This window comes from Xanthomonas cucurbitae, assembly GCF_002939885.1.
In the GTDB taxonomy this organism is placed as follows: domain Bacteria; phylum Pseudomonadota; class Gammaproteobacteria; order Xanthomonadales; family Xanthomonadaceae; genus Xanthomonas; species Xanthomonas cucurbitae.
Genome location: NZ_MDED01000017.1, coordinates 1 through 100,874 on the forward strand (window position 1 = coordinate 1; position 100,874 = coordinate 100,874).

At 65.9% G+C, this 100,874-nt stretch carries 83 protein-coding genes, 1 tRNA gene and 2 pseudogenes; 40 read left to right on the forward strand and 46 right to left on the reverse strand.

Features of this window, described 5'->3' with window-relative positions; translation table 11 throughout:
* Window positions 1-383: 383 nt before the first annotated feature.
* On the reverse strand, window positions 384-1,727 hold the full coding sequence (locus XcuCFBP2542_RS10465) for a polyhydroxyalkanoate depolymerase (RefSeq protein WP_211292996.1): 1,344 nt from the start codon (window positions 1,725-1,727) through the stop codon (window positions 384-386).
* 23 nt (window positions 1,728-1,750) lie between these two features.
* On the reverse strand, window positions 1,751-2,395 hold the full coding sequence (locus XcuCFBP2542_RS10470; RefSeq protein ID WP_104603519.1) for a class I SAM-dependent DNA methyltransferase: 645 nt from the start codon (window positions 2,393-2,395) through the stop codon (window positions 1,751-1,753).
* Between the two features lie 72 nt (window positions 2,396-2,467).
* On the opposite strand from XcuCFBP2542_RS10470, the gene XcuCFBP2542_RS10475 reads away from it, so the two are divergent.
* Window positions 2,468-2,914 carry a CopD family protein gene (locus XcuCFBP2542_RS10475; RefSeq protein WP_104603520.1) on the forward strand — a complete coding sequence of 149 codons (447 nt, stop codon included), beginning with the start codon at window positions 2,468-2,470 and terminating at the stop codon, window positions 2,912-2,914.
* A 64-nt stretch (window positions 2,915-2,978) separates the two neighbouring features.
* Here XcuCFBP2542_RS10475 and XcuCFBP2542_RS10480 read toward each other — a convergent pair whose 3' ends face one another.
* From XcuCFBP2542_RS10480 to XcuCFBP2542_RS10595, 24 genes are all read right to left on the reverse strand, one after another.
* Entirely contained in the window at window positions 2,979-3,734 is a 756-nt protein-coding gene (locus XcuCFBP2542_RS10480; RefSeq protein WP_104603521.1) for a tetratricopeptide repeat protein, read from the reverse strand.
* Window positions 3,735-3,795: 61 nt separating this feature from the next.
* Complete coding sequence (locus XcuCFBP2542_RS10485; RefSeq protein WP_104603522.1) at window positions 3,796-4,755, reverse strand: acetyl-CoA carboxylase carboxyltransferase subunit alpha; 960 nt, start codon at window positions 4,753-4,755, stop codon at window positions 3,796-3,798.
* 162 nt (window positions 4,756-4,917) lie between these two features.
* Window positions 4,918-8,523, reverse strand: a complete 3,606-nt coding sequence (gene dnaE / locus XcuCFBP2542_RS10490; protein WP_104603523.1) for a DNA polymerase III subunit alpha — start codon at window positions 8,521-8,523, stop codon at window positions 4,918-4,920.
* A 177-nt stretch (window positions 8,524-8,700) separates the two neighbouring features.
* Window positions 8,701-9,435, reverse strand: a complete 735-nt coding sequence (locus XcuCFBP2542_RS10495; protein WP_104603524.1) for a ribonuclease HII — start codon at window positions 9,433-9,435, stop codon at window positions 8,701-8,703.
* Window positions 9,432-10,751 (reverse strand): lipid-A-disaccharide synthase, encoded by a 1,320-nt coding sequence (lpxB, locus tag XcuCFBP2542_RS10500; protein ID WP_223214409.1) that lies wholly within the window; start codon window positions 10,749-10,751, stop codon window positions 9,432-9,434. The genes XcuCFBP2542_RS10495 and lpxB overlap by 4 nt, the downstream gene beginning before the upstream one ends.
* Window positions 10,748-11,539: an acyl-ACP--UDP-N-acetylglucosamine O-acyltransferase gene (lpxA, locus tag XcuCFBP2542_RS10505; protein ID WP_104603526.1), complete on the reverse strand. Its 792-nt coding sequence runs from the start codon at window positions 11,537-11,539 to the stop codon at window positions 10,748-10,750. Before lpxA ends, lpxB begins: the two co-directional genes overlap by 4 nt.
* A 23-nt stretch (window positions 11,540-11,562) precedes the next feature.
* Window positions 11,563-12,024 (reverse strand): 3-hydroxyacyl-ACP dehydratase FabZ, encoded by a 462-nt coding sequence (fabZ, locus tag XcuCFBP2542_RS10510; protein WP_104603527.1) that lies wholly within the window; start codon window positions 12,022-12,024, stop codon window positions 11,563-11,565.
* Window positions 12,021-13,034, reverse strand: a complete 1,014-nt coding sequence (gene lpxD, locus XcuCFBP2542_RS10515; protein ID WP_104603528.1) for a UDP-3-O-(3-hydroxymyristoyl)glucosamine N-acyltransferase — start codon at window positions 13,032-13,034, stop codon at window positions 12,021-12,023. Before lpxD ends, fabZ begins: the two co-directional genes overlap by 4 nt.
* A gap of 332 nt (window positions 13,035-13,366) precedes the next feature.
* The gene (bamA, locus tag XcuCFBP2542_RS10520; RefSeq protein ID WP_170066980.1) at window positions 13,367-15,772 is read right to left on the reverse strand and encodes an outer membrane protein assembly factor BamA; all 2,406 of its coding nucleotides are present in this window, start codon (window positions 15,770-15,772) and stop codon (window positions 13,367-13,369) included.
* Window positions 15,773-15,858: 86 nt separating this feature from the next.
* Entirely contained in the window at window positions 15,859-17,214 is a 1,356-nt protein-coding gene (gene rseP / locus XcuCFBP2542_RS10525) for an RIP metalloprotease RseP (protein WP_104603529.1), read from the reverse strand.
* Window positions 17,215-17,240: 26 nt separating this feature from the next.
* Window positions 17,241-18,431: a 1-deoxy-D-xylulose-5-phosphate reductoisomerase gene (locus XcuCFBP2542_RS10530; RefSeq protein ID WP_104603530.1), complete on the reverse strand. Its 1,191-nt coding sequence runs from the start codon at window positions 18,429-18,431 to the stop codon at window positions 17,241-17,243.
* Window positions 18,432-18,433: 2 nt separating this feature from the next.
* Complete coding sequence (locus XcuCFBP2542_RS10535) at window positions 18,434-19,261, reverse strand: phosphatidate cytidylyltransferase (RefSeq protein WP_104603531.1); 828 nt, start codon at window positions 19,259-19,261, stop codon at window positions 18,434-18,436.
* Complete coding sequence (uppS, locus tag XcuCFBP2542_RS10540; RefSeq protein WP_104603532.1) at window positions 19,258-20,019, reverse strand: polyprenyl diphosphate synthase; 762 nt, start codon at window positions 20,017-20,019, stop codon at window positions 19,258-19,260. The genes XcuCFBP2542_RS10535 and uppS overlap by 4 nt, the downstream gene beginning before the upstream one ends.
* 17 nt (window positions 20,020-20,036) lie before the next feature.
* Complete coding sequence (gene frr, locus XcuCFBP2542_RS10545) at window positions 20,037-20,594, reverse strand: ribosome recycling factor (RefSeq protein ID WP_104603533.1); 558 nt, start codon at window positions 20,592-20,594, stop codon at window positions 20,037-20,039.
* A gap of 184 nt (window positions 20,595-20,778) precedes the next feature.
* On the reverse strand, window positions 20,779-21,501 hold the full coding sequence (pyrH, locus tag XcuCFBP2542_RS10550) for a UMP kinase (RefSeq protein ID WP_104542672.1): 723 nt from the start codon (window positions 21,499-21,501) through the stop codon (window positions 20,779-20,781).
* Window positions 21,502-21,601: 100 nt separating this feature from the next.
* Window positions 21,602-23,119, reverse strand: coding sequence for a sensor domain-containing diguanylate cyclase (locus tag XcuCFBP2542_RS10555; RefSeq protein ID WP_104603534.1), 1,518 nt, complete (start codon window positions 23,117-23,119; stop codon window positions 21,602-21,604).
* A 272-nt stretch (window positions 23,120-23,391) separates the two neighbouring features.
* Entirely contained in the window at window positions 23,392-24,270 is an 879-nt protein-coding gene (gene tsf, locus XcuCFBP2542_RS10560; protein WP_104603535.1) for a translation elongation factor Ts, read from the reverse strand.
* A 168-nt stretch (window positions 24,271-24,438) separates the two neighbouring features.
* Complete coding sequence (gene rpsB / locus XcuCFBP2542_RS10565; protein WP_104603536.1) at window positions 24,439-25,242, reverse strand: 30S ribosomal protein S2; 804 nt, start codon at window positions 25,240-25,242, stop codon at window positions 24,439-24,441.
* Window positions 25,243-25,551: 309 nt separating this feature from the next.
* The gene (locus XcuCFBP2542_RS10570; protein WP_425478029.1) at window positions 25,552-26,244 is read right to left on the reverse strand and encodes a fimbrial biogenesis chaperone; all 693 of its coding nucleotides are present in this window, start codon (window positions 26,242-26,244) and stop codon (window positions 25,552-25,554) included.
* 23 nt (window positions 26,245-26,267) lie between these two features.
* Window positions 26,268-26,585 carry a hypothetical protein gene (locus XcuCFBP2542_RS10575; RefSeq protein ID WP_104603537.1) on the reverse strand — a complete coding sequence of 106 codons (318 nt, stop codon included), beginning with the start codon at window positions 26,583-26,585 and terminating at the stop codon, window positions 26,268-26,270.
* A gap of 65 nt (window positions 26,586-26,650) precedes the next feature.
* The gene (locus XcuCFBP2542_RS10580; protein ID WP_167526836.1) at window positions 26,651-27,685 is read right to left on the reverse strand and encodes a Csu type fimbrial protein; all 1,035 of its coding nucleotides are present in this window, start codon (window positions 27,683-27,685) and stop codon (window positions 26,651-26,653) included.
* Entirely contained in the window at window positions 27,682-30,030 is a 2,349-nt protein-coding gene (locus XcuCFBP2542_RS10585; protein WP_104603539.1) for a fimbria/pilus outer membrane usher protein, read from the reverse strand. Before XcuCFBP2542_RS10585 ends, XcuCFBP2542_RS10580 begins: the two co-directional genes overlap by 4 nt.
* Before the next feature lie 16 nt (window positions 30,031-30,046).
* A complete protein-coding gene (locus tag XcuCFBP2542_RS10590; RefSeq protein ID WP_104603540.1) occupies window positions 30,047-30,817 on the reverse strand; it encodes a fimbrial biogenesis chaperone in 771 nt (256 codons plus the stop codon).
* A gap of 8 nt (window positions 30,818-30,825) precedes the next feature.
* Window positions 30,826-31,350, reverse strand: a complete 525-nt coding sequence (locus XcuCFBP2542_RS10595; RefSeq protein WP_167526837.1) for a Csu type fimbrial protein — start codon at window positions 31,348-31,350, stop codon at window positions 30,826-30,828.
* On the opposite strand from XcuCFBP2542_RS10595, the gene XcuCFBP2542_RS19720 reads away from it, so the two are divergent.
* The 7 genes from XcuCFBP2542_RS19720 to asnB (XcuCFBP2542_RS10625) all read left to right on the forward strand — a co-directional run bounded on the left by XcuCFBP2542_RS19720 (window position 31,349) and on the right by asnB (XcuCFBP2542_RS10625) (window position 39,839).
* A complete protein-coding gene (locus XcuCFBP2542_RS19720) occupies window positions 31,349-31,513 on the forward strand; it encodes a hypothetical protein (RefSeq protein WP_170066981.1) in 165 nt (54 codons plus the stop codon). The genes XcuCFBP2542_RS10595 and XcuCFBP2542_RS19720 overlap by 2 nt on opposite strands.
* Before the next feature lie 144 nt (window positions 31,514-31,657).
* A complete protein-coding gene (map, locus tag XcuCFBP2542_RS10600) occupies window positions 31,658-32,434 on the forward strand; it encodes a type I methionyl aminopeptidase (protein ID WP_104603542.1) in 777 nt (258 codons plus the stop codon).
* Window positions 32,431-35,040 carry a [protein-PII] uridylyltransferase gene (locus tag XcuCFBP2542_RS10605; RefSeq protein WP_104603543.1) on the forward strand — a complete coding sequence of 870 codons (2,610 nt, stop codon included), beginning with the start codon at window positions 32,431-32,433 and terminating at the stop codon, window positions 35,038-35,040. Before map ends, XcuCFBP2542_RS10605 begins: the two co-directional genes overlap by 4 nt.
* 16 nt (window positions 35,041-35,056) lie before the next feature.
* Entirely contained in the window at window positions 35,057-36,172 is a 1,116-nt protein-coding gene (gene dapD / locus XcuCFBP2542_RS10610; protein ID WP_104603544.1) for a 2,3,4,5-tetrahydropyridine-2,6-dicarboxylate N-succinyltransferase, read from the forward strand.
* A 75-nt stretch (window positions 36,173-36,247) separates the two neighbouring features.
* Entirely contained in the window at window positions 36,248-36,604 is a 357-nt protein-coding gene (locus XcuCFBP2542_RS10615; protein ID WP_104603545.1) for an arsenate reductase, read from the forward strand.
* Window positions 36,605-36,715: 111 nt separating this feature from the next.
* Window positions 36,716-37,849, forward strand: coding sequence for a succinyl-diaminopimelate desuccinylase (gene dapE / locus XcuCFBP2542_RS10620; RefSeq protein WP_104603546.1), 1,134 nt, complete (start codon window positions 36,716-36,718; stop codon window positions 37,847-37,849).
* 295 nt (window positions 37,850-38,144) lie between these two features.
* The gene (gene asnB / locus XcuCFBP2542_RS10625) at window positions 38,145-39,839 is read left to right on the forward strand and encodes an asparagine synthase B (protein WP_104603547.1); all 1,695 of its coding nucleotides are present in this window, start codon (window positions 38,145-38,147) and stop codon (window positions 39,837-39,839) included.
* 54 nt (window positions 39,840-39,893) lie between these two features.
* On the opposite strand, the gene hpaM is transcribed toward asnB (XcuCFBP2542_RS10625), so the two are convergent.
* The 3 genes from hpaM to XcuCFBP2542_RS10640 all read right to left on the reverse strand — a co-directional run bounded on the left by hpaM (window position 39,894) and on the right by XcuCFBP2542_RS10640 (window position 46,028).
* On the reverse strand, window positions 39,894-40,946 hold the full coding sequence (hpaM, locus tag XcuCFBP2542_RS10630) for a type III secretion-associated outer membrane-bound protein HpaM (protein WP_170066982.1): 1,053 nt from the start codon (window positions 40,944-40,946) through the stop codon (window positions 39,894-39,896).
* Window positions 40,947-41,215: 269 nt separating this feature from the next.
* Window positions 41,216-43,360: a TonB-dependent siderophore receptor gene (locus tag XcuCFBP2542_RS10635; protein ID WP_104603548.1), complete on the reverse strand. Its 2,145-nt coding sequence runs from the start codon at window positions 43,358-43,360 to the stop codon at window positions 41,216-41,218.
* Window positions 43,361-43,643: 283 nt separating this feature from the next.
* On the reverse strand, window positions 43,644-46,028 hold the full coding sequence (locus XcuCFBP2542_RS10640; protein ID WP_170066983.1) for a penicillin acylase family protein: 2,385 nt from the start codon (window positions 46,026-46,028) through the stop codon (window positions 43,644-43,646).
* Window positions 46,029-46,310: 282 nt separating this feature from the next.
* Here XcuCFBP2542_RS10640 and bfr point away from each other — a divergent pair, with 282 nt between their 5' ends.
* The gene (gene bfr / locus XcuCFBP2542_RS10645; protein WP_064509054.1) at window positions 46,311-46,796 is read left to right on the forward strand and encodes a bacterioferritin; all 486 of its coding nucleotides are present in this window, start codon (window positions 46,311-46,313) and stop codon (window positions 46,794-46,796) included.
* Between the two features lie 354 nt (window positions 46,797-47,150).
* On the opposite strand, the gene parC is transcribed toward bfr, so the two are convergent.
* Together parC and XcuCFBP2542_RS10660 are read right to left on the reverse strand one after the other, a co-directional pair.
* Window positions 47,151-49,394, reverse strand: coding sequence for a DNA topoisomerase IV subunit A (gene parC, locus XcuCFBP2542_RS10655; RefSeq protein ID WP_104603552.1), 2,244 nt, complete (start codon window positions 49,392-49,394; stop codon window positions 47,151-47,153).
* A 61-nt stretch (window positions 49,395-49,455) separates the two neighbouring features.
* Window positions 49,456-49,594: pseudogene (locus tag XcuCFBP2542_RS10660) on the reverse strand (helix-turn-helix domain-containing protein); the annotation flags it as partial.
* 103 nt (window positions 49,595-49,697) lie between these two features.
* Here XcuCFBP2542_RS10660 and XcuCFBP2542_RS10665 point away from each other — a divergent pair.
* Genes XcuCFBP2542_RS10665 through XcuCFBP2542_RS10680 form a run of 4 tightly spaced genes read left to right on the forward strand, consistent with a single transcriptional unit; the run spans window position 49,698 to window position 54,437 of the window.
* A complete protein-coding gene (locus XcuCFBP2542_RS10665; protein WP_104603553.1) occupies window positions 49,698-50,138 on the forward strand; it encodes a MarR family winged helix-turn-helix transcriptional regulator in 441 nt (146 codons plus the stop codon).
* Window positions 50,135-51,649: an AdeC/AdeK/OprM family multidrug efflux complex outer membrane factor gene (locus XcuCFBP2542_RS10670; RefSeq protein ID WP_104603554.1), complete on the forward strand. Its 1,515-nt coding sequence runs from the start codon at window positions 50,135-50,137 to the stop codon at window positions 51,647-51,649. The genes XcuCFBP2542_RS10665 and XcuCFBP2542_RS10670 overlap by 4 nt, the downstream gene beginning before the upstream one ends.
* Before the next feature lie 10 nt (window positions 51,650-51,659).
* A complete protein-coding gene (locus XcuCFBP2542_RS10675) occupies window positions 51,660-52,853 on the forward strand; it encodes an HlyD/EmrA/EmrK family protein (RefSeq protein ID WP_104603555.1) in 1,194 nt (397 codons plus the stop codon).
* Between the two features lie 6 nt (window positions 52,854-52,859).
* A complete protein-coding gene (locus XcuCFBP2542_RS10680) occupies window positions 52,860-54,437 on the forward strand; it encodes a DHA2 family efflux MFS transporter permease subunit (RefSeq protein WP_104603556.1) in 1,578 nt (525 codons plus the stop codon).
* A 204-nt stretch (window positions 54,438-54,641) separates the two neighbouring features.
* On the opposite strand, the gene XcuCFBP2542_RS10685 is transcribed toward XcuCFBP2542_RS10680, so the two are convergent.
* Both XcuCFBP2542_RS10685 and XcuCFBP2542_RS10690 read right to left on the reverse strand, forming a co-directional pair.
* Window positions 54,642-54,728, reverse strand: a tRNA-Leu gene (locus tag XcuCFBP2542_RS10685).
* Window positions 54,729-54,904: 176 nt separating this feature from the next.
* Window positions 54,905-56,674 (reverse strand): M14 family metallopeptidase, encoded by a 1,770-nt coding sequence (locus tag XcuCFBP2542_RS10690; RefSeq protein WP_104603557.1) that lies wholly within the window; start codon window positions 56,672-56,674, stop codon window positions 54,905-54,907.
* Window positions 56,675-56,921: 247 nt separating this feature from the next.
* Here XcuCFBP2542_RS10690 and XcuCFBP2542_RS10695 point away from each other — a divergent pair, with 247 nt between their 5' ends.
* Entirely contained in the window at window positions 56,922-58,487 is a 1,566-nt protein-coding gene (locus XcuCFBP2542_RS10695; RefSeq protein ID WP_104603558.1) for a POT-type proton-dependent oligopeptide transporter, read from the forward strand.
* A 7-nt stretch (window positions 58,488-58,494) separates the two neighbouring features.
* Window positions 58,495-59,103: a rhomboid family intramembrane serine protease gene (locus XcuCFBP2542_RS10700; RefSeq protein ID WP_104603559.1), complete on the forward strand. Its 609-nt coding sequence runs from the start codon at window positions 58,495-58,497 to the stop codon at window positions 59,101-59,103.
* 127 nt (window positions 59,104-59,230) lie between these two features.
* On the opposite strand, the gene XcuCFBP2542_RS10705 is transcribed toward XcuCFBP2542_RS10700, so the two are convergent.
* Window positions 59,231-59,431, reverse strand: coding sequence for a hypothetical protein (locus XcuCFBP2542_RS10705; protein WP_104603560.1), 201 nt, complete (start codon window positions 59,429-59,431; stop codon window positions 59,231-59,233).
* A 426-nt stretch (window positions 59,432-59,857) separates the two neighbouring features.
* On the opposite strand from XcuCFBP2542_RS10705, the gene XcuCFBP2542_RS10710 reads away from it, so the two are divergent.
* Entirely contained in the window at window positions 59,858-60,691 is an 834-nt protein-coding gene (locus XcuCFBP2542_RS10710; protein ID WP_104603590.1) for a DUF3298 and DUF4163 domain-containing protein, read from the forward strand.
* A 66-nt stretch (window positions 60,692-60,757) separates the two neighbouring features.
* Entirely contained in the window at window positions 60,758-61,258 is a 501-nt protein-coding gene (locus XcuCFBP2542_RS10715) for a MarR family winged helix-turn-helix transcriptional regulator (RefSeq protein WP_104603561.1), read from the forward strand.
* A 100-nt stretch (window positions 61,259-61,358) separates the two neighbouring features.
* On the opposite strand, the gene XcuCFBP2542_RS10720 is transcribed toward XcuCFBP2542_RS10715, so the two are convergent.
* The gene (locus tag XcuCFBP2542_RS10720; protein WP_208800492.1) at window positions 61,359-63,557 is read right to left on the reverse strand and encodes a M3 family metallopeptidase; all 2,199 of its coding nucleotides are present in this window, start codon (window positions 63,555-63,557) and stop codon (window positions 61,359-61,361) included.
* Window positions 63,558-63,802: 245 nt separating this feature from the next.
* Here XcuCFBP2542_RS10720 and XcuCFBP2542_RS10725 point away from each other — a divergent pair, with 245 nt between their 5' ends.
* From XcuCFBP2542_RS10725 to XcuCFBP2542_RS20300, 3 genes are all read left to right on the forward strand, one after another.
* Entirely contained in the window at window positions 63,803-64,288 is a 486-nt protein-coding gene (locus tag XcuCFBP2542_RS10725) for a glutathione peroxidase (protein ID WP_104603563.1), read from the forward strand.
* A gap of 100 nt (window positions 64,289-64,388) precedes the next feature.
* On the forward strand, window positions 64,389-64,538 hold the full coding sequence (locus XcuCFBP2542_RS10730; RefSeq protein WP_372372359.1) for a hypothetical protein: 150 nt from the start codon (window positions 64,389-64,391) through the stop codon (window positions 64,536-64,538).
* Between the two features lie 100 nt (window positions 64,539-64,638).
* On the forward strand, window positions 64,639-64,785 hold the full coding sequence (locus XcuCFBP2542_RS20300; protein WP_425478027.1) for a hypothetical protein: 147 nt from the start codon (window positions 64,639-64,641) through the stop codon (window positions 64,783-64,785).
* A 159-nt stretch (window positions 64,786-64,944) separates the two neighbouring features.
* Here XcuCFBP2542_RS20300 and XcuCFBP2542_RS10740 read toward each other — a convergent pair whose 3' ends face one another.
* Both XcuCFBP2542_RS10740 and XcuCFBP2542_RS10745 read right to left on the reverse strand, forming a co-directional pair.
* The gene (locus XcuCFBP2542_RS10740; RefSeq protein WP_104603564.1) at window positions 64,945-65,724 is read right to left on the reverse strand and encodes a ferredoxin--NADP reductase; all 780 of its coding nucleotides are present in this window, start codon (window positions 65,722-65,724) and stop codon (window positions 64,945-64,947) included.
* A 215-nt stretch (window positions 65,725-65,939) separates the two neighbouring features.
* Complete coding sequence (locus XcuCFBP2542_RS10745; RefSeq protein ID WP_104603565.1) at window positions 65,940-67,817, reverse strand: ABC transporter ATP-binding protein; 1,878 nt, start codon at window positions 67,815-67,817, stop codon at window positions 65,940-65,942.
* Between the two features lie 226 nt (window positions 67,818-68,043).
* Between XcuCFBP2542_RS10745 and XcuCFBP2542_RS10750 the strand changes: the two genes are divergently transcribed.
* Together XcuCFBP2542_RS10750 and XcuCFBP2542_RS10755 are read left to right on the forward strand one after the other, a co-directional pair.
* Window positions 68,044-69,561 carry a fumarate hydratase gene (locus tag XcuCFBP2542_RS10750; protein WP_170066984.1) on the forward strand — a complete coding sequence of 506 codons (1,518 nt, stop codon included), beginning with the start codon at window positions 68,044-68,046 and terminating at the stop codon, window positions 69,559-69,561.
* 297 nt (window positions 69,562-69,858) lie between these two features.
* The gene (locus tag XcuCFBP2542_RS10755) at window positions 69,859-70,572 is read left to right on the forward strand and encodes a carbonic anhydrase (protein WP_223214411.1); all 714 of its coding nucleotides are present in this window, start codon (window positions 69,859-69,861) and stop codon (window positions 70,570-70,572) included.
* A 207-nt stretch (window positions 70,573-70,779) separates the two neighbouring features.
* Here the strand turns inward: XcuCFBP2542_RS10755 and XcuCFBP2542_RS10760 are convergent, their stop codons facing one another.
* Both XcuCFBP2542_RS10760 and XcuCFBP2542_RS10765 read right to left on the reverse strand, forming a co-directional pair.
* Window positions 70,780-71,910, reverse strand: coding sequence for a phospholipase A (locus tag XcuCFBP2542_RS10760; protein ID WP_104603568.1), 1,131 nt, complete (start codon window positions 71,908-71,910; stop codon window positions 70,780-70,782).
* A 190-nt stretch (window positions 71,911-72,100) separates the two neighbouring features.
* Window positions 72,101-72,586, reverse strand: a complete 486-nt coding sequence (locus XcuCFBP2542_RS10765; RefSeq protein ID WP_104603591.1) for a DUF456 domain-containing protein — start codon at window positions 72,584-72,586, stop codon at window positions 72,101-72,103.
* A gap of 227 nt (window positions 72,587-72,813) precedes the next feature.
* On the opposite strand from XcuCFBP2542_RS10765, the gene XcuCFBP2542_RS10770 reads away from it, so the two are divergent.
* Window positions 72,814-73,029 (forward strand): cold-shock protein, encoded by a 216-nt coding sequence (locus XcuCFBP2542_RS10770; RefSeq protein WP_104588011.1) that lies wholly within the window; start codon window positions 72,814-72,816, stop codon window positions 73,027-73,029.
* An 84-nt stretch (window positions 73,030-73,113) separates the two neighbouring features.
* Here the strand turns inward: XcuCFBP2542_RS10770 and XcuCFBP2542_RS10775 are convergent, their stop codons facing one another.
* Both XcuCFBP2542_RS10775 and XcuCFBP2542_RS10780 read right to left on the reverse strand, forming a co-directional pair.
* Window positions 73,114-73,596, reverse strand: a complete 483-nt coding sequence (locus tag XcuCFBP2542_RS10775) for an outer membrane lipoprotein (protein ID WP_104603569.1) — start codon at window positions 73,594-73,596, stop codon at window positions 73,114-73,116.
* Between the two features lie 121 nt (window positions 73,597-73,717).
* Window positions 73,718-74,146, reverse strand: coding sequence for a hypothetical protein (locus XcuCFBP2542_RS10780; RefSeq protein ID WP_104603570.1), 429 nt, complete (start codon window positions 74,144-74,146; stop codon window positions 73,718-73,720).
* 70 nt (window positions 74,147-74,216) lie between these two features.
* Between XcuCFBP2542_RS10780 and XcuCFBP2542_RS10785 the strand changes: the two genes are divergently transcribed.
* Window positions 74,217-75,047: a tRNA threonylcarbamoyladenosine dehydratase gene (locus XcuCFBP2542_RS10785; RefSeq protein WP_104603571.1), complete on the forward strand. Its 831-nt coding sequence runs from the start codon at window positions 74,217-74,219 to the stop codon at window positions 75,045-75,047.
* Between the two features lie 29 nt (window positions 75,048-75,076).
* On the opposite strand, the gene XcuCFBP2542_RS10790 is transcribed toward XcuCFBP2542_RS10785, so the two are convergent.
* Window positions 75,077-75,850: a TatD family hydrolase gene (locus XcuCFBP2542_RS10790; protein ID WP_104603572.1), complete on the reverse strand. Its 774-nt coding sequence runs from the start codon at window positions 75,848-75,850 to the stop codon at window positions 75,077-75,079.
* The gene (locus XcuCFBP2542_RS10795; protein WP_104603573.1) at window positions 75,850-76,065 is read right to left on the reverse strand and encodes a DUF6116 family protein; all 216 of its coding nucleotides are present in this window, start codon (window positions 76,063-76,065) and stop codon (window positions 75,850-75,852) included. Before XcuCFBP2542_RS10795 ends, XcuCFBP2542_RS10790 begins: the two co-directional genes overlap by 1 nt.
* Window positions 76,066-76,210: 145 nt before the next feature.
* Here XcuCFBP2542_RS10795 and XcuCFBP2542_RS10800 point away from each other — a divergent pair, with 145 nt between their 5' ends.
* The 8 genes from XcuCFBP2542_RS10800 (at window position 76,211) to XcuCFBP2542_RS10840 (ending at window position 88,228) form a co-directional block, all read left to right on the forward strand.
* A complete protein-coding gene (locus XcuCFBP2542_RS10800; protein WP_104603592.1) occupies window positions 76,211-77,005 on the forward strand; it encodes a glycine zipper 2TM domain-containing protein in 795 nt (264 codons plus the stop codon).
* 137 nt (window positions 77,006-77,142) lie between these two features.
* Window positions 77,143-78,306 carry an acyl-CoA dehydrogenase family protein gene (locus tag XcuCFBP2542_RS10805; RefSeq protein ID WP_104603593.1) on the forward strand — a complete coding sequence of 388 codons (1,164 nt, stop codon included), beginning with the start codon at window positions 77,143-77,145 and terminating at the stop codon, window positions 78,304-78,306.
* 88 nt (window positions 78,307-78,394) lie between these two features.
* Complete coding sequence (locus XcuCFBP2542_RS10810; RefSeq protein ID WP_104603594.1) at window positions 78,395-80,938, forward strand: DUF3857 domain-containing protein; 2,544 nt, start codon at window positions 78,395-78,397, stop codon at window positions 80,936-80,938.
* Window positions 80,939-81,068: 130 nt separating this feature from the next.
* Window positions 81,069-81,707, forward strand: a complete 639-nt coding sequence (locus tag XcuCFBP2542_RS10815; protein WP_167526842.1) for a glutathione S-transferase family protein — start codon at window positions 81,069-81,071, stop codon at window positions 81,705-81,707.
* 109 nt (window positions 81,708-81,816) lie between these two features.
* Window positions 81,817-83,757 (forward strand): asparagine synthase (glutamine-hydrolyzing), encoded by a 1,941-nt coding sequence (gene asnB, locus XcuCFBP2542_RS10820; RefSeq protein WP_104603574.1) that lies wholly within the window; start codon window positions 81,817-81,819, stop codon window positions 83,755-83,757.
* 284 nt (window positions 83,758-84,041) lie between these two features.
* A complete protein-coding gene (locus XcuCFBP2542_RS10825; RefSeq protein WP_104603575.1) occupies window positions 84,042-85,472 on the forward strand; it encodes a replicative DNA helicase in 1,431 nt (476 codons plus the stop codon).
* A 440-nt stretch (window positions 85,473-85,912) separates the two neighbouring features.
* Window positions 85,913-87,331 carry a cryptochrome/photolyase family protein gene (locus XcuCFBP2542_RS10835; protein ID WP_104603576.1) on the forward strand — a complete coding sequence of 473 codons (1,419 nt, stop codon included), beginning with the start codon at window positions 85,913-85,915 and terminating at the stop codon, window positions 87,329-87,331.
* Between the two features lie 171 nt (window positions 87,332-87,502).
* Entirely contained in the window at window positions 87,503-88,228 is a 726-nt protein-coding gene (locus XcuCFBP2542_RS10840; RefSeq protein WP_104603577.1) for a YiaD family glycine zipper/OmpA-like lipoprotein, read from the forward strand.
* A 171-nt stretch (window positions 88,229-88,399) separates the two neighbouring features.
* Here XcuCFBP2542_RS10840 and XcuCFBP2542_RS10845 read toward each other — a convergent pair whose 3' ends face one another.
* Entirely contained in the window at window positions 88,400-89,434 is a 1,035-nt protein-coding gene (locus tag XcuCFBP2542_RS10845) for an XC_2801 family transcriptional regulator (protein ID WP_104603578.1), read from the reverse strand.
* A 129-nt stretch (window positions 89,435-89,563) separates the two neighbouring features.
* Between XcuCFBP2542_RS10845 and XcuCFBP2542_RS19725 the strand changes: the two genes are divergently transcribed.
* The 6 genes and pseudogenes from XcuCFBP2542_RS19725 to XcuCFBP2542_RS10875 form a co-directional block, all read left to right on the forward strand.
* Window positions 89,564-89,791 carry a hypothetical protein gene (locus tag XcuCFBP2542_RS19725; RefSeq protein ID WP_104603579.1) on the forward strand — a complete coding sequence of 76 codons (228 nt, stop codon included), beginning with the start codon at window positions 89,564-89,566 and terminating at the stop codon, window positions 89,789-89,791.
* On the forward strand, window positions 89,788-90,561 hold the full coding sequence (locus tag XcuCFBP2542_RS10855; protein WP_104603580.1) for an SDR family oxidoreductase: 774 nt from the start codon (window positions 89,788-89,790) through the stop codon (window positions 90,559-90,561). The genes XcuCFBP2542_RS19725 and XcuCFBP2542_RS10855 overlap by 4 nt, the downstream gene beginning before the upstream one ends.
* Window positions 90,558-91,748, forward strand: a complete 1,191-nt coding sequence (locus tag XcuCFBP2542_RS10860) for an efflux RND transporter periplasmic adaptor subunit (RefSeq protein WP_104603581.1) — start codon at window positions 90,558-90,560, stop codon at window positions 91,746-91,748. The genes XcuCFBP2542_RS10855 and XcuCFBP2542_RS10860 overlap by 4 nt, the downstream gene beginning before the upstream one ends.
* Window positions 91,749-91,923: 175 nt before the next feature.
* The gene (locus tag XcuCFBP2542_RS10865; protein WP_104603582.1) at window positions 91,924-95,094 is read left to right on the forward strand and encodes an efflux RND transporter permease subunit; all 3,171 of its coding nucleotides are present in this window, start codon (window positions 91,924-91,926) and stop codon (window positions 95,092-95,094) included.
* A 34-nt stretch (window positions 95,095-95,128) separates the two neighbouring features.
* Complete coding sequence (locus XcuCFBP2542_RS10870) at window positions 95,129-95,860, forward strand: SDR family oxidoreductase (protein WP_104603583.1); 732 nt, start codon at window positions 95,129-95,131, stop codon at window positions 95,858-95,860.
* Window positions 95,854-97,269, forward strand: a pseudogene (locus XcuCFBP2542_RS10875) (efflux transporter outer membrane subunit); the annotation flags it as partial. The gene XcuCFBP2542_RS10870 and the pseudogene XcuCFBP2542_RS10875, both read left to right, overlap by 7 nt.
* A 220-nt stretch (window positions 97,270-97,489) precedes the next feature.
* On the opposite strand, the gene XcuCFBP2542_RS10880 reads toward XcuCFBP2542_RS10875, so the two are convergent.
* On the reverse strand, window positions 97,490-98,464 hold the full coding sequence (locus XcuCFBP2542_RS10880) for a GGDEF domain-containing protein (protein WP_104603584.1): 975 nt from the start codon (window positions 98,462-98,464) through the stop codon (window positions 97,490-97,492).
* A 646-nt stretch (window positions 98,465-99,110) separates the two neighbouring features.
* Entirely contained in the window at window positions 99,111-99,395 is a 285-nt protein-coding gene (locus tag XcuCFBP2542_RS10885; protein ID WP_104603585.1) for a hypothetical protein, read from the reverse strand.
* A gap of 213 nt (window positions 99,396-99,608) precedes the next feature.
* Here XcuCFBP2542_RS10885 and XcuCFBP2542_RS10890 point away from each other — a divergent pair, with 213 nt between their 5' ends.
* Both XcuCFBP2542_RS10890 and XcuCFBP2542_RS10895 read left to right on the forward strand, forming a co-directional pair.
* Window positions 99,609-99,905 carry a helix-turn-helix domain-containing protein gene (locus XcuCFBP2542_RS10890; RefSeq protein WP_104603597.1) on the forward strand — a complete coding sequence of 99 codons (297 nt, stop codon included), beginning with the start codon at window positions 99,609-99,611 and terminating at the stop codon, window positions 99,903-99,905.
* A 153-nt stretch (window positions 99,906-100,058) separates the two neighbouring features.
* Complete coding sequence (locus XcuCFBP2542_RS10895; RefSeq protein WP_249027642.1) at window positions 100,059-100,790, forward strand: Fic family protein; 732 nt, start codon at window positions 100,059-100,061, stop codon at window positions 100,788-100,790.
* Window positions 100,791-100,874: the final 84 nt, after the last annotated feature.

The window sequence follows — 100,874 nt, forward strand, 5'->3', positions numbered from 1 at the left end:
CCCCACCTCCGTTGCCTTCAAGTGGGGCCATTGTCCAGCCGACCCGTCGCAAATCCTGCAACTACCGGCTGAGGAATGGGGCTAATCAGGTAAGCTTATGCATTGGCCCTGGCACTGGCGCCCGGCATCGGCATCGGATCGGCATCGGCAGGGCAATCGGGGGCAGGCCTGTCCCGCGCGCAGGCGTAGCGCGGTGGCCGGCAACGTGGGCCGCTAATGCCACTGGCTACTCGCTAATGACCAAAGGTCAATGCCGAAGCCGGGCCGCACGGCGGGCTGGCGGCATGCACAGGCTGGAGCTGCGTCGCCAGGCCATGCCTACCGCATCGGCGCGACAGCATCCACGGCCGTGCCGGGATACTGTCGCTGCGCAATCCCTGGAATCAGGCGCGTTTGCCGCGCTTGCGGATCGGGGTGACGGTGGCCGGATCGCGGCTGCCTACGGGGTCAGCATCGTAGCGGGCGATGAACTCGCGCACCTGCGGGTACACCACTTCGCGCCAGCGGCGGCCGCTGAAAATGCCGTAATGGCCGGCACCTTCCACCACCAGATGGCGGCGGTGCGCCGCATCGATGCCGGTGCACAGATCGTGCACGGCTTCGGTCTGGCCCAGGCCGGCGATGTCGTCCAGTTCACCTTCGATACTGAGCAGCGCGGTGTTGCGGATCGCCGACGGCTTGACCAGCTGGCCCTCCACTTTCCATTTGCCCTGCGGCAGCAAAAAGTCCTGAAAGACCACGCGGATCGTGTCCAGATAATATTCGGCCGGCATGTCCAGCACGGCGTTGTACTCATCGTAGAACTGCCGGTGCGCCTGCGCATCCTGCAGGTCGCCCTTGACCAGGTCGGTGTAGAAATCCCAGTGCGACATCACGTGCCGGTTGGGGTTCATCGACAGGAAACCGGCGTGCTGCAGGAAGCCCGGATATACCTGGCGGCCGTGGCCCGGATACGGAAACGGCACGGTGTGGATCAGGTTGTTCTGGAACCACTCGATGCCGTTTTCCGTGGCCAGGTTGTTGACCTGGGTGGGGCTGCGGCGTGCATCGATCGGGCCGCCCATCATCACCAGCGAGCGCGGCGTGGGCTCGTCGTTGCTGGCCATCAGCGACACCGCTGCCAGCACCGGCACGGTGGGCTGGCACACGCTCACCACATGCAGGCGCTCGGCGCCGATGTGGCGGATGAAGTCCTGGATATAGGTGATGTAGTCCTCGAGCCGGAACGCGCCTGCTTCCAGCGGCACCATGCGCGCGTCCACCCAGTCGGTCACATAGACCTTGTGGTTGCGCAGCAGGGTGCGCACGGTGTCGCGCAGCAGGGTGGCGTGGTGGCCGGACAACGGCGCAACCACCAGCACGGCGGGCTGCTCCTTCATCTTGCCGATCAGCTCGACATGGTCGCTGAAGCGCTTGAAGCGCAGCAGGCGGCAGAACGGCTTGCTCAGCACTTCGCGCTCGATGATCGGCAGCGAGTGGCCATCCACTTCGACATCGTCCAGCGCCCAAGCAGGCTTTTCGTATTCCTTGCCCAGCCGGTGGAACAGCTCGTTGCTGGCGGCCATGCGTTCTGCACCCGGGAGCGAGGCCCACAGGCTGTCGGGGTCGGAGAACATCTTGGCGTTCGCCTGGGCCTGATGCACCCAGGGAGCCAGCAGATTGCGGGTCAGCTCATGCAGTTGATAAAGCATTCCACCCATCCATGCGGTTTTGCTGCCGCGCAGCATACCCGGTTTGGCGCATTTGCACCTTAATGGGGCTGCGGACGGTGGCAAGCCCCTCTCCCACCGGGAGAGCTGTGTTCCAGTGCCGATGCGGCGTCCAGCAATTGCGGCGACAACCAGCAATGCGACCCCAGCGCGGTGAACCCGGCACTGGCAAAACGCTTGCGATACCAGCGCGCCGGGCGTGGCTGGAAGCCGTCGTGGTCACCTTCGAACGCGTCTTCCTGCGCAAAGGTCTCCAGGAAGGCGACGCCTGCGCACAGTTCGGCCAGCCCCGGCAGGCCCTGGTTGAATTCGCGGGCGGACACGTAATGCAGGACGTCCGAACAGATCAACAGGTCCACCGGCGCGCAGGGGCGCAGCCAGGCGAAGTCGCCGAAACGGGCCGGATGGATCTGACGACTGCGGCCATAGCGCTGCACGGCATAGGCGCTACTGTCGAACCCCAGGTAACTCAGCTTGGGGCGCAGCGCCAGCAGCGGGGCGCGCCATGCGCCTTCGCCGCAGCCCACATCCAGCACGCTGCGGATCGGTCGCTCCAAGTAGTACTCGGCTTGGGCCACGGCCAGTGCGACCTTGCGTCGCAGGCGCGCCGGGTCGGCCAGGCCCGCGTTGCGGTACCAGCGGGTGAAATAGGCAGCGTCGTACTGTTTGTGCTCGGGCGTGGGCATGGGGGATGCGCTTTTGCGCCATTGGATAGGTGAAAATGCGGGCCATCCTACGCCAGCCAGCGGAGCCAGCGCATGACCCTGTACCTGTGGATCAAGACCTTCCATCTGTTGTTCGTCATCGCCTGGATGGCGGCGGTGTTTTATCTGCCGCGGATCCTGGTCAACATCGCCGAAGCCGGCAACGACACTGCGGTGCGCGCGCGCCTGGTGCTGATGGGGCGGCGGCTGTACCGGTTCGGCCACAGCATGCTCGGTCTGGCGCTGCTGCTGGGCGCGGTGCTGTGGCTGGGCTACCGGGTGATTCCCGATTTTCCGACCATGGTGGCCGGCGGCTGGCTGCATGCCAAGCTGTTCGCGGTGGCCTTGATCCTGGCGCACTACATCGTGGCCGGGCGCTGGTTGAAGGGCGTGGACCAGGGCCGTGCGCTGCCTGGCGGCCGCGCGTTGCGGTTGTTCAACGAAGTACCGGTGGTGCTGCTGGTGGGCGTGATCTGGCTGGTGCTTGCCAAGCCGTTCTGAGTGCAGCGTGCCTGCGCAGGCACGACGGGGGCGGTGCTGCAGATCGTTGGATCTCAGCCAGTGCTCATGCGCCGGAGTCCAGCTCACGCAGCCCCTTGCGTGCCAGCTCGACCCAGGCGCGTTGCTCGCGTTGGTAGTGCCTGGGCGAGGCGGCGGCATGGCGCAGTACCTGTTCGTATACCGCCTTGGCCTGGTCGCTGCGTGCGGTGCGCTGTAGCAGCTGTGCATAGCGCAGGCGCGCCTCTTCACCGGGATAGCCCTGCGCCAGTGTCTCGTACTCGTGCAGTGCGGCGTCGGTGTCGCCGCTGTCTTCGACGGCGCGCGCATACAGCAGATGCCCGTCGTGCGAACGGAAGCCGGGGTTGGCCGCGATCAGTGCATCCAGGGTCTGCCGCGTCTGCTGCGGTTGGCCCAGCCCGAACTGCGCCCTGGCCAGGCCCAGCATCAGGTGCGGATCATCGCGATACAGCCCGCGCAGTGCGCCCTGGTAATGCTCGGCGGCCTGCGCGTAATCGCCGCGTGCCAGCAGGCTTTCGGCGAGTTGGCGACGATTTTCCGGGGTATCGGCCACATCCAGCCGGCGCGAGGCGTCGCGCTGTTCGCGCTGCGGGTCCAGGGTGTTGCGCACGCGCTTGAGGCTGCGGCGCGCGTTGGGGTCGTTGCGCAGGTCGGGAATGACCGCCACGCATACGTAGACCAGCACCGCCAGCAGCGAAAACGCCAGCAGCAGGAAGAGCCAGTACAGCGGGCGCCCGCTGCGCACCACGTGGACGCAGCAGGCAGCTTGCAGCAACAGCGAAATCAGCAGGAGCGGAGACATGCGAGTGAGGCGTCCTTTCCATGGCCGCGCACTCGGCGCGGCCGGTCAGCGTGCACGCGGGTCAATGCCCTTCGTAGGCACCGTAGCTGCGCAGGCGCTCGTAGCGTTGCTGCAGCAGGGTTTCCACCGGGATCTTTTCCAGTGCGTCCAGTTCGTTGAGCAATACCGCCTTCAGGCGCTTGCCCATCTGCTCGGGGTTGCGGTGCGCGCCGCCGGTGGGCTCGCGGATCACCTTGTCGACCAGGCCCAGGCCCTTCAGGCGCTTGGCGGTCAGGCCGAGCTGTTCGGCGGCGTCCTTGGCCTTGGCGGCATCCTTCCACAGGATCGAGGCGCAGCCTTCGGGTGAAATGACCGAATAGGTGCCGTATTCCAGCATCAGGGTGCGGTCGCCCACGCCGATCGCCAGCGCGCCGCCGGAGCCGCCTTCGCCGATCACGGTGCAGATCACCGGGATCTTGAGCTCGGCCATTTCCAGCAGGTTGCGCGCGATCGCCTCGGACTGGCCGCGTTCCTCGGCACCGATGCCGGGATACGCGCCGGGGGTGTCGATGAAGGTCAGCAGCGGCAGGCGAAAGCGTTCGGCCAACTTCATCAGGCGCAGCGCCTTGCGGTAACCCTCCGGGCGCGGCATGCCGAAATTACGCGCCACCTTGGTCTTGGTGTCGCGGCCCTTCTGGTGGCCGATGATGACCACAGGGCGCCCGTCGATACGGCCCAGGCCACCGACGATCGCCTTGTCGTCGGCATAGGCGCGGTCGCCGGCCAGTTCCTGGAACTCATCGCAGAGGGTGCCGATGTAGTCCAGCGTATACGGGCGTTGCGGGTGACGCGCCAGCTGCGCGACCTGCCAGGCCGACAGGTCGCGGAAGATCTGCGCGGTGCGCAGGCGCAGCTTGTCGCGCAGCGCGCGCACTTCGGTGTCCACGTTGACCGCGGGCCCGGTGCTGGCCTTGCGCAGCTCCTGGATCTTGGCTTCCAGATCGGCGATGGGTTGCTCGAAGTCGAGGTAGTTGGGATTCATGCAGTGGTGTCATCAACGTAAGGCGGGGAGTGTAGCTGAAGCGGTGTGGCTGGCCCGTACGGGGGCGTTGGGAGCGGAATCGGGAATCGGGAGTCGGGAATCAAAGCAAGGTATCCGGCCGCCCCTACGCTTTTGCGATTCCCCATTCCCGATTCCCAATTTTCACGCCCATGGCGGGCTGTACTTGATCTTCACCGTTCGCACCGCCGGGTCGGCGCGCAGGCTGTCCATCAGCTGTTGGTCGATGCGCACCGAGTGGCTGCCGTTGAGGTCGAGCATGCCGGCCACGCCGCCGCTGGGGGTGCGCAGCAGCAGGTCCAGGCGCAGGGGGGTCTTGCCGGGGCGGTGCTTGGCCAGCAGCGCGTCGATGCGGGGGAAGGCCTGCTTCTCGCGCAGGTCCAGGCGCAGCGACAGCCGCTGTGCATGCTCGGCGCAGATCTGCTCGTAGTCCCAGCATTGGCGGATGCGCAGGCTGTAGCCACCGTTGAATTCGTCTTCGCGCAGGCCGCCCTTGACGATCAGGATACGGTCGCGGGTGAGCAGGTGGCCGAATTCGGCCATCGCATCGGAAAACGCACTGCATTCCACCCGCCCGCGGCCGTCTTCCAGTTGCACGAATACCTGGCTGTCGCCCTTGCGGCGCACGCCGATCACCTGGCCGGCCAGGATCGCGCTGACTTCCGGGCGCCAGGCGCGTTTTTCGCCGTCGCCGCCACCTCCACCACCGCCACCGCCACCACCGCCACGTTGCTGGGAAGCCAGGATCTTTTCCAGCGCGCCCAGGTCGCAGCCGACCAGCTCGCGCACTTCTTCGCGGTGCGGGTCGAACGGATGCCCGCTGAGGTAGAAGCCCAGCGTTTCGCGCTCGCCGGTGAGCAACTGGCCCAGCGGCCACTCCTTGCTCTCGGGCAGGTCCAGGCGCATTGCCGGCGCGCTTGGGTCCGGCCCGCCGAACAGCGAGTTCTGCCCCGAGGCGCGTTCGCGCGCCATCTGCTCGGTGGCCTTCATCACTTCGGGCAACTGCAGCATCAGCGAGGCGCGGTTCTTGCCCAGCCCATCCATCGCGCCGGCATGGATCATCGCTTCCAGCGTGCGCCGGTTGAGCTTGGCGGTGCCCACGCGCGTGCAGAAATCCAGCAGCGTAGTGTAGGGGCCGCCACGCTGGCGCTCTTCGACGATCGCCTCGCAGGCGCCCTGGCCAACGCCCTTGATCGCGCCCAGGCCATACTGGATCGTGTCCGGGGTGGCGGCTTCGAACATGTAGGCCGATTCGTTGACGCGCGGTGGCTTGACGGTGAGGCCGAGGTTGCGCACTTCATCGAGAAAGCCGACCACCTTGTCGGTGTTGTCCATGTCCGAGGACAGCGTCGCGGCCATGAATTCGGCCGGGTAATGCCGTTTCAGCCAGGCGGTCTGGTAGCTGACCAGCGCGTAGGCGGCAGCGTGCGACTTGTTGAAGCCGTAGCCGGCGAACTTCTCCATCAAATCGAAGATTTCGTCGGCCTTGGCGGCGCCCACGCCGCCCTTGGCTGCACCTTCGCGGAAGATTTCGCGGTGCTTGGCCATTTCGGCCGGCACCTTCTTGCCCATCGCACGACGCAACAGGTCGGCGCCGCCCAGCGAATAATCGCCGACGATCTGCGCCATCTGCATCACCTGCTCCTGGTACACCATGATGCCGTAGGTGTCTTTCAGGATGGCTTCGGTGCGCGGATCGGGATACACGATCTCCTGCTGGCCGTGCTTGCGCGCGTTGAAGTCCGGGATCAGGTCCATCGGGCCGGGGCGGTACAGCGACACCAGCGCGATCAGGTCCTCGAAGCGGTCCGGGCGTGCGTCCTTGAGCAGGCGGCGCATGCCCGAGGATTCGAACTGGAACACCGCACCAGTGCTGCCCGAGGCGAACACACCTTTGTAGGTGGGCGCGTCGTCCAGCGGGATGGCGGTGATGTCCACCGGGTCGATGCCGGCGCGCGCGTGGCGCACGTTGATCGCCTTGACCGCCCAATCGATGATGGTCAGCGTGCGCAGGCCGAGGAAGTCGAACTTCACCAGGCCCACGGCTTCGACGTCGTCCTTGTCGAACTGGGTGACCGGATTCTTGCCGCGGCCGTCTTCGTCGTGTTCGGCGAACAGCGGGCAGAACTCGCTCAATGGCTCGGGCGCGATCACCACGCCGCCGGCGTGCTTGCCGGCGTTGCGGGTGAGGTCTTCGAGCTGGCGCGCCAGGTCCATCAGGTCGCGCACGTCGTCCTCGACCTGGTAGCGCTGGATCAGGTCCGGCGAGGCCATCTCCGAGTCCTTGCCTTCGCCCATCGCATCCTTGAGCGTGATGCCCAGGATGTTGGGGATCAGCTTGGCCACGCTGTCGACCAGCCCGTAGGTGAAGCCGAGCACGCGCCCGGCATCGCGCACCACCGCCTTGGCGGCCATGGTGCCGTAGGTGATGATCTGGCTGACGCGCTCGCGGCCGTACTTGCGCGCCACGTAGTCGATGACTTCGTCGCGGCGGTCCATGCAGAAGTCGATGTCGAAGTCGGGCATCGACACGCGCTCTGGATTCAGGAAGCGCTCGAACAGCAGGTTGTACGGCAGCGGGTCCAGGTCGGTGATCTGCAGCGCCCAGGCCACCAGCGAACCGGCACCGGAACCGCGCCCCGGGCCGATCGGAATGCCCTGGTTCTTGCCCCACTGGATGAAGTCGGCCACGATCAGGAAGTAGCCGGGAAAGCCCATCTTGATGATGGTGTCCAGTTCGAATTCGAGCCGGTCCACATAGTCCTGGCGCGTCTTGCCCGGTGCGATGGGGTTCTTTTCCAGACGTGCGGCCAGACCCTCGCGCGACTGGCTGCGGATCCAGGTGTCCAGGGTCTGGTCTTCTGGCACCGGATAGGCGGGCAGGAAGTAGGTGCCCAGGCGCATTTCGATGTTGCAGCGCTGCGCCAGCGCCTGCGTGTTGTCGATGGCATCGGGCACATCGGCGAACAGCGCGGCCATCTCGTCGCTGGATTTCAGGTGCTGCTGGTCGCTGTAGTCGCGTGGGCGCTTGGGGTCGTCCAGCACGCGGCCGGAGGAAATGCACACGCGCGCTTCGTGCGCATTGAAGTCGCTGGCATCCAGAAACCGCACGTCGTTGCTGGCCACCACCGGCAGCCCGCGCACGCCAGCCGCATGCAGGGCGAACTGGTTGAAGCGTTCCTCGCCCTCGCGCCCGGTGCGGGTCAGTTCCAGATGCAGGCCATCGCCGAACACGCGCTGCCAGTCGGCCAGCTGCTGCTCGGCAAGGTCGGCACGGCCTTCGTTGAACAGGCGCCCGGCCAGGCTGTCGCGGCCGGCCAGCGCAAACAGGTTGGCGTGGCCGGCCTGCAGCCACTCGGGATGGATCGCCACGCCGCCTTCGGGGCGATGGCCTTCCATCCAGGCGCGCGTGAGCAGCCGCGACAGGCTCAGGTAGCCGTCGCGGTCGCGGCACAGCAGGGTCATGCGCCAGGGCGTCATGTCCGGCGTGGCGATCATCACGTCGGCGCCGGCGATGGGCTTGATGCCCACGCCCTCGGCGGCCTTGTAGAACTTGACCAGCGCGAACAGGTTGTTGAGATCGGTGACCGCCAGCGCCGGCATGTCGAGTTCGACCGCCCGGCTCAGCAAATTGGCCTGTTTGGCCTTTTTCGGGTCAGCCTGATCCGGTTTCTCGGGCACGCGGATGGTGGAATCCGCCAGCGAGAACTCGGTGTGGACGTGCAGATGGACGAAGCGGGAAGTGGACATGCGGAACCAGAACGATGCCCGCGCAGGGTAGCGGCGGGGGCGGGGAGGAACAAGGCTTGACAGGTGGGGCGGCGGGACCCGGGACCCGGGGCCGGGGACCCGGAAAAGCGGTGAATCGCTTGATTGAAAGCCCGCGCATCGCTTCCTGCACGGGCGGGGAGCTGCGCCGGTCTGTGCCTAGACGGCCCCGGCGTGTTGCAAGATCCGCAGCTGTTCCGGGTCCCCGGTCCCCGGTTCCGGAGACCGGCTCTCCCGGCTTTCCAGCGCCAACCGCACCGGCGCAAAGCTGCGCCGGTGCTGCGGGCATGGCCCATACTTTCGCAGCGCGGTCAGATGTACCGGCGTGGCATAGCCCTTGTGCTGGTCGAAGCGGTAGTTGGGGTATTGGGCGTGCAGGGCGTGCATCAGGCGGTCGCGGGTGACCTTGGCCACGATCGAGGCCGCCATGATGGCGCGGTCCAGGCCATCGCCGCCGACCAGCGCCTCGGCCGGGCAAGGCAGCCCCTTGGGCACGCGGTTGCCGTCGATGCGCGCAAACCCGGCCACATGCGCCACCCCTTCCACCGCGCGCCGCATGCCGAGCATGGTGGCCTGGTAGATGTTGATGCGGTCGATCTCTTCGCTGTCGATCAACACCACCGACCACGCCAGCGCCCGGTCGACGATGCGCGCGTACAGCTGCTCGCGGCGCTCGGCAGTCAGTTGCTTGGAATCGTCCAACCCGTTGATGCGCGGCTTGGCAGGATCCAAGACCACCGCCGCCACCGCCACCGGCCCGGCCAGCGGACCGCGGCCGGCTTCGTCGACGCCGGCGATGAGACGGGAATCGGGAATCGGGAGTGGGGAATCGTGGAAAAGCCCGTCCTGCGTCGTCGGAACGACCAAGGCAGCAGGGGAGGTGGAGCGCTTCATGGGCCACCTTCTGCCGATTCCCGATTCCCGATTCCCGATTCCGGCTGCGTCAGCAGCCCAGCCACCGCATCGGCCGCGCGCGCGGAGGCATCGCGGCGCAGTTCGGCATGCAGGGCCAGGTAACGCGGTTGCAGGGCGGCGACCTTCTCCGGGTGCTTGAACCAGTCCAGCAGGGCGACGCACAGCCGTTCCGGGGTGCAGTCGTCCTGCATCAGCTCGGGGGCGAGGTCGTCATTGGCCAGGATGTTGGGCAGCGCGTAGCGGTTGACCTTGAGCAGGCCCAGCGTCTTGACGATGCGGTAGGTCAGCGGCGCCACCTTGTAGCCGACCACCATCGGGCGCTTGACCAGCATGGCTTCCAGCGTGGCGGTGCCGGAGGCCAGCAGCACCACGTCGGCGGCCAGCATCGCGGTGCGCGCCTGGCCGTCGAGCAGGTGCGAGCGCATCACCGGCAGCGACGAGCGCGAGAGCTGCTCGGCCAGCAATTGCTTGCAGCCCGTGTTGGCGGCGGGCACCAGCACATGCAGGTTGGACAGGTGTTCGGATACCAGCCAGGCGGCCTGGAAGAAGGTGTCGCCGAGCCGGCTGATCTCGCCCTGCCGGCTACCCGGCAGCACCGCCAGCACGGTGCTGGAAGCGGACACGCCCAGCTTGGCGCGTGCGGCCTGGCGGTCGGCCTGGTAGGCGATATCGTCGGCCATCGGGTGGCCGACGAAGCGCGCGTCCACGCCGTGTCTGGCATAGATCGGCGGTTCCATCGGGAACAGGCACAGCACCAGGTCGGCACTGGCGCCGATCTTTTCCGCACGCTTTTCGCGCCAGGCCCAGACCGAGGGGCTGACGTAATGCACTGTCTTGATGCCACGCTGCTTGAGCCAGCGCTCTACCGGTAGATTGAAATCCGGCGCGTCGATGCCGATGAACACATCCGGCTTCCACGCCAGCACGCGCTCGCGGAACGCGCGACGCAGCTTGAGCAGGCGCGGCAGATGGCGCAGCACCTCGGTCAGGCCCATCACCGCCAGCTCGCTGGCGTCGAACCAGGTCTGGCATCCCGCACCGCGCATCGCATCGCCGCCGATGCCCACGCATTCGGCGCCCGGGTAGCGCAGCCGCAACTGCTCGATCAGGCCCGCGCCCAGGATGTCGCCGGAGGCCTCGCCTGCGATCAGGGCGATGCGGGGAGGGCGCGCATGCGCGCCGGGAATGGGGAGTGGGGAATGGGGAATCGGCAGAGCCGTCGGGTCGCCGTCTGCAGGCGCGCGCTCCTGCACGCCTGTCTCGATTCCCGATTCCCGATTCCCGATTCCCGTCATCGCAGCAACGGCCTTTCCGCCGCTTCGATGAACTCCAGCATGCCACGCACGTCTTCGCTGTCCCTGGCCTGCTCGGCCAGTTGCGCCTTGGCGTCGGCCAGTGGCAGGCCCGCCACGTACAGCGTGCGGTAGGCACGCTTGATCGCAGTGATGCGCTCGGCGTCGAAGCCGCGGCGCTTGAGGCCTTCGCTGTTGATGCCGCGCGGGCGGCCCAGCGAATCGCTGCCGACCATGGTGAAGGGCGGCACGTCGCCGTTGGTCAGCGCGCCCATGCCCAGGAAGGCGTGCGCGCCGATGCGGCAGAACTGGTGTGCGCCGGCAAAGCCACTGATGATGACGTAGTCGCCCACGGTGACGTGGCCGGCCAGGGTGGTGTTGTTGGAAAACACGCAGTGGTTGCCGACATGGCAGTCGTGCGCCACGTGCGTGTAGGCCAGCATCCAGTTGTCGTCGCCGACCACGGTGGCGCCGCCGCCGCCGCCGGTGCCGCGGTTGATGGTGACGAACTCGCGGATCACGTTGCGGTTACCGATCGTAAGCTCGGTGCGCTCGCCGGCGTACTTCTTGTCCTGCGGTTCGCCACCGATCGCCGCATGGCCGATGAAGCGGTTGTCGCGGCCGATCCGGGTAGGACCGTTGATCGAGCAATGCGGCCCCACCTCGGTGCCAGCGCCGATCTCCACGTCCGCGCCGATCAGGCAGAACGCACCAATGCGGACGTCCTCGGCCAATCGCGCCGCGGGATCGATGACGGCGGTGGGATGAATCAAGGGTGCCTGATCACGCATCGTCTCTCACCTCCAAAAACGGATTATTCCTTGGCACCGGCGCACATGACTTCCGCGCTGGCCACGACTTCGCCGTTGACCTTGGCCTCGCCGTAATAGCACCCCATGTTGCGGATCAGGCGCTTCATCTGCACTTCCAGCATCAACACGTCGCCCGGCACCACCTGCTTGTTGAAGCGGGCATTGTCGACCTTGACCATATAGAACAGTTTGGACGACGCATCGCGGCCCAGGCCCAGCTGGGTCAGAACACCGCCGGCCTGCGCCAGCGCCTCGATGATCAGCACGCCCGGCATCACCGGACGGGTCGGGAAGTGGCCCTGGAAGAACGGCTCGTTGCTGCTGACGTTCTTCTGCCCGACGATGCGCCTGGCTTCCAGGTCCAGCTCGATGACCCGGTCGATCAGCAGGAACGGATAGCGGTGCGGCATCAGCGTCTTGATCTGGTTGACGTCGATCGGCAACTCATAAACGGGGTGACTCATGCGTTCTCCTTGCCCACAGCCAGGATGCGCCTTGCCAACGCATCGAGCTGTTTGAAGCGCGCGGCATTCTTGCGCCACGTGCGATTGTCGGTGAGAGGGGTGCCGGACGAATACTCGCCCGGCTCATGGATGGAATTGCGCACCACCGACTTGCCGGTGATGACGACCTTGTCGCAGATCTCCAGATGGCCGACCACGCCGACATGCCCGCCCAGCAGGCAATAGCGGCCGATCTTGGCGCTGCCGGCAATGCCGGTACAGCCGGCGATGGCGCTATGGGCGCCGATGCGGCAGTTGTGCGCAATCTGTACCAGGTTATCCACGCGCACGTCTTCTTCCAGGACGGTGTCTTCGAGCGCGCCGCGGTCGATACAGGTGTTGGCGCCGATCTCGCAATCGTCGCCGATGACCACGCCGCCCAGCTGCGGCACCTTGATCCAGTGGCCGGCATCCATTGCCAGGCCGAAGCCGTCGGCGCCGATCACTGCGCCCGGATGGATGCGCACGCGCTTGCCCAGGCGCACGCGGGTGACCAGGGTGACGCGGGCGAGCAGTTCGCTGCCATCGCCCACCACGCAGTCTTCGCCGACGATGCTGCCGGTGCCGATCACGCAGCCATCGCCCACGCGGCTGCGCGCCCCGATGCTGACGAACGGGCCGACATGCGCGCCCGGCGCCACCTGCGCGGTGGGATCGATCACCGCCGACGGATGGATGCCCGGCGCGCGCACCGGCGGCACATCGAACAACGCGGCGATCTTGGCGAACGCGGTGTACGGGTCCTTGGCGATCAGGGCAGTGCCTTGCGCTGCCTCTGCATCGTCGGCGCGCAGGACCACCACGGCCGCCTGTGTCTGCGCCAGTTGCGGTCGGTAGCGTGGATTGGACAGGAAGCTGAGTTGGCCCGCGCCGGCCTGCGCCAGGGTAGCGACGCCGCCCACTTCGGTGGCGCCGTCGCCAACCAGGGTCAGCCCGAACTGTTCGGCAATCGCACTTGCGGTCAGTCGCATCAGGGTAAGCCTCGCGTAAACGGTAGAAACGGGTTCGAGTGGATGTGGACGGCAGCGGCGGTATCGAGCCCGGCGGGTTCAGTGGTGGTCTGATCGCCAACGCCGCTGAGCGACCAGCGGTGCATTCCCCGCATCAGCCGTTCGCGTTTGTCGGCCTGTCGGCGACGGCGGCCGACTCTGCAGCGGCGTCTTCACCGAACGACGCGGCGGCGCGGTGCCACGACTGCGTGGCGACCCGCAGACGCGGTCTGCCAGGGCGGAAATCCGCGTCCACGGCCGCAGAACGGAAAATGGCGGCCCGGGCGAGCGGGCCGCCACTGTCATGTCTGCGCTTAGAACTGGCCGCCGAAAGTGAACTGCAGGCGCTCGATCTCGTCGTTGTCTTCCTTCTTCAACGGGAATGCGTAGCTGATCGAAATGGGACCGACCGGCGCGCGCCACAACAGCGCGACACCGGTCGAGGCACGCAATTCGTTGGCCTTGAAGTTGTCCACGCCGCTGTAGACGTTGCCGAAATCGAAGAAGGCCGAGATGCGCGCGGACGGGCTGTCGAACAGCTTGGGGAAATACATTTCCACCGAGCCGACCGTCTTGAACGAGCCACCCAGCGGCTGGCCGCGGTTGAACCCGTTGATGGCTTCCGAGCGCGGGCCCAGCGTATTGTCCTCGAAGCCGCGCACCGAGTTGGTACCGCCAGCGTAGAAGTTCTCGTAGAACGGCAGGCCGGTGGCAGTCACACTGCGCAGGCGGTTGCTACCGTTGCAGGCCTGCTCGGTCACGGTGGCGTTGTTGACCGCGCCACAGATGTCGACCGTGGTGTCCTTGCCGTAGCTGTCGCCGTAGCCCAGCTCGAAGCGGGTGTTCAGCACCAACGCCGGGATGATCGGCCAGTAGTTGGAGATCTGGTAGTTGAGCTTGTAGTACTCCACCGTTGAGCCGGGCAGGGTGGTTTCCAGGCCCACGCGCTGGAACATGCCGCGGGTGGGCATGAAGAAGTCGTTGCGGGTATCGCGTGCCCAGCCGAACTCGGTGCGCACGGCCTTGAAGGTGTCCGTGCCGACGGCACGGATGTAGTCCACGATCGCCTGCGGCGTGGTGCCCGGGAAGGTGGTGATCTGGTTGCTGTCCACGCCGATCATCGCCGAGACGGTGTCGTTTTCGGTGATCGGGACGCCGAAGATCACCTGCGCCGAACCGTTCGTGCTGTTGAACTGCGCGGTGTTGAAGTCCGAGTAGTCCAGCGAGCGCCAGGACAGGTTGTAGCCCAGCGAGACGCCGTCGTCGGTGAAGAACGGATTGGTGTAGGAGAATGCATAACGCTGCTGGAAGGTGCTGCGCGAGGCCTCCACCGCCACCCGGTTGCCGCCGCCCAGGAAGTTGTTCTGCGACAACTGCACCGAGGTGGTCACGCCGAAGGCCTGCGAGAAGCCCAGGCCGAACACGAAGCTTCCGGAGGTGGTTTCCTTGACGTCATACACCACGTCCACCTGGTCGTTGCTGCCGGGCACCGCGGGGGTTTCCACGTTCACCGACTCAAAGTAGCCCAGGCGTTGCAGGCGGATCTTGGAACGGTCGATCGCCGCCTGCGAATACCAGGTGTTCTCGAATTGGCGCATTTCGCGGCGCAGCACTTCATCGGAGGTGCGGCTGTTGCCCTTGTAGAGGATGCGGCGCACGGTCACGCGCGGGCCGGGCACCACCTGCAGGTTCACCGCAACGGTGCGGTCCTCGCGGTTCGGGGTCGGGATCGGATTGACCTTGGCGAAGGCATAGCCGACGTTGCTCAGCGTATTGGTGATCGCATCGGAGGTGTACTCCAGCAGCGCACGCGAGAAGATGTCGCCGGCCTTGGGGATCACCAGGCGCTCGATGTCGGCCTGCGGCAGCACGGTGTCGCCGGTGACCTTGATTTCGGAAATCTTGTATTGCTCGCCCTCGGTGACGCCGGCGCTGACGAACATGTCGCGCTTGTCCGGGCTGATCGACACCTGGGTGGAGTCGATGCTGAAGTCCACATAGCCGCGGTCCAGGTACCAGGAGTTGAGCTTCTCCAGGTCGCCGGACATCTTTTCCTTGGAGTACTGGTCGTCGCGGCGATACCACGATGCCCAGTTGTGCTCCTTGGATTCCCAGTTATCCAGGATGTCCTGGTTGGCGAACTTCTCGGTGCCGATCAGGTTGACGTGGCGGATCTTGGCCGCCTTGCCCTCCTTGATCGCGATGGCCACATCCACGCGGTTGCGGTCCAGCGGGCTCACCGTTGGGGTGATCTCGACGTTGTACTTGCCGCGATTGTTGTACTGGCGGGTCAGTTCCTGGGTCACGCGGTCCAGGCTCAGGCGGTCGAAGGTACCGCCCTCGGACAGGCCGATATCGCCCAGGCCCTTGAGCAGTTCCTCGGACTTGATGTCCTTGTTGCCGGTCACGGTGAGCTTGTTGATCGCCGGACGCTCCTTGACCGTAATCACCAGGATGTTGCCCTGGCGGTCCAGCTGCACATCTTCGAAGAAGCCGGTGCGGTAGAGCGCGCGGATCGAGTCGGCCACCTTGGCATCGTCCACGGTGTCGCCGCGGTTCACCGGCAGGTAGGTGAACACGGTGCCGGATGCGATGCGCTGCAGGCCGTCGACGCGGATGTCGCTGGCGACGAACGGCTCGGCGGCCAGGGCAATGGCTGGCAGGCTGAGGCCGGCGGCAAGAGCGAGGGCAAGCAGGCGGCGAGTGGGAAGACGCGTCATGTCACATCCGGTTGGAGTCGATTGCGGGTGTTGCTGGGTGCCGGCGTATGACGACGACAACAGGCGATAGGGGGAGAACAGCTGCATCATGGAACCAGGCCAAGGATATCGTTGTAGAACGCCAGCCCCATCAGGCCCGCCAGGACCGCCAGGCCGACATATTGTCCGGCGATCATGGCCTGTTCGCTGAGCGGGCTGCCCTTGACCAACTCGATAAGGTAATACAGCAGGTGCCCACCGTCCAAGATCGGGATGGGCATCAGGTTGATGATCGCCAGGCTCAGCGACAGCAGGCCCAGGAAATACAGGAACCAGTCGAGCCCGCGCTCGGCCGAGGCATTGGCCGCGCGGGCGATGGTGACCGGCCCGGAGATGTTCTTGACCGAAGCCTGGCCGGTCAGCATGCGCTTCATCATGCCCAGCGAATCGGCGGTCATCCGGCCGGTTTCGCGAATGGCGGCAGGTACGGCGGCGAAGAAGCCGTACTGCTGGCGGCTGTCGTAGGCCGGGGCGGGCGCTGCGGCCGGGCGGATGCCGATCATCCATTGGCCCTGCGGCGATTTGCGCGGGGCGATCTCCAGCGCCAAGCGGTCTTCGCCCTGTTCGCCCTTGCGCGCTACCTCGATCATGCCCAGGCCGCCGTGTTCGCCCAGCGCCTGCACCTGCGGAATGATGTCTTCGGCCGAGCGGATCGGCTGGCCGTCGATGGCCACGATGCGGTCGCCCGGCTTGAGCAGGCCATCGGCCACCGAGCCGGGGACCACTTCGGCGACCACCGGCGGCTGCAGCATGAACTGCCAGCCGATGCCGGCCAGCGATGCCACGCGGCGCTCGTCGAAACCGACCGGCAGCTGCGAAAGACGCAAGGTGTGGTCGCTGTTGCCACCACCCTCGGCGGCGGTGAGCACTTGGATATCGCGCTTGTCCATTGCCGCGGTGGTGAGCTGCAGGCTGGCATCGCTCCAGCTGGTCACGCGGCGGCCGTCGATGCGCACGATGCGCTCGCCCGGGGTCAGGCCGGCTGCGGCAGCCAGGCCATCGGCGCGGCCCACGGTGGCCGAATAATCCTGCTTGCCGACCACGAACATGGCCCACAACATCGCCATGCACAGCAGCAGGTTGGCGATCGGGCCGGCAGCGACGATGGCGATGCGCTGCCAGACGGTCTTGCGGTTGAAGGCCTGCTCCTGCTCGGCCGGGTGCACATCGCCTTCGCGCTCGTCGAGCATCTTGACGTAGCCGCCCAGCGGGATGGCGGCCACCACGAACTCGGTGCCGTGACGGTCGCGGCGCATCCACAACGGTTTGCCGAAACCCACTGAAAACCGCAGCACCTTGACTCCGCAGCGGCGCGCCACCCAGAAATGTCCGAATTCGTGGAAAGTCACCAACACGCCCAGGCTGACGATCATCCACCAGACCGAACCGATGAAATCACCCATGGATGCAACTCGGTTGCGTGAAACGGTCAGGCATGCGGGGCGTAGTGGGCAAGGGCGCGTTCGGTGATCTGCCGGGCTTGCGCGTCGGCAAGCAGCAGGGTGTCCAGGGAGTCGGCAGTGTGTCGGGGGAGCGTTGTCAGCGTGTGTTCGACCAACGCAGGGATCGCTAGGAAACCTATATGGCCCTGAAGAAACGCTGAAACGGCCACTTCGTTGGCCGCGTTCAGGATGGCCGGTGCGGTCCCGCCGGCGCGCAGCGCCTCCCAGGACAGGCGCAGGCATGGGAAGGCGTCCACGTTCGGCGCCTCGAACTCCAGCCGGCCGTGCTGCAACAGGTCCAGCCCGGCAACTCCGGAGTCGATCCGCTCCGGCCACGCCAGGCCGACCGCCAGGGTGGTACGCATGTCCGGCAGGCCGAGCTGGGCCAGGGTGGAGCCGTCGACGAACTCGACCAGCGAGTGCACCAGGCTCTGCGGATGCACCAGCACGTCGATCCGGTCGCCGGACAGGCCGAACAGGTGATGCGCCTCGATGACTTCCAGGCCCTTGTTCATCAGGGTCGCCGAATCCACCGAGATCTTCGGGCCCATCGACCATTTGGGGTGCGCCACCGCCTGTGCGGGTGTCACCGCCGTCAGGGCGGCGCGGTCCCAGCCGCGGAACGGCCCGCCGGAAGCGGTCAGGACCACTCGCCGAACGCCGGCGCTGGCATCGCAGGAGCGCAGGCACTGGAAGATGGCGCTATGTTCGCTGTCGATCGGGATGATCTCCGCGCCGGCCGCAGTGGCGGTGCGGGTCAGCAGTTCGCCGGCCAGCACCAGCGATTCCTTGTTGGCCAGCAACAGGCGCTTGCCGGCGCGTGCGGCGGCCAGGGTGGAGGGCAGCCCGGCGGCGCCCACGATGGCGGCCACGACGGTATCGCAGGCGTCGCTGGCGGCCAGTGCATCCAGGGCTGCACCACCGGCATGCGCCTGGGTGGCCAGGCCGGCGGCACGCAGGCCGTCGCGCAGCGCCGGATACAGCGCTTGGTCGGCGATCACCGCGTGCGCGGGCTGGTGGGTGGCGCACAGCGCCAACAGTGCATCGACCTGCCGGCCGGCGGAGAGCACGCTGGCGTGCAGCCGGTCGGGGTGGCGGGCGATCACGTCCAGTGCCGAAGCGCCGATCGAGCCGGTCGCGCCGAACACGGCGACCTGGCGGGAGGAAGAGCCAGCCATGCCTAGAATCCGAGAATGTCCTTGCCCAGTGCGAACACCGGCAAGGCCGCAAGGACGCCGTCGATCCGGTCCAGCACGCCGCCATGGCCGGGAATCACCGCTCCCGAGTCCTTGGCCCCGGCGTGCCGCTTGAGCAGGCTTTCGAACAGGTCGCCAAGTACCGAGGCCAGCACCGCTACCGCCGCCACCAGCACCAGCAGTGGCGCCTGTGCCAGGGTCAGCCCGGCCAGCCAGCCGAAGGCGCAGGCCACCACGATCCCGGCCAACAGGCCGCCGGCCAGGCCTTCGATGGTCTTGTTGGGGCTGATGCGCGGTGCCAACTTGTGCTTGCCGAACGCGCGCCCGGCAAAGTACGCGCCCGAGTCGGCCGCCCACACCATGGTCAGCGCGGTCAGCAGCCACAGGTTGCCCTTGTGTGTGTTGGCATGCAGCAGCACGAGCGCGGCCCAGGCGGGAAGCACCGCCAGGCTGCCGGCCGCGAGCTTGAGCGCGCGTGCCTGGCCGTTGCCGTGATCGGCGCCGAAGGTGAAAAAGCGCAGCCACAGCAGCGCCAGCACCCACCACACCACCCCGACCAGTGCGGCGATCTGGAACAGCACCATCGAGCCGGCCGACGCCCACACCATCAGCACCATCAGCAGCAGGTTGAGCATCAGCAGCACGGTGCGCGGCAGGCTGTCGTCGATGCCGGACAGTTTGAGCCACTCCCACAGCCCGGTCAGGAACAGCACCGCTGCCAGTGCCGCCAGCCACTGGGTGGGCAGCAGCACGATCGCGCAGATGGCGAGCGGCGCCATGATGAGCGCGGCAATCACGCGGGTTCTGGTCATGCCGGGGTGGTCTCCGTCGCCTGAAGGGCGATCTGGGCGCTGGTCAGGCCGAAGCGACGCTCGCGCCCGGCATAATCGTCCAGCGCCTGCTGCAGCACGCCGGCATCGAACTCCGGCCACAGGGTGTCGGTGAACCACAGCTCGGTATAGGCCATCTGCCACAGCAGGAAATTGCTGATGCGGGTGTCGCCACCGGTGCGGATGAACAGGTCCGGGGCCGGCAGGTCGGCCAGGGCGACCCGGCTGGCGAGCAGGGCCTCGTCGATCTGCTGCGGTTGCAGCCGGCCGGCTGCGACCTCTTCGGCCAGCGCACGCGCAGCCTGCGCAATGTCCTGGCGGCCGCCGTAGCTGGCCGCGATGCTCAGCACCAGCCGCGCATTGGCGGCGGTGAGGCGTTCGGCGGCGGCCATGCGCTCACGCAACGGCGCGGCGAAGCGGTCGCGCTCGCCAATGAAACGCACCTGCACGCCGCGCCGCTGCAGTTCTTCGACCTCGCGGTCCAGTGCATGCAGGAACAGCTTCATCAGTGCATCCACCTCTTCCTGCGGGCGGCCCCAGTTTTCACTGGAGAACGCGAACAGGGTCAGTGCGCCGACGCCTTTTTCCAGGCAGAAATCGATGGTGCGATTGACCGCCCGCGCACCGGCGCGATGGCCGATCATGCGCGGACGGCGGCGGCGCTGCGCCCAACGCCCATTGCCATCCATGATGATGGCAAGGTGGCGCGGCACCGCGTCGTTGGAGGGGGCTGGATGCATGGCAGGCAATGCCACGATCAGACCGTCATCAATTCCTGTTCCTTGCCCTTGACGACCTCATCCACATCCTTGATGGCCTTGTCGGTGAGCTTCTGGATGTCGTCTTCGGCGCTGCGCGCCTCGTCTTCGGTGACAGCCTTGTCCTTGAGCAGATCCTTGACCTGCTGGTTGGCATCGCGACGGATGTTGCGGATGGCCACCTTGCTGTCTTCGCCTTCACCGTGCACGGCCTTGCTGAGCTCCTTGCGGCGCTCCTCGGTCAGCGGCGGCAGGTTGAGCCGGATCACGGTGCCCACCACGGTCGGGGTCAGGCCCAGATCCGAGGCGTAGATGGCCTTTTCCACGTCCTTGATCATGCCTTTGTCGAACAGGCTGATGACCAGCGAGCGGCCTTCGGAGACGCTGATGCTGGCGACCTGGTTGAGGGGCGTATCGGCACCGTAGGCCTTGACCTTGATGCCATCCAGCAGCGCCGGCGATGCACGGCCGGTACGCACGGTGGTCAGGGAATGGCGCAGAGCATCGATGCTCTTGGTCATGCGCGTCTGCGCGTCTTGTTTGATCTGGGTGAGCATCGCCGGAATCCGTGTGGAGCTGAATCCGCGGATTATAGCCGGGACTGGGGTTTCCCGACTCGCGCGTGGTCAGGACCCGCGCAGCCGGTTCACTTGCAAGCGTCGCTTGCCGCTGGAGGCGCTCGACGGACAGGCATCAACGCAGGCGTCAGCACTGCGCTCTAACGATTCCCGATTCCCGGCCTCAGCTACGGCCCTGCACCAACGTGCCGATCTGCTCGCCGCGCAGGATGCGCAGCAGCACGCCGGGCTCGCTCATGCCGAAGATGCGCAGCGGCAGGTCGCTATCGCGTGCCAGCGCGAAGGCGGCGGTGTCCATCACTTCCAGGCCCTGCAGGATGACTTCGTCGTAGGTCAGGCTGTCGTAGCGCACCGCGTCGCTGTGCTTCTTGGGGTCCTTGTCGTACACGCCATCGACCTTGGTTGCCTTCAGCAGCAGGTCGGCACCGATCTCGATCGCACGCAGCGCGGCGCCCGAATCGGTGGTGAAGAACGGATTGCCGGTGCCGGCGGCGAAGATCGCGATGCGGCCTTTTTCCAGATGACGCATGGCGCGGCGACGGATGAAGTCCTCGCAGACATCGTTGATCTTGATCGCGCTCATCACGCGCACCTTGGCGCCGAGCTTTTCCAGCGCATCCTGCATGGCCAGCGCGTTGATCACCGTGGCCAGCATGCCCATGTGATCGCCGGTGACGCGGTCCATGCCGCTGGCGGCCAGGCCGGCGCCGCGGAAGATGTTGCCACCGCCGATGACCAGGGCCACCTGTGCGCCGGCCTGCTGGGCTTCGATCACTTCCAGCGCGAGCCGATTGATGACCTTGGGATCGATGCCGTAGTCCCCGTCTCCCATCAGCGCCTCCCCGGATAGTTTGAGAAGAATGCGGCGATAGGAAAGCTCAGACATGGGAGACCTCGGGGGTGGGGGACGGCAAACGCCGGCAATTCTAGCGGAAGCCTGCCACCGGGGCGTGCTAAAAGTTCCTCTGGCCTGGGTCGAGGTGCCGTCAATGCGCCCGAGGGCCTGGCGGGGTGGGCACCTCGGTCGCATCGTAGGTGCTCACGCGGTTGCGGCCGCGGTGCTTGGAGCGGTACAGCGTGCTGTCGGCAGCCTGCAGCAGATGATCGATGCTGTCGAACTGACGTTCGACGCCGCCATGCGTGGCCAGGCCGGCCGAGAACGTGATGTGCAGCGGGCCGCCCTGCAGCTGCGCCATCGGCGTGCGCGCGGTTTCGGCCAGGATGCGTTCGACCACCATCAAGGCCGCTTCGGCCGGCGTGTTGGGCAGGATCACCAGGAATTCCTCGCCGCCGTAGCGTGCCACCAGATCGCTGGCGCGCACCATGCGCTGCAATGTCTGCGCGAAGTTGCGCAGCACCTTGTCGCCCACCAGGTGGCCATGCGCATCGTTGATGCGCTTGAAATTGTCCAGGTCGATGAAGGCGATCGACAGTGGCCAGCCCTGCCGCGAGGCCAGGTCGAACTCATGCGCCAGCGCGGTGCCGAGCTGGTGCCGGTTGAATACGCCGGTGAGTGCATCGCGGCTGGCCTGTTCGGCCAGGTGGCGCATGCGGTTTTCCGATTCGTCGGCATGCCGGCGTGCCTCGGCTACTTCCTGCAACTCGCGCAGGTTGCGCAGCATCGCCAGTTCGCGTGCCTGTTCGAAAATCATCTGGACGTGCTCGGGCTGCGGCACGCGGATGTCGAACAGGGCCTCCAGTTCTGGAAGCGATTCGGCAATGCGTTCGATCACCTTTTCGAAGCGTTCGGCGTCCAGGTGCAGCACGTCCTGCGCCTGCCGCTGCGCGCACTCGGTCGCGGCGGCGGCGCTGGCCGACAGCCAGATGTCGGCCAGGCGCCCGGACAGCGCCACGCACGCCATGAACGGTTCCAGGCTGGCTGGATCTTCCTCGCTCTGTGCGATCGCATTCTGCAAATAGGGTGGCAGTTGCCACTGGTGCGCCAGCCAGGCACCCACATCGGCATGCGTGGTGCCCAGGTGTTGGCGTTCGGCGTCCAGCAGCGCGGTGTTGTCGGTCGCGTGCTCGAACAGCTGCGCATACGTGTCCGGCGCGCCCTGCAGCAGTGCCAGCGTGCCGATGTCCTGCAGCAGCCCGGCCAGCATCAGTTCTTCCGGCTTGCGGATGCCGTAGGCCTGGCCCAACACACGGCTGGCCAGCGCGCACAGGCCGGCACGACGCCAGACGCGCTCGTGCTGGGGGGCGAAGGTGCTGCGCAGGCCATGCACCATCGAAAACCCCAATGCCAGGCTCAAGGTGGCGTTGAGTCCGAGCATGGTCAATGCCTGACCCAGGTTGTCGACGCGGCGGCGACTGGCGTAGAGCGGCGAATTGGCCACGCGCAGCATGCGCGCGCTCAGGGCCATGTCCATGCCGATGACGTCGGCGGCGGTGGCCATGTCCACGTCCGGATCCTGTGCCAGCTCGATGATGCGCAGTGCGATCCCGGGCGGGGAGGGGAGGTTGCGGCAGTAGAGCAGGGCGGCCTGGAGATCTGGTTGCATGTGTCATCGCCGACAGTGAGCGCCAGCATAGAGCGGCGTTCGGTAGGTAGGGCGCGCCATGCTCGGCAATCGTTGCGTTGCGTTGCATGTGCGCTGGGTGCTGAAAGCCTGGTCGGCGTCTGCAGGTAACGGCACCGGCGGGCACATCTGTAGCATCGGTGCCGTTGCCTATGTGGTGATTGTGCAGGATCGGCAGGGCATCGTTGGCGCACGCGCGCTGCAGGCACAAAAAAGCCGCGGCATGCCGCGGCTTTTTCTGCATGGTGTGACGATCAGGCCAGGCCGGCCTGCTTCATCACTTCGGCGGCGTAGTCTTCCACCACCTTCTCGATGCCTTCGCCGACCGCCAGGCGCTGGAAGCCGACCACGTCGGCGCCGGCGGCCTTGACCGCCTGCTCGACGGTCTGGTCGGTGTTCAGCACGTACGGCTGGCCGTACAGGGTGACTTCGTTGACGATCTTGCTGATCTTGCCGCTGATGATCTTTTCCAGGATGTCGGCCGGCTTGGCCTTGTCCTTGTCGGACATCTTGGCCAGCTCGATTTCCTTTTCCTTGGCGATGAACTCGGCCGGCACGTCGGAAGCCTTGACGTGCGGCGGGTTCATGGCGGCGATGTGCATGGCGATGCCGCGGGCCAGCTCGATGTCGCCACCCTTCAGCTCGACCAGCACGCCGATGCGGCCGCCGTGCACATAGGCGGCGACGTTGTTGGCGCTGTCGATCCGCACCAGGCGACGCACCTGCAGGTTCTCGCCGACCTTGGCGATGACCGCGGCGCGACGCTCTTCGATGGTCTCGCCGCTGTCCAGCGTGACGCTCTTGAGCGCTTCGGCATCGGTCGCGCCCGAGTTCAGCGCGGCATTGGCCACCACCTCGGTGAAGGCCAGGAAGTTCTCGTCCTTGGCGACGAAATCGGTTTCGGAGTTGATTTCGACCAGCACGGCCTTGCCGCCGGTCTGTGCGCTGGCGATGCGGCCTTCGGCGGCAACGCGGTCAGCCTTCTTGTCGGCCTTGGCCAGGCCCGACTTGCGCAGCCATTCGGCAGCGGCGTCGATGTCGCCAGCGTTTTCGACGAGTGCCTTCTTGCACTCCATCATGCCGGCGCCGGTGCGCTCGCGCAGTTCCTTGACCAGGGAAGCAGTGATTTCCACGGGATTACCTCATTGGACGAATGCATGCGGCGGAGGTGTTTCCGCCAGTAGGAGACGGTGCAGCGTGCCGGCCGCCCCCACGGTGTCTTCGGTGGCCCGCACGGCAGGTCGCGAGGGATCCGCCGGGGCTGCGGCCGCACAGCATGGTGCGGCCGCATTGCATACCGATTACTCGGCAGCGGCGGCGTCGGCCTTCTTGTCGCCCTTCCTGGCCGGAGCGCGACGGCCCTTGCCTTCGTCGCCGGCGTCGGCCGAGAACTCTTCTTCGCGCACCGAAGCAGAGTTCGGCGCAGCGGCCTTGCCTTCCAGCACGGCATCGGCAGCGGCGCGTGCGTACAGCTGCACGGCGCGAATGGCGTCGTCATTGCCCGGGATGGCGTAGTCGACCAGGGCCGGATCGTAGTTGGTATCGACCACCGCGATCACCGGGATGCCGAGCTTCTTGGCTTCCTTGATGGCGATGTCTTCATGGCCGATGTCGATCACGAAGATCGCGTCGGGCAGACGGTTCATTTCCTTGATGCCGCCCAGCGAGGCGTCCAGCTTCTCACGCTCGCGACGCAGGCCCAGCACTTCGTGCTTGACCAGCTTTTCGAAGGTGCCGTCGGTTTCGGCGGCTTCCAGTTCCTTCAGGCGGGCAACCGACTGCTTGACGGTACGGAAGTTGGTCAGCGTGCCGCCCAGCCAGCGCTGGGTCATGAACGGCATGTTGCAACGCTCGGCTTCTTCCTTGATGGACTCGCGCGCGCTGCGCTTGGTGCCCAGGAACAGCACGGTGCCGCGCTTCTGCGCGATCGAGGAGAGGAAGTTCATCGCGTCGTTGAAGAGCGGAACGGTCTTCTCGAGGTTGATGATGTGGATCTTGCCGCGCGCGCCGAAGATGTACGGCGCCATCTTGGGGTTCCAGTAGCGGGTCTGGTGGCCGAAATGGACGCCGGCTTCCAGCATCTGACGCATGGTGACCTGAGGCATTGAAAAAACTCCTGATAGCGGAATCGCCGTGCGCGGCTTGTTGTTGAAAAGTCCGCGCATGGATGTGCGGGCTGTTGCGAGGGACTCGCGTCAAAGCGCACAAGATTCCGGGGTTGGGCTTCCCTGTTGCCTCCGCGACGAACCCTGTGTGAGGGCACCCCGGCACGGATGGCGGCAGCAGGTGTGGATTCGTCGGTGACGCCCGACGTGGGCGGCGTGAAACGTCGGAAGACGCAAAACAGCCGGCGGAGTATAGCCAGGACGCTGCAGCGATGCAATTGCGCGCCGGCGGCTGGCCTGAGCGCCCGTTTAGGGCTCCTGGGCGAGCGTGGTCTCGATGTCGCTGTTGATACGGGCCACCACGCGGCCGCCACCGGTCGGCAGGTTGGCCGGCAGGGCCCATTGGCGGGTCTGGCCGGGCAGGATGTAGCCGGCCAGGCTGTCGCGGATGCTGCGCCGGGCGCCGTCGGCATCGATGTAGGCCAGGTCGGCCAGCCGTGCATGGCGCAGCCCGGCGTTGTGCACGCGCAGCGCGCGGTCCAGACCATGCCTGGAAACGGTGGCCCGCAGCGAGGGGGACGGGTCGCCCGCCTCGCTGGGCAGGGCGAACACCGGTGTGGAATAGCGCAGCAGCGGGGTCTCGTCGCTGCCGGCCTGCTGGGTCACCACCAGCCGATAGCTGTCTTCGGTCTGTGCGGGACCGGGGCCTAGCCGGACCACCCGCAGCAACTGTCGGCCCTGTGGGGCGATTTCGAACTCGCTGGGGCTGACGGTGGCGTTGGTGGCCGGCTCCAGCAGCTCGCGCTCCCCCTGCTGGCGCCAGCGGTAGAGCCTGGCACTGGCACGCCACGGCAGGGTCGCCTGGTTGTACAGCCAGACCGCGGTCTGGTCGCCATCGGCCGGAATGTAGGCGGTGGTCGGCGCGATGGCGATCTCGGCCGCGGTCGCCGCGACAGCAGCGACCAGGCAGGCCATCAGCAGGGCCAGGGTGGGCAGCAGCATCCAGCGTGGTGCGGCGACCATGTTCAGAAGACGACGGTGGTGACGCGGGCGGCGTCGGCGGGAGCGGGACCGGCCAGGGCGCTGGCGTCCTGGCCGGCGGTGGCGATGGCCGCCGCCTCCGGGCTGGTGCTACGCGTCGGCAGTGCGATCGCCATCGGCGTGCCGCGCGAGCAATTGGCGCGGGGCGGCGTGGTGCGCAGTTCGCAGCCGCCGAGCAGGCGCAGGCCGACATGCAGGGTGGAGTTCTCCGACCCGCGGCTGCTGGCGGCGGCGTTGGCCACTGGCGCGGCGCAAACGAGGAAAGCCAGCATCAGGCGCTTCAGAAAGTTGATCGGCGTCATGAGGCAATCGTTTGCATTGGAGTCGTTGAAAATAACGACGCCACCGCAGCGAACTTTATTAACTGTCAATAAGTGATCGAGACGGTCACCGTGTCGCTGTAGGCGCCGGCGATCGGCAGTTGAGGCGCAGGCGCGCGGCCATACACGGTCACCGTCTGGGCCAGGCCGTCGCCGGTGCCGGCCAGGGTGTCGATCCCGATCGTGGTACCCCAGCGATTGTTGCGCCCGGCATCGCGATAGAGCTCGTAGGTGATGTAGTCGGCGCTGCTGGCGTGGCGCATGCGGCGGCTGACGCCGTTGGCATGGCTGCCGAGATCCAGGCCGATGTTCCAGGCGGTGCGGTTGGTGCAGGACAGGCTGATGGTGGAGCTGCGGTCGATCGCGTTCTCGATGCTGCCGGCGATGCTGCCGAAGTCCAGATCGGTGGTGACATAGGTATTGCAGCGCGCCGGGACGTTGGCCGAGGCGGTGAACGGAAAGGCGTTGCTGGCGGTCTTGGTGCCGCTGCTGGCGGTATTGCAGTCGGTGGGCTGCTGGATGCCGCCGATGATGCTTTCGTTGTAGGCGTAGCGCAGCACCGTATCGGCGCCGCCGAAGGCGCTGGCGTGATTGCCCACCGACAGGATCTGGTTGCCCGGAATGCGCCCGTAGAGCGTGACCGTGGTGGTTTGGGAGCCGCCGGTGATGATCGGGACCGGGTAGGCGAGGGTGAGAAGCATCGGCGATGGTGCGGCCGAGCCGGTAGCGCCCCAGATCTGGGAGCGTGCCGCGTCGCTGTAGATCTGGTAGCCCAGGCTGTCGCCGGTGGCATTGCTCATGCGGCGCGGGGTGTACACGCCAGCGCTGGCGCTACCCGGTCCCAGGTCCAGGCACAGCGACACCCGCGCGCTCCCCAGCACGCTGAGCGCGGCGGTGGCGCAGGACACATTGAAGCTGGCCACCCCATCGGTGGGGCCGTTGGCGGCCACGTTGCCGAATGCCAGCGGTGTGCCCAGCGTGACCGTGCAGACGGTGTCGGCCTGCGCAGGCGCACTTGGCGCCAGCCAGAGCGCGGCCAGGGTCAATGCCAGCAGCGCACGCCAGAGGCTGTGCACGGTCATGGCGTGCGCTCGGCGATGCAGGGCAGCGGGCCAACCCGCGCAATACCGCCGGAACTCGCTGGGTAGGTGAACTGCGCGACACAGCGCCCATCCGGGGTGTCGACCAGGAGGCGGTTATCGCGTTGCAGGGTGTCCAGATAGGTTTCTCCGTCGTAGCCGACCACCACCCGCCCGGCGTCGCCTTCGCGTTGCACCATGCTGCCCACCGGCACCGACGCGCCAGCGGCATCGTGCAAGACGATGACCGCCGCCTGCACCCGGGTGATGCCAAAGCGCACCGCCACGCCGGATTGCTGGCGCGGAGTGACCGTGGTGTCGACCCGATCCACGCGCAGGTCCGCCGGCAGGCTCAGGGTGTCGATGGACAGCTGATTGCGTTGCCACGATTGCAGCGGCGTCACCAGCAGGGTGCCGCGCGCATCGGTGACGCCGATCAGGCGATTTTCCAGCCGCACCGGAATGCCCGGCTGCCCGTCGGTGGAGACCACCGCGAACGCATCCTGGATGTCGCGTGCGGCAAAGCCGCGGCCGTTCATCCACACCAGGCTGCCGCTGGCGCTGGCATAGCCGAAGGTGTCGCCGTCCTGGTTGGCGATGCCGAGGTTGTAGCGGCCGATGCGGTTCAACCAGCCCAGCTCGGCCAGGCCGCCACTGGCGTCGTCGCCGGCGCGCCCCTGCAGCCGCCAGCCGACGCCGCCCAGGTCGCCATCGCCGGGTAGCGGCTGGCTGACGTCGGCCACGAACCCGGTGCGATTGCCGTTGCGCTGCATCGAGGCGCTGGCCTGGCGGATCGCGCCGAACGTGGTCGACAGCGACAGATAGACGCTGCGGTCGCGGCGCACATCCAGGTTCTGGTTGGCCGACAGGTTGGCGGCCCAGTCGCGCCCGAAGCTGCGCGACCAGAACATGCTGGCATAGCGCGAGGTGTCGCCCTGCGGATAGCTCAGCCGCACGTAGCTGGTGCCCAGTGAGCCGATGGAGGTGAGGTTGACGCCGAACACGGCGCGGTCGCTGACGCGCGCCGGCAGGCTGTCCTGCAGTGCCCCGAGGTCACGATAGTCGCCATGGGTGCGTTGGGTGGCCAGGTTGAAGTTGAAGCGGCGGTTGTTCCAGGCATAGCCCAGCACGTACTGGCCGCCTTGCAATGCGTGCATGCGGCTGTGTGCGTAGGCCGCATTGAACACGCCGCCGGCGCCGAGCAGCCAGATGCCGCCAGCCCCGCCATTGACCACGCCGCCGCCGGCTTCGGCGTGCGCTTCCAGGGTGAAGTCGTCGCGCACACCGCGGCGCGCGGTGGCGCTGGCCACCGGTTGGGACCCATAGGAGAACGAATGCACCCCGTAGTCGCGGCGCAGGTGGCCGATGCCGGCCGACCATTCGGAAATGCCGCGCCCCAGCAGTTGCGGCGTGCCATAGAACGCAAAGTCCAGCCGGCGCACCCGGCCGAACGCGTCGGTCACCACGATCTGCGCCTGCCCGGTGCCGCTGATGCCCGGTTGCGCGGCCAGTTGGAACGGGCCGGCCGGCACCTGGCCGCTGTACTGGCGCAGGCCATCGACATACAGCTCCACGGTGGAGGGCACCGCCGCTTCACCGAGGAAGCTGGGCGTGGGGGTCAGTACGCGATACGGCTGCAGCGCGTAGTTGCGCCCGATCTGCACCCCACCCAGGCGGATCGAACGGCTCCAGTCGACGAAGCCGCTGTAGAAGTCACCGACCCGCAGGCTGGTGGCGGTGTCCGGGAAATCCATCTGCCAGGCGCTGTCCAGGCGCACCGCTTCGCTGCGCCAGCGTTCGTCCTGTGGACGGTCGTAGGCGAGGAACACGGCGGTGGTATCGACCATGCCGCGCCCAATGCCGAAGCCACGCAGCTCGGTGGTCAGCGACACGCTGCTGGCGCCGGCATTGCGCGTGGCGTACAGGTCGTAGTTGAGCAACATGCCCGGCGAGGCGGTCGCGCTGGGCGGGGCAAGGTCTTCAGCCTTCAGGACGGTGGTCGATAACGACAGCTGCGCCAGCGGGGCCTGCAGGGCAAGTCGCTGCAGGGCGGCGTCATAACGCACCTCCAGATCGCGCAGGCTGTCCAGCGCGATCTGCTCCTCGGCGGCGCGGTCGGCCAGTACAAAGCCGAGCGTGCGCAGTGTCTGAACCGAGGCGCGCAGGTGGCCATCGACCATCTCGAACGGCGCAAGGCCACGATCGGCCTGATTCAGGGTGACGTCCAGATACAGCGTCTGCGTCTGCGCATTGGCGCTCTGCGCGGGCGGGGCGGGCAGCGAGGTCGCATCGGCCAGGTCGCTGGCCGCAGCGCTGCCCAGGCAGCCGGTGGCGGCGAACAACGTCATCGCCAGCCGGGCCGCGTCACGGGGCCGCGGGCGCGGCCAGCAGGGTGCGTTCGTCGGCCTCACCATTGATCCTTGCGATGATGGAGCCGCGCGCGAACTGCGCCACGGGAGCACCCAGCGACCAGCGCATGGTCTGGCCGGGCAGCACATAGCCGACCAGGCCATTCAACGCGCTCCTGGTCGTGCCCTCGACGCGGTGTTGCAGGTCGGCCACCTGGGCATGCCCGTTGCCGGTGTTGCGGATCTGGATCTGCGCGGTGCCGTCGCTGCCGGCGACCAGCTGTGCGCTCAGGCTGGGCGCAGGCGCGGTCTTGCCCGGCGGCAGCACGAAGATCGGCACCGAGTAGCGCAGCACGAACTGCATGCCCTTGCGCTCGGCATCGGCGCTGGGCAATTCGTCGACGATGATGCGGTAGCACCGTTCCTCGCCGGTGGGCGGCGGCCCGGCGCGGATCACCCGGATCAATTGGCGCTCGCCGGCGGCCAGGGTACGCATGGGGGGGCTGACCAGCAGTTCCTGGGTTGGCTCCAACTGGTCCTGTCCATCGCGCTGGGTCCAGCGATAGGCGCGGGTCTGCACCTGCACCGGCGCACCACCGCTATTGCTCAGCCACAGCCCGTCGGCCGCCTGTTCTGCGCCCAGGCTCAGCGAGGTCGGCGCCAGCTGCAGGCTGGCCGCCTGCGCCGCCGGCAGCATCCCGCCGACACCCGGGCCCAGCAGCACTGCCAGGGCAGTCGGCAGCAGCCAGGGGAGCAGACGAAGAGCCAGGCGAGGGGGCGCGTGCATGCGTGGCCTCAATAGACGATGGTGGCGGTGATCGTGTCCTGGTAGCTACCGGTAGCGGGATTGTTGAGCGAAGGATTGGTCACCCGGCCGTAGACCGGATAGATCTGGTTGATGCCGGTGGCGGTGCGGCTCAGCGTATTGGTGCCGGTGGTGCTGCCCCAAACGGTGCTGCGGCCCAGGTCCTGGTACAGCTGGTAGGCGATGTAGTTGTTGCTGGTGACCAGGGGGTCGGCGTTCTTCATGCGCCGGGTGGTGACGTCGTTCGCGGTACCGGCGTTGCTGCCCGCACTCAGCGCGATGTTGTAGGGCGTCAGTGCGGTGCACTGGGCAGTCACGCTGCCGTTGGCGTCGGCGTTGGCGGTGGAGGTGGACAGCACCGAGCCGAAGTCCACGTCCGTCGCGGAGGCTGCGGTGATGGTGCAGGCCTTGGTGACGGCGATCTTGACGTTGAATGTGGTGGTATCTGCGGCATGGACGACGCCCACGCCGGCAAGCAGGCCGAGCGACAACAGGACAGGGTGAAGAGTACGCATGGACATTTCCTTGACCGATCGGGTCATCAATGGCGCGACGGCTCGTCGCGTTCCCTGCTATTGCATCCGTCGTGCCAAACATAACGGTGAATTCGGCGTCTATCTAGCTGTTTCCGTTGAATCTTTTGCTGGATTTGTGATGGCCTGCGCATGGCCTCGCTAAACGAAACCTTGACGCTATGTGAACGCGATCAACAATGAATGAGCGCAAGCGACGGTTTCCCGTCGTCCTGCCTGCTTGCGCATATCTGCAAGATCGTCGGCGCAGCCCGTTCAGATTCAGCGCGAATCGGCGATAATCCCTGCCATGAATGTCAATCTGAAAACCAGAGAAGAAATCGAGCTGATGCGCGTCGCCGGCCGTCTGGCCGCCGAGGTGCTCGATATGGTGGCCCCGCATGTGAAGCCGGGCGTGACCACCGCCGAGCTGGACCGCATCTGCCATGACCACATCGTCAACGTGCAGGGCACCATTCCTGCCAACGTGGGCTACCGCGGCTTTCCCAAGAGCGTGTGCACCTCGGTCAACAACGTGATCTGCCACGGCATCCCCAGCGCGGCCAAGGTCCTGAAGGAGGGCGACATCGTCAATATCGATGTCACCGTCATCAAGGATGGCTGGCATGGCGATACCAGCCGCATGTATTACGTGGGCACGCCTTCGGTGATGGCCAAGCGGCTGGTGGACACGACCTATGAGGCAATGTGGCGCGGTATCCGCGCGGTCAAGCCGGGTGCCACCCTGGGCGATGTGGGGCACGCGATCCAGAAGTTCGCCGAAGCCGAGCGCTTCAGCGTGGTGCGCGACTACTGCGGCCACGGTATCGGCAAGGTCTATCACGAAGAACTGCAGGTGATGCATTACGGCCGTCCGGGCGAGGGCCTGGTACTCAAGCCGGGCATGACCTTCACCATCGAGCCGATGATTAACGAAGGCACCTATCACCATAAGACCCTGCCCGACGGCTGGACGGTGGTGACCAAGGACCGCAAGTTGTCCGCACAGTGGGAACATATGGTGGCAGTGACCGACGACGGCGTGGATGTGCTGACGCTGTCGGCCAATTCGCCCGCGCCGGTATGACGGACACGCCGGCGGAGCGACCCGACCCGGGCGTCGCCGGCGACGCGGAATGGGCCGCGCAGGCCCGTCCGCTGCTGGTGCATGCGGACATGCGCCTGTGCAAGCGCTTCGACCAGGGCGAACCGATCGAGCGGCTGATCGCGCTGCGCGCCCGCGCGGTCGATCAATTGATGCGCAACGCCTGGGCCCGTTGTATTCCCGCCGGCAGTGGCCTGTCGCTGCATGCAGTGGGTGGCTACGGGCGTGGCGAGCTGTTCCCGCGTTCGGACGTGGACGTGCTGGTATTGAGCGAGGGCGCGGCCCAGCAGCAGCATGAGCAACACCTCGCGCGCCTGTTCGCATTGCTGTGGGATGTGGGCCTGCCGATCAGCCACGCGGTGCGCTCGCCTGCACAATGCACGGTGGCCGCGGCCGACCAGACGGTGCTCACTGCGCTGATCGAATCGCGTGCGCTGGTGGCCGATGGCGAGGCGCGCGCGGCCCTGGCGAAGGCGATCGCGCCGCAACAGGTATGGCCGCCGCGGGATTTCTTCCAGGCCAAGCGCGAGGAACTGCTCGCGCGCCACCAGCGCTTCGGCGATACCGCCGATAATCTCGAACCCGACATCAAGGATGGCCCGGGCGGTTTGCGCGACCTGCAGACATTGGGCTGGATGGCGTTGCGTGCGTTCGGGGTCAAGGACCTGGAGGCCTTGGTCGGGCTGGGCCATGTCGGTTTCGACGAAGCGGTGGCGCTGCGGCGCGAGCGCGATGCTTTGGCGCGGCTGCGCTTCGGCCTGCATATCGTGGCCAACCGCCCGGAAGAGCGCCTGCGCTTCGATTATCAGAAGACCTTGGCGCAGCGTCTGGGTTTTGCCGACGATCCGGAAAGCCTGGGTGTGGAAAAGATGATGCAGGGCTTCTACCGCAGCGCTGCGGTGATTCGTCGCGTCACCGACCGGTTGCTGCAACGCTTCGAAGAACAGTTCGATGGCGAGGCGGTGCCCGAGCCGCTCGGTGCAGGCTTCAGCCTGCGCCGGGGCTACCTGGCCGCCGATGCCGACAGCTGGCCGCAGGGCGATGTGCTGCAGGTGTTTGCGCTGTTCGCGCAATGGGCGACGCATCGCGAGGTGCGCGGACTGCATTCGCTGACCGCGCGGGCACTGGCCGAGGTACTGCACGCGCTGCCAGCCTACGACGCGGCCGATGCCGCTACGCGCGACCGTTTCATGGCACTGCTGCGCGGCCCGCGCGCTGTGGAAACGCTCAACCGCATGGCGCGGCTGGGCGTGCTGGGGCAGTGGATTCCCGCGTTTGCCAGCGTCTCCGGACGCATGCAGTTCGACCTGTTCCACGTCTACACGGTGGACCAGCACACGCTGATGGTGCTGCGGAACATCGCGCTGTTTGCGGCCGGCCGCGCTGACGAGCGTTTTTCCATCACCCATGAAGTCTGGCCGCGTCTGCGCAAGCCGGAATTGCTGTTGCTGGCCGGCCTGTTCCACGACATCGCCAAGGGCCGCGGCGGCGATCATTCCGAACTGGGCGCGGTGGATGCGCGCGCGTTCTGCCTGTCGCATCGGCTGAGCGAAGGTGATACCGAACTGGTGACCTGGCTGGTGGAGCAGCACCTGCGCATGTCGATCACCGCGCAGAAGCAGGACATCTCCGACCCGGAGGTGATCCATCGCTTCGCCACGCTGGTGGGCACGCGCGAGCGGCTGGATTATCTGTACCTGCTGACCTGCGCCGACATTGCCGGCACCAGCCCCAAGCTGTGGAATGCGTGGAAGGATCGCTTGCTGGCCGATCTGTACTTCGCCGCACGCCGCGCGCTGCGCGAAGGGCTGGAACATCCGCCGCCGCGCGAGGAACGCCTGCGCGAGGCACGCGACTCTGCACGCGCGCTGCTGCAGGCGCAAGGGCACGACGATGTCACCATCGATCGCCAGTTCGCCGGCATGCCGGACGAGAACTTCCTGCGCTTCCGGCCCGAACAGCTGGCCTGGCAGGCGGCGTCGTTGATCGAGGTCGAGATCGGCCAGACCCTGGTCAAGGCACGGCGCGCGGTGCCGGACAACGACGCACTGGAACTGTTCGTCTATTCGCCCGACCGCGACGGCCTGTTCGCGGCGATCGTCGCCACGCTGGATCGCAAGGGCTACGGCGTGCATCGCGCACGGGTGCTGGACGCGCCGCACGATGCGATCCTGGACGTGTTCGAAGTGCTGCCGCAGGAAAGTTTCGCCGACGGCGACCCGCAACGGCTTGCTACTGCCTTGCGCCAGGTGCTGGCTGGCGACCTGGCGAAGGTGCGCCCGGCGCGACGCGCGGTGCCGCGCCAGTTGCGGCATTTCCGCTTTGCGCCGCGCGTGGAATTCAGCGAAAGCGCTGGCGGGCGCCGGACCCGGATCAGCCTGGTCGCCCCCGACCGCCCCGGCCTGCTCGCCGACGTGGCGCATGTATTGCGCATGCAGCACCTGCGCGTGCACGACGCGCGCATTGCCACCTTCGGCGAGCGTGCCGAAGATCAGTTCCAGATCACCGACGAGCACGACCGCCCGTTGTCCGAACCCGCCCGGCAGGCGCTGCGCGATGCGTTGTGCGCCTGTCTCGATCCTGCCTAGCCCCCCGGAGACCCCCATGGCCACCACCAAGAAGACCGCGCGCAAGCAGCGCGCGACCACCACCAACGCCGTGCCCAAGCGCGCGGGCGTGACGGCCGGCAAGAAGGCCGTTGCACCTGGCGCAGCAGCGCAGAAGACCGCTGCAAGGAAGACGGCCGGCAAGACCGCGACGGCCGCTGCGCCGCGCGTGCCCAAGCAGCCGACCAAGGTGGTGTCTGCACCGGCCGCCACGAAGGCTGCCGCAGCAAAGAAGCAGCCGATCACGAAGCAGGCTGTGCACGGTGCTGCAACGCCGGTGGGCCATGACGCACTCAAGTTGGGCATCGAAAGCGCGTTCGAACGTCGCGCGAGTTTGACCATCGACGAGATCGACGGGTCCACCCGCGCCATTGTCACGCGCGTGATCGACGGCCTGGAAAGCGGAGAGTTCCGCGTGGCCGAGCCGGACGGGCAGGGTGGCTGGACTGTCAACGAGTGGTTGAAGAAAGCCGTGCTGCTGTACTTCCGCGTCAACGAGATGGCGGTGATCGATGCGCAGCCAGCGCCGTTCTGGGACAAGGTGGAATCGCGCTTTGCCGGCTTCCATGAGGCGGAATTCCGCAAGGCCGGCGTACGCGTGGTGCCGGGCGCGGTGGCGCGTCGCGGCAGTTATTTCGGCAAGGACGTGGTGCTGATGCCGAGCTTCACCAACATCGGTGCCTACGTCGGCGAAGGCACCATGGTCGACACCTGGGCCACGGTGGGCTCGTGCGCGCAGATCGGCAAGCAGTGCCATCTATCCGGCGGCGCCGGCATCGGCGGCGTACTCGAACCGTTGCAGGCCAGCCCCACCATCATCGAGGACCACTGCTTCATCGGTGCGCGTTCGGAAGTGGTCGAAGGCGTGGTCATCGGCCACCACAGCGTGATCGGCATGGGCGTGTTCATCGGCCAGAGTACGCGGATCTACAACCGCGCCACCGGCGAGGTGTCCTACGGCTACGTGCCGCCCTACAGCGTGGTGGTCTCCGGCCAGTTGCCGTCCAAGGACGGGACGCATTCGTTGTATTGCGCGGTGATCGTCAAGCAGGTGGATGCGAAAACGCGCAGCAAGACCAGCGTCAATGAACTGTTGCGTGGGCTGGCGGATTGATTGGCCCGTACCCTCACCCCAACCCCTCTCCCGGCGGGAGAGGGGCTTTACAGGCCGATTTTCCAGGATACAAAGATGACCACGCTCTACGGCTTGAAGAACTGCGACACCTGCAAAAAGGCCACCAAATGGCTGGACCGTTTCGGTGTCGCCTCCACGTTCGTGGATTACCGGGACAACAAGCCGTCGCCGGAGACGCTGCTGGAGTGGGCCGGCAAGGCGGGCGGATTCGATGCCTTGATCAACAAGTCCTCCACCACCTGGCGGCAGTTGCCCGACAACAAGAAGACGCCTGGTTCGGAGGCAGAATGGAAACTGCTGCTGCGTGAATATCCGCAGCTGATCCGCCGCCCGGTGGTGGTGACCGACGATGGCCTCGTGAGCCAGGGCTTCTCCGACAACGGCTTCAAGGCGCGCTTTCCGACCGGCTGAAGCCACTGCAGCACCATCGTTTCGCCTGATGGGCTGCAGAGTGCTGCGTGCGAGCGCAGGCTGTCCGTTCCCCACGCATGCGCGACATGCATCCACTGACAAGAGAGAACGATGACCAGCGACGTCCTGCAATTGACCTGCGACCTGATCGCGCGCGCGTCGGTGACTCCCGACGATGCCGGCTGCCAGGCACTGCTCGCCGAGCGCCTGGCGGCGGCAGGTTTTGCTTGCGAACACCTGCGCCTGGGCGAGGTCGACAATCTCTGGGCCACGCACGGCAGCGGTGCACCGGTGCTGGTACTGCTCGGCCACACCGACGTGGTGCCGCCAGGCCCGCGCGAGGCCTGGGCCAGCGATCCGTTTGTGCCACAGGTCCGCGATGGCGTGTTGTACGGGCGCGGCGCGGCCGACATGAAAGGCAGCGTGGCTGCGTTCGCCGTCGCCGCAGCGCAGTTCGTGGCCGAGTACCCGCAGCATCCCGGCACGCTGGCGATGCTGCTGACCTCCGATGAAGAGGGCGATGCCATCGACGGCGTGCGTCGCGTGGCCGAGTTGTTTCGCACACGCGGGCAGCGTATCGACTGGTGCATCACCGGCGAGCCCTCGTCCACCGAGCGGCTGGGCGATCTGTTGCGGGTGGGCCGGCGCGGCAGCCTGTCCGGCGCGCTGACGGTGCGTGGGGTGCAAGGCCATGTGGCGTACCCGCACAAGGCGCGCAATCCCATCCACCAGGCCGCTCCGGCGCTGGCCGAGCTGGTGGCGCGGCAGTGGGACACCGGCTTCGAACGTTTTCCGCCCACCAGCCTGCAACTGTCCAACATCCATGCCGGCACCGGTGCCAACAACGTGATCCCCGGCGAGCTGCAGGTCGCCTTCAATCTGCGCTATACCCCGCATTGGGATGCGCCGCGGCTGGAAGCGGAAATCACTGCCATGCTCGATCGACACGGGCTGGACTACGCGCTGCGCTGGCGTCGCAGCGGCGAGCCGTTCTATACCCCGGAAGGCCGCCTGCGCAGCGTCGCGCGCGAGGTGTTGGGCCAGTTCGCCGGCGCACCGCCGGAAGAAAGTACCGGCGGCGGTACCTCCGATGCGCGCTTCATCGCACCGCTGGGCGCGCAGTGCATCGAGGTCGGCCCGGTCAATGCCAGCATCCATCAGGTCGACGAGCATGTGCGCGTGGCCGATCTGGAAGCCTTGCCGGCGCTGTATCGCAGGTTGGTCGAGCGGCTGCTGGTCGCGTGACTGCCAGCGCGCCGCCGTCGTTGCCGCTGAAACAGTTGCGCCGGCGAAAACGAACGGTTAGCGTCGGCTGCATGGTCATCCGCCTCGCCAACAGCAATAACGTCAACCGCACTGCCCTGCGCGCGAATAATCGTGCGCGGCCGATGCGGGTCTGCGACTAGGCGAAGTACCACCAAACGCCCAGGAATCAGAAAACCCGCATCGGCCGATGCGGGTTTTTTTTATGGGTGTCATTGTCGTGCAGCACGCTTGTCCACCGGCCACGCGATCCCACCGTTCCATCAGGAGTGTTTCCATGTGTTCCATCTTCGGTATTTTCGGCCTGCAACCCGGCGACGATCTGCAGGCGCTGCGCCGGCAGGCGTTGGAATGTTCGCAGCGGCAGCGCCATCGCGGCCCGGACTGGAGCGGTGTCCATGTCGATGCCGGCGCGATCCTGGTGCATGAGCGCCTGGCCATCGTCGACCCGGCCGGTGGTTCGCAACCCTTGTTGTCCGCCGATGGGCAACTGGTGCTGGCGGTCAACGGTGAGATCTACAACCATCGCGAACTCAAGGCCGAGCTGCTGCAGCCCTACGCCTTCCAGACCGGCTCCGATTGCGAGGTCATCAACGCGCTGTATCGCGAGGATGCGCCGGCCTCGTCGCTCAATCGCCTCAACGGTATCTTCGCGTTCGCGCTGTGGGACAAGGCGGCCGGGCGGGTCATCATCGCGCGCGACCCTATCGGTGTGGTGCCGCTGTACTGGGGTCACGACCGCGAGGGGCGGTTGCGGGTGGCCTCCGAATTGAAGTCGCTGGTGGACGATTGCGCCGATGCGGCGCAGTTTCCGCCGGGCCATTGGTATGACAGTGCCACCGGTGCACTCAGCCGCTATTACGAGCGCGCCTGGCGCGACTATGGCGCAGTGGAAGGCGTGCAGGTGCCGTTGCAGGAACTGCGCGAAGCCTTCGAACGCGCGGTGCATCGCCAGCTGATGACCGACGTGCCGTATGGCGTGCTGCTCTCCGGCGGCCTGGATTCGTCGCTGGTTGCCGCCGTGGCGGCGCGCTACGCCCGCCATCGCGTCGAGGAGAACGACACCACCGAAGCTTGGTGGCCGCGGCTGCATTCGTTCGCGATTGGGCTGAAGGGTTCGCCGGATCTTGCCGCTGCCGAAGTGGCTGCCGCGGCGATCGGCACCGTGCATCACGGCTTTGAGTACAGCTTCGAAGAAGGGCTGGATGCGTTGCCGGAAGTGATCCGCCATATCGAGACCTATGACGTCACCACCATTCGCGCATCCACCCCGATGTTCCTGCTGGCGCGGCGGATCAAGGCGATGGGCGTCAAGATGGTGTTGTCGGGCGAAGGCAGCGACGAAATCTTCGGCGGCTATCTGTACTTCCACAAGGCGCCCGACGCCCGCCAATTCCACGAGGAACTGGTGCGAAAGCTCGACGCGCTCAACAACTACGATTGCTTGCGCGCCAACAAGTCGATGATGGCCTGGGGCGTGGAGCCGCGGGTGCCGTTTCTGGATCGCGAGTTCCTGGACGTGGCCATGCGCATGGATGCCAGCCACAAGATGATCGACAAGACCAGCAGCGGCGCAATTCGGATGGAAAAAGGCGTGTTGCGCGAGGCGTTTGCCGGGTATCTGCCGGAATCGATCCTGTGGCGGCAGAAGGAGCAATTCAGCGATGGCGTGGGGTATGGCTGGATCGATGGGCTCAAGGCGCATGCCGCCGCGCATGTGAGCGATCGCGAGCTGGCCGCGGCGGACCGGCGTTTTCCGGTCAACCCGCCGCAGACCAAGGAAGCGTATTTCTATCGCCGCCTGTTCGAGCAGTTCTTCCCCAGCCAGGCGGCAGCCGAAACGGTGCCGGGCGGCAAGTCGATTGCCTGCTCCTCGCCGACCGCCATCGCATGGGATGCGAGCTTTGCCGCCATGGCCGACCCTTCCGGCCGCGCCATCGCAGGGGTGCACGCGCAGGCGCTGGCTTCGTAACCCGATGCAACCGCAGCGGCCGGCATGCGCGGTGGCGCTGCCGGCCGCCGTGGCTTATTGCTCGTGGCGCACGCAGTAGCCGTAACGCTGCGGATCGATATCCACCCCTGCCACATCGGCCTGGTTGTTGCGCCACAGGTTCGGCTTGAAGTCGGCGGCAGTGCAGTTGGCCGCACGGTCCACACCGATGGTGTAGGTGAACGGGGTGTTGGCGAAGCGGTTGTTCTCGAACACGTTGTCCTGGCTCATGCTGTTGTCCCAGCACAGGATTTCCGGCGTGCGGTAGCGGATGGCGCAGGCCAGGAACACACCGGCCACCTTGTTGCCATCGAACACGTTGTTGCTGAAGCGGTTGCGGCGCGCATCCGACAGGTAGATGCCTTGGCTGCCATTGCGCTCGAAGCGGTTGTTGCGGATCTCGCTGTCTTCCAGATGCTCGGTGGTCAGGCCTGCGGCCACGTTGTCGTGGATGTAGTTGTTGACCATGGTGACCTTGGCGGTGCGATTGAACGACACCCCGTCCCAGATCGCACCGGAGACATCGTTGTTCTCGATGGTGATCTCGCGCGTGTCGTATTCGCTCAGCAGGCAGGCGCTGCGGCATTTGTTGACCTGCAGGCCAGCCAGCCGAATGCCTTGGCCGGACCGCACCACCACCGCGCTATTGCTCAGATACGGGCGCTCTGGCATGAATTCCTTGTCGCCAGTGCTGGCCACGATCTGCATGTCTTCGATGCTGACATTGCGGATCACCCCGGTGGGCTGCTGGTTTTCGTAGTCGCCGACCACCAATGCCGGCTGCTGCACGCCATCGGCCATGCGCAGCACCGTGGTGGGACCCTTGCCGCGCAGGGTGAGGTTGCCACGATGAATCGACACCAGGCCACTCAACGGAAATTCGCCTTTTTCCAGGCATAACACGGCCGGCTTGTCGCTTTGCGGCAGTTTGTCGATGGCTTTCTGCAGGTCCTGTCCGTGCTTCACCTTGGCGGTGCAACTGGCCACGGGCGCGGCAGGTGGGCCGGGTGGGGTCGGTGGCGCGGCCGAGCAGGCGGCGGCAAACACCAGGGGCAACAGGGCGGAAACGGAGCGGGCAAGCTGAGGCATGCGGATTCCGGTCAGTGGGGGAGGAGGGCGATCGTGCTGCAGCAGGCTGCTGATCGCGACGATCTCTAGTGTGTCCCACCGGACGTTAAGTTCCAGCCCATGGCCGCGCGCGTAATTCGGCGCAGGTTCATTGCCTGGCCTCGCGCAATGCGTGCAGTGCGCCATGACGCAACTGGCGCACTGCATGCATTGCCGTCTACCTGCGTGGTGGATGGCGCTTCCCACGTGTCGTGCGCCTGCACACGTCGCTGCGCGGCGCACCGCCGAGCTCAGAAGCTATACGCCAGCTGCGCATAGATGCGGCGCGGCTCGCCGGGGAAATGCCCGCCGCGTGCATTGAAGCCGCTGATTGCATAGACCTTGTCGAACAGGTTCTTGACGTTGACCTGCAGCTTCCACGCATCCCACTGGGTCTGCCAGCTGATGTCGTAGATTGCATACGGCTTGACCCGCTGGCCCTCCAGGCTAACGCGTTCGCCCACGTAATCGGCACCGAACGCGATGGCCGAGCGCCAGGCCGGCAGGTCGTAACGCGTCCACAGGCCGAAGGTGTTGCGCGGCGCATTGGCGAACCGGTCGCCGGAGGCATTGGTGATGCCATTGGTGCCGGCATCGAGCACGCGCGCATCGTTGTAGGCGTAGGTGAGGTTGAGCACCCAGCGCTCGGTGAGGTCGGCCAGCAGGTCCACTTCCAGCCCTTCGCTGCGCACCAGGCCGAGTGCGGACAGTTGATTGACGCCGTCCACGACCTGCCCATTCGCCTGCACGATATTGCTGCGCTCGATGCGATACAGCGCGGTGTTCAAGGTGAGCCCGCCATCGTTGAGCGCGGTCTTCAGGCCCAGCTCCCACTGCGTGCTGCGCTCCGGCTCGAAGGGCCCGCCCACGCTGGCGTCCTGGCTGGCGGCGTCCTGCGGCAGGAAACCGCTGGCGTAACTGGCATAGGCATTGATGCCCTCGCGCAGCACCACGGTGCTGCCGATGCGCCAGCTCAGATCGTTGCCGGTGACGCGCGAATCATCCAGTCGATTGTCGTCCTTGAAGCCGTCCCAGCGCAGTCCGGCCATCGCATGCCAGCGCGGGGTGAGGGTGAGTTCGTCCTGCAGGTAGGCGCCGTAGCGCTGGCTGCGGGTGCTGGTGGCGCGCCAGGGCAGCGTGTCCAGGCCGTAATCGTAGAAACCGCTGCGGCCGTACACCGGGTTGAACAGGTCGATACCCGGCACCGGACCGCGCACGCGTCCGGTATCGGCGGTGTTGGCGGTCTGCGCGCGGAAGTCGGCATCCAGCCGGTAGTAGTCGGCGCCCATCAACAGCTTGTGTTCGATGCCGCCGGTGCTGGTGCGAAACACCGCGTTGACGTTGCTGGAAACGGCATCGTTGTCGCGGTACTGGTTGCGCAGCTGGCGCGTCATCCACTCGGCGGTGCCATCGCGATCGCGATCGATCAGGCCCATTGGCTCGTGATAGATCTGATGCTCGGCGTTCTTGAACCAGCGCAACGCCATATCCACGTCCCACGCGCTGGACGGCGAGAAGCGGTATTGCGCGAACGCCACCTTGGCGCGCATGTCCAGGAAGTCGGTGGGCTCGTTGTGGTTCCAGCGGCGGTCGGTGAGGAAGTTGCCGTCGTTATCCACCGGCACGCCACGCAGGCGGTTGCCACCCAGGTTCTGGGTGATGTCGGTGTATTGCAGGGTCAGTTCGCCGGTCTGGCCGATGTCGAACGCCACCGAGGCATCACCGATCTGGCTCTGGCTGTCGGTATTCCAGCGAAATCCGTCTTCGCCGTCGGCATACGCACCGATGCGGTAGCGCACACGACCATCGGCGCGCGCCGGGCCGGTGGCTTCGAACGAGGCCGCGCCAAAGGATTGGTTGCCCACCTGCAGCTCCACCCGCCGCTGTGCCTGGTGCGCAGGCTTGCGGGTGACGTAGTTGATGACGCCGCCTGGTTCGCCGCCGCCATACAGGGCACCGGCCGGGCCCTTGAGCACTTCCACCCGTTCGATGTTGAACAGCTGCGGCACCGAGAAACCGGCATACGGATCGCCACGCAGGCCGTCGTACAGCACGTTTTCCTGGCGGAACCCGCGCAGGGTGACGCCGGCATAGCTGAAGAAGCTGATGCCGCTGATGCTGCGGTACAGATCGGTGATCTGGCGTGCGGCCTGATCGTCGATCAGCTCGCGTGGCAGTACCTGCACTGATTGTGGGACAAGTGCCAACGGAGTGTCGGTGCGTGTGGCGACCGCCGCATCCTCGGATTTGTACAGGGTCTGCGCGCGGCCGATGACATGGACGCCATCCAGGTCGGTGACGGTGGAAGCGGTGCTGGTGTGGTGTTGAGCGAAAGCGCGAGGCGATGGCAAAGCCAGGGCAGCCGCGAGCGCGGCGACAAGAAGCGTGGGGCGCATTAGGTACTAATGGGAATGGTTATCAAGTGCATCTTAGCATGATGTGCTTGCTTGATCGCGCGGATTGGTTGCTGGGCAGTGGCTACCGCTACCAGGATGCGCAGCGGTGCAGGCCCGAGCTGCGCAGACGCAGAAACAAATCCCACAATGCCAGCGCATCCCTTCTCCCGCCGGGAGAAGGTGCCCGAAGGGCGGATGAGGGTGCGGGCGACGCCTCGTCCCCTCTGTCATGCAGCAAGCCGCTTGAAGCCGGCGCAAGATGCGTGGCATCGCATGCGAGCGCTTATTTCGGCTGCAACTGCAGCGTATAGCGGGTGGCGGTCGGCAGGAATGGGGTGGGCCGGCCATGCACCCAATCATCGTGTCCTGCGCCCCAGAACGGCGACAGCGGGTGGCCGCTCTGGCCACCGGGCATATGCACGATGCCGTCCTGTTCGTGGCCAGGGGAGACCACCATGCGTTCGGAGGCGCCGAATGCCGGGCCTTGTACGCGCGGCATGTCGCGATCGCCCGGCAATTGATCGGGCGGCATGCACAGCCAGCGCTGGGCGAGCGCAGGCAGTGCGCGCGCGATGGGATGACAGATGGAGGCGGTGTTGCGTTCGCCCCAGCGGCGTTCGCCGAGCGGCTGGCCCGGCTCGCCTTGTGCAAGTAGCGCAGTGTGCGCATCGCGTGCGGCATCGCTGAGCAGCCGATCCCAGCTGGTGTGGTTGGGCGGCAGCAGATGCGCCGGGCGTTGCTGCAGCAGCGGCCAAACGATCCCTTCCATCTGTGCACGCCGCGGCGGCAGGAACGCCTCGCCCAATGCCGACCTGGCGGGCGCCAGCAAACCTGCTTCCACCGCATCGATGGTCTTGCTGCGGAAGTCGCGCACGATGCGGTAGCTGGCCGACCTGGCGGACGCATGCCCGTCCCACTGCCGCGTGGCGCGCTCGATCTGCTGCAGCGCCGGGTCCTGGCTGTGTGTGACCACGCCACGCAACAGCTGCCACCAGCGCGTCAGCAGCAGCGCGCGATCATCCAGCTGGATCGCCAGCAGATCACGCTCGGTGAAGCGCTGTTTGGCGAACAGGTCGTCGCGGATCTGCTGTGCCCGCGCGCCGAGGTCGTAGCCCGCGTTGCCGAGGATCGCCAGCTGCGGCGCGTCGACCACGCGGCTGTTGGCGGTCCAGAGCCGATGCGAGGGTGGGTCGATCAATGCAGGCGCCGTGTCGCTGCGCACCGGCCACGGCGTGCAGCCCGTCGTGGCGGCTGGAGGCGTCGCTGGCGCCGCGACGTTCGCCAGTTCGGCGATGCCGCTCGGGCTGCAGCCGGCGTTGCGCGCCGGGCGCGCGCCGATCAAGCGCCAGGCGATGCGCCCGCTCTGGTCGGCCACCACCAGGTTCTGTGCAGGAATGCCGGAGCGGTCCGCCACCGCGAATGCGCCGGCAAGATCGCTCGCGCTGCTCAATCGCATGAAATCCAGGCCGATCGCACCGGGCAACTGCGCGGCCCAGCGCAACGCCAGCACGCTGCCATCGGCATTGTCGTGCACGACCGGCCCCCAGGCCGCTTCGCGCACCTCCAGGCGCACCGGCGCTGCGCCGGCCACGCGGATGGTTTCCACCTGCGTGGTCAGTGCCTGCGGGTGCCCTGGCGTTGCTGCCGGGATGCGTGCGAAATCGGCGGTATCGATGAAGCTGTTGGTGAAGGCCCAGGCCACATGTCCATTGCTGCCCACCACCACCGCCGGCAGGCCGGGCAGGGTGAAGCCGGTGACGTCCACCTTGCCGTCGGTTGCGCCGGGGTCGGGGTAGCGCAGCCGCGCACGGAACCAGATGTTGGGCGCGCGTAGACCCAGATGCATGTCGTCGGCAACGATGGCGCGGCCGTCAGCGGTGAGCGTGCCATCCACCGCGAAATTATTGCTGCCTGGCGTGGGCTGCTCGGCGCGCGGCAGCGCGAGCGCGTGTGGCAGCCGGCGCAGATCCAGTGCCGCTGCATCGGGCAGCACGGCATCGCCCTGTGCCGGCCCGAACAGCGGCGCGTCCCAACTGGAGCCCTGATGGTCGAGCAAGGCTGCCAGGGCTGGCGGCACCACCGCGCGAATACGCGCGGCGGCCAGCTCGGTCTGGTTGTCGTTGTCCTGCAGATCGGCATACATCGCCATGCCGGTGAGGATGGAGTCGTCCAGGGTCCAGGCACGCGGGCGCTGCCGCAGCAGCAGGTATGCCCATGGCCGCACCCGCAGCGCCGCCAGTCCGGCATTGACACCTTCGGTATAGGCCTGCAGCGCGTCGCGCTGGCTGCCCAGGGCGATGTCCAGGTTGGCCTGCACGCGCGCCCGCAGCCGGTGCACGCGGTTGCGCTTGTCCAGGTCAAGGGCCTTGGCGCCGAACAGTTCGGACAACTCGCCAGCGGGCGCGCGGCGCATCAGATCCATCTCGAAATAGCGTTCCTGCGCGTGCACGTAGCCGAGCGCGCGCAGCGCATCGATCCGGCTGTGTGCATCGATGGTGACCACGCCGTTGCTGTCGCGCTGTACGCTGACCGGTGCGTGCAAACCGGCAAGACCGTTGGCACCGTCCAGTTGCGGCAGGCTGCCGCGCAGCAACAGGAACACGATCGCAGCGACGACCAGCGCCAGCAGCACGATTCCCAGCGATAGCCGGCCCAGCCATTGACGCATTGTCGATTCCTTGAGTTCGGTCGGGAGTGGCCACCGGCATGCGGATGTCGGCATGCGGGACGGTGACGTGAAGGACCGGCAGTGTACGAGCGGCACATGCCGATTCGAAGCCCCAGCTGCGCCACGTCGGTCGCGGCGTGATGGGCGGTCCGTCGTGGGCAGTGTCGCCGCCGGCCATGACGGTGGTGGGTCTGGCCGCAAGCGCAACTGAAAGTGATTCCGATTAGATCATTGCCTGAGCAGATAGGGCACCATGCGCACATTGCGTCGCTGGAGCACACCATGAAAGGCCATCCTGAAGTCGTCGATTACCTCAAGCAGCTGCTGCGCGGCGAGTTGGCGGCACGCGACCAGTATTTTCTGCATTCGCGCCGTTACGAAGACCAGGGCCTGATGGCGCTGTACGAGCGCATCAACCACGAGATGCAGGAAGAGACTGAGCATGCCGACGCGCTGCTGCGGCGCATCCTGTTCCTGGAGGGCGACCCGGACATGCGCCCGGCCGAGTTCACCCCCGGCAAGACCGTGGTGGAGATGCTCGAGCGCGATCTGGTGGTGGAGTACGAAGTGCGCGCCGCGCTGGCCGCCGGCATGAAGCTGTGCGAGGAGCATGGCGACTACGTCAGCCGCGACGTGCTGCTCAAGCAACTGCAGGACACCGAAGAAGATCACGCCTGGTGGCTGGAGCAGCAGCTGGGCCTCATCAAGCGGATCGGCCTGGAGCTGTACCAGACCTCGAAGATCGACAAGGGCCACGTGGCCGGTTGATTGCATCCGTGTGGCCCGAGCGCCGCGCTGTGCAAGGCAGCGTGGCGAGGGCGTGTGGGCCATGCGGCGCGCATCGTCGCATGGCCGGCGAACCTGCGCTCAGTCGCGTTGCAGGCGATGACCGCCGTGGTCAGTGCGGTGACACCCTTGGCGCGAAGAACGCGGTTCCTGTGCGCGGATGTCGCCTTGTTCCAACGGCTGCACCTGCCACCGCACATCGAACAGCGCATGTACTTCGGGGCAGCAGCCTGAGGCGACGGCCGTGTCGGTTGCGCCGCTGCGCGCCGCGCCTCAGCAGCCTGAGGCGCCCGCAGTGCCGGCCGCGCCGCTGCGCGCCGGATGGGTGAACCACCGTTACTGCACTTCCAGCCCATCAACCTTCTGCCACCCGCGCGGCAACAACGACCCACGACTCGCACGCGCACCCACATACATCTCCAGATCCTTGAACGACAGGCTCATGGTGCGTGCGCCGCTGCGCACCAGCAGCGTATTGCCCGGGGCGACCGCGACCACCGCGACCACGCGCTCGGTGCCGAGCTTAGCCTTGGGGATCTCGATGATCTTGTTGCCCTTGCCCTTGTCCAGCTCGGGCACGTCGGTGGCCGGCACCGCCAGCAGGTTGCCGGCACTGGTAACCGCGACGATCCGATCAGTCTGCGGGTTGCTCACTTGTGCGGGCGTGAGGACGTGCGAACCTGCGGTGAGATTGAGCATGGCCTTGCCGGCCTTGTTGCGGCCGGTGAGGTTCTCGAAGCGGGTGACGAAGCCGTAGCCGTGCGAGGACGCCAGCACGAAGCGAGTGGCGTTGTCGGCGCTGGCCATGACCTGGAATGCCGCACCTGATGCCGGCGAGAACCGCCCGGTCAACGGTTCGCCGTTGCCACGCGCCGAGGGCAGGGTGTGCACCGCAGTGGAGTACGCCCGGCCGTCCGAATCCAGGAACGCCACCTGGTGGGTACTGCGGCTGCGCACCGCCACCAGCAGGCCATCGCCATCGCGATACGACATGCCGGCCGGATCCACCTCGTGCCCCTTGGCCGCGCGCACCCAGCCCTTTTCGGAGAGCACCACGGTCATCGGTTCGCTGGCGACCATCTCGGTTTCGTCGATGGCCTGGGCGGCACCGCGCTGCACCAGTGGCGAGCGGCGTGCGTCGCCGAACTTCTTGGCATCGGCAGTGAGCTCGTCCTTGATGAGCTTCTTCAGCTTGGCCTTGCTGTCCAGGATCGCCAGGATCTGCGCGCGTTCCTTGGCAAGCGCTTCCTGCTCGCCACGGATCTTCATTTCTTCCAGGCGCGCCAGCTGGCGCAGCTTGGTTTCCAGGATGTATTCGGCCTGTTCCTCGCTCAGCGCAAAGCGCGCGATCAGCACCGGCTTGGGTTCGTCCTCGCTGCGGACGATGCGGATCACTTCGTCCAGGTTGAGGAAGGCGATCAACAGGCCTTCCAGCAAGTGCAGGCGACGTTCCACCTTCTGCAGGCGATGGTTGAGGCGGCGGGTGACCGTGTCGCTGCGGAAGGTGAGCCATTCGCTCAGCAGTTGGCGCAGATTCTTGACCTGCGGGCGGCCATCCAGGCCGATCACGTTGAGGTTGACGCGGTAGCTGCGTTCCAGGTCGGTGGTGACGAACAGGTGGCCCATCAGCTGCTCGGCATCCACGCGATTGGAGCGCGGCACCAGCACCACCCGCACGGGGCTGGTGTGGTCGGATTCGTCGCGGATGTCTTCCAGCCACGGCAGCTTCTTGGCGCGCATCTGCTGGGCGATCTGCTCGATCACCTTGGACGGCGACACCTGATACGGCAGCGCATCGATGACGATGTTGGCGTGTTCTTTCTTGTAGGTGGCACGCGCGCGTACGCTGCCATGGCCGGTTTCGTAGATGTTGCGCAGGTCGGCACGCGGAGTGATGATCTCGGCGGTGGTCGGGTAGTCCGGGCCCAGTACGTGCTCGCACAGGTCGGCGACGCTGGCGTCGGGGTCGTCGAGCAGGCGCAGCAGCGCGCTGACGATCTCGTTGAGATTGTGTGGCGGCACGTCGGTGGCCATGCCCACCGCGATACCGGTGGTGCCGTTGAGCAGCAGGTGCGGCAGGCGCGCCGGCAACCAGGTGGGTTCTTCCAGGGTGCCGTCGAAATTGGCTGCCCAGTCGGTGGTGCCCTGGCCGATCTCGCCCAGCAGCACTTCGGCGATCGGGGTCAGCTTGGATTCGGTGTAGCGCATCGCCGCGAACGACTTGGGGTCGTCGGTGGAACCGAAGTTGCCCTGGCCTTCGATCAGCGGGTAGCGGTACGAGAACGGCTGCGCCATCAGCACCAGCGCCTCGTAGCAGGCGCTGTCGCCATGCGGGTGGTACTTACCGATCACATCGCCCACGGTGCGCGCGGACTTCTTCGGCTTGGCAGCCGCGTTCAGGCCGAGCTCGCTCATCGCGAAGATGATGCGGCGCTGCACCGGTTTCAGGCCATCGCCCAGGAACGGCAGGGCGCGGTCCAGCACCACGTACATCGAGTAGTCGAGATAAGCGCGTTCGGCGTACTCGCGCAGCGGCAGCTGTTCGAAGCCATGGAAGGTGGGGCGGGTCAGATCGGTCATGTAAAGCCAGGTCCTGCGTGAAGAAGACTCCGCGCCAGGGCGCGGACTCGAAGAGCGCCGATTATCCGGATGCGGCGGGGGATGCCAAGCTGCGCGCGTGGTCGCTCGCCAGATAGCGCGTGGGCGGGACGCCGAAATGGCGGTGGAATACGCTGACGAAGGCATCGGGGGCGGCTGTAGCCGAGTTGGCCAGCCACCCGCCGCCGCCACGCCGGCCGCTTGGTATAGCGATGCTTGCTGGCGGTTTAATCGCGATCAACATATTTGCGTTGACAAATATATTATGCGGAATAAAATGGCCGCATGAGCGATCACCCCGATACCCCGCCTTCGTTTGGATTGCTGTTGCGCCAGGTGCGCGACGCCTTGATGCGTCAGCTCGATGCCGAAATGAAGGGCGAATTGCCCGATTTCGGCTTCAGCCACTACGTCGGCCTGAAGATCCTTGCCGTGCGCTCGCCGTGCACGGCCAATGAACTGGCCCTGGCGCTGGACCAGACGCCGAGCGCGGTCACCCGCCTGCTCGACAAGCTGGAGTCGCTGGGCGCGGTGCGCCGCGAACCGCATGCCCAGGACCGACGCGCGCTGCAGATCGTCATGACCGAACAGGGCGCGGCGTTGTGGCAGCGGCTGCGGCTGCGCGGTGAACGTGCCATCGAATACGGCCTGCGCGATCTGTCCGTTCCCGAGCGCGAGCAACTCACCTCCCTTCTCCTTCGTGTCCGCGATGCACTCAACTCATGAACGCTGCTAGTTCCTTTCTTCAGACGCTGCGCCCGCGCTCGATGCGCCTGACGCGGCCGCTAGTCCTCACCGCGCTGACCCTGGCGCTGGCCGCGTGCGCCAGCAGCCGTGGTCTGGCACCGCAAGCCACCGTGCTGCAGCCCGGCGACGTGCAGGCCGAGCGCACCCTGGCGCAGGCCGGGTTGAGTCCGGCCGCATGGCCGGCCAGCGACTGGTGGCGCACGCTGGGCGATGCGCAACTGGATGCCCTCATCGCCGAGGGCCTGCAGCACAGCCCCAGCCTGGCTGCTGCCGATGCGCGGCTGCGCCAGGCCCAGGCGCGCATCGGCAGCGCGCAGGCCGAGCGCTGCCCCAGCCTGTCGGTCTCCGGTGGCTATACCGGATTGCAGTTGCCCGAATCGATGGTCGGCGACGCGCTGGGCGGCAGTTACGGCGGCAGCGCGCAGGCGGTGCTGGATTTCCGCTATGGCGTGGATCTATGGGGTGGCAAGCGAGCCGCCTGGGAAGCGGCGGTGGATCAGACGCATGCCGCCGAGGTGGATGCACAGGCCGCGCGGCTGAACCTGTCGGCGGCGATCGCCGAAGGCTATGCGCAGCTGTCCTATGCGTGGAGCCTGCACGATGTGGCCAACGACGAGCTGGCGCGTGCGCAGAAGACCCTGGATCTGACCCGGCAACGTCGCGGTGCCGGCATCGACAGCGACCTGCAGGTGCGGCAGGCGCAGGCGCGCGTGCCGGCCGCACAGCAGCAACTGCAGTCCGCTCAGCAGCAGATCGACGAGGCGCGCACCGCACTGGCCGCGCTGGTCGGGCAGGGCCCGGATCGCGGGCTGCAGATTGCACGCCCCACCCTGGGCAGCGGGTTCGCCACGCACTTGCCGAGCACCCTGCCGGCCGATCTGCTGGGCCGTCGCCCGGACGTGGTGGCAGCGCGTTGGCGGGTAGAGGCGGCCAACAAGGACATCGCGGTTGCCAAGGCCCGTTTCTATCCCAGCCTCAACCTGGTCGCACTGGGCGGCGTCATCAACCCGGATGTCGGCCAGCTGCTGGAAAGCGGCTCGGTGTTCGGCCTGGTGGCGCCAGCGCTGAGCCTGCCGATCTTCGACGGCGGCAAGCTGCGCGCCAACCTGGCCGGTCGCGACGCGCAATATGACCTGGCGGTGGCCGACTACAACCAGAAGGTGATTGCCGCCCTGCGCGAAGTGGCCGACCAGGTCAGCGCCGTGCGCTCGCTGGAGCAGCGCGCCCAGGCACAGGACCAGGGCGTGCAGACGGTGACCGCCGCATTCGAACTCGCGCAGCAGCGCTACCGCGCCGGCATCGGTAGCTACCTGGAAGTGCTCAGCGTGCAGGAGCAGTTGCTCGTCGCACGCCAGCGCATGGCCGGGCTGCAGTCGCAACAACTCCTGGCCTCGGTGAGGTTGCAGCGTGCACTGGGTGGCGGCTACACGCCGGAACCCGCACGCGACAACGCAGCAACCGCGACCACTCCCGCACAACCGAATTCCTGAGACAGCGACGATGAGCCAGACGACTCCTGCTTCTTCCCAACCCGCGCCGGCCGCACCCAGCAAGCGCCGTGCGGCGCTGCGCATCGTGGCCATTCTGGTGATCCTGGCGATCGTCGGTCTGGTGGCGTGGTACTTCCTGGTCGGCCGCTGGCACGAGGACACCGACGACGCCTACGTGCAGGGCAACCAGGTGCAGATCACCCCGATGGTGGGCGGCACCGTGGTCAGCATCGGCGCCGAAGACGGCATGCGCGTGGAGCGCGGCCAGTTGCTGGTGCAGCTGGACCCGGCCGATACCGCCGTGGCACTGCAGCAGGCCGAAGCCAACCTGGCCAGGACGGTGCGCCAGGTGCGCGGGCTGTACCGCAGCGTGGAAGGTGCGCAGGCCGACGTCTCCGCGCGCGAAGTGACGCTGCGCAGCGCCCGTGCCGACTTCGCGCGGCGCAAGGACCTGGCCGCCACTGGCGCCATCTCCAACGAAGAACTGGCGCATACCCGTGACGAGCTGGCGGCTGCCGAAGCGGCGGTGAGCGGCTCACGTGAGACCCTGGAACGCAGCCGCGCGCTGGTGGACGATGGTGCGGTTTCCAGCCAGCCGGATGTGCAGGCGGCCGCCGCGCAGCTGCGTCAGGCCCATCTCAACCATGCGCGCACCGACGTGGTGGCGCCGGTGTCGGGGTATGTCGCGCGGCGTTCGGCGCAGGTTGGCCAGCGCGTACAGCCGGGCAGCGTGCTGATGGCGGTGGTGCCGCTGGAGCAGGTCTGGGTGGAAGCCAACTTCAAGGAGACCCAACTCAAGCACATGCGCCTGGGCCAGCCAGTGGAGCTGCATTCGGACCTGTACGGTAGTGGCGTGGATTACACCGGCCGCATCGAGAGCCTGGGGCTGGGTACTGGCAGCGCGTTCTCGCTGTTGCCGGCGCAGAATGCCAGCGGCAACTGGATCAAGATCGTGCAGCGCGTGCCGGTGCGTATCGCCGTGGACAGCAAGCAACTGGCTGCCAATCCATTGCGGATCGGCTTGTCGATGAAGGTCGAGGTGAATCTGCACGACCAGCAAGGCAGCGTGTTGCCGGCCAAGGCCGCCACGGGTGCGGTGTTCTCCACCGACGTGTATGCGCAGCAGTTGCAGGCGGCCGACGCCGACATCCAGCGCATCATCCAGGACAACCTGCCGCCGCAGGCGGCCACCAAGGCGGGCTGAGCCAGCATGTCTTCGCAAGCTCCCACCACGCCCGGCGGCCCGGCGGCACCGGCGCCCGCCGCCGGCTTTCGTCCGGCGAGCGTGGCGTTGTGCACCGTGGGCCTGGCGATGGCCTCGTTCATGCAGGTGCTGGACACCACCATCGCCAACGTCTCGCTGCCCACCATCGCCGGCAATCTCGGTGCCAGTTCGCAGCAAGCCACCTGGGTCATCACCTCGTTCGCGGTGAGCACCGCGATTGCATTGCCGCTGACCGGCTGGTTGAGTCGTCGCTTCGGCGAAACCAAGTTGTTCGTGTGGTCCACGCTGGCCTTCACCGTCGCCTCGCTGCTGTGCGGTCTTGCGCAGAGCATGGGCATGCTGGTGGTGGCGCGCGCGCTGCAGGGCTTCGTGGCAGGGCCGATGTATCCCATCACCCAGAGCCTGCTGGTGTCGATCTACCCGCGCGAAAAGCGCGGGCAGGCGCTGGCGTTGCTGGCGATGATTACCGTGGTGGCGCCGATCGCCGGGCCGATCCTGGGTGGCTGGATCACCGACAACTACAGCTGGGAATGGATCTTTCTCATCAATGTGCCGCTGGGCATCATCGCCAGCAGCATCGTCGGTTCGCAGCTGCGGCATCGCCCGGAACAGCTGGAAAAGCCGCGCATGGACTACATCGGCCTGATCCTGCTGGTGGTCGGCGTGGGCGCGCTGCAACTGGTGCTGGACCTGGGCAACGACGAAGACTGGTTTTCCTCGGACAAGATCATCGTGCTGGCCTGCGTTGCTGCGGTCGCGCTGGTGGTGTTCGTGATCTGGGAACTCACCGACAAGGATCCCATCGTCGATCTCAAGTTGTTCCGGCATCGCAACTTCCGCGCCGGCACCTTGGCGATGGTGGTGGCGTATGCGGCATTCTTCAGCGTGAGCCTGCTGATCCCGCAGTGGCTGCAGCGCGACATGGGCTACAACGCGATCTGGGCCGGCCTGGCCACCGCGCCGATCGGCATCCTGCCGGTGCTGATGACGCCTTTCGTGGGTAAATACGCACTGCGCTTCGACCTGCGCATGTTGGCCACCATCGCGTTCGTGTTCATGTCCTTCACCAGCTTCTTCCGCTCCAACTTCAACCTGCAGGTGGACTTCGCCCATGTGGCCACCATCCAGCTGGTGATGGGCGTGGGGGGGGCACTGTTCTTCATGCCGGTGCTGCAGATCCTGCTATCGGACCTGGATGGACGCGAGATCGCGGCGGGTTCGGGCCTGGCGACCTTCCTGCGTACGCTGGGCGGCAGCTTCGCCGCCTCGCTCACCACCTATCTGTGGGCGCGTCGCACCCAGGTGCACCATGCGCATATCACCGAACACATCTCGGTCTATACGCCCGGCATGCAGGAGCAGGTCACCGCCATGGGGCAGGGCGATCTGCAACGCGGCGCCGCCTTCCTCAACAACACGATCAATCACCAGGCGTCGCAGATGGGCTTCAACGACATCTTCTACCTGCTCGGCTGGACGTTCCTGGCGATCATCATCTTCCTGTGGTTGGCCAAGCCGCCGTTCGGTGCGGGTGCCGGTGGTGCGGCGGCTGGTGGGCACTGAGCGGCAAGGATGATCGCGCACCATCCCGCTGTGCAGCGGGATGGTGCGTCGCGCATCGGCGCATTGTTGTGCTGATGCAGGCGAAGGCCGTCCATCCGGCAAGGCGCGTCAGGCGATCGGCAACGACTGCGCTGCACCGGTAGCAACCGCCCAAACGCAAAAAACCCCGCCGAAGCGAGGTTTTTTGCGTTTGACCGTGAGTCGTGGTGCCCAGGAGAGGACTCGAACCTCCACGAAGTTGCCCCCGCTAGCACCTGAAGCTAGTGCGTCTACCAATTCCGCCACCTGGGCGACTCAGGGGACGAATTGTGCAAGTTGCATGCGCGGCTGTCAACGCATCTTCTGCAAGAATAGTTGCCGGTGGTATGGGTGTGCTTACGCTGCGGAGTCTCGTCAACACCGCCAGGGCAGTGCAGTGCCCTGGTCGAAGGACGTTCCGGCGCGCCTGGATAGTCCCGGCCGTGTCGTTAGAAGTCGGTCTGCGCGGTCCGCAGCACCGGATACAGCTGGTAGCGCTCGTCCCAGGAGGAATGGCGCCTGGCGAAGAATTCCAGCCGCGCCTGCGGGTCGGCGGCGAAGGCCTTGTCGCTGGCGAGGCGCTGTTCGAACTGCGCCTTCAAGTTGGCATCGCGGGCCAGCATGTCGCGCGCCACGTCTTCGGCGACATAGGCTTCCATGTATTCCTTGCGTTCGAAGGCGGTGTTGAAGAAGCCCCATTGCAGCAGCGAATCCGGCGCCTGCGGTTCCAGCATCGCCATCACCAGGCGTGCCTTGGGTTGGGCAATCGGCACGAACAGCGAGCCGGCCGGCACCGCGCGTCGTTCCTCGCGCCACTGCCCGCTGACCTCCAGCGTCTGGTGGCTTTCATTGGAGCGTGCTGCAAACTTGGCCGTGTCGGCGCGGAAGGTTTGCACCGGGCGCTCGGCAGCGCTGCCCAGGGTGCGGAAGTCGATGCCATGCAGGCGCAGTTTCTCGCCGATCATGGCGGCCTGCGCGGCAGGCACCAGATAGCCGCCGCGCGGCGCATCGACCACCAGATCGGGGGTGATCTGATCGCGCAGCGGCACGTTCCAGACCTGCGGCGTATTTTCGTCGTAGCGCGTCATCAGCGCGCCGGAGATCGGCGAGGGCGTGCGGGTGTAGGCATAGCCGCGGAACGCCACCGTGCGTGCCTTGGGGCCGGCCGCAAAACTCAGTGGTTCCGGCATGCCGGCCAGGCGGCTGCCGCGTTGATCGGCCGCCAGCGCATCGGCGCGCCAGGCGGTGCCGTGTCTGGCGGCCTGCTGCAACACCGACACGATGGTGTTGCGGGTGACCCGCACGCGCGTGGGGTAATCCTTCCACGAATGCGTTTCCACCAGCATGCCGAAGCGGTTGCGCAGCAGGAAATACCCATGCGAGAAGCGCGGCGGCGACACCTCGTCGGCAAAGCCGGAGGTGGGATCGTCATCGCGCACGAAGGACGGGTAGTACGGCAGCGGCAGCGAGCCTTGCTTGCGCAGATCGGCCAGTACCGCATCGCGCCAACGGGTGCCGTCGCGCTGCAGGGCGGTGTCACCGGCGTGCACCGGCTCCACCTGCACCGAGACGTCGTGCTCGAACTTGGCGCCGTCGGTGACATGCAGGTCCACCACCATCAGCGGGTCCCACTGCTGCACCAGGTGCAGCATGGCCTGCATCTCCGGTGCGTCGGCCTTAACGTAGTCGCGGTTGAGATTGAGGTTCTGCGCGGTGCTGCGCCAGCCCATCTGTTCGGGCCCGCGCTGGTTGGGGCGGTTCCAGGGGCCGAAGCGCTCATGGCCATCGATGTTGAACACCGGCACGAAGACCCACACCAGCTTGTCGAGCACGCCCTTGCCGGCCTTGCCATCGAGCAGTTCGCGCAAGGCCAGGAAACCGGCATCCTTGCCATCGATCTCGCCGGCATGGATCCCGCCCTGGATCAGCACGACCGGCAGCTTGCGCCGGGCGGCAGCATCGGCATCCAGGGCGCCGCTGGTGGACACGACCAGCGCCTGCATCGGGCGGCCTTCGGGCGTGGTACCGAATTGCGTACAACGCACGGCCTGCGGATAGCGCTGCGCGAATGCATCGCACAGCGCGATGACCTCGTCATAGCGACCGGTCTGCACGAAGCCGCTGCGCTCGGCCACGCTGGTCAACGGTTCGGCAGCGATCGCGGCGGGGAGAGCGGTGCACAACAGCAGGCCCAAGGCCAGGCGGGTGAAGCGGGGCATGCGGCAGTCCGGTCATCCAGGGAAACCTCGGCAATGTAGCCGAGCCGGCGCAGTGGGCCAATCTGCACTGCGACATGGCGCCCGCTCCCGCGCGCGATGCTGCCCGGCGCATTGCACGGCGGGCGCAGGGCGCACGCAGACCGGGCACGTCCATGCCAGGGGCACGCCTCTTTGCGCCGGCCTGCATGGCCGCGCGCCTGCTGGCGCCGGTACGATAGGGCCTGCCTACCGTTCGACCGGACTGCCCTTGACCACCTCGACCTTGCCCGGCGCCCCTGCCGGCGTGCGCCTGCCACGCCAGATTCCCTTCATCATCGGCAACGAAGCCTGCGAGCGTTTCAGCTTCTACGGGATGCGCAACATCCTTGTGCAGTTCCTGATGACCTCGCTGTTGCTGCAGGAAATCAGCGGCCCGGGCCGCGAGGCCGAAGCCAAGCACATCCTGCACAGCTTCATGATCGGGGTGTATTTCTTCCCGCTGCTGGGTGGCTGGCTGGCCGATCGGCTGTTCGGCAAGTACAACACCATCCTGTGGTTCAGCCTGGTGTACTGCGCTGGGCATGCCTGTCTTGCGGCGTTCGAAGGTAGCCGCAGCGGTTTCTTCGTCGGGCTAAGCCTGATCGCGCTGGGCGCGGGCGGCATCAAGCCGTTGGTGGCCTCGTTCATGGGCGACCAGTTCGACCAATCCAACAAGCACCTGGCCAAGGTGGTGTTCGATGCCTTCTACTGGATCATCAATTTTGGTTCGCTGTTCGCCTCGCTGCTGATTCCGTTGGCGCTGAAGAACCTGGGGCCGTCCTGGGCGTTCGGCATCCCCGGCATCCTGATGTTCGTGGCCACGCTGGTGTTCTGGCTGGGGCGCCACCGTTACGTGCGGGTGCCGTTGCCGCCGCAGGACCCGCATGGATTCGGCGCGGTGGTGCGCACCGCGCTGCTGACGCGCGTGCCGGGGCAGGGCCGTCCTGGGCTGGCGCTGGCGTTGCTGTCGGTGGTGCTGGCGTTGGGCTGCCTGGCGCTGATCGCGCCGCTGGGCATCGTCATCTGCCTGTGCATGGCGCTGGTGCTGCTGCTGGCCGGCATCGGTGGCGGCACCTGGTGGCAGCTGGAGCGCGCGCGTGGCCCGCATCCGGACGCGGCGGTGGAAGGCGTGCGCGCCTTGTTGCGGGTGCTGGTGATCTTTGCGCTGGTCACGCCGTTCTTTTCGCTGTTCGACCAGAAGGCCTCGACCTGGGTGTTGCAGGGACGCGAGATGACCATGCCGGCCTGGTTCACTGCCTCGCAGATGCAGGCGATCAATCCGTTGCTGGTGATGCTGCTGATTCCGTTCAACAACCTGGTGCTGTATCCGCTGCTGCGGCGGGTTGGCTGGGAGCCCACGCCATTGCGGCGCATGACCAGCGGCATCGCCTTCAGCGGCGTGGCGTGGATCGCGGTCGGGGCGATCCAGGTGGTGATGGACGGCGGCGAGCCGATGCACATCGCCTGGCAGATCCTCCCCTATGCCTTGCTCACCTTCGGCGAGGTGCTGGTGTCGGCCACCGGCATCGAGTTCGCCTACAGCCAGGCACCGCCGTCGATGAAGGGTGTGGTGATGAGTTTCTGGTATCTGACCACCACGGTCGGCAACCTGTGGGTGCTGCTATCGAACGTGGCGGTGCGCAACGAGACGGTGACCGCGCAGATCGCCGATACTGGACTCAGCGAAGCGGCGTTCCTGATGTTCTTCTTCGCGGCCTTCGCGTTCCTGGCGGCACTGGCCTTCGGCCTGTATGCGCGCGGTTATCGCATGGTCGACAATTACCGTTCTGCCTGAGGTCCGCATGATTACCCTGATCCTGATTGCCATCACCGGCATCGTCTCCTGGATGGCGTTCAACAACCGCAAGTTGAGCGACCGCCTGATCCTGTGGCCGCCGGCGGTGGACAAGCACCGGCAGTACGACCGGCTGGTGACCTACGGCTTCATCCACGCCGACCTGGGCCACCTTGTCTTCAACATGGTCACCCTGTTCTTCTTCGGTCGGGTGATCGAGAACGTGATGCTGCAGCTCACCGGCAGCGTGCTGACCTATCCCTTGTTCTACCTGGCTGCGCTGGTGGTCTCGATCCTGCCCAGCTACCTGAAGAACCAGAACAATCCCAACTATCTGAGCCTGGGCGCATCGGGTGCGGTGTCGGCGGTGCTGTTCGCCTTCATCCTGCTGCAGCCGTGGACCATCATCCTGGTGCTGTTCATCCCGGCGCCGGCGATCATCTATGCGGTGTTCTACGTGGGCTACAGCCTGTGGATGGACCGCCGCGGCGGCGATCGCATCAATCACAGCGCGCACCTGGCCGGCGCGGCATTCGGGGTGATGTTCATGCTCATCATGGAGCCGCGGGTGTGGCAGATCTTCCTGCAGCAGCTTGCCAATCCCCGCTTCGGTTGAAGGCGTTTACGGGTTTTGCATCCTGCCATGGGCGGCGGTGTCGGCAGCGGCGGTGCCATTCGGCAGGCCCGGCAGTCCGGGCCGCGACTGCCAGGCGCGACTGTCCTGGCAGATGTGGTGGCGCTGCTCAGGCCGCGCTGCGGTCCTGTTCGGTTGCGAGTGACGCACCGGATGTCGCGCCATAGGCCTGTTGCAAGCGTCGGTACACCGTCTCGTTGAGCTGGGCGAAGTCAGGGCTGTGGGTGTCGCCGGCGATGGCGAACTGGAACAGGCCTTCCAGCAGCGAGCTGTCGCTCGGGGCATTGTTTCCCGCCGAATCGTTGTGCATGCGATGACTCCTCTTGGGTGAGCGAGGGCACTGGACGCGGCAGTGCTCTCGGCTCAGCTATCGGCGCTGGCAAAACGAACTTGAGTACTTCGCCGGTCGATTCGGGCGGCAGTGCACATCCTGGGTTCATTTTCACGCGAGTGCCGCGCAGCGCCGGTCACACTTCACCTCACACACCGTCGGCGACAGATCAGATCGGGTCAGCGACGATGCGTGGGGGCGTGCAGCTGATCTGCAGCGATGCGCTGGATGCCGGTGGGCAGCGTGCGGCGAATGGTCGGGGCCGTCTTGCATCATGCGTGTGGCTACCTTGCGGTTGTGTCCGTTTGCAACGATGCCACGGCCCGCATGCGACCGCATCATCATTCAAGACCTGCCAGTCCGATGCCGGCAGCGATGTTTTTCGAACAGGGGGAGCAGGTGGGAATGCAGCGGCTGCTTGGAGTGAACACGATAACGGGCGTGCTGCTGCTGGCACTGCTGGGCGGTTGCACGCAGCGCGAATCGGCGACTGACGCCGCAGTGGCGCCTGCTGCCGATGTGGCCGCAACGCCGACTCCGCAGCCAGCGAGCGGCGGTCCCCTGCAGGACGTGATCGAGCATTCGCCGGCCTACATGGTCGGCATCAGTTATCCGCAGGGGCTGGATGCCTATCCGGAATTGGGGGCGTTGATCCGCGGCTATGCGCAGGATGCGCGCGGCGAGTTGATGCAGGCGGTCTCCGGGCTCGGTAACGACAAACCTGCCGCACCCTACGAGCTATCGCTGGCGTTCGAGACCCTGTTGCAAACGCCCGAGCTGATCGTGGTTGCGGCCGACGGCAGTCGCTATACCGGTGGCGCGCACGGTGAGCCACTGGTGGCGCGCTTCGTGTGGCTGGTCAAGGAGCGCAGGCAACTGACCGCGCAGGCCTTGATTCCCAGCCCGTCGGGCTGGGAAAAAATCGGTGGCGAAGTGGCCGCGCAGTTGCACGCGGCCGCGCAACAGCGCGTGGTGGCCGAGCGTGTGCCGGTCGAGCAGCAGGCAGAGCAGGTGGCATCGGCCGATCGCATGATTGCCGAGGGCACCGAGGCACAGGCAGGGAATTTTGCACAGTTCGTACCGGTCTTGAATGCGTCCGGCCAGATCGCCGCACTCCGTTTTGTGTTTCCCCCGTATCAGGTCGGGCCTTACTCCGACGGCACGCAAACGGCCGACGTCACAACTGCGACATTGCGTGCATGGGTCGCGCCGGAATATGTACATCTCTTCGCTCGCTGATCTATCGCCTTGTAGGTGGTGTGCTTGAATGATTGCGCCATTCAGTACAGTAATCAGACGGGTGATATGAGTAGCTTCAATGCGACCGCGAACCGTGTCGACCACACCTGCGAGCGTTACACGGCATTCCCGCGGGAACCCGCCGTCGTGGTGAGGTTGATCAAGCATCTCTACAAGCGGCTGCACACGATCAGTTGCATGCGCCTCAAGCCGTACGGCATCACCCCGCCGGAGTACGAGATCCTGATGATGTTGTATGGCACGCCGGAGCAGGCGATCACGCCGACCGAGGCGGCCGAGGCGGCCAGCGAGAAGCCAGCCAACATTACCCGGCTCACCGACCAGCTCTGCGAAAAGGGCTTGATTGCGCGCGGCAGCACGGCCGGCGATCGGCGCAAGATCATGCTGACCCTGCAGCCAGCCGGGCTGGAGTTGATCCAGAGCCTGCTGCCGGAAGCGTGCGAGCTGCTGGCGCAGCAGACTGCCGAGATCAGCGAGACCGAACAGGCCCGTCTGGAAAAGCTGCTGCGGAAATTGCTGCGCGGCGTGGACTCGATCGAGTCTTGAGCCTGGCATGGCGCGCGTGGATCGCACCGCGATCAACGCCGTCAACGACAACGCCGCCCGGATTGCTCCGGGCGGCGTTGTCGTTGGTACGGCCGTACGCTTACGGCTTGGATTGCGGGGTTTTCGGCGTGGCACTGCTGCCATCTTGTGTGCTCAGGCCGCGCTTTTCGAGCAAGGGCTCGATCTGCGGCGCATGCCCGGCAAAGTTCTGGAACAGCTCCATCGCATCCACGCTACCGCCGCGCGAGAGCAGGGTCTTGCGGAAGCGGTCGCCATTGGCGCGGCTCAGGCCACCATGTTGCTTGAACCACTGCTGGGTGTTGGCATCCAGCACTTCGGACCAGATGTAGGCGTAGTAGCCGGCCGCATAACCGCCCATGATGTGGCTGAAATACGGGGTCTTGTAGCGCGGCGGGACCGGTGCGTAGGCAATGCCGTCCTGCTGCAAAGCCTTGGCTTCGAAGGCCATCACGCCGGCGGCATCGGGCACCTGGTTGGCGCTGATCTGATGCCAGTTCTGATCCAGCATCGCCGCACCCAGATACTCGGTGGTGGCAAAGCCCTGGTTGAACTTGGAGGCGGCAATCACCTTGTCCAGCAAGGCCTGCGGCATCGGCGTGCCGTTCTGATAATGCTTGGCGTAGTTCTTCAGAATCGACGGCTCGTCGGCCCACATCTCGTTGACCTGCGAGGGGAACTCGACGAAGTCGCGCGGCACGCTGGTGCCGGAGAAATACGGGTATTTGACGTCGGAGAACATGCCGTGCAGCGCATGCCCGAATTCATGGAACATGGTGGTCACTTCGTCCCAGGTCAGCAGCGTAGGCTGGCCGGCCGGCGGCTTGGGGATGTTGAGGTGGTTGGCCACCACCGGCTTGAAACCGGTCAGCTCGGACTGCGAGACGTAGGAGTTCATCCATGCGCCGCCGCGCTTGGATTCGCGGGCGTACATGTCGGCGATGAAGATCGCCAGCTGCTTGCCGTCGGCATCGAACACGTCGTAGACGGTGATGTCGTCGCGGTAGGTCGGCAGGTCGGTCCGTTGCTTGAAGGTCAGGCCGTATTCCTGGGTGGCTGCGTAGAACACGCCGTTTTCCAGCACGTTCTTCAGCTCGAAGTATGGCTTGAGCTGCGATTCGTCGAAGTTGTACTTGGCCTGGCGCACCTTCTCGCTGTAGTAGGTCCAATCCCAGGCTTCGAGCTTGAAGGTCGGCTTGCGTGCGGATTTTTGTTCCTTGTCGATCATCGCCTGCAGGTCGGCGGCTTCGCGCTTGGCGTTGGCGACTGCAGCCGGTGCCAGCTTGCCCAGCATCGCGTTGACCGCTTCGGGTGTCTTGGCGGTCTGGTTTTCCAGCGAATACGCTGCAAAGGTGGGAAAACCCAGCAGCTTGGCCTTGTCGGCACGCAGCTTCATGATGCGCGACACCAGTGCGGTGTTGTCGTACTGGCCGCCGTGGCTGCCGCGCGACACCGACGCATCGTAGATACGCTTGCGCAGCTCGCGGTTCTTGAGCTGGCTCAGCGGCGGCTGGCCGGTGGTGTTGAGCAGGGCGATCACGTACTTGCCCTCGAGCTTGCGCGCCTTGGCGGCTTCGGCGGCGGCGGCGATCTGTTCGTCGGACAGGCCGTCGAGCTGCTTGACGTCGTCCACCACCACGGCGGCGGCGTTGACCTCGGCCAGCACGTTCTGGCTGAAGGTGGTGCCCAGCTTGGCCAGCTCGGCATTCATTGCCTTGAGCGTGGTCTTGTCGGCATCGGAAAGCTTGGCGCCGTTGCGCACGAAGTCGCTGTGGTACTTCTCGATCAGGCGCACGCCTTGTGCATCCAGGCCCAGCTTGGTGCGTTGGTCGTACAAGCTCTGGATGCGCGCAAACAGCTTGCCGTTGAGCGAGATCGCATCGCGATGCGCGGCGAACCTGGCCGAATAATCGGCCTGCAGTTTCTTGCGCGCGTCGTTGGTGTCGGCACCGACCAGGTTGAAGAACACGGTGGTGGCGCGGTCGAGCGTGGCGCCGCTTTTCTCCAGCGCGATCAGGGTGTTCTCGAAGCTCGGCTTGGCCTTCTGGTTGGCGATCTTGTCCACTTCCTTCAACTGCTCGGCCATGCCAGCGTCGAAGGCGGGTGCGAAATCGCTGTCGGTGATCTTGTCGAACGGCGGGTAGTGCAGTGGCAGGCTGCTGTCGGCGAAGAACGGGTTGGCCTGGGTGGCGGTCTGCGTGGTGGCGGGTGCGGCGATGCTGTAGGACGGCATGGCAAGTCCCAGGGACGCGGCCAGGGCGAAAGCAAGACGGGTGGTCAAGAGAGTGGCTCCAGAGTGCGACCCGGTAGGCTAACCCAGCCTGGTGGGAGGGACTTGTGACAAAAGGCATGGCGGTGCGCTGTTTGTGGACGGCAGGCCAGTGAGTCGGTGCAAACGTAGCCATGGCCATGGCGCAGGAGATGTTGCAACGCCACAGCGGGGCAGTTGCGTCTGCTGCGGTTTGCGATCGTGCAGCAGTGCCGCGCAGGCGTTACCCTTGTAGCTTCTTCCACGCCGAGCCTGGCATGCACGATCTGACGACGTTCGACTTCACCGACCTGGACGGTCGCACGCATGCGATGGGCGATCACCTCGGTCAGGTGATCCTGGTGGTGAATGTGGCGTCCAAGTGCGGGTTCACGCCGCAATATGCCGGGCTGCAGGCGCTATGGCAGCGCTATCGTGATCGCGGGCTGGTGGTGATCGGATTTCCCTGCGATCAGTTCGGGCATCAGGAGCCGGGTGATGCGGCGCAGATCCGGCAGTTCTGTTCGCTGGATTACGCGGTGGATTTTCCGTTGTCCTCCAAGATCGAGGTCAACGGCAGTGGTGCGCATCCGCTGTGGCAGTGGCTCAAGCGCGAGCAACGCGGCGTGCTGGGGTCCGAAGCCATCAAATGGAATTTCACCAAGTTCCTGATCGGCCGAGACGGTGCTGTGCTGGAGCGTTATGCGCCGACGACAAAACCCGAAGCACTGAGTGCGCAGATCGAGCGCGCGTTGGCCGCGTGATCTTGCAGGGCGTGCAGCGGAGAACGTAGGAGCGCACCTGGGCGCGATGCAGCGTTCCCGATAACGCCCGTCGCGCCCGGGTGCGCTCCTACGAGGCTGCGTGCCAGCGTCTCGCAGGAGCCTTTTACTTCTCGACGAAGGCGCGTTCGAACACGTAATCGGCCGCGACGGCGCTGTGCTGGAGCGCTATGCCCCCACGACCAAGCCCGACGCCATTGCTGCCGATATCGAGCGAGCGTTGGCCGCGTGATCTTGCAGGGCGTGCAGCGGAGAACGTAGGAGCGCACCTGGGCGCGATGCAGCGTTCCCGATAACGCCCGTCGCGCCCGGGTGCGCTCCTACGAGCCTGCGTGCCAGCGTCTCGCAGTAGCCTTTTACTTCTCGACGAAGGCGCGTTCGAACACGTAATCGGCCGCGACGGCGCTGTGCTGGAGCGCTATGCCCCCACGACCAAGCCCGACGCCATTGCTGCCGATATCGAGCGTGCGCTGGGCTGATGCGTACGCATGCCAGGCCAGCGATGACGCGCGTGAGATGTGGCCGTCGTAGCAGATCAGTGTAGGAGCGCACCCGGGCGCGAGGGGCGTTCCCGATAACGCCCGTCGCGCCCGGGTGCGCTCCTACGAGCCTGCCTGCCAGCGTCTAGCAGGAGGCTTTTACTTCTCAACGAAGGCGCGTTCGAACACGTAATGCCCCGGTGTGCCGATGCTGGGCGAGGTCTGGAAACCGCGGCTGTCCAGCAGCGTGCGCAGGTCGGCCAGCATCTGCGGGCTGCCGCAGATCATGAAGCGGTCGTTGGCCGGGTCCAGCGTAGGCAAGCCCAGCGTCTGCTGCATGCGGCCATTGGCCATCAGTTCGGTCAGGCGGCCCTGGTTGGCGAAGGTTTCGCGGGTGACCGCCGGGTAGTACAGCAACTTGTCGCGCAGCAGATCGCCGAGGAATTCGTGCTGCGGCAGTTCGTGCTCGAAGTAGTCGCGGTAGGCCAGATCCTGCACGAAGCGCACGCCCTGGGTGAGGATCACCTTGTCGAAGCGCTCGTAGGTTTCCGGGTCCTTGATGATCGACAGCCACGGCGCCAGCCCGGTGCCGGTGCCCAGCAAATACAGGTTGCGCCCGGGGTGCAGATCGCTGATTAGCAGCGTGCCAGTGGGCTTCTTGCCGACCAGCACCTTGTCGCCGGGCTGGATGTGCTGCAGCCGCGAGGTCAGCGGGCCATCGGGCACCTTGATGCTGAAAAACTCCAGCTGTTCTTCCCAGTTGGCGCTGGCGATCGAATACGCACGCAACAACGGGCGCGTTTCGGTTTCCAGGCCAATCATCACGAACTGGCCGTTTTCGAAGCGGAAACCGGGATCGCGGGTGGTGGTGAAGCTGAAGTAGGCATCGGTCCAGTGACGGACCTCAAGCACCGTTTCGGCGCCAAAAGCGGAAGACATACCGGTGAGTGTCGTGGGAGGAGTGCCCCCTGATTCTACCTCAAGCCCGCCAAATGAGATGAACTCTCATTTGGCGGGAATGGAGAATCGGGAATCGGGAATGGGGTGCAGTGCGGAAAGATCCGGATCCTTGTGGGATCGGGAAGCCGAGGAGCAGCCAGCCGCCGGGAAGCTGCTTCTAACGATTCCCCATTCCCGATTCCCCATTCCCGGCCTCACCGATACCCGGCCGCCTGCAGCTCGAACAGCTCCGCATAGCGCCCGCCCTGGGCCATCAGCGCTTCGTGGGTGCCGTTGGCCTCGATGCGGCCATCCACCAGCACCAGGATGCGGTCGGCCATGCGTACGCTGGAGAAACGGTGCGAGATCAGCACTGCGGTGCGGTTGTCCGACAGTTCCTTGAAGCGCTGGAACACCTCGAACTCGCTGCGCGCGTCCAGCGCGGCGGTGGGCTCGTCCAGGATCATCAGCTGTGCGTCGCGCATGTAGGCGCGGGCGATGGCGATCTTTTGCCATTGCCCGCCGGACAGGTCCACGCTGTTCTTGAAGCGTCGCCCGATCAACTGGTCGTAACCCTGCGGCAGGCCGGCGATCAGCTCGCCGGCCATCGCACGCTGCGCGGCGGCCTGGATGCGGGCGGTGTCGTCCATCGCATCCACCTGGCCCACGCCGATGTTCTCGCCCACGCTCAGGTGATACCGCACGAAGTCCTGGAAGATCACCCCCAGATTGGCGCGGACATCGTCCAGATCGTAGTCGCGCAGGTCATGGCCATCGAGCAGGATGCGGCCTTCGTCGGGGTCGTACAGCCGCGCCAGCAGCTTCACCAGCGTGGTCTTGCCGGCGCCGTTTTCGCCCACCAGCGCCAGCACTTCGCCGGCGCGCAGTTCGAAATCCAGGTGCCGCACCGTCCACTGCTCGGCCTCCGGGTAGCGGAAGCCCACGTCCTCGAACACGAAGCCCTGGCGGATCGGGCGCGGCACCGGCAAGGCGTTGGGGCGCGAGCGGATTTCCGGCACGATGTTGAAGAACGAATACAGATCGTCCAGGTACAACGCTTGCCCGGCGACCTGCGAAAAGCCGATCAGCAACCCCTCCAGCAACTGGCGCAGGCGCAGGAAGCTGCCGGCCAGGAAGGTCAGGTCGCCGATGCTGAAATCGCCGCGCACCGTGCGCCAGGCGATGTAGCCATAGGCCGCGTAATAGCCCAGCGTGCCCAGCGCCGCCAGCAGCGCGCCCCACAGCGCCCGCTTGCGCGCCAATGCGCGGTTGGCCTGGAAGAACTTGTCGGCCAGCCGGCGGTAGCGTGCGATCAGGAAGCGGTGCAGGTTGAGGATCTTCACTTCCTTGGCCGTTTCCACGCTCGCGCCCACCTGGCGGAGGTAGTCGAGCTGACGCCGCTCCGGTGTCCACTGGAAGTTGAGCGAATAGCCCAATGCATTGAAATGCGCCTCGCCGATGAAGGCCGGAATCAGCGCGACTGCCAGCAGCACGATCAACCAGGGCGCATACACCACCAGGCCCACCGCCAGGCTGACCACGGTGATGGCGTCCTGCACCTGGCCGAACAGCTGGCTCATCAGGTTCATGCGGTTCATGGTCTGGCGCCGCGCGCGGTCCAGCTTGTCCTGCCGGTCCGGGTCTTCGAAATCCTCCAGATCCAGCTGCGCGGCGTGTTCCATCAGGCGTACGCTGGCGGCGTTGTTGAACAACTCCGACAGCAGCGCATCGGCATAGCCGACCATGCGCCCGAGCAGGTCCGAGCCGATCGCCAGTGCCAGCTCCAGCGCCAGCAATTCCAGCAGCCGGTTCAGCCGGCCGCTGCCCAGCGCCTGGGCGAAGGAATCGAACGCCGGCGGCTGGCCTACCAGGTGGACCGCTTCGTCGATGATGAGCTTGCCGATGTACAGCGTCGCCACCGGCATCAACGCGCGCAGCACGCGCAGGCCGATGCTGCTGGCACTCAGCCAGCGGCTGGTCTGCCAGATCTGGCGCAGGAACGGGGGCAGGTTGCGCAGCGCATCCAGGCGTTCGCGCAGGGTGGGGCCGGTACGGGGAGCGGGCGCCGTGGCGCCGGAGTGGGAAGCTGACATGTGCCTAGTGTGCCGGGCGCGGTGTGCGCCGGGGGTGTTGGGCGCTGCTGGCAAGGCGCAGATGGCTGAGCGACCGGCCGACTGGAGCCATGCCAAGGCGCGCGACCGGCGACTGCAGCGCCGAGGGAGCGGCCTTCCGCAACCCAGCCTTCCCGCATTCGCGCCGGTCTGGCCGGCGGTTTGCTCTAAAATGCCCGGATTGCCTCCGCCAGCCGTAGAGCCAGCCGTGACCTCGATCAAGCAGGAAGACCTCATCCAGTCCGTCGCCGATGCGCTGCAGTACATCAGCTATTACCATCCGGTCGACTACATCAAGAATCTGTCCGCTGCCTATGAGCGCGAAGAATCGCCGGCCGCCAAGGACGCCATTGCGCAGATCCTGATAAATTCGCGCATGTGCGCCGAAGGCCACCGCCCGATCTGCCAGGACACCGGCATCGTCACCGTGTTCCTTGAAATCGGCATGAACGTGCGTTGGGACGACGCCAGCATGGGCGTGGAAGACATGGTCAACGAGGGCGTGCGCCGCGCCTACAACCACCCCGACAACAAGCTGCGCGCCAGCGTGCTGGCCGACCCGGCCGGCAAGCGCGCCAACACCCGCGACAACACTCCGGCGGTGGTCAACACCAAGATTGTGCCGGGCGACCATCTTGAGGTGATCGTCGCGGCCAAGGGCGGCGGCTCGGAAGCCAAGAGCAAGTTCGCCATGCTCAATCCCTCCGATTCCATCGTCGACTGGGTGCTCAAGACCGTGCCGACGATGGGCGCCGGCTGGTGCCCGCCGGGCATGCTGGGCATCGGCATCGGTGGCACCGCCGAAAAGGCCATGCTGCTGGCCAAGGAAGCGCTGATGGAGCCGATCGACATCGTCGACCTGCAGGCGCGTGGCGCCTCCAGTCGCGCCGAAGAACTGCGCCTGGAGCTGTATGAAAAGGTCAATGCGCTGGGTATCGGCGCACAAGGCCTGGGCGGCCTGACCACGGTGCTGGACATCAAGGTCAAGGATTACCCCACCCACGCCGCCAACCTGCCGGTGGCGCTGATCCCCAATTGCGCGGCCACCCGCCACGCCCACTTCACCCTGGACGGCAACGGCCCGGTGATGCTGGATCCGCCGTCGCTGGAAGACTGGCCCAAGCTCACCTACAACCCGACCAATGCGCGCCGGGTGAACCTGGACACCATCACCCGCGAGGAAGTGGCCAGCTTCAAGCCGGGCGAAGTGATCCTGCTCAACGGCAAGCTGTTGACCGGCCGCGACGCCGCGCACAAGCGCATGATCGACATGCTCAACAAGGGCGACACCTTGCCGGTGGATTTCACCAACCGCTTCATCTACTACGTTGGCCCGGTCGACCCGGTGCGCGACGAAGTGGTGGGCCCGGCCGGCCCGACCACCGCTACCCGCATGGACAAGTTCACCCGCCAGATGCTGGAACAGACCGGCTTGCTCGGCATGGTCGGCAAGTCCGAGCGTGGCGATGCGGCCATCGAGGCGATCCGCGACAACAAGGCCGTGTACCTGATGGCGGTGGGCGGTTCGGCCTACCTGGTGTCCAAGGCGATCAAGGCCGCGCGCGTGCTGGCCTTCGAAGATCTGGGCATGGAGGCGATCTACGAATTCGAGGTCAAGGACATGCCGGTCACCGTGGCGGTGGATTCCACTGGCGAATCGGTGCACAAGACCGGCCCGCGCCAGTGGCTGTCGCGCATCGGCAAGATTCCGGTGGTCGTGGAGTAACGCGACCACCGTAGCGGTTGCGTGGTCCGACACGCAGGGCGCCACGGGTGGCAGGGATTGGAGCAGGTCGTGCACGTTGTGGACACCTGCGCCTGCTCGGCCTGGGTGGCGTCAGGCTGACGGACTGCCGGCCGCGTTCGCCTCGGCAAACCTGTCGCCGCGAAATGGCTGGCGGGCTGGAGCTGAACCCTGGGTGCGCGGTACCGCTGTCGGCCCGACGACCGGATGTTCGGGCCGGTATTTGCGTGAAAGTTGCATAGTATGATCGGGCCACCAACCAGAGAGCAGGGGCTCACCATGGCGCATTCCGCATCCCGTCGAAAACTGTTGCAATGCGCCTGTTGTGCGCCCGTCGCCGCCGCCGCCGCTTCCCTTCCGTTTGCGTTGCGCGCGGCCCCGTCGAAGAAGACCGAGCTGAATGCCGAGCAGGCATTGCAGGTCCTGCGCGATGGCAATGCCGCCTTCGTGGAGAACCGCCCGAAGAAGGTGATTTCCGACAGCAAGCGTCGCCTGGAGCTGGCCTTGGGGCAGACGCCGTTCGTGATTCTGGTGTCGTGCTCCGATTCGCGCGTGCCGCCGGAGTTGTTGTTCGGGCGGGGCCTGGGTGAGATGTTCATCGTCCGCAATGCCGGCAACACCGTGGATACCACCGCGTTGGGGTCGATCGAATATGCGGTCAGCCAGCTCGGTGTGCCGCTGGTCGTGGTGATGGGGCACGAAAGCTGCGGCGCGGTGGCTGCGGCGGTGTCGGTGGTGGAGCAGGGCGCGTTCTTTCCCGGCGCCATTGGCGCGATGATCGAGCCGATTGTTCCGGCGGTGCTGACCGCCAAGAGCAAGGGGGGCGATGACCTGCTGGCAGCTTCGGTCAAGGCCAACGTCAAGCGCACGGTCGACCGCCTGCGCGGCGCGTCCGAACCGGCCCTGCTCGAACCGCTACGCGCAGGCAATGTCCGCGTCGTCGGTGCGTATTACACCTTGAAGGACGGCAAGGTGGATTTCTTCGACGTGTGAGCCGGTGACGCATGCTCGGGCGTGCGAAACCGGATGCAGTCGGATTCTCCCATTCTGGGATGAAGCCGGCTGTATGCCCTGGTCAACGCAACGAAAGAAGCCGGCAGCGATGCCGGCTTTTTCGTCTCTCCATTCTGGCGCGCGAGATGGGCGATGCAGCGCCGCGCGAACCGACACGCGCGGGCATCCGCCGGGCGGCGCGTCAGCTCAAAACCACTCCAGCAACGACACGCCCACGCCCACGTAGGTGGCCTTGTGGTTGTAGTCGATCATGCTTTCGCCGTAGCCATCGAATACCTGCACATGGCCGCGCAACAGGTTGGTGATGGGAAACCCGTAGTCCACCTGCAGCGAGCCGTGCGAACGGTCGCCGCCGCGTAGCGAGTGGCGCGCGATCAGCGCCACTTCGTGGCCGTCCTTGTTGTAGACCAGGGTGGCGTCGCCGCGGCCTATGTAGTCCTCGATATCGGGATTGTTGTCGTCGGCACGGTCTTCCTTGATGCGGAACCACGGACGCAGGGTCAATGCCCAGTTCTCGCGATCCAGCCCGATATTGAGGATCACCCGGTTCCACGAGCGCGACAGCGGGTCGGCGCGGCCGTTGGACATATGGTTGAGGCTGATGCCGCTCATGCGTCCCTTCCAGCCAAAGAGGCTGTAGTTGTTGCGGAACACCAGCATCGCTTCGGGTTCGTAGTTGGTTTCGCGAAACGGGCGCGAGGCGTCGGCGTTGTAGGCCTGCCAGCGCGAGCTCTGGGTGTAGCCCATCCAGATGTCGCCGTTGTCGCCGAACAGGTCTTCGGCCACCTTGGTCTTGAAGCTGAGCTGGAACTTCAGTTCCGCGCTGTCCAGCGGCTGCGGCGTGGACACCGAATTGGCCGGGTTGGGCGACTGCGGGGTGCGGTTGGTGTCGCTGGTCCAGAACACCGGCAGCAGATACACCGGCTTGTAGCCGCGCAGCTGGAAGGTGCCCAGCTTGGAATCCTTGGCCAGTTCCCAGCGGCGATCCAGCAGCGAGCCGCGGCCGGCATTGGCCACCGCTTCCTCGACCCGCTCGTCCCGTGCGTCGGCGCGAAAAAAGTCGCCAACGCGGTTGCGTGTGCGCGCGTCGTCGGGCTTGGCGGCCTGTTTGGCCAACTGCGCCTGCGCGTCCGCCTGCTGGGTGGCCTGCGGGGTATGGCCCAGCGCCTGGTCATAGCAGGCCAGGCGCGCGGCATCGGAGGTCACGGAGGTACAGGCCTGCGGCGAGGCAGGTTGTGCGGCAATTTCCTGTGCCTGCGCCACCGGGGCGGTCGCCAGGGCGATCAGGAGCAACGGGCGGGTACGTGGTAGAGGCATGGGGCTGGGGCCAAGAGGGGCGCCAGGCCGGCGCGATGCTGGGCAGCTTAATGGCGACCCCTGCATACGTGACGTGTACACAGCCGCATAACAACTGTCGTCGCTGCGGCAGGTGCCGCCCACGTCGCGGCACGCGTCAGCGGCTTGTCTGGCCGGGGCGCCACGTCGGCCGCTGCCGTTTGGCCGGCGCTCAGAACAGCCAGGCGACCGCAAACACGCCGAGCATGCACAGCCCCAGCGCCAGCTTGGTGGCGGTGCCCAGCACGATGCCCAGCCAGGTGCCGACGCCGACCCGGGTGGCCTGGCCGGTCTTGCGGGTCTGCAGATATTCGCCCAGCCAGGCGCCGGCAAACGGGCCGACGAACAGGCCGATTGGCAGGAACAGCAGGCCGGCGAAGGCGCCGACCACTGCGCCCCACATCGCCGCCTTGCTGGCGCCCACGCGTCGGGCACCGTAGACGGTGGCCAGCAGGTCGACCAGGAACGACAGTGCGGTGATCGCGGCAAGGATGAGCAACGCCACCCAGCCCACATGCGCAAAGCCGTCGGCCCAGGCTACCAGCAGCAAGCCGGCGAAGACCAGCGGTAACCCGGGCAATGCGGGCAGGATCACGCCGGCCAGGCCAACCAGCACCAGCACGGTGGCCAGGACGTAATAGACGACGGTGGTGTCCATGGTCATGGAAAGGTGCCCTGTTTCAGACTTGAAATGCTTGCGCAAGGGGTGCTTGAAAATTGATTTTGCGCAAGTTAAGTTGCAGCCGCTGTTGTTTGCAAAGGTCACCGTGAATCGTGGCCTGATGCGGTAACTCACCCGATCCGCGACGTCCCGTTCCTCGCCTTCTCCTTGCAACCACAGCCACCACCGCCAGTCCATCACAGTGTCGTAGGGAGTCAGTCGAGATGTCCAACATCGAACGCGAACACGGTGTCGTGAAGTGGTTCAACGATGCCAAGGGCTTTGGATTCATCAGTCGCGAGAACGGCGAAGACGTCTTCGTCCATTTCCGCGCGATCCAGATCCAGGGCTTCAAGAGTCTCAAGGAAGGTCAGAAGGTCAGCTTCACCGTCGTGCAGGGCCAAAAGGGACTGCAGGCCGACGCGGTGCAAGTGGTCTGAAAGCAGGATCGCCAGCGCATCGCCTGCAGCAGAAAGGCCCGTCACCGGGCCTTTCTGCTGTTCGCCGTTGGCAGTGCGCAGCGGTCAGCGCAGCACGACACGCCCGTTGACCACGCGCACGTAGGCGTTCTCGCGCACGCCGTCCAGGTCGCGCTGGTTCACCACGATCACCCGGCCATCGTCCATGCGCACCTGCACGTCGAAACTGGAACTGGTGACGTTGTTCTGGATGGCATTGCCGGCCAGCGCGCCGGCCGCTGCGCCAGCCACGGCCGAGACGTTCTTGTTGCCCTTGCTGCCGCCGGTTTCCTTGGAAATCTGGCGGCCGGCCACGGCGCCGACGATGCCGCCCAGGACCGCGCCGGTGCCGGTCGGAGCCGTGCGGGTCGGGCCGACTTCGTCGATGCGGGTGACGGTACCGCAATCGACGCAGCGCGGTGCCGGCTGCGCATAGCCACGGTCGTAGCCGCGGTCACCGCGATAGCTGCCGTACTGGGGCTGGGAGGTGGCGCAGCCAACCAGGGTTGCGGTTGCAGCCAGGCCGATAACGAGCAGTCGGGTCTTCATGGGATGTCTCCGGAGTGGTTCTGAAGGCGGTCGGGGCCGCGGCGATGTCATCCTGTGGTGGTCCAGGTGAACGGCCTGCCAACTGGAGCACTCCAGGCTTAACGAAACCCGAGCGTCCTATTCATCGAAAGTCGCGGTGGCAGGCTTCACAGGCATCGGAAACCTGCGCTGCCAACCCGGCAATGGCGGCGCAATCGGCCGCTGGCGCGTGTTGCGCGCCGTCCAGCGTCGCGCGCAGCGTGCCGGCATGTTCCGCAAAGCGGCGGTCCTCGCCCAGGGGTGCAAATGCCGGTTCCAGCTCGTTGGCAAGCAGGCGCAACGAGCGCAGGCGCGCATGTTGCTGCGCCGGGACGCAGGCCGTGCCGGGCGGGGGGCGCAACGCGCGCAGTTGGTAGGCCATCACGTGCATCAGGCTGTCCGGCACCGGGTCGCGCCGGGCCTGCAGTACGCGTGCCACCATCACGGTGGTCACCAGTCCGATCAGCACGCCCAGCACCAGCATGAAGGCGTAGCGCGCCGCGCGCGATTGGTTTGGAGGGGCATCGGTCATGGCGATTGCTCTGGCAGCGGGGCGTGCGGATGGGCGGACGCGCCGCAGGTGGCGCGCGTAAAATAGGGCGATGAAAGCACAATGGCGTGAACGCTTTGCCGGTATCGACCGGCTGTATGGAGTCGGCACGGTAGAGCGCCTGGCCGCCTGCCGCGTGGCGGTGGTTGGCATGGGCGGGGTGGGCTCGTGGGTGGTGGAGGCGCTGGCGCGTACCGGCGTGGGCCACATCCGCCTGATCGATGCGGACGATCTGTGCGTGTCCAATACCAATCGGCAGTTGCCGGCGCTGGCCGGGCAGTACGGGCGCAACAAGGCGCGCGCGATGGCCGAGCGCTGCGTGGCGATCAACCCCGAGATCGCGGCCGATGCGGTGGAGTCCTTCCTCACCGCCGGCAATATCGACACGTTGCTGGGTGATGGCCTGGATCTGGTGATCGATGCCTGCGACAGCTTCCGGGTCAAGGTGGAAACCATTGCCTGGTGCCGCCGGCGCAAGCTGCCGCTGCTGACCGTAGGGGCCGCCGGCGGGCGCACCGATCCCACCCTGGTGCGGGTGCGCGATGTCTCGCGTACCGAACACGATGCGATGCTGGCGCTGATCCGCAAGAAGCTGCGCAGCGAGTTCAACTTCCCCAAGAATCCGCAGCGCTATTTCGGCGTGCCGGCGGTGTATTCGCTGGAGAACGTCAAGTATCCGCAGGCCGACGGCAGCGTGTGCGGTATCCGTCCGCAGCTCGACGCCGATGCCACGCTCAAGCTGGACTGCGGCGCCGGGCTGGGCGCGGCCACGCATATCACCGGCACCTTCGCGTTCGTGGCGGTCGGCAAGGCGCTGGAGATGCTGCTCAAGCCCAAGGCCGGTGCGGCCACGGCAGCGGCAGCGCTTGCCGCAGCGTCGTAATCGCATCCTGAACATGCCGCCGTGCGCGGCTATCCGCTGGCCGGCAAGCGGAACAGGCGGCGCGCGTTGGCGGTGGTCTGCGCCGCGATGACGGCGGCGTCTTCCCCGCGCAGCTGTGCGATGCAATCCAGCACCGTGCGCAGCTGGGCCGGCTCGTTGCGCTGGCCGCGGATGCTGGCGTCCGGCTGATCGGGGGCGTCGGTTTCCAGCAACAGGTGCTGCAGCGGCATGGTCGCCACCAGCCGGCGCAGGCGATTGGCGCGCGGGTAGGTCACCGGCCCGCCGAGGCCGATCATGAAATCCAGTGTCCACAGCTGCCGGGCCTGTTCGGGGCTGCCGGCAAAGCTGTGCACCACGCCACGCAGGCCGCCCACGGCCTTGATGCGGGCGATGACCTCTTCGGTGGCGCGGCGTGCATGCACGATCAGCGGCAGGTCGAAGCGCTTGGCCAGCCGCAACTGGCCATCGAAGTAGTCGCGCTGCGCCTGCACATCCAGCCCATCCAGGTAGAAATCCAGTCCGCACTCGCCGATGGCGCAGGCGCGCTCGCGCGCGATCCAGTCGGCCAGCGCCTCCAGATGTTCGGGACGATGCTGGTCCAGAAAGATTGGGTGCAGCCCGTAGGCCGGGTATAGCCCCGGTGCCTGCGTGCACACCTCGCGCAGGCCCGCCCAGCTGGCCGCGGTGATGGCGGGGATCACCTGTTGCATCACGCCGGCAGCATGCGCGCGGGCGATGACGGCAGCGCGGTCATGGTCGAATTCGCCGGCATCCAGATGGCAGTGACTGTCGATCAACTCCATCAGCGGCGGCGCGCGGGTGCCGGCAGCGGTGCCTTGCGGGTCTTCCAGTTCGCCAGCAGCAGCGTGGTCAGGCCAAACAACACCTCGTCCAGCAACGGAAGCGGGTCCGGCAGCATCAGATCCGCTGCAAACACCACCGCCGCCAGTTTGAATAGCGTGGGGTAGCGCAGTTTTCCGGCCCACTCCAGCGCCCGCGTGATGAAAGGATTTCGCATGCATCGGCTCCTGCTGTTAGAAGTGCATGAAGTAAGCGCTAGCTGAACTTAACTGTCGCGTTCATGAGCGAGCGCGTTTTCGTTCAGGGTTGCCATGCTGGAATCAAGCCGTCAACAACGCGGCGCGTTCCGCAGGGAGCTGGTGATGAAAAGCAATACGACAACTATACTGGTCGCTGCCGGTGCCTTGCTGGTGGGAGGCGTGGCTACGGCCGCCTTCATGAACAACCGTCCATCATCCGGCGACTTCGTCGCCAACGGCCAGCCGGCCCCGCGCGGTCTGGAATACGCCGACGTGGTCAAGGTGGCGCCGATCACCGAGCGCGAGCCGCAATACGCGCAGGTCATCAACAGCAACGCGATCCGCGAGACCACCACCAGTTCGTCGCCGCGCGAAGTGTGCCGCGACGTGGTGGTGCAGGAGCGCCTGCCCGAGCGCGACGGCAACGTCGGTGGCACGGTGGCCGGTGCGGTCATCGGTGGCCTGATCGGCAACCAGATCGGCGGTGGCAACGGCCGCAAGCTGGCGACCGCCGCAGGTGCGGTGGGTGGCGGCTTTATCGGTAACCGCGTAGACCGCAACCATGTTGGCGGCCGCGTGGTGGACCGTACCGAGCGCCAGTGCCACACCGAAAATGCCAATTCGTCGTCCTCGCGCGTGGTCGGCTATGACGTGACCTACCGCAATGCCGATGGCACCACCGGCACCATGCGCATGGACAGCAAGCCGGGCGAGCGCATCTCGCTGGGCGATGCCGACAACGTGGTGGCCTATGACGTGACCTACCGCTACGACGGTTTCGAAAAGACCGTGCGCATGAACGACAAGCCGGCCAGCGATCGCCTGCCGGTGGTCGATGGCCAACTGGTGACCCAGACCGCCTCGGCGGCGGGCGATGCCGGCCTGCCTCGCGACGGCATGGGCCGTAGCCGCCAATAATCGGGGCATCGCGCAACGCACGACAGAGCCGGCATCGCCGGCTCTTTTTTTGCGTCGATCCACGCCGACAGCCGCCTTGCGCCACGGGCCGGGCAACTGGCAGATAATCGCTGCTTCCCCTGTTGCGAAGAGCGGAGCTGCCGGTGCGTCCCGATGACCTGTTCGATGTGCGTGCGCGACTGACCGAGGAAGAACGGGCGGTACAGGATGCGGTGGCGCGTTTTACCGATGCACGCGTGTTGCCGGCGATCGGCGCTGCCTTCGATGCGGGGCATTTCCCGCACGAGTGGGTGCCGGAGTTGGCGCAACTGGGCCTGCTGGGCGCCAGCCTGCCCACCGATGTCGGCGGCGCGGGCCTGGGCGCGGTGTCCTACGGGCTGATCTGCCAGGAACTGGAACGCGGCGACAGCGGCCTGCGCAGTTTTGTCAGCGTGCAGTCCTCGCTGTGCATGTATCCCATCCACGCCTACGGCAGCGATGCGCAGCGGCACCGTTGGCTACCGGAGATGGCGGCCGGCCGGGTGATTGGCTGTTTCGGCCTGAGCGAGGCGCAAGGCGGCTCGGATCCGGCGGCGATGACCACGCGCGCGGTGCGCGACGGCGACGGCTGGCGCTTGAATGGCGCCAAGATGTGGATCACCAACGGCAGCATCGCCGCGCTGGCGATCATCTGGGCACATACCGACGATGGCGTGTGCGGCTTTCTGGTGGAAACCGACAGTCCCGGCTTCAGTGCGCAGGACATCGCGCACAAGATGAGTCTGCGCGCGTCAGTCACCTCGGCCTTGTTCCTGGACAACGTATTCGTGCCCGAGCAGATGCGACTGCCGAATGCGGCCGGGCTGAAGGCGCCCCTGGGATGCCTCAGCCAGGCACGTTACGGCATCGCTTGGGGCGCGATCGGTGCGGCGGTGGCCTGCCTGCGCGAGGCACTGGCCTATGCCGGCGAGCGCATCCTGTTCGGGCGGCCGCTGGCTGCCACGCAGAGCGCGCAGATCAAACTGGCGGAGATGGCGCGGCGGATCTCCACCGCGCAGCTGCTGGCGCTGCAGCTCGGTCGCCTGAAAGAGGCCGGTACGCTGCGGCCAGAGCAGATATCGCTGGCGAAATGGAATAATTGCCGCATGGCACTGGACGTGGCGCGCGAGTGCCGCGATCTGCTGGGCGCGGCCGGCATCACCACCGACCATGTGGCGATCCGGCATGCGCTGAACCTGGAATCGGTGATTACCTACGAGGGTACCGAGACCGTGCATCAGCTCGTGGTGGGCCGTGCGTTGACGGGACTCAATGCGTTTTGACAAGGAGTGGGCGTTGATCGGCAAGGATGTGGAACGACGCCTGCGCGGCGTGGTGTGGACGATCTGGGCCGCCGCCGCAGTGGCGATGATGGCGATCTTGCCCGTGCAGGCCAGCGACGCGCCGCGCATGGCGCCGGCGCCGGCTTGGGTGGTGGCCGATGCGGTGCCCGGCGCGGTGCCGGGCGCGGGCGGGTTGCGCTATGAGCTGGTGTCCGATCAGGTCGATCTGACCGGCCGTGCCGTGCGGGCGTACCGACGGCTGAGCTATACCGTGCAGCGCGCCAAGAGCCTGGACGAGGCCGGGCAGATTTCCATCGACTACCACCCGCTCTACCAGAGCCTGGAACTCCATAGCCTGGACGTGTGGCGCAACGGACAGCGCATCGACATGCGCCGCCGCGCGCACTACGCCAGCCTGCGCCGCGAAAGCGGGCTGGAGAACGGCTTGCTCGATGGCGCATTGACGCTGTCGATCACCGTGCCCGATCTGCGGGTCGGCGACCGGGTTGATTATGCGGCGACCGTCACCGGCGCCAATCCGGTGTTCGGCAAGGGCTACTTCGATGTGTTCGACGCGCGCTATGGCGTGCCGCTGGGCGAGCGCCGGGTGCGCCTGCGCTATCCCGCCGGGATGACGCTGCAGTGGCGAATCAGCGCGCCGGGTTTCAGCCGCAACCACGGCACGGCCGACGGAGTGGCCACCTTGGACATCGCGGCCAGCAACCTGGCCGCCGCGCAGCCGGAGCCACGCGCACCGGATGACGTGGATCCGTATGGAATGATCGAAATCTCCACCGCCGGCAGCTGGGCTGCGGTGGCAGCGTGGGCCGCGCAGCTGTATCCGGACGGGTTCAAGGATGCACAAGTGGCTGCCGACATCGCGCAGCGCCTGCAGCTGCGGGGCGACGACCCGCAAGGCGCGTTGCTGCGCGCAGTGGCCTTCGTGCAGGGCGACATTCGCTACCTCGGCCTGGACATGGGCGAGAACTCGCATGCCCCGCATGCGCCGGAGGCCACCTTGCGCAACCGCTACGGCGATTGCAAGGACAAGGCCACGCTGTTGATCGCCCTGCTGCAGCTGGCCGGTATTCGCGCCGAGCCGGTGCTGGTCAGCAGCGACAAGGGCGGCGCTTTGGATACGCGCCTGCCCAGCCCGTACGCGTTCGACCACGTGGTGGTGCGCGCGCACCTGCCGCAGGGCGCGGTGTGGGTGGACGCCACCCGCGACCGCGAGGACGGCCCGCTCGCCCAGCGTCGGCCGCTGCCGTTCGTGCGTGGGCTGCCGGTCCTGGCCGGGCAGGCGGCATTGGTCGACGTGCCGGCGCCGATGCCGTCGTTGCCGCAGGTCGAGGTGCATGAAGACATCCGCATTTCACTGCGCGCACCGCAGCGGGTGGCGACCTTTGCCGTAGAGACGGTCTATCGGCAGGGACGTGGCGAACGCGTGGCGTCCAGTTTCGACAGCGATGGCGCGCACGCCATCGGCGAGCACTACCTGGAGTTCATGCAGCAGTACTACACCGCGCTGACCCAGCCCGCGCCGCCGACCATCGACGCGGCCGACAGCTTGAACGTGCGCACGCATGAGGCCTATCGGCTGCAATGGCCAGACACGGAGGGCGATGAAGTGGGCTTTCCGCTGTTTCAGCTGGCCGAGTGGATGGACGCCTTGCCGAAGGGCGCGCGCAAGACACCGCTGGCATTGGGCGGCCCGCAACTGGCGCGCCAGACCATCCAGATTCAGGTCGATCCGCCACTGCAGCTCAACGCCCAGACCCAGGTCGTGGTCAACCCCTGGTTCCGCTTCTCGCGCACGATCGCCATGCATGAAGGGCGCATTCGCATCGTCGGTCAATGGCAACGCTTTACCGATCGGATTCCTGCCGACGGTGTGGCACGCGCGGCGGCCGACATGCAGCGGGCGCGCAACCTGCTGTACTTCGAACACGATTTCAAGCCGCAGCGGCGGGCGCAGCCGCTGCAGTGGCGTGCGCTGGGCTACCCGCTGGCCGGGCTGGTGGTGCTGGGGGTGATGCTGCTGGCGTGCCTGGGCTGGTGGCGTGGCGGTGGGTTGGGCGGCCTGCTGTTCGACCCGCATGGCACGGTGCAGCGCATGCCGCACCAGCCGGGTTTGCGTTGGAGCGCCTGGGCGGCATGGGCGGTGAGCGCGCTGGTGTCGAGCTGGTTGTGGCTGCATGCATGGCCGTGGTGGATGCAGCTGCTTGGCACGCTGGCGGCATTGGCGAGCCTGCCGTTGGGCGGTGTGTTGCTCGAACAGGTATTGCGCTGGATGGGCAGCACGGCACAACGCGCGCGCCTGCTGCCGGCGCTGGCCGGATGCGGCTTGCCCTGGCTGGTCTGTGTGCTGGCGGCGCTGGTGGCGATCCGGGGCAGGGTGGCACTGCTGCAGGGCGGTGCGACCGATGCCACCGGCCTGGCGCAGCTGGCGATGTGCCTGCTGTTGCTGCTGCTGGGAGGGGTGTGGTGGTCGGCCTGCTCGGTCCAGGCAGTGGCCGCTGCGGCCGGTTGTGCACGCGCGCGCGCATTCGGCGCCTGGGCGCTGACGGTGTCGCTGCTGGGCATCGCGGTCGCGGTGCTGGGCGTGCCGCTGGCCCTGGTGGCACTGCGCTAAGGCAGCCTCGACGCGGGTGCTGGCGCGGGCCGAATGAAGATCGGCCTGCATCGCCTCAGGCGGGGCTTTGCAAAGGCGCACGGGGCTGTGACACTGCCAGCCCCCTCGTCGCTGCCGCGGAGCCAGCTTCATGTCGACCGTGCGTCCCCCGTTGACCGTCCATGGCATGTCCCGTTCCGGCAACTGCTACAAGGTGCGCCTGCTGCTGGAACAACTGGGCAGCCGCTATCACTGGGTCGAGGTCGACAGCGTCGCCGGGCAGACCCGCACGCCCGAGTACCTGGCCAAGAACCCCAACGGCAAGGTGCCGATGGTGGAGCGCGACGACGGCCGCGTGCTGACCGAATCCAATGCGATCCTGTTCTGGCTGGCCGAAGGCACCCCGTACCTGCCCACCGACGCATGGCAGCGCGCGCAGGCGCTGAGCTGGATGTTCTTCGAGCAATACAGCCATGAGCCGTACGTGGCGGTGGCGCGTTTCATCCGCCTGTGGACCGCGCCGGGTGCGGCGCGGCGCGCCGAGCTGCCGCAGCTGCGCGTGCGCGGCGAGCAGGCATTGGCGGTGATGGAACAGCATCTGCAGCAGCAGGCCTGGTTCACCGGCGGCGACTATGGCATTGCCGATATCGCGTTGTTTGCCTACACCCATTGCGCCGAAGACGGCGGCTTTGACCTGGAACGCTGGCCGGCGATCGGTGCCTGGCTGCAACGCGTGCGCGCGCTGCCGGGATTCGTGCCGATGCCGGCACCCGCAGCGGTGACCGCATGAGCGGAGCAGACAGGAACATGGCGGCGCCTGCGGCACTGACGCAGGCGTCTGAGCGTGCTGCGATGCGCGCCAGCTGCGCGTGCGCCAGCAGCCGAGGGGAGCCCTGACGATGTGCGGATTGGCAGGATTGCTGATGGCCTCGCCGCGGCTGCATGGCGAACAGCTGGAGGCATTGGTGCGGCCGATGGGCGCGGCGTTGCGTCATCGCGGCCCCGACGATGCCGGCAGCTGGTGCGATGCGCAGGCCGGCGTGGCCCTGGCGCACCAGCGCCTGAGCATCCTGGACCTCTCGCCGCTGGGCCATCAGCCGATGCGCTCGGCCGATGGCCGTTACGTGCTGGCCTATAACGGCGAGGTGTACAACTTCGCGCAGCTGCGCGGCGCGCTGTCGGCGCTGGGGCATCGCTTCCGCGGGCATTCCGATACCGAAGTGCTGCTGGCGGCGGTGGTGGAGTGGGGGCTGGACGACACCCTGGCCCGCTGCAACGGCATGTTCGCCATCGCATTGTGGGATGCGCGCGATAACTGCCTGTTTCTGGCCCGCGACCGGGTCGGCAAGAAGCCGATGTACTACGGCTGGGCCGGCGACACGCTGGTGTTCGGCTCCGAACTCAAGGCGTTGTGGCAGCACCCGGATTTCGACAACGGGGTCGATCGCAATGCGCTGACCCTGCTGCTGCGGCTGGGCTACATCCCGGCGCCGGCCTGCATCCACGAGCACACCTTCAAGCTGATGCCGGGCCGGGTGCTGCGCCTGGATGCGCAGACCGTCGCCGCCGGGGCGGCCGCGCATCGGCCAGATCAGGCACAGCAACCGTTCTGGAATGCGCGCGAGGCGATGCAGCGCGCGCTGGCGGCGCCGTTCACCGGCACCGATGCGCAGGCCGAAGACCAGCTGGACAGCGTGCTACGCGATGCGGTGGCGCTGCGCATGGTGGCCGATGTGCCGGTGGGTGTGTTCCTGTCCGGTGGCACCGATTCGTCCATCGTCACCGCGATGATGCAGGCACAGAGCGCGCAGCCGGTGCACACCTTCAGCATCGGCTTCGAAGGTTCGCACCACGACGAGGCGCCGCTGGCGCGCGAAGTGGCCACGCATCTGCAGACCGACCACACCGAGCTGTACGTCAGCGGCGCCGACGCGCTGGCGGTGGTGCCCATGCTGCCGGACATGTTCGACGAGCCGTTCGCCGATGCCTCGCAAGTGCCCACGGCGCTGGTGGCGCGGCTGGCGCGCGGCGGGGTGACGGTGGCGCTGTCCGGCGACGGCGGCGACGAATTGTTCTTCGGCTATGGCCGCTACCAGCGCGCATTGCGCAACTGGCGCATGCACGGACTGGTGCCCGGCCCGTTGCGTCGGCTGATGGCGGTGGCGGCGCGCAGCAACGGCGAATCCTCGCGTACCGGCGGGCTGGCCGCGCTGGTGGCCGAGGCCGGCGCGCGTGGCATCGGCGACATCTACCGCAACCGCATCTCGCGCTGGCGCGACCCGGCTGCAGTCGTGCTGGGCGCCACCGAGCCAGACAGTTTCTACAGCCTGGCCGACCCGTTGCATGGCTCGGGCACGCCGGCCGACGCGATGATGCTGGCCGACTTCGCCGCCTACCTGCCTGACGATCTGCTGTGCAAGGTGGACCGCACCACCATGGCGGTGGGGCTGGAGGCGCGCGCGCCGCTGCTGGACTGGCGCGTGGCCGAGTTTGCCTGGTCGCTGCCGCTATCGCTCAAGTACCGCGACGGGGTCAGCAAGTACCTGCTCAAGCGCGTGCTATGCCGCTATCTGCCCGATGCGATGGTCTACCGTGGCAAGCGCGGCTTCGGTGCGCCGGTCAGCGCGTGGCTGCGCGGTGATCTGCACGGCTGGGCGGATGATCTGCTGGCGCATGGCATGCTGCAGCGCGAGGGTGTGTTCGCCGCCGACACCGTGGCCGGGCTCTGGCGCGATTTCAACAAGGGCGAACGCAAGTGGCATACCCATCTGTGGACGGTGCTGATGTTCCAGGCCTGGCAGGCGCACTGGCGGGCCCAGCGTGCCGCGCTCGGCCGCTGAGTGATGCGCTTCACCGCCCGTGTGCGCTGCCGACTAAGGTGCGCCACTGGTTTTCCAGATGAATTGACCACAGCCTGGCGCGTTCGGGCGGTGCGTGTCGCAAGGGTATTGATAGGGTGTTCAAACCCTGGCAGCGCAAGGGTCGCGACTGGTGCGACAGTGGCGGTGTAGAACAGTGCTGCACTGGCTGTCCACCAGTTATCCACAGAGTTGTGCATGGTCGTCGGCGCTGCCGATGACTATGCTTCCTGCCCTCGTGTCCCCTGCGTCAGGTCTGTTTGTCCATGTCCGCTCGTCCTGGTTTCCGTTCCAAGCGCAATCGCGATCGCGACGATGACGATTACGATCGTCCCGAGCCACGGCTCGATCAGTTGCGGGTGCCGCCGCATTCGGTCGAGGCCGAACAGGCGGTGCTTGGCGGGCTGATGCTGGCGCCGGATGCGTTCGACCGGGTCAACGACCAGCTCACCGAGAACGACTTCTACCGGCGCGACCACCGGCTGATCTATCGCGCCATCCGCGAACTGGCCGAGAAGGATCGCCCGTTCGACGCCGTGACCCTGGGCGAGTGGTTCGAATCGCAGGGCAAGCTGGAGCAGGTGGGCGATGGCGCCTATCTGATCGAGCTGGCCAGCACCACGCCGTCGGCGGCCAACATCGCCGCGTATGCGGAGATCGTGCGCGACAAGGCCGTGCTGCGGCAGTTGATCGAAGTGGGCACCACCATCGTCAACGACGGCTTCCAGCCGGAAGGCCGCGAGAGCGTGGAGCTGCTGTCGGCGGCGGAAAAAGCGGTGTTCAAGATCGCCGAGGCCGGCGCCCGCGGGCGCACCGACTTCGTGGCGATGCCCGGTGCGTTGAAGGACGCCTTCGAGGAACTGCGCATCCGTTTCGAAAACGGCGGAAACATCACCGGCCTGCCCACCGGCTACAACGATTTCGATGCGATGACCGCCGGCCTGCAGCCGACCGATCTCATCATCCTGGCCGCACGCCCGGCCATGGGCAAGACCACCTTCGCGCTGAACATTGCCGAATACGCCGCGATCAAGTCCAAGAAGGGCGTGGCGGTGTTTTCGATGGAAATGTCGGCCTCGCAGTTGGCGATGCGCCTGATCTCCTCCAATGGCCGCATCAACGCACAGCGTCTGCGCACTGGTGCATTGGAAGACGAGGACTGGGCACGCGTGACCGGCGCGATCAAGATGCTCAAGGAAACCAAAATCTTCATCGATGACACGCCGGGCGTGTCGCCGGAAGTGCTGCGCTCCAAGTGCCGCCGGCTCAAGCGCGAACACGACCTGGGCCTGATCGTCATCGACTACCTGCAGCTGATGTCGGTTCCGGGCAACAGCGAAAACCGCGCCACCGAAATTTCGGAAATCTCGCGTTCGTTGAAGGGCCTTGCCAAGGAACTCAACGTGCCGGTGATTGCCTTGTCCCAGCTCAACCGCTCGCTGGAAACGCGCACCGACAAGCGCCCGGTGATGGCCGACCTGCGCGAATCCGGCGCAATCGAGCAGGACGCGGACATGATCGTGTTCATCTACCGCGACGATTACTACAACAAGGAAAATTCGCCGGACAAGGGCCTGGCCGAGATCATCATCGGCAAGCACCGCGGCGGCCCGACTGGTTCGTGCAAGCTCAAGTTCTTCGGCGAATACACCCGCTTCGACAATCTGGCACACGACTCGGTGGGCAGTTTCGAGTAGTCGAAGTGTTGTGGGGCCGCTCATATGACGACTGCGCTCGCCGCTCCGCAGGACGCAGTCAGCGTTTGGTTGGTATCCGCGCAGACGCTGCGGATGTGTCGGGTGCAGGGCGGGCGATCTGCGGCTTGGCTGCAGGGTCCTTGCCCGCCCACCATCGCAGGACACGCTGCAAGTACGTCCCTGTAAGCTCTTTGGCGGCGTCCATGCCGCCAAAGGTCCCGCGACGGTGAGCGGGCAAGGACCAGTCAAGTTGGTCGGTGCGTAGAGCTTTCAAAAGCCACCAGCCAACTGTCTGGTGCGGTGAGAGCACCGCGCACTCGACCGAAGCTGAGAGTTTGCTGCAGGGCCCTTGCCGCAGCAGAATCGCCCGCCAATGCATCGCGCCATCGTTGCATCTGCTCGCTTATGCTGCGTAGCCTTATCGTCGCTGCCGAGTCCGTATGTCCTACGCCATCGTCTGGTTCCGTCGCGACCTGCGCCTGGAAGACAATCCGGCCATGCGCGCCGCGCTCGATGCCGGCCACCACCCGATCCCGCTCTATATCGATGCGCCGCACGAGGAAGGCGAGTGGATGCCGGGCGCGGCCTCGCGCAGCTGGCGGCATCGTTCGCTGGCCGCGCTGGAGGCGGGCTTGCGCGCGCTGGGCAGCGGCCTGGTGATTCGCGCCGGCAACAGCGCGCAGGTGCTCGATGAGGTGATCGCGCAAACCGACGCGGTGGCGGTGTACTGGAATCGCAAGTACGAACCGGCCACCCAGCCGCGCGATGCACAGATCAAACGCGGCCTGCGCGAGCGCGGCATCGAGGTGCAGAGCTGCAATTCGGCGCTGTTGTTCGAACCCTGGCAGCTGAGCACCCAGCAGGGCGGCCCTTACAAGGTCTTCACTCCGTTCTGGCGCAACGCGCTGACCCAATTGCAATTGCCCGACCCGGTGGCGGCGCCGCGCAGCCTGGCGCCGCTGCCGGCCAAGCTCAAGAGCGACGCGCTGGAGACCTTGGGGCTGCTACCGACGCTGAGCTGGGACCAGGGTTTCTGGGAGCATTGGCAGCCAGGCGAGGCGGGCGCGCACGAGATGCTGGAGATCTTCATCGACGGCGCGCTTTCCGGCTACCGCGAAAATCGCGACCGGCCCGATCGTGTCGGCACCTCGCAACTGTCGCCGCACCTGCACTTCGGCGAGATCGCGCCGTGGCGGATCGCCGCTGCGTTGAACGTACAGCGCAACGCGCGCAACGGTGCGGAGATCGATGGCTATATCCGGCAGCTGGGCTGGCGCGATTTCGCCTATCACCTGCTGCACCATTTTCCGGAGACCACCAACCAGAATCTCAATCCGCGCTTCGAAGGCTTCGATTGGGCCAAGGCCGATCCGGTGGCGTTGCAGGCCTGGCAACGCGGGCGTACCGGCATTCCCATCGTCGATGCCGGCATGCGCCAGCTCTGGCACACCGGCTGGATGCACAACCGCGTGCGCATGATCGTGGCGAGTTTGTTGTGCAAACACCTGCGCATGCACTGGGTCGAAGGTGCGCGCTGGTTCTGGGACACGCTGGTGGATGCGGATCTGGCCAACAACACCATGGGATGGCAATGGGTGGCCGGTACCGGCGCCGATGCCGCGCCGTATTTCCGCGTATTCAATCCGGTAACGCAGGCGGAAAAGTTCGATCCGCAGGCGGTCTACATCACGCGCTGGGTACCGGAGCTTGGCAAGTTGCCAGTGAAGGAGCGCTTTGCGCCATGGCAGCATCCGCTGTCGCTGGCACGCCTGGCACCGGAGTATCCGCGTTCGCCCATCATCGGGCTGGCCGAAGGGCGCGATGCAGCCCTGGCGGCGTATGCGAAAACGCGCGGCTAGCGTCCCTGCGCCATGCGCAGGATCTCGATGAGTACGGCCGGAAACGCTTTCCTGAATGGTGAGCCAGTTGCGTGCAACCAGTGCGCAGCTTCCTCATGTGGTAGTCGCACAGTGCTGTTTATGCTCGCCGACACGATTGAGTGCCGGAAAATCCGGCGATAGGAGAACCGCATGTCTTCAGCAGCCACCAAGCCTCTTGCCGTCGCCCTGGCCAGTGCCATCGCACTGTCCGCCTGCGCCACTGGCGGTTCGTACGTGCAGCGCGATCAATATGGCGACCAGACCCAACAGCAGAACCGTACTGGGCGCAATGCGCTGATCGGCACCGCCATTGGCGTGGCTGCCGGCCTGCTCACCGGCGACAGCGCCACCGAGCGCCGCCAGCATGCAATGGTCGGTGCGGGTATCGGCGCGCTGAGCGGCGCGGCAGTGGGCCAGTACCAGGATCGCCAGGAGCGGGCGCTGCGTGAGCGCACCGCCAACACCGGCATCGACGTGCAGCGGCAGGGCGACAACATCACCTTGAACCTGCCGGACGGCATTACCTTCGACTTCGGCAAGTCTGCGTTGAAACCGCAGTTCTACAGCGCACTCAATGGTGTTGCCTCCACCCTGCGCGAATACAACCAGACCATGGTGGAAGTGGTGGGGCATACCGATAGTGTCGGCAGCGATGCGGTGAACCAGCGCCTGTCCGAAGAACGCGCCAATGCCGTGTCGCAGTACCTGACCGCGCAGGGCGTGCAGCGCGAACGTATGGAGACCATGGGCGCCGGCAAGCGCTATCCGATCGCCGACAACAGCACCGATGCCGGGCGTGCGCAGAACCGCCGTGTCGAAATCCGTCTGATCCCGCTGCGTTCGGAAGGTGCTGCCGGCAATACCGGCATGCGTTGAGTCGCGCGCGCTCATGCAGGGCACGGCGCGTGAGTGGCCAGCGCCGGCGTCATGATGCAGGCCGCGAAAGCGGCCTGTTTTCATGTGCCCTCATCCGCCCTTCGGGCACCTTCTCCCGCGAGCGCGAGAAGGCGTCACCCAGGCGCCCTCAGTGCGTCGTCGCGGCCCGACTCATGCCGTCGCATTTTCCAGAATGCGCTTGCCTTCGGCACGTAGCGCCGCCTCGCTGCCTGCCTGCAGGTCCGTCGCACTGTTGGCGTTCTGCGCCACAAGCCGGGCAGGGCATTGCGCCATCATGTAGTCGGCATCGAAGTTCATGCGCGTGACCAGGAAGTCCACAAACGCGCGCACCTTGGGCGAGACCAGTCGCCCGCCGGCAAACACGGCATTGAAATCCACTTCCGGCCCGGTCCAGCCAGCCAGCACGCGGCGCACCAGGCCCGATTGCACGAACGGCTTGGCCATCACATCGCCGGTCAGCAACAGGCCTTCGCCGCACAGTACTGCGCCGTTGAGCGCGGCCGGGTCATTGGCCACCATCAGTGGATTGACCGGGAAATCGCGCACGTCGCTGCCATCGCTGAGCGACCAGAAAAAGCGGTTGTTGTGCACGTTGCGGTTCTTGCGTAGCGCCAGCGTGCGGTGGAATTGCAACTCGTCCGGATGCAACGGCTCGCCATAGCGTTCGATATACGACGGGCTGGCAAACACCTGCGTGCGCAGGCTGCCGAGTTTGCGTGCGACCAGGTTGGAGTCGGGCAGGGCACCGACGCGCAGGGCCAGATCGGCTTCGCCACCGATCAGGTCCAGCTTCTCGTTGCCCAGATGCATGTCCAGCTGGATTTCCGGGTATTGCGCATGGAATTCGCCCAGCAACGGCGCGATCCAGGTGATGCCCAGCGAATACGGCACGGTGAAGCGCAACCAGCCGCGCGGGCCGGACTGCAATTGCCCCACCGCGCTTTCGGCTTCTTCCAGCTCGCGGGCGATGCGCTGGCAATGTTCGTGGTACACCGAGCCGGCTTCGGTCAGCCCGATGCGGCGCGTGGTTCGATGCAGCAGGCGCGCGCCCAGCCGCGTTTCCAGCTCCTGCACCTTGCGGCTGACGGTGGTCTTGGGCAGGCCAAGCGCGTTGGCGGCGGCGATGAAGCTGCCTTGTTCGACCACCTTGACGAAGATCAGGGTGTCGTTGAGATCGTGATTCATGGGACTGCCTTCCGGGGGTCAGGAGGGATTAGACCGCTTGCGGGATGATTATTCCCCTAAATCCGGACTAATCAAGTGCTGCTTTGAGGCCTAGCGTATGCGGCCTCCCTTCCATCCAGGAGCACGGCCATGTGGTTGTGCGATGTCTTCGGCGTGTCCTCTCCCTCCCGCAGCGCCATTGAAAGCGCCTTCGATCCGGTGCTTTCCCCGGCGAAAGGCCAGCGTGCCAGCGTTTCGCGCAGCCTCGCCGCCTCGCCGAGGCGGCAGGCCGGTGGCGCGCCAACGAAGCGGACTGGACTGTATTTGCGTTGGGCGCAGCGCGGTATTGTCCCGATGTCGGGAACAAAAGTCCCATGAGCGGGATGGTGCAATCCGAGACAGCCGTGATCGGCGGCGCGGGCGACGTGGGCGCCGGCATCGTGGCCGCGTTGCTCGATGCCGGCATGCCGGTCGTGGCGATCGGACGCGATGCTGCCAAGCTGGCCGCCTTGCGTGCCCGGCATGGCGATTCGGCGCTGCTGGACACGGTGCAGGGCTCGGTGGCCGACGATGCTTCCGCGCAGCGCCTGGCGACCGAACTGGCGCAACGGCCGCGGCCGCTGGGCGCGGTGATCGCCAGCCTGGGTAGCCCGCCCAAGGCCGGGCGACTGTTGGACCGGCCGGTGGCCGCGCTACGCCGCCGCCTGGAGCGCGACGTGCTGCCGCATCTGGCGGCCGCCCGCCATCTGCTGCCGCTGCTGGCCGAAGCCGATGGTGGCGGCCGTTATCTGCTCCTGGGCAGCCCGTGCGCGTTGCGTGCGTGGTCGGCGCACGGCGATCGCTCGGTAGCCGCGGCCGCTAACCGCATGCTGGCGCAGGTGCTGCACGAGGAAGCCAAGTCACTGGGCGTTCGCGTGCACCTGCTGTCGGTCGAGCAGCCGGTGTGTACGCCGGGCCGTGCCAAGGAGGCGTGTCCGGAATGGATTCGCGCCGTGGATGTCGGTCGCGCCGCCGTTTCCCTGATCGCCGGGCCTGGCCAGCACGGACAACCCATCGTGACCGTCAGCCGTCGTCCGTATGCCGCCCCGTCGGCGGACCGGCTGGCCGGTCTGCATTTGCCTATCACCACCCGAGAGATCTCCCCATGACCCCGAACGCCACCCCGTTCCGTTTTCCCGTGCGCACCGTCCTGACCGCGGCTGTCCTGGCGGCCGTGCTTGCCGCGTGCGGCGGCGGTGCCGCGCAGACCGGCGCACCACCGCCGCCCAGCGTCAGCGTCGCGCCGGTGCTGATGAAGGACATCAGCCAGTGGGACGAATTCAGCGGCCGCATCGAGCCGGTGGAAAGCGTCGCGCTGCGCCCGCGCGTGTCCGGCTACATCGACAAGGTCAACTACACCGAAGGCGCGGAAGTGAAGAAGGGCGATGTGCTCTTCAGCATCGACAACCGCAGCTACCGCGCCGACTTCGCGCGTGCCAATGCCGCGCTGGTGCGTGCGCGCACCCAGGCCACCCTGGCCAGGAGCGAGGCGGCCCGCGCGCGCAAGCTCTCCGAGCAACAGGCCATTTCCACCGAGATCTGGGAGCAGCGCCGCGCCGCCGCCGATCAGGCCGATGCCGACCTGCTGGCCGCGCAGGCGGCGGTGGACACCGCCAGGCTCAATCTGGATTGGAGCCGCGTGCGTGCCCCCATCGACGGCCGCGCCGGGCGTGCGATGGTCACCGCCGGCAACCTGGTGACCGCCGGCGATAGCGCCAGCGTGCTGACCATCCTGGTATCGCTGGACAAGGTGTTCGTGTACTTCGACGCGGATGAAGGCACCTTCCTGCGTTATGCGCAGATGGCGCGCAGCGGTGAGCGCCCGGACGCGCGCGGCGGCCAGTTGCCGGTACGTATCGGCCTGGTTGGCGAGCAGGGCTTTCCGCACACCGGGCGGGTGGACTTCCTGGACAACCAGGTGACCCGCAGCACCGGTACCATCCGCGTGCGTGCCGTGCTCGACAACGCGCAGCGGCAGTTCACGCCGGGCCTGTATGCGCACGTGCAGTTGCTGGGCAGCGGCCAGTTCAAGGCCATGCTGGTCGACGAAAAGGCGGTGCTGACCGACCAGGACCGCAAGTACGTGTACGTGGTGGACAAGGACGGCAAGGCGCAGCGCCGCGACGTGGAGCTCGGCCGCAGCGCCGATGGTCTGCGCATCGTGCGCACCGGCCTTGCCGCCGGCGACCGCGTGGTGATCGACGGCGTGCAGAAGATCTTCATGCCCGGCATGCCGGTCGATGCCAAGGCCGTGGCCATGGCACCGGCGGCGGACAAGCGCACCGCTTCGAACTAGCGATCGCCCACGCACGGTGTGCGTTCTCGCGCTGACCCGGCGACCGCGCACCACCTGCCACGGCTGCACTGATTCATCGCTGCATTGCAGCCAATGACCGGCCCTGTCATCAGGCCGGCCCGGGGTCGCTGTGCCGCGCCGCCACCCGGCGGCAACCTCCTTCAGGACCATTTCAATGGACTTTTCCAGTTTTTTTATCGACCGGCCGATCTTTGCCGCGGTGCTGTCGATCATCCTCTTCGCGGCCGGCTTGATCGCCATGCCGCTGCTGCCGATCAGCGAATACCCCGAAGTGGTACCGCCGAGCGTGCAGGTGCGCGCGGTGTATCCGGGTGCCAACCCCAAGGTCATCGCCGAGACCGTTGCCACGCCGCTCGAGGAAGCCATCAACGGCGTGGAAAACATGATGTACATGAAGTCGGTGGCCGGCTCCGATGGCGTGCTGGTGGTCACCGTGACCTTCAAGCCCGGCACCGATCCGGACCAGGCGCAGGTGCAGGTGCAGAACCGCGTCAGCCAGGCGCAGGCGCGTTTGCCCGAAGACGTGCGCCGGCAGGGCGTGACCACCCAGAAGCAGTCGCCGACGCTGACCATGGTCGTGCATCTGACCTCGCCCAAGGGCAAGTACAACTCGCTGTACCTGAGCAACTACGCCACCTTGAAGGTCAAGGACGAGTTGTCGCGTCTGCCCGGCATCGGTCAGGTGCAGATCTTCGGCTCGGGCGATTACGCCATGCGCATCTGGCTGGATCCCAACAAGGTGGCCGCACGCGGGCTCACCGCCAGCGACGTGGTCGCCGCGATCCGCGAGCAGAACGTGCAGGTTTCCGCCGGCCAGCTCGGTGCAGAACCCATGCCCAACAAGAGCGATTTCCTGCTCTCGATCAACGCGCAGGGCCGCCTGAGCACTGAAGAAGAGTTCGGCAACATCGTGATCCGCAGCGGCAACAGCGGCGAGATCGTGCGGCTGAGCGATGTGGCACGGTTGGAGCTGGGCGCGGGCAACTACACCTTGCGCTCGCAGTTGGACAACCAGAACGCGGTGGGCATGGGCGTGTTCCAGGCGCCCGGTGCCAACGCGATCGAATTGTCCGATGCGGTGCGCGCCAAGATGGCCGAGCTGGAAAAGCAGTTCCCGCAGGACATGGCCTGGTCGGCCGCCTATGATCCCACCGTGTTCGTGCGCGACTCCATCAGCGCGGTGGTGCACACCCTGCTGGAAGCGGTGCTGCTGGTGGTGCTGGTGGTGATCCTGTTCCTGCAGACCTGGCGCGCGTCGATCATTCCGTTGCTGGCAGTGCCGGTGTCGGTGGTCGGTACGTTTGCCGCGCTGTACCTGCTGGGTTTTTCGATCAACACGCTGAGCCTGTTCGGGCTGGTGCTGGCGATCGGCATCGTGGTCGACGACGCGATCGTGGTGGTGGAAAACGTCGAGCGCAATATCGAAGAAGGCCTGAGCCCGCTGGCCGCTGCGCATCAGGCGATGCGCGAGGTATCCGGACCGATCATCGCCATCGCGCTGGTGCTGTGCGCGGTGTTCGTGCCGATGGCGTTCCTATCGGGCGTGACCGGCCAGTTCTACAAGCAGTTCGCGGTGACCATCGCCATTTCCACGGTGATTTCGGCAATCAACTCGCTGACCCTGTCGCCGGCACTGGCGGCCATGCTGCTCAAGGCGCACGACGCACCCAAGGACGGCCCGTCGCGGTTGATCGACCGGTTGTTCGGCTGGCTGTTCCGTCCGTTCAATCGCTTCTTCAACAGCAGCTCGCACAAGTACCAGGGTGCGGTGTCGCGTGCGCTGGGCAAGCGTGGTGCAGTGTTCGTGGTGTATCTGTTGCTGCTGGTCGGCACCGGTTTCATGTTCAAGGTGGTGCCGGGCGGCTTCATCCCGACCCAGGACAAGCTGTACCTGATCGCCGGCGCCAAGCTGCCGGAAGGCGCATCGCTGGAGCGCACCAACGAGGTGATCCGTCAGATCACCCAGATCGCGCTGCAGACCGAAGGCGTGGACCACGCGATTGCGTTCCCGGGTTTGAATCCGCTGCAATTCACCAACACCCCCAATACCGGTACGGTGTTCCTGACCCTCAAGCCGTTCAGTCAGCGCAGCCGTAGTGCGGTGCAGATCAATGCGGAAATCAATGCGCGCATCAGCCAGATCCAGCAGGGCTTTGCGTTCGCCTTCATGCCGCCGCCGATTCTGGGGCTGGGCCAGGGCTCGGGCTATTCGCTGTACATCCAGGACCGTGCGGGCCTGGGCTATGGCCAGCTGCAGAGCGCGGTGAATGCGATGTCCGGTGCGATTTCGCAAACGCCCGGCATGCAGTTCCCGATCGGCACCTATCAGGCCAACGTGCCGCAGCTCGATGCCAAGGTCGACCGCGACAAGGCCAAGGCGCAGGGCGTGCCGTTGACCAATCTGTTCGACACGTTGCAGACCTATCTGGGTTCGTCGTACATCAACGACTTCAATCGCTTCGGTCGCACCTACCAAGTGATCGCCCAGGCCGATGGACCGTTCCGCGATAGCGTCGAAGACATCGCCAACCTGCGCACCCGCAATGCCAACGGCGAGATGGTGCCGATCGGCAGCATGGTGACGCTGGGCCAGACCTATGGCCCGGATCCGGTGATCCGCTACAACGGCTACCCGGCCGCCGACCTGATCGGTGAAGCGGACCCGCGCGTGTTGTCTTCCACCGAAGCGATGCAGACGCTGTCCAGCATGGCGCCGCAGGTATTGCCCAACGGCATGAACATCGAATGGACCGACCTGAGTTATCAGCAGTCCACGCAAGGCAACGCGGCGTTGATCGTATTCCCGATGGCGGTGCTGCTGGCGTTCCTGGTGCTGGCCGCGTTGTATGAAAGCTGGACGTTGCCGCTGGCGGTGATCCTGATCGTGCCGATGACCTTGCTGTCTGCGTTGTTCGGTGTGTGGCTCACCAATGGCGACAACAACGTGTTTGTGCAGGTGGGCCTGGTGGTGTTGATGGGCCTGGCCTGCAAGAACGCGATCCTGATCGTGGAGTTCGCCCGCGAACTCGAAATGCACGGCAAGGGCATTGTTGAAGCAGCACTGGAAGCCTGCCGCCTGCGCCTGCGCCCCATCGTGATGACCTCCATCGCCTTCATCGCCGGCACCGTGCCGCTGGTGTTCGGCCATGGTGCCGGCGCCGAAGTGCGTTCGGTCACCGGTATCACGGTGTTCGCCGGCATGCTGGGCGTGACCCTGTTCGGACTGTTCCTGACGCCTGTGTTCTATGTGGCGCTGCGTAAGTGGGTGACCCGTCGAGGGCCCGCTGCACCGGCTGTGGTTCCGCATGACGCCGTCAAGGCGTAATTCCTCATATCCATCATCCAAAAGGATTCAGCACATGAGCAACACCAAGATCGCAGTGGTCACCGGCGCCACCCGCGGCATCGGCCTGGAAACCGTTCGTCAACTCGCCCAGGCCGGCGTGCACACGCTGCTGGCCGGCCGCAAGCGCGACGACGCGGTGGCCGCCGCGCTCACGCTGCAGGCAGAAGGCCTGCCGGTGGAAGCGATTCAACTGGACGTCAACGACGACATCAGCATCGCCGCGGCCGTCGGCACGGTGGGGCAGCGTCACGGCCACCTGGACATCCTGGTCAACAACGCCGGCATCATGATCGACGACGTGCAACGCAAGCCGTCCGAGCAAAGCCTGGACACCTGGAAGCGCAATTTCGACACCAACCTGTTCGCGGTGGTGGGCGTGACCAAGGCGTTCCTGCCGTTACTGCGTCGCTCGCTGGCTGGCCGCATCGTCAACGTGTCGAGCATCCTCGGCTCGTTGACCTTGCATAGCCAGCCCGGTTCGCCCATCTACGACTTCAAGGTGCCGGCCTACAACGCCTCCAAGAGCGCCTTGAACAGCTGGACCGTGCACCTGGCTTACGAACTGCGCGACACCCCGATCAAGGTCAATACCGTGCACCCGGGCTACGTCAAGACCGACATGAACAGTGGCGAGGGCGAGATCGAGGTAGCGCAGGGCGCGCACAGCAGCGTGCAGATGGCGCTGCTGGACGCCCACGGCCCCACCGGTAGCTACACCCACCTGGGAGAGACCTTGCCATGGTAAGAACATTGCTCGGCACGGCACTGGCCGCGCTGGTGCTCGGCGGTTGCGCGGTAGGGCCGGATTACCGGCCCGACCCACCCGCCTCGGTCACGCTGCAGGGCGCGCAGAACGCGTCCTTCAGCGCCGAATCCCCGGTCGGCACCTGGTGGTCGCAATTCGACGACCCGGTGCTGGAACAGCTGGTACGCGATGCCTTGTTCGCCAACCACGACCTGCGCATCGCCGTGTCGCGTGTCAAGCAGGCGCGCGCGGTGTTCGTCGAACGTCGTCTGGATCAGGCGCCGCACATCGCCGCACAAGGCAGCTTCGATCGTCGCGAACAGCAGCAGGTGATCGCCGGCAATCAGCGCTTCCTCACCGAACAAACCACCCTTGGTCTCGATGCAGCCTGGGAACTGGATCTGTTCGGCCGCCAGCGCCGCGCATCGGAAGCGGCGCGTGCCGACCTGGATGCCGAGCAGGCCAACCTGCAGGACGTGCAGGTCACCGTGGCGGCCGAAGTAGCGCGCAATTACTTCCAATTGCGCGGCACCCAGAAACAGCTCGCTGTCTCCAGGCGCACCCTGAGCAATCTGCACGACACCCAGAAGCTGACGCAGACGCGTTGGGACCTGGGTGCCGGCAGCGAGCTGGATGTGCAGAGCAGCCTGGCCCGCCTGAAAGCCATCGAAGCGGATATTCCGTTGCTGGAAACCGCCGAGGCACAGTACCGCCACCGGCTGGCCGTGTTGCTTGGCCAACAGCCCAATGCGCTGGACGCCACCCTGGTCGCGCGCAGCATGCCGGCATTCGTGCGGCCGTTGCCGCTGGGCGATACGGCCGGATTGCTGCGTCAGCGCCCGGACGTGCGTCGCGCCGAACGCCAGCTGGCGGCAGCCACCGCGCAGGTGGGCGTTGCCACGGCCGATCTGTTCCCGCGTATCAGCGTCAGCGGCTTTGTCGGCTTCCTGTCCGGCGATGCAGCGCGGCTGACCGACGGCAATGCCAAGGCCTGGTCGATCACTCCGTCGATCAGCTGGGCGGCGTTCGATTTCGGCACCGTGCGGGCGCGCTTGCGTGCCAGCAAGGCGCAGGCCGAAGGTGCGCTGGCACAGTATCAGCAGGCCGTGCTACTGGCGCTGGAAGACACCGAAAACGCCTTGATCGGCTACGGCCGCCAGCAGGCGCGCCTGGCCATCGTGGTCGAGCAGGCCAATGCCGCACGGCGTGCCGAACAGTTGGCGCAGATCCGCTACCGCGAAGGTTCGCAAGACTTCCTCACCTTGCTGGATGCACAGCGCACCCAGCTGGCGGCCGACGATGCCCTGGCGCAGGCCGAGGCGGCAGTCAATGTCGGCGTGGTCGGTGTATACAAGGCCTTGGGCGGGTGGAAGCAGGGCCAGGCGCCGACGGCCGTTCCTCTGGCAATGGGTGCCGTCGAGGCATCCGGGCAGATGGCAAGCGGCACCTCGTTCGAGCGCGGGCAGACCGCGCGCTGACGATCCGGCATCGCGGTCTGCCAGTGCTGCTGGTCGACATCGTCACGCGGCGCGGGAGGTCCCGCATCTGACCGGTGACGCCGCGTCGCCCGGCGGGCGAGGACGCATGCGCGTTGTGGCGATGGTCGCCGCGCGCATGTCCTGCTGTCCCTTAGTCGGCAAGCCGCACGCTGTCGCGGCCGCTGTTCTTGGCCAGGTACAGCGCCGCATCTGCGCGCGAAAACCAGTCCTGCCAATGGGTTTCGCCATCGTGCCGTGCCGCGCCCAGCGAGACGGTGATGCGCCCGCCCGGCCCGCGTAACCCGTTGCGGATCACCTTGCGCAACCGCTCGGTGGTCGCCTCCAGTTCGGCCAGCGAAGCGGCGCGCAGCAGCACCACGAACTCCTCGCCGCCAAAGCGGAAGACCTGATGCGGCGCGCGTACTTCGAAGCGCAGGATGGTGGCCAGGTCCGACAGCGCCGCATCGCCTGCGGCATGGCCGTACAGATCATTGACCTCCTTGAAATGGTCCAGATCCAGGATGATCAGGCTGTTGAGCCGGTCCTGCGGTTGACGTTGCTGGATCTGGTGGGTCAGCGCGCGTTCGAGCATGCGTCGGTTCGGCAGGCCGGTCAGCGCGTCAAGCGACGCCAGCTCTTCCAGATGTACGCGGTCGTCCTGCATCCGCAGCGAAAACACGTAGCCCACCGCCAACGTGACCAGGGTCACCGCCACGGTCGACACGCCCTGGCCGGCACTCACGATCAGGCCGGGCAGGAACAGCAAGGCGGCCAGCAGCGGCAGGCTCAGCAATACCGCACGCTGCGGCCCACACAGGAAATAGTTGGTCGCCAACACCGGAAACAGCCAAGGCAGCGCGCCGTCGCCGCCGGTCCAGCAGGCCACCAGGCAACCTCCGACATTGATCGACGCCAACCAGACGCCACCGGCGCCCGTACGTTCGGCGATACGCATCCGCCAGCCGCGCCAGATCGCCAACATGCCCAACGTAGTGGTGACCAGGCACGCCACCACTTGGCCGGACACAGCCAGATAGACCGCGTAAAGGCAGAGCAGTAGCGCAGTGATTGGCCCAAGCAGCTTGACGATGCCCAGACGAAAATCCCGCCGCAGGTGGAGGATCACATTGAAGGTTCTTTAGGAATCTGCAACATTATCGACCGGACTCGGCAGAAATTGAGCCAGCGGGTGCCGCGACCACGGGTCGGAAAATGAAGCGTTGTCTGGCCGGATTTTCGCCTGCTTGACGGCTTCGTCGTCGCGGCCTTGATGCCGCCGAGGCAGCCGGGCGTGCCCTGCTGCGCACAACTTGACAGATCTCTGGATGCATTGCCGCAGTTGGCTACCAGTCGGGATGCAGGTTCCGATTATCTGGATTTTTTTTGCACTGTGCCAGGTTGCTGCTAAGCAGCACAGGACCTGGCCGGACCGCAGGAAGTTGCTGAGACGGGCGGCCGTATCGCTCGCATGACAGCAAATGCGGGCCGGTTGGCCCCTGGCAAGCAGGTGCGCGGCGTCAATCAGCTAGCAGACGGAACCGTGGGCCTTTCCGCATGGATCGAGACGTTCACGTACCCGCTGCTTCATGCATGAAAAAGGCCGAGAACCCTTGTTTTACAGGGGTTCCCGGCCTCTCCAGGACCTCATCGGTCCGCTCATTGGTGGAGGTGGGCGGAGCCTGTAAACGCCCTCAGACAATCCACTGATCCTAAACAAATTAGAACTCAATGGATGGGTTTGCTTTGATACCTCAGATGATACCCGACCACCGTCACAACCGTGGACGGATCCAATCCCAGACATCTTTGGCGAGCCATCCAGCGTATTGATCGACACTGAGTTTGCTCACAAAGAGGCGATCATTGTTGTCAAGCTTCTGACGGAGGTCATCACTCAACTGCTGAGCAGTTCCGGTGCTCTGCATCCATCGCACGCTTTCCAATCCGCTGTCCTGCGTGTTGGCGTAGCGCTCCAAATGCTGGATGAACTGGCGGCGCGCAGCGTCATAGTTGCTGCGTTCTTTGTTGAGGTTCCAAGTCACGACGTAGACAGCCATTGCACTTCCTCCGTCCCAAGACCCGTCAGAGAATTCCGACTACAAGGACTTGTCGAAGTCGACAATTACCGACCACCGGGGTTGCAACGAAGCAAAAGATACGCTAAACGTAAGATACGGGCAACGTAATTTACGAGCAACGTAGCTTACGTTCATCCTTGGGGCATGACTTCTCCCAACGCCCGCAGTGTTCGTGTCGTCTTCGCCGCCCGCATGAAGAAGCGGAGGAAGACACTTCGGCTCAGCCAGAAGGCATTAGGAGTGCTCATGGGACTACCAGAAGATGTCGCAGCCGTTCGAATCAATCGATACGAGCGGGCAGTGCACGAGTGCGACAGTGAGACCGCCCAGAAGATGGCTGATGCCCTAGGCGTCTCTCTCGCCTACCTCTATGCAGAGACAGAGGAACTAGCAGAACTCATCCAGGAGTTCATGCAGCTTCCCACCAAAGATCAGCACGCGCTTTTGGCTGACATCAAGTCTCGTTCCAAGACCAATCGTGTGCGTTAACTGGCATCACATGTGTCGGTGAAGTTCGAGCTAGCTGTAAGGGTTTTCTGATAATCATCGAATTTTAACCATTTTTGTGACGCGCATTCATTCATTCATTATTTTTACCTTGCTTTGACATAGTTGTCAGGGCATGTTGCCCGGGCTTGGTCAGTGCGTCGAAATTTTATGGATGGAAATTTTGAGTTAGCGCCGCTTGATTTGGCCTTTGCGCCACTTCCAGGACGACGCGATGCGCCTGATGCTTCGGTTTGGCTCGATGCATCGTTTTCGGTCTATACGCCAGCGTTGTTGGATCCACCACTTCGAACCTATGAAAAAATAGGGGATTACCAACGGTTTGAGTCAGATGCTCAATGCGTTGGCTACCTTTCAGCTCTGTCTTCTCGGTTAGTTCATGTATGCAGAGGAACCTGGAAGTTCTCCGGCATTGCTGATTTGAGGGCAAATCGCTATGCGACATCAGCCATCAATGCATCCCTTAAAGCAGGGCTTCCAGATGCGCATGGTATTTTAAACTGGTCATTAAATTTGGCCAAAAATTTAGGCAATAGCCAAGTCAGAAGTCGCACAGATAATGCATGGGTCGGTGGAAAGAAGCCGTCAGAAGCCTGGCTTGTTTTACCGCAGGCAAATCAACTACCTTATCTTCTGAGAAACCTCGAAGATTTACTACAAGGCAAGAGCGCCCAGACAATCAACTGCGCATTTTTCGAAGCCATTGCGTATCAGATGATCTGCATCCATCCACTTAGTGATACTAATGGACGGGTGACCCGCACCCTCTTGATGAATCTTGCGGGACGCTATCGAAACCTCTATCCACTATACATTGCTCACTGCCTGACCTTTGCCAAACAGCGAACGGGTCAAACCTGGACCTGATTAGCCCCATCCCTCAGCCAAGAAAGTTGCTTGCCATGCGCAAAACTCGCTCTGGGCAAGGCTTGCAGCGCATCAGCGCCGTCG

What these genes read in the sequence shown, in the direction of transcription:
- XcuCFBP2542_RS10815 (WP_167526842.1), top strand. Translation starts at nt 81,069, where the DNA reads ATGTCGACCGTGCGTCCCCCGTTGACCGTCCATGGCATGTCCCGTTCC.
- XcuCFBP2542_RS10690 (WP_104603557.1), bottom strand. Translation starts at nt 56,674, where the DNA reads ATGCCCCGCTTCACCCGCCTGGCCTTGGGCCTGCTGTTGTGCACCGCT.
- XcuCFBP2542_RS10885 (WP_104603585.1), bottom strand. Translation starts at nt 99,395, where the DNA reads ATGGCTGTCTACGTCGTGACTTGGAACCTCAACAAAGAACGCAGCAAC.
- XcuCFBP2542_RS10755 (WP_223214411.1), top strand. Translation starts at nt 69,859, where the DNA reads ATGGCGCATTCCGCATCCCGTCGAAAACTGTTGCAATGCGCCTGTTGT.
- XcuCFBP2542_RS10800 (WP_104603592.1), top strand. Translation starts at nt 76,211, where the DNA reads ATGAAAAGCAATACGACAACTATACTGGTCGCTGCCGGTGCCTTGCTG.
- XcuCFBP2542_RS10590 (WP_104603540.1), bottom strand. Translation starts at nt 30,817, where the DNA reads ATGCACGCGCCCCCTCGCCTGGCTCTTCGTCTGCTCCCCTGGCTGCTG.
- parC (WP_104603552.1), bottom strand. Translation starts at nt 49,394, where the DNA reads ATGACCGATCTGACCCGCCCCACCTTCCATGGCTTCGAACAGCTGCCG.
- XcuCFBP2542_RS10575 (WP_104603537.1), bottom strand. Translation starts at nt 26,585, where the DNA reads ATGACGCCGATCAACTTTCTGAAGCGCCTGATGCTGGCTTTCCTCGTT.
- XcuCFBP2542_RS10635 (WP_104603548.1), bottom strand. Translation starts at nt 43,360, where the DNA reads ATGCGCCCCACGCTTCTTGTCGCCGCGCTCGCGGCTGCCCTGGCTTTG.
- XcuCFBP2542_RS10585 (WP_104603539.1), bottom strand. Translation starts at nt 30,030, where the DNA reads ATGACGTTGTTCGCCGCCACCGGCTGCCTGGGCAGCGCTGCGGCCAGC.
- XcuCFBP2542_RS10640 (WP_170066983.1), bottom strand. Translation starts at nt 46,028, where the DNA reads ATGCGTCAATGGCTGGGCCGGCTATCGCTGGGAATCGTGCTGCTGGCG.
- XcuCFBP2542_RS10870 (WP_104603583.1), top strand. Translation starts at nt 95,129, where the DNA reads ATGAGCAACACCAAGATCGCAGTGGTCACCGGCGCCACCCGCGGCATC.
- fabZ (WP_104603527.1), bottom strand. Translation starts at nt 12,024, where the DNA reads ATGAGTCACCCCGTTTATGAGTTGCCGATCGACGTCAACCAGATCAAG.
- XcuCFBP2542_RS10495 (WP_104603524.1), bottom strand. Translation starts at nt 9,435, where the DNA reads ATGAAGCGCTCCACCTCCCCTGCTGCCTTGGTCGTTCCGACGACGCAG.
- XcuCFBP2542_RS10790 (WP_104603572.1), bottom strand. Translation starts at nt 75,850, where the DNA reads ATGGAGTTGATCGACAGTCACTGCCATCTGGATGCCGGCGAATTCGAC.
- XcuCFBP2542_RS10530 (WP_104603530.1), bottom strand. Translation starts at nt 18,431, where the DNA reads ATGGCTGGCTCTTCCTCCCGCCAGGTCGCCGTGTTCGGCGCGACCGGC.
- XcuCFBP2542_RS10760 (WP_104603568.1), bottom strand. Translation starts at nt 71,910, where the DNA reads ATGCCTCTACCACGTACCCGCCCGTTGCTCCTGATCGCCCTGGCGACC.
- dnaE (WP_104603523.1), bottom strand. Translation starts at nt 8,523, where the DNA reads ATGTCCACTTCCCGCTTCGTCCATCTGCACGTCCACACCGAGTTCTCG.
- frr (WP_104603533.1), bottom strand. Translation starts at nt 20,594, where the DNA reads ATGCTCACCCAGATCAAACAAGACGCGCAGACGCGCATGACCAAGAGC.
- XcuCFBP2542_RS10840 (WP_104603577.1), top strand. Translation starts at nt 87,503, where the DNA reads ATGTCTTCAGCAGCCACCAAGCCTCTTGCCGTCGCCCTGGCCAGTGCC.
- XcuCFBP2542_RS10485 (WP_104603522.1), bottom strand. Translation starts at nt 4,755, where the DNA reads ATGAATCCCAACTACCTCGACTTCGAGCAACCCATCGCCGATCTGGAA.
- hpaM (WP_170066982.1), bottom strand. Translation starts at nt 40,946, where the DNA reads ATGCCTCAGCTTGCCCGCTCCGTTTCCGCCCTGTTGCCCCTGGTGTTT.
- bfr (WP_064509054.1), top strand. Translation starts at nt 46,311, where the DNA reads ATGAAAGGCCATCCTGAAGTCGTCGATTACCTCAAGCAGCTGCTGCGC.
- uppS (WP_104603532.1), bottom strand. Translation starts at nt 20,019, where the DNA reads ATGCATCCAGCCCCCTCCAACGACGCGGTGCCGCGCCACCTTGCCATC.
- XcuCFBP2542_RS10825 (WP_104603575.1), top strand. Translation starts at nt 84,042, where the DNA reads ATGTCCGCTCGTCCTGGTTTCCGTTCCAAGCGCAATCGCGATCGCGAC.
- XcuCFBP2542_RS10710 (WP_104603590.1), top strand. Translation starts at nt 59,858, where the DNA reads ATGCAGCGGCTGCTTGGAGTGAACACGATAACGGGCGTGCTGCTGCTG.
- XcuCFBP2542_RS10745 (WP_104603565.1), bottom strand. Translation starts at nt 67,817, where the DNA reads ATGTCAGCTTCCCACTCCGGCGCCACGGCGCCCGCTCCCCGTACCGGC.
- XcuCFBP2542_RS10470 (WP_104603519.1), bottom strand. Translation starts at nt 2,395, where the DNA reads ATGCCCACGCCCGAGCACAAACAGTACGACGCTGCCTATTTCACCCGC.
- rseP (WP_104603529.1), bottom strand. Translation starts at nt 17,214, where the DNA reads ATGGGTGATTTCATCGGTTCGGTCTGGTGGATGATCGTCAGCCTGGGC.
- XcuCFBP2542_RS10765 (WP_104603591.1), bottom strand. Translation starts at nt 72,586, where the DNA reads ATGGACACCACCGTCGTCTATTACGTCCTGGCCACCGTGCTGGTGCTG.
- XcuCFBP2542_RS10595 (WP_167526837.1), bottom strand. Translation starts at nt 31,350, where the DNA reads ATGCGTACTCTTCACCCTGTCCTGTTGTCGCTCGGCCTGCTTGCCGGC.
- asnB (WP_104603547.1), top strand. Translation starts at nt 38,145, where the DNA reads ATGTGTTCCATCTTCGGTATTTTCGGCCTGCAACCCGGCGACGATCTG.
- XcuCFBP2542_RS10615 (WP_104603545.1), top strand. Translation starts at nt 36,248, where the DNA reads ATGACCACGCTCTACGGCTTGAAGAACTGCGACACCTGCAAAAAGGCC.
- lpxD (WP_104603528.1), bottom strand. Translation starts at nt 13,034, where the DNA reads ATGCGACTGACCGCAAGTGCGATTGCCGAACAGTTCGGGCTGACCCTG.
- XcuCFBP2542_RS10785 (WP_104603571.1), top strand. Translation starts at nt 74,217, where the DNA reads ATGAAAGCACAATGGCGTGAACGCTTTGCCGGTATCGACCGGCTGTAT.
- rpsB (WP_104603536.1), bottom strand. Translation starts at nt 25,242, where the DNA reads ATGCCTCAGGTCACCATGCGTCAGATGCTGGAAGCCGGCGTCCATTTC.
- dapD (WP_104603544.1), top strand. Translation starts at nt 35,057, where the DNA reads ATGGCCACCACCAAGAAGACCGCGCGCAAGCAGCGCGCGACCACCACC.
- lpxB (WP_223214409.1), bottom strand. Translation starts at nt 10,751, where the DNA reads ATGACGGGAATCGGGAATCGGGAATCGGGAATCGAGACAGGCGTGCAG.
- XcuCFBP2542_RS10700 (WP_104603559.1), top strand. Translation starts at nt 58,495, where the DNA reads ATGATTACCCTGATCCTGATTGCCATCACCGGCATCGTCTCCTGGATG.
- XcuCFBP2542_RS10570 (WP_425478029.1), bottom strand. Translation starts at nt 26,244, where the DNA reads ATGCTGCTGCCCACCCTGGCCCTGCTGATGGCCTGCCTGGTCGCTGCT.
- XcuCFBP2542_RS10835 (WP_104603576.1), top strand. Translation starts at nt 85,913, where the DNA reads ATGTCCTACGCCATCGTCTGGTTCCGTCGCGACCTGCGCCTGGAAGAC.
- map (WP_104603542.1), top strand. Translation starts at nt 31,658, where the DNA reads ATGAATGTCAATCTGAAAACCAGAGAAGAAATCGAGCTGATGCGCGTC.
- XcuCFBP2542_RS10725 (WP_104603563.1), top strand. Translation starts at nt 63,803, where the DNA reads ATGCACGATCTGACGACGTTCGACTTCACCGACCTGGACGGTCGCACG.
- XcuCFBP2542_RS10855 (WP_104603580.1), top strand. Translation starts at nt 89,788, where the DNA reads ATGAGCGGGATGGTGCAATCCGAGACAGCCGTGATCGGCGGCGCGGGC.
- XcuCFBP2542_RS10775 (WP_104603569.1), bottom strand. Translation starts at nt 73,596, where the DNA reads ATGAAGACCCGACTGCTCGTTATCGGCCTGGCTGCAACCGCAACCCTG.
- lpxA (WP_104603526.1), bottom strand. Translation starts at nt 11,539, where the DNA reads ATGCGTGATCAGGCACCCTTGATTCATCCCACCGCCGTCATCGATCCC.
- XcuCFBP2542_RS10705 (WP_104603560.1), bottom strand. Translation starts at nt 59,431, where the DNA reads ATGCACAACGATTCGGCGGGAAACAATGCCCCGAGCGACAGCTCGCTG.
- XcuCFBP2542_RS10665 (WP_104603553.1), top strand. Translation starts at nt 49,698, where the DNA reads ATGAGCGATCACCCCGATACCCCGCCTTCGTTTGGATTGCTGTTGCGC.
- XcuCFBP2542_RS10670 (WP_104603554.1), top strand. Translation starts at nt 50,135, where the DNA reads ATGAACGCTGCTAGTTCCTTTCTTCAGACGCTGCGCCCGCGCTCGATG.
- XcuCFBP2542_RS10480 (WP_104603521.1), bottom strand. Translation starts at nt 3,734, where the DNA reads ATGTCTCCGCTCCTGCTGATTTCGCTGTTGCTGCAAGCTGCCTGCTGC.
- dapE (WP_104603546.1), top strand. Translation starts at nt 36,716, where the DNA reads ATGACCAGCGACGTCCTGCAATTGACCTGCGACCTGATCGCGCGCGCG.
- XcuCFBP2542_RS10860 (WP_104603581.1), top strand. Translation starts at nt 90,558, where the DNA reads ATGACCCCGAACGCCACCCCGTTCCGTTTTCCCGTGCGCACCGTCCTG.
- XcuCFBP2542_RS10680 (WP_104603556.1), top strand. Translation starts at nt 52,860, where the DNA reads ATGTCTTCGCAAGCTCCCACCACGCCCGGCGGCCCGGCGGCACCGGCG.
- XcuCFBP2542_RS19725 (WP_104603579.1), top strand. Translation starts at nt 89,564, where the DNA reads ATGTGGTTGTGCGATGTCTTCGGCGTGTCCTCTCCCTCCCGCAGCGCC.
- XcuCFBP2542_RS10845 (WP_104603578.1), bottom strand. Translation starts at nt 89,434, where the DNA reads ATGAATCACGATCTCAACGACACCCTGATCTTCGTCAAGGTGGTCGAA.
- XcuCFBP2542_RS10780 (WP_104603570.1), bottom strand. Translation starts at nt 74,146, where the DNA reads ATGACCGATGCCCCTCCAAACCAATCGCGCGCGGCGCGCTACGCCTTC.
- XcuCFBP2542_RS19720 (WP_170066981.1), top strand. Translation starts at nt 31,349, where the DNA reads ATGGACATTTCCTTGACCGATCGGGTCATCAATGGCGCGACGGCTCGT.
- XcuCFBP2542_RS10865 (WP_104603582.1), top strand. Translation starts at nt 91,924, where the DNA reads ATGGACTTTTCCAGTTTTTTTATCGACCGGCCGATCTTTGCCGCGGTG.
- XcuCFBP2542_RS10795 (WP_104603573.1), bottom strand. Translation starts at nt 76,065, where the DNA reads ATGCGAAATCCTTTCATCACGCGGGCGCTGGAGTGGGCCGGAAAACTG.
- XcuCFBP2542_RS10675 (WP_104603555.1), top strand. Translation starts at nt 51,660, where the DNA reads ATGAGCCAGACGACTCCTGCTTCTTCCCAACCCGCGCCGGCCGCACCC.
- XcuCFBP2542_RS10810 (WP_104603594.1), top strand. Translation starts at nt 78,395, where the DNA reads ATGGCGATCTTGCCCGTGCAGGCCAGCGACGCGCCGCGCATGGCGCCG.
- XcuCFBP2542_RS10475 (WP_104603520.1), top strand. Translation starts at nt 2,468, where the DNA reads ATGACCCTGTACCTGTGGATCAAGACCTTCCATCTGTTGTTCGTCATC.
- XcuCFBP2542_RS10465 (WP_211292996.1), bottom strand. Translation starts at nt 1,727, where the DNA reads ATGCTGCGCGGCAGCAAAACCGCATGGATGGGTGGAATGCTTTATCAA.
- XcuCFBP2542_RS10890 (WP_104603597.1), top strand. Translation starts at nt 99,609, where the DNA reads ATGAAGAAGCGGAGGAAGACACTTCGGCTCAGCCAGAAGGCATTAGGA.
- asnB (WP_104603574.1), top strand. Translation starts at nt 81,817, where the DNA reads ATGTGCGGATTGGCAGGATTGCTGATGGCCTCGCCGCGGCTGCATGGC.
- XcuCFBP2542_RS10740 (WP_104603564.1), bottom strand. Translation starts at nt 65,724, where the DNA reads ATGTCTTCCGCTTTTGGCGCCGAAACGGTGCTTGAGGTCCGTCACTGG.
- pyrH (WP_104542672.1), bottom strand. Translation starts at nt 21,501, where the DNA reads ATGTCTGAGCTTTCCTATCGCCGCATTCTTCTCAAACTATCCGGGGAG.
- XcuCFBP2542_RS10715 (WP_104603561.1), top strand. Translation starts at nt 60,758, where the DNA reads ATGAGTAGCTTCAATGCGACCGCGAACCGTGTCGACCACACCTGCGAG.
- bamA (WP_170066980.1), bottom strand. Translation starts at nt 15,772, where the DNA reads ATGACGCGTCTTCCCACTCGCCGCCTGCTTGCCCTCGCTCTTGCCGCC.
- XcuCFBP2542_RS10605 (WP_104603543.1), top strand. Translation starts at nt 32,431, where the DNA reads ATGACGGACACGCCGGCGGAGCGACCCGACCCGGGCGTCGCCGGCGAC.
- XcuCFBP2542_RS10770 (WP_104588011.1), top strand. Translation starts at nt 72,814, where the DNA reads ATGTCCAACATCGAACGCGAACACGGTGTCGTGAAGTGGTTCAACGAT.
- XcuCFBP2542_RS10555 (WP_104603534.1), bottom strand. Translation starts at nt 23,119, where the DNA reads ATGCAACCAGATCTCCAGGCCGCCCTGCTCTACTGCCGCAACCTCCCC.
- XcuCFBP2542_RS10580 (WP_167526836.1), bottom strand. Translation starts at nt 27,685, where the DNA reads ATGACCGTGCACAGCCTCTGGCGTGCGCTGCTGGCATTGACCCTGGCC.
- XcuCFBP2542_RS10535 (WP_104603531.1), bottom strand. Translation starts at nt 19,261, where the DNA reads ATGACCAGAACCCGCGTGATTGCCGCGCTCATCATGGCGCCGCTCGCC.